The 114,533-nt window shown below is 70.8% G+C and carries 99 protein-coding genes and 10 pseudogenes (2 of these 109 cut by a window edge); 57 read left to right on the top strand and 52 right to left on the bottom strand.

Annotation, left to right across the window (positions count from 1 at the left end; translation table 11 throughout):
• The 3 genes in view from OHS82_RS12490 to OHS82_RS12480 are tightly spaced (at most 55 nt apart) and all read left to right on the top strand, a layout consistent with a single transcriptional unit that may run on beyond the window.
• Nucleotides 1-250, top strand: partial view of a DUF5998 family protein gene (locus OHS82_RS12490; protein ID WP_057575452.1) — the final stretch only. The gene continues 347 nt to the left of window position 1, outside the view; 250 of the gene's 597 nt are visible here — the last part of the coding sequence; its start codon lies beyond the left edge, outside the window; its stop codon occupies nt 248-250.
• Complete coding sequence (locus OHS82_RS12485) at nt 250-1,440, top strand: alkaline phosphatase family protein (protein ID WP_057575453.1); 1,191 nt, start codon at nt 250-252, stop codon at nt 1,438-1,440. Before OHS82_RS12490 ends, OHS82_RS12485 begins: the two co-directional genes overlap by 1 nt.
• A 55-nt stretch (nt 1,441-1,495) precedes the next feature.
• Entirely contained in the window at nt 1,496-2,143 is a 648-nt protein-coding gene (locus OHS82_RS12480; RefSeq protein WP_057575455.1) for a thymidine kinase, read from the top strand.
• Nucleotides 2,144-2,179: 36 nt separating this feature from the next.
• Here the strand turns inward: OHS82_RS12480 and OHS82_RS12475 are convergent, their stop codons facing one another.
• Nucleotides 2,180-2,983 (bottom strand): VOC family protein, encoded by an 804-nt coding sequence (locus OHS82_RS12475; protein ID WP_057575457.1) that lies wholly within the window; start codon nt 2,981-2,983, stop codon nt 2,180-2,182.
• A 218-nt stretch (nt 2,984-3,201) separates the two neighbouring features.
• On the opposite strand from OHS82_RS12475, the gene OHS82_RS12470 reads away from it, so the two are divergent.
• Complete coding sequence (locus tag OHS82_RS12470) at nt 3,202-4,053, top strand: sulfurtransferase (protein ID WP_057575459.1); 852 nt, start codon at nt 3,202-3,204, stop codon at nt 4,051-4,053.
• Between the two features lie 128 nt (nt 4,054-4,181).
• On the opposite strand, the gene sepH is transcribed toward OHS82_RS12470, so the two are convergent.
• From sepH to OHS82_RS12455, 3 genes are all read right to left on the bottom strand, one after another.
• Nucleotides 4,182-5,222, bottom strand: coding sequence for a septation protein SepH (gene sepH / locus OHS82_RS12465; protein WP_328433872.1), 1,041 nt, complete (start codon nt 5,220-5,222; stop codon nt 4,182-4,184).
• Between the two features lie 549 nt (nt 5,223-5,771).
• Nucleotides 5,772-7,091 (bottom strand): D-arabinono-1,4-lactone oxidase, encoded by a 1,320-nt coding sequence (locus tag OHS82_RS12460; protein ID WP_057575462.1) that lies wholly within the window; start codon nt 7,089-7,091, stop codon nt 5,772-5,774.
• Nucleotides 7,051-8,292, bottom strand: coding sequence for an MFS transporter (locus OHS82_RS12455; protein ID WP_057575464.1), 1,242 nt, complete (start codon nt 8,290-8,292; stop codon nt 7,051-7,053). The genes OHS82_RS12460 and OHS82_RS12455 overlap by 41 nt, the downstream gene beginning before the upstream one ends.
• A gap of 232 nt (nt 8,293-8,524) precedes the next feature.
• Here OHS82_RS12455 and OHS82_RS12450 point away from each other — a divergent pair, with 232 nt between their 5' ends.
• Nucleotides 8,525-9,652 carry a ferrochelatase gene (locus tag OHS82_RS12450; RefSeq protein WP_057575467.1) on the top strand — a complete coding sequence of 376 codons (1,128 nt, stop codon included), beginning with the start codon at nt 8,525-8,527 and terminating at the stop codon, nt 9,650-9,652.
• An 8-nt stretch (nt 9,653-9,660) separates the two neighbouring features.
• Complete coding sequence (locus tag OHS82_RS12445; protein WP_328433871.1) at nt 9,661-10,476, top strand: inositol monophosphatase family protein; 816 nt, start codon at nt 9,661-9,663, stop codon at nt 10,474-10,476.
• Nucleotides 10,477-10,549: 73 nt separating this feature from the next.
• Here OHS82_RS12445 and OHS82_RS12440 read toward each other — a convergent pair whose 3' ends face one another.
• Entirely contained in the window at nt 10,550-10,723 is a 174-nt protein-coding gene (locus OHS82_RS12440) for a hypothetical protein (RefSeq protein WP_173985551.1), read from the bottom strand.
• 413 nt (nt 10,724-11,136) lie between these two features.
• Here OHS82_RS12440 and OHS82_RS12435 point away from each other — a divergent pair, with 413 nt between their 5' ends.
• The 4 genes from OHS82_RS12435 to OHS82_RS12420 all read left to right on the top strand — a co-directional run bounded on the left by OHS82_RS12435 (nt 11,137) and on the right by OHS82_RS12420 (nt 14,712).
• Complete coding sequence (locus OHS82_RS12435; RefSeq protein ID WP_007387794.1) at nt 11,137-11,790, top strand: response regulator transcription factor; 654 nt, start codon at nt 11,137-11,139, stop codon at nt 11,788-11,790.
• A gap of 5 nt (nt 11,791-11,795) precedes the next feature.
• Nucleotides 11,796-13,040: a sensor histidine kinase gene (locus OHS82_RS12430; protein ID WP_057575471.1), complete on the top strand. Its 1,245-nt coding sequence runs from the start codon at nt 11,796-11,798 to the stop codon at nt 13,038-13,040.
• Between the two features lie 396 nt (nt 13,041-13,436).
• Complete coding sequence (locus OHS82_RS12425) at nt 13,437-13,733, top strand: DUF4193 domain-containing protein (protein WP_003993510.1); 297 nt, start codon at nt 13,437-13,439, stop codon at nt 13,731-13,733.
• A gap of 13 nt (nt 13,734-13,746) precedes the next feature.
• A complete protein-coding gene (locus OHS82_RS12420; RefSeq protein WP_328433870.1) occupies nt 13,747-14,712 on the top strand; it encodes a hypothetical protein in 966 nt (321 codons plus the stop codon).
• Between the two features lie 54 nt (nt 14,713-14,766).
• Here OHS82_RS12420 and OHS82_RS12415 read toward each other — a convergent pair whose 3' ends face one another.
• Nucleotides 14,767-15,237: a DUF3093 domain-containing protein gene (locus OHS82_RS12415; RefSeq protein ID WP_266726530.1), complete on the bottom strand. Its 471-nt coding sequence runs from the start codon at nt 15,235-15,237 to the stop codon at nt 14,767-14,769.
• A 109-nt stretch (nt 15,238-15,346) separates the two neighbouring features.
• Here OHS82_RS12415 and OHS82_RS12410 point away from each other — a divergent pair, with 109 nt between their 5' ends.
• From OHS82_RS12410 to OHS82_RS12380, 7 genes are all read left to right on the top strand, one after another.
• A complete protein-coding gene (locus OHS82_RS12410) occupies nt 15,347-15,931 on the top strand; it encodes a PaaI family thioesterase (protein WP_057575474.1) in 585 nt (194 codons plus the stop codon).
• On the top strand, nt 15,928-16,479 hold the full coding sequence (gene dut, locus OHS82_RS12405) for a dUTP diphosphatase (RefSeq protein ID WP_057575476.1): 552 nt from the start codon (nt 15,928-15,930) through the stop codon (nt 16,477-16,479). Before OHS82_RS12410 ends, dut begins: the two co-directional genes overlap by 4 nt.
• Before the next feature lies 1 nt (nt 16,480).
• Nucleotides 16,481-17,245: a DUF3710 domain-containing protein gene (locus OHS82_RS12400; RefSeq protein WP_057575478.1), complete on the top strand. Its 765-nt coding sequence runs from the start codon at nt 16,481-16,483 to the stop codon at nt 17,243-17,245.
• 299 nt (nt 17,246-17,544) lie between these two features.
• Nucleotides 17,545-20,094: a sensor histidine kinase gene (locus tag OHS82_RS12395; RefSeq protein WP_057575480.1), complete on the top strand. Its 2,550-nt coding sequence runs from the start codon at nt 17,545-17,547 to the stop codon at nt 20,092-20,094.
• Nucleotides 20,088-20,801 (top strand): response regulator, encoded by a 714-nt coding sequence (locus OHS82_RS12390; protein ID WP_057575482.1) that lies wholly within the window; start codon nt 20,088-20,090, stop codon nt 20,799-20,801. The genes OHS82_RS12395 and OHS82_RS12390 overlap by 7 nt, the downstream gene beginning before the upstream one ends.
• 139 nt (nt 20,802-20,940) lie before the next feature.
• Entirely contained in the window at nt 20,941-21,339 is a 399-nt protein-coding gene (locus tag OHS82_RS12385; protein WP_079041046.1) for an OB-fold nucleic acid binding domain-containing protein, read from the top strand.
• 3 nt (nt 21,340-21,342) lie between these two features.
• On the top strand, nt 21,343-22,128 hold the full coding sequence (locus OHS82_RS12380; RefSeq protein ID WP_057575487.1) for a DUF3159 domain-containing protein: 786 nt from the start codon (nt 21,343-21,345) through the stop codon (nt 22,126-22,128).
• Nucleotides 22,129-22,265: 137 nt separating this feature from the next.
• Here OHS82_RS12380 and OHS82_RS12375 read toward each other — a convergent pair whose 3' ends face one another.
• Nucleotides 22,266-22,943: a potassium channel family protein gene (locus OHS82_RS12375; protein WP_057575489.1), complete on the bottom strand. Its 678-nt coding sequence runs from the start codon at nt 22,941-22,943 to the stop codon at nt 22,266-22,268.
• A complete protein-coding gene (locus tag OHS82_RS12370; RefSeq protein WP_057575491.1) occupies nt 22,940-23,611 on the bottom strand; it encodes a potassium channel family protein in 672 nt (223 codons plus the stop codon). Before OHS82_RS12370 ends, OHS82_RS12375 begins: the two co-directional genes overlap by 4 nt.
• A 429-nt stretch (nt 23,612-24,040) precedes the next feature.
• Between OHS82_RS12370 and OHS82_RS12365 the strand changes: the two genes are divergently transcribed.
• Both OHS82_RS12365 and OHS82_RS12360 read left to right on the top strand, forming a co-directional pair.
• The gene (locus OHS82_RS12365; protein ID WP_057575493.1) at nt 24,041-26,146 is read left to right on the top strand and encodes an APC family permease; all 2,106 of its coding nucleotides are present in this window, start codon (nt 24,041-24,043) and stop codon (nt 26,144-26,146) included.
• A 125-nt stretch (nt 26,147-26,271) separates the two neighbouring features.
• Nucleotides 26,272-27,612 carry a class I SAM-dependent RNA methyltransferase gene (locus OHS82_RS12360; RefSeq protein WP_057575494.1) on the top strand — a complete coding sequence of 447 codons (1,341 nt, stop codon included), beginning with the start codon at nt 26,272-26,274 and terminating at the stop codon, nt 27,610-27,612.
• A gap of 277 nt (nt 27,613-27,889) precedes the next feature.
• Here OHS82_RS12360 and OHS82_RS12355 read toward each other — a convergent pair whose 3' ends face one another.
• Nucleotides 27,890-28,327, bottom strand: coding sequence for a hypothetical protein (locus OHS82_RS12355; protein ID WP_157876294.1), 438 nt, complete (start codon nt 28,325-28,327; stop codon nt 27,890-27,892).
• On the opposite strand from OHS82_RS12355, the gene OHS82_RS12350 reads away from it, so the two are divergent.
• The 5 genes and pseudogenes from OHS82_RS12350 to OHS82_RS12330 form a co-directional block, all read left to right on the top strand.
• Complete coding sequence (locus tag OHS82_RS12350; protein WP_046917627.1) at nt 28,296-29,045, top strand: SDR family oxidoreductase; 750 nt, start codon at nt 28,296-28,298, stop codon at nt 29,043-29,045. The genes OHS82_RS12355 and OHS82_RS12350 overlap by 32 nt on opposite strands.
• Before the next feature lie 504 nt (nt 29,046-29,549).
• Entirely contained in the window at nt 29,550-30,386 is an 837-nt protein-coding gene (locus OHS82_RS12345) for a helix-turn-helix transcriptional regulator (protein WP_046917628.1), read from the top strand.
• A 244-nt stretch (nt 30,387-30,630) separates the two neighbouring features.
• Nucleotides 30,631-31,224, top strand: coding sequence for a TetR/AcrR family transcriptional regulator (locus OHS82_RS12340; protein WP_046917629.1), 594 nt, complete (start codon nt 30,631-30,633; stop codon nt 31,222-31,224).
• 100 nt (nt 31,225-31,324) lie between these two features.
• A complete protein-coding gene (locus tag OHS82_RS12335; protein ID WP_046917630.1) occupies nt 31,325-32,062 on the top strand; it encodes an NADPH-dependent F420 reductase in 738 nt (245 codons plus the stop codon).
• Between the two features lie 206 nt (nt 32,063-32,268).
• Nucleotides 32,269-32,370, top strand: a pseudogene (locus OHS82_RS12330) (NAD(P)-binding domain-containing protein); the annotation flags it as partial.
• Nucleotides 32,371-33,067: 697 nt separating this feature from the next.
• Here the strand turns inward: OHS82_RS12330 and OHS82_RS12325 are convergent.
• From OHS82_RS12325 to OHS82_RS12305, 5 genes and pseudogenes are all read right to left on the bottom strand, one after another.
• Nucleotides 33,068-33,265 (bottom strand): annotated as a pseudogene (locus tag OHS82_RS12325) (ester cyclase); the annotation flags it as partial.
• 589 nt (nt 33,266-33,854) lie between these two features.
• On the bottom strand, nt 33,855-34,640 hold the full coding sequence (locus OHS82_RS12320) for a class I SAM-dependent methyltransferase (RefSeq protein ID WP_046917632.1): 786 nt from the start codon (nt 34,638-34,640) through the stop codon (nt 33,855-33,857).
• Nucleotides 34,641-34,735: 95 nt separating this feature from the next.
• The gene (locus tag OHS82_RS12315; protein WP_046917633.1) at nt 34,736-35,722 is read right to left on the bottom strand and encodes a transporter; all 987 of its coding nucleotides are present in this window, start codon (nt 35,720-35,722) and stop codon (nt 34,736-34,738) included.
• Entirely contained in the window at nt 35,719-36,630 is a 912-nt protein-coding gene (locus OHS82_RS12310) for an ABC transporter ATP-binding protein (protein ID WP_328433869.1), read from the bottom strand. The genes OHS82_RS12315 and OHS82_RS12310 overlap by 4 nt, the downstream gene beginning before the upstream one ends.
• Nucleotides 36,627-37,079: a GntR family transcriptional regulator gene (locus OHS82_RS12305; RefSeq protein ID WP_046917635.1), complete on the bottom strand. Its 453-nt coding sequence runs from the start codon at nt 37,077-37,079 to the stop codon at nt 36,627-36,629. The genes OHS82_RS12310 and OHS82_RS12305 overlap by 4 nt, the downstream gene beginning before the upstream one ends.
• A gap of 82 nt (nt 37,080-37,161) precedes the next feature.
• On the opposite strand from OHS82_RS12305, the gene OHS82_RS12300 reads away from it, so the two are divergent.
• Nucleotides 37,162-38,769 (top strand): glycosyltransferase family 39 protein, encoded by a 1,608-nt coding sequence (locus OHS82_RS12300; RefSeq protein ID WP_328433868.1) that lies wholly within the window; start codon nt 37,162-37,164, stop codon nt 38,767-38,769.
• A gap of 185 nt (nt 38,770-38,954) precedes the next feature.
• Here OHS82_RS12300 and OHS82_RS12295 read toward each other — a convergent pair whose 3' ends face one another.
• Nucleotides 38,955-39,707, bottom strand: a complete 753-nt coding sequence (locus tag OHS82_RS12295; RefSeq protein WP_328433867.1) for an alpha/beta fold hydrolase — start codon at nt 39,705-39,707, stop codon at nt 38,955-38,957.
• Nucleotides 39,708-39,952: 245 nt separating this feature from the next.
• Between OHS82_RS12295 and OHS82_RS12290 the strand changes: the two are divergent.
• A pseudogene (locus OHS82_RS12290) lies at nt 39,953-40,790 on the top strand (IS5 family transposase).
• Nucleotides 40,791-40,860: 70 nt separating this feature from the next.
• Here the strand turns inward: OHS82_RS12290 and OHS82_RS43520 are convergent.
• Nucleotides 40,861-40,977, bottom strand: a pseudogene (locus OHS82_RS43520) (IS5/IS1182 family transposase); the annotation flags it as partial.
• 328 nt (nt 40,978-41,305) lie between these two features.
• On the opposite strand from OHS82_RS43520, the gene OHS82_RS12285 reads away from it, so the two are divergent.
• The 5 genes and pseudogenes from OHS82_RS12285 (at nt 41,306) to OHS82_RS12260 (ending at nt 46,107) form a co-directional block, all read left to right on the top strand.
• A complete protein-coding gene (locus tag OHS82_RS12285) occupies nt 41,306-42,073 on the top strand; it encodes an SDR family oxidoreductase (RefSeq protein WP_266726578.1) in 768 nt (255 codons plus the stop codon).
• Nucleotides 42,074-42,250: 177 nt separating this feature from the next.
• Nucleotides 42,251-43,174 (top strand): RNA polymerase sigma-70 factor, encoded by a 924-nt coding sequence (locus OHS82_RS12280; RefSeq protein ID WP_328433866.1) that lies wholly within the window; start codon nt 42,251-42,253, stop codon nt 43,172-43,174.
• A 266-nt stretch (nt 43,175-43,440) separates the two neighbouring features.
• Nucleotides 43,441-44,313 (top strand): annotated as a pseudogene (locus OHS82_RS12275) (IS701 family transposase); the annotation flags it as partial.
• A 38-nt stretch (nt 44,314-44,351) separates the two neighbouring features.
• A pseudogene (locus OHS82_RS12265) lies at nt 44,352-45,471 on the top strand (ISL3 family transposase); the annotation flags it as partial.
• A 153-nt stretch (nt 45,472-45,624) separates the two neighbouring features.
• Nucleotides 45,625-46,107 carry an SRPBCC family protein gene (locus tag OHS82_RS12260; protein ID WP_328433863.1) on the top strand — a complete coding sequence of 161 codons (483 nt, stop codon included), beginning with the start codon at nt 45,625-45,627 and terminating at the stop codon, nt 46,105-46,107.
• A gap of 22 nt (nt 46,108-46,129) precedes the next feature.
• Here OHS82_RS12260 and OHS82_RS12255 read toward each other — a convergent pair.
• Nucleotides 46,130-47,011 (bottom strand): annotated as a pseudogene (locus tag OHS82_RS12255) (IS5 family transposase).
• A 282-nt stretch (nt 47,012-47,293) separates the two neighbouring features.
• On the opposite strand from OHS82_RS12255, the gene OHS82_RS12250 reads away from it, so the two are divergent.
• Nucleotides 47,294-48,232, top strand: a complete 939-nt coding sequence (locus tag OHS82_RS12250; protein WP_266726588.1) for a helix-turn-helix domain-containing protein — start codon at nt 47,294-47,296, stop codon at nt 48,230-48,232.
• 270 nt (nt 48,233-48,502) lie between these two features.
• Here the strand turns inward: OHS82_RS12250 and OHS82_RS12245 are convergent.
• The 3 genes and pseudogenes from OHS82_RS12245 to OHS82_RS12235 form a co-directional block, all read right to left on the bottom strand.
• Nucleotides 48,503-48,619: pseudogene (locus OHS82_RS12245) on the bottom strand (transposase); the annotation flags it as partial.
• Between the two features lie 233 nt (nt 48,620-48,852).
• Nucleotides 48,853-49,464 (bottom strand): hypothetical protein, encoded by a 612-nt coding sequence (locus OHS82_RS43515; protein WP_443061777.1) that lies wholly within the window; start codon nt 49,462-49,464, stop codon nt 48,853-48,855.
• A 321-nt stretch (nt 49,465-49,785) separates the two neighbouring features.
• A complete protein-coding gene (locus OHS82_RS12235; protein ID WP_078907469.1) occupies nt 49,786-50,667 on the bottom strand; it encodes a helix-turn-helix domain-containing protein in 882 nt (293 codons plus the stop codon).
• 172 nt (nt 50,668-50,839) lie between these two features.
• Between OHS82_RS12235 and OHS82_RS12230 the strand changes: the two genes are divergently transcribed.
• The 13 genes from OHS82_RS12230 to OHS82_RS12170 all read left to right on the top strand — a co-directional run bounded on the left by OHS82_RS12230 (nt 50,840) and on the right by OHS82_RS12170 (nt 64,422).
• On the top strand, nt 50,840-51,856 hold the full coding sequence (locus OHS82_RS12230) for a zinc-dependent alcohol dehydrogenase family protein (RefSeq protein ID WP_057575505.1): 1,017 nt from the start codon (nt 50,840-50,842) through the stop codon (nt 51,854-51,856).
• Between the two features lie 55 nt (nt 51,857-51,911).
• Nucleotides 51,912-52,865: an alpha/beta hydrolase gene (locus tag OHS82_RS12225; protein ID WP_319646039.1), complete on the top strand. Its 954-nt coding sequence runs from the start codon at nt 51,912-51,914 to the stop codon at nt 52,863-52,865.
• Nucleotides 52,866-53,024: 159 nt separating this feature from the next.
• Complete coding sequence (locus tag OHS82_RS12220; RefSeq protein ID WP_319646038.1) at nt 53,025-53,690, top strand: SDR family NAD(P)-dependent oxidoreductase; 666 nt, start codon at nt 53,025-53,027, stop codon at nt 53,688-53,690.
• Nucleotides 53,691-53,881: 191 nt separating this feature from the next.
• Nucleotides 53,882-54,229, top strand: coding sequence for a cyclophilin-like fold protein (locus OHS82_RS12215; protein ID WP_046917640.1), 348 nt, complete (start codon nt 53,882-53,884; stop codon nt 54,227-54,229).
• Between the two features lie 180 nt (nt 54,230-54,409).
• Entirely contained in the window at nt 54,410-55,666 is a 1,257-nt protein-coding gene (locus tag OHS82_RS12210; protein WP_046917641.1) for an MFS transporter, read from the top strand.
• A gap of 69 nt (nt 55,667-55,735) precedes the next feature.
• Entirely contained in the window at nt 55,736-56,503 is a 768-nt protein-coding gene (locus OHS82_RS12205; RefSeq protein WP_057575510.1) for an SDR family oxidoreductase, read from the top strand.
• A gap of 98 nt (nt 56,504-56,601) precedes the next feature.
• Entirely contained in the window at nt 56,602-57,369 is a 768-nt protein-coding gene (locus tag OHS82_RS12200) for an SDR family NAD(P)-dependent oxidoreductase (protein ID WP_057575512.1), read from the top strand.
• Nucleotides 57,370-57,405: 36 nt separating this feature from the next.
• A complete protein-coding gene (locus tag OHS82_RS12195) occupies nt 57,406-57,819 on the top strand; it encodes a (R)-mandelonitrile lyase (protein ID WP_046917644.1) in 414 nt (137 codons plus the stop codon).
• Nucleotides 57,820-58,215: 396 nt separating this feature from the next.
• Entirely contained in the window at nt 58,216-58,866 is a 651-nt protein-coding gene (locus OHS82_RS12190) for a (2Fe-2S)-binding protein (protein ID WP_057575514.1), read from the top strand.
• 7 nt (nt 58,867-58,873) lie between these two features.
• Nucleotides 58,874-59,854 carry an FAD binding domain-containing protein gene (locus OHS82_RS12185; RefSeq protein WP_328433862.1) on the top strand — a complete coding sequence of 327 codons (981 nt, stop codon included), beginning with the start codon at nt 58,874-58,876 and terminating at the stop codon, nt 59,852-59,854.
• Complete coding sequence (locus OHS82_RS12180; protein WP_328433861.1) at nt 59,851-62,046, top strand: xanthine dehydrogenase family protein molybdopterin-binding subunit; 2,196 nt, start codon at nt 59,851-59,853, stop codon at nt 62,044-62,046. The genes OHS82_RS12185 and OHS82_RS12180 overlap by 4 nt, the downstream gene beginning before the upstream one ends.
• A gap of 165 nt (nt 62,047-62,211) precedes the next feature.
• Nucleotides 62,212-63,342: an XdhC family protein gene (locus tag OHS82_RS12175; RefSeq protein ID WP_057575521.1), complete on the top strand. Its 1,131-nt coding sequence runs from the start codon at nt 62,212-62,214 to the stop codon at nt 63,340-63,342.
• An 822-nt stretch (nt 63,343-64,164) separates the two neighbouring features.
• Nucleotides 64,165-64,422 carry a SpoIIE family protein phosphatase gene (locus OHS82_RS12170; protein WP_443061776.1) on the top strand — a complete coding sequence of 86 codons (258 nt, stop codon included), beginning with the start codon at nt 64,165-64,167 and terminating at the stop codon, nt 64,420-64,422.
• 72 nt (nt 64,423-64,494) lie between these two features.
• On the opposite strand, the gene OHS82_RS12165 is transcribed toward OHS82_RS12170, so the two are convergent.
• Nucleotides 64,495-68,073, bottom strand: coding sequence for a HEAT repeat domain-containing protein (locus OHS82_RS12165; RefSeq protein WP_328433860.1), 3,579 nt, complete (start codon nt 68,071-68,073; stop codon nt 64,495-64,497).
• Between the two features lie 440 nt (nt 68,074-68,513).
• On the opposite strand from OHS82_RS12165, the gene OHS82_RS12160 reads away from it, so the two are divergent.
• Nucleotides 68,514-68,720, top strand: coding sequence for a hypothetical protein (locus tag OHS82_RS12160; protein WP_328436184.1), 207 nt, complete (start codon nt 68,514-68,516; stop codon nt 68,718-68,720).
• Nucleotides 68,721-68,899: 179 nt separating this feature from the next.
• Here OHS82_RS12160 and OHS82_RS12155 read toward each other — a convergent pair.
• Nucleotides 68,900-69,118 (bottom strand): annotated as a pseudogene (locus tag OHS82_RS12155) (cytochrome P450); the annotation flags it as partial.
• A 607-nt stretch (nt 69,119-69,725) separates the two neighbouring features.
• Here OHS82_RS12155 and OHS82_RS12150 point away from each other — a divergent pair.
• Nucleotides 69,726-69,920 (top strand): ribbon-helix-helix protein, CopG family, encoded by a 195-nt coding sequence (locus OHS82_RS12150; RefSeq protein WP_037672007.1) that lies wholly within the window; start codon nt 69,726-69,728, stop codon nt 69,918-69,920.
• A complete protein-coding gene (locus tag OHS82_RS12145; protein ID WP_057575523.1) occupies nt 69,917-70,309 on the top strand; it encodes a type II toxin-antitoxin system death-on-curing family toxin in 393 nt (130 codons plus the stop codon). The genes OHS82_RS12150 and OHS82_RS12145 overlap by 4 nt, the downstream gene beginning before the upstream one ends.
• Before the next feature lie 817 nt (nt 70,310-71,126).
• Here OHS82_RS12145 and OHS82_RS12140 read toward each other — a convergent pair.
• Nucleotides 71,127-73,952 (bottom strand): FtsX-like permease family protein, encoded by a 2,826-nt coding sequence (locus OHS82_RS12140; RefSeq protein ID WP_057576204.1) that lies wholly within the window; start codon nt 73,950-73,952, stop codon nt 71,127-71,129.
• Between the two features lie 5 nt (nt 73,953-73,957).
• Complete coding sequence (locus OHS82_RS12135) at nt 73,958-74,662, bottom strand: ABC transporter ATP-binding protein (protein ID WP_057575525.1); 705 nt, start codon at nt 74,660-74,662, stop codon at nt 73,958-73,960.
• Between the two features lie 96 nt (nt 74,663-74,758).
• Here OHS82_RS12135 and OHS82_RS12130 point away from each other — a divergent pair, with 96 nt between their 5' ends.
• A complete protein-coding gene (locus OHS82_RS12130; protein ID WP_057575527.1) occupies nt 74,759-75,364 on the top strand; it encodes a helix-turn-helix transcriptional regulator in 606 nt (201 codons plus the stop codon).
• A gap of 677 nt (nt 75,365-76,041) precedes the next feature.
• Here the strand turns inward: OHS82_RS12130 and OHS82_RS12125 are convergent.
• Nucleotides 76,042-76,644, bottom strand: a complete 603-nt coding sequence (locus OHS82_RS12125) for a TetR/AcrR family transcriptional regulator (RefSeq protein ID WP_057575528.1) — start codon at nt 76,642-76,644, stop codon at nt 76,042-76,044.
• Between the two features lie 166 nt (nt 76,645-76,810).
• Here OHS82_RS12125 and OHS82_RS12120 point away from each other — a divergent pair, with 166 nt between their 5' ends.
• Complete coding sequence (locus OHS82_RS12120; RefSeq protein WP_057575530.1) at nt 76,811-77,524, top strand: SDR family oxidoreductase; 714 nt, start codon at nt 76,811-76,813, stop codon at nt 77,522-77,524.
• 250 nt (nt 77,525-77,774) lie between these two features.
• Here OHS82_RS12120 and OHS82_RS12115 read toward each other — a convergent pair whose 3' ends face one another.
• The 4 genes from OHS82_RS12115 to OHS82_RS12100 all read right to left on the bottom strand — a co-directional run bounded on the left by OHS82_RS12115 (nt 77,775) and on the right by OHS82_RS12100 (nt 81,500).
• Complete coding sequence (locus OHS82_RS12115) at nt 77,775-78,608, bottom strand: enoyl-CoA hydratase/isomerase family protein (RefSeq protein WP_328433859.1); 834 nt, start codon at nt 78,606-78,608, stop codon at nt 77,775-77,777.
• Between the two features lie 122 nt (nt 78,609-78,730).
• Nucleotides 78,731-79,537: a strictosidine synthase gene (locus OHS82_RS12110; protein WP_328433858.1), complete on the bottom strand. Its 807-nt coding sequence runs from the start codon at nt 79,535-79,537 to the stop codon at nt 78,731-78,733.
• A 34-nt stretch (nt 79,538-79,571) separates the two neighbouring features.
• Nucleotides 79,572-80,438 (bottom strand): alpha/beta fold hydrolase, encoded by an 867-nt coding sequence (locus OHS82_RS12105; RefSeq protein ID WP_328433857.1) that lies wholly within the window; start codon nt 80,436-80,438, stop codon nt 79,572-79,574.
• 66 nt (nt 80,439-80,504) lie between these two features.
• Nucleotides 80,505-81,500 carry an NADP-dependent oxidoreductase gene (locus tag OHS82_RS12100; protein ID WP_057575538.1) on the bottom strand — a complete coding sequence of 332 codons (996 nt, stop codon included), beginning with the start codon at nt 81,498-81,500 and terminating at the stop codon, nt 80,505-80,507.
• A 148-nt stretch (nt 81,501-81,648) separates the two neighbouring features.
• On the opposite strand from OHS82_RS12100, the gene OHS82_RS12095 reads away from it, so the two are divergent.
• Entirely contained in the window at nt 81,649-82,272 is a 624-nt protein-coding gene (locus OHS82_RS12095; RefSeq protein ID WP_057575540.1) for a TetR/AcrR family transcriptional regulator, read from the top strand.
• Between the two features lie 435 nt (nt 82,273-82,707).
• Here the strand turns inward: OHS82_RS12095 and OHS82_RS12090 are convergent, their stop codons facing one another.
• Nucleotides 82,708-83,304 carry a TetR/AcrR family transcriptional regulator gene (locus tag OHS82_RS12090; protein ID WP_328433856.1) on the bottom strand — a complete coding sequence of 199 codons (597 nt, stop codon included), beginning with the start codon at nt 83,302-83,304 and terminating at the stop codon, nt 82,708-82,710.
• Nucleotides 83,305-83,547: 243 nt separating this feature from the next.
• Between OHS82_RS12090 and OHS82_RS12085 the strand changes: the two genes are divergently transcribed.
• Together OHS82_RS12085 and OHS82_RS12080 are read left to right on the top strand one after the other, a co-directional pair.
• Nucleotides 83,548-84,384: an SDR family NAD(P)-dependent oxidoreductase gene (locus OHS82_RS12085; protein ID WP_328436056.1), complete on the top strand. Its 837-nt coding sequence runs from the start codon at nt 83,548-83,550 to the stop codon at nt 84,382-84,384.
• Between the two features lie 105 nt (nt 84,385-84,489).
• Nucleotides 84,490-84,918 carry an ester cyclase gene (locus OHS82_RS12080; RefSeq protein WP_328433855.1) on the top strand — a complete coding sequence of 143 codons (429 nt, stop codon included), beginning with the start codon at nt 84,490-84,492 and terminating at the stop codon, nt 84,916-84,918.
• A 77-nt stretch (nt 84,919-84,995) separates the two neighbouring features.
• Here OHS82_RS12080 and OHS82_RS12075 read toward each other — a convergent pair whose 3' ends face one another.
• Complete coding sequence (locus OHS82_RS12075; protein WP_328433854.1) at nt 84,996-85,172, bottom strand: hypothetical protein; 177 nt, start codon at nt 85,170-85,172, stop codon at nt 84,996-84,998.
• A gap of 56 nt (nt 85,173-85,228) precedes the next feature.
• Here OHS82_RS12075 and OHS82_RS12070 point away from each other — a divergent pair.
• Nucleotides 85,229-85,753 (top strand): annotated as a pseudogene (locus tag OHS82_RS12070) (hypothetical protein); the annotation flags it as partial.
• Between the two features lie 230 nt (nt 85,754-85,983).
• On the opposite strand, the gene OHS82_RS12065 reads toward OHS82_RS12070, so the two are convergent.
• From OHS82_RS12065 to modA, 3 genes are read right to left on the bottom strand one after another with little or no spacing between them, the layout of a single operon-like run.
• Complete coding sequence (locus tag OHS82_RS12065) at nt 85,984-87,108, bottom strand: ABC transporter ATP-binding protein (RefSeq protein WP_328433852.1); 1,125 nt, start codon at nt 87,106-87,108, stop codon at nt 85,984-85,986.
• Nucleotides 87,105-87,992, bottom strand: a complete 888-nt coding sequence (gene modB, locus OHS82_RS12060; protein WP_057575551.1) for a molybdate ABC transporter permease subunit — start codon at nt 87,990-87,992, stop codon at nt 87,105-87,107. Before modB ends, OHS82_RS12065 begins: the two co-directional genes overlap by 4 nt.
• Nucleotides 87,989-88,816 carry a molybdate ABC transporter substrate-binding protein gene (gene modA / locus OHS82_RS12055; RefSeq protein WP_057575553.1) on the bottom strand — a complete coding sequence of 276 codons (828 nt, stop codon included), beginning with the start codon at nt 88,814-88,816 and terminating at the stop codon, nt 87,989-87,991. The genes modB and modA overlap by 4 nt, the downstream gene beginning before the upstream one ends.
• Before the next feature lie 528 nt (nt 88,817-89,344).
• Between modA and OHS82_RS12050 the strand changes: the two genes are divergently transcribed.
• Entirely contained in the window at nt 89,345-89,533 is a 189-nt protein-coding gene (locus tag OHS82_RS12050) for a ribbon-helix-helix protein, CopG family (protein WP_057575555.1), read from the top strand.
• Between the two features lie 199 nt (nt 89,534-89,732).
• Nucleotides 89,733-90,686 carry a Ppx/GppA phosphatase family protein gene (locus OHS82_RS12045; RefSeq protein WP_057575557.1) on the top strand — a complete coding sequence of 318 codons (954 nt, stop codon included), beginning with the start codon at nt 89,733-89,735 and terminating at the stop codon, nt 90,684-90,686.
• A gap of 314 nt (nt 90,687-91,000) precedes the next feature.
• Here OHS82_RS12045 and OHS82_RS12040 read toward each other — a convergent pair whose 3' ends face one another.
• The 3 genes from OHS82_RS12040 to OHS82_RS12030 all read right to left on the bottom strand — a co-directional run bounded on the left by OHS82_RS12040 (nt 91,001) and on the right by OHS82_RS12030 (nt 95,767).
• Nucleotides 91,001-91,771, bottom strand: a complete 771-nt coding sequence (locus OHS82_RS12040; RefSeq protein WP_079041018.1) for an AraC family transcriptional regulator — start codon at nt 91,769-91,771, stop codon at nt 91,001-91,003.
• A gap of 87 nt (nt 91,772-91,858) precedes the next feature.
• Nucleotides 91,859-92,887: an alpha/beta hydrolase gene (locus tag OHS82_RS12035; protein WP_057575561.1), complete on the bottom strand. Its 1,029-nt coding sequence runs from the start codon at nt 92,885-92,887 to the stop codon at nt 91,859-91,861.
• Between the two features lie 135 nt (nt 92,888-93,022).
• A complete protein-coding gene (locus tag OHS82_RS12030; protein ID WP_328433851.1) occupies nt 93,023-95,767 on the bottom strand; it encodes an ATP-binding protein in 2,745 nt (914 codons plus the stop codon).
• Nucleotides 95,768-96,173: 406 nt separating this feature from the next.
• Between OHS82_RS12030 and OHS82_RS12025 the strand changes: the two genes are divergently transcribed.
• On the top strand, nt 96,174-96,920 hold the full coding sequence (locus tag OHS82_RS12025; RefSeq protein WP_328433850.1) for a phosphatase PAP2 family protein: 747 nt from the start codon (nt 96,174-96,176) through the stop codon (nt 96,918-96,920).
• Between the two features lie 63 nt (nt 96,921-96,983).
• On the opposite strand, the gene OHS82_RS12020 is transcribed toward OHS82_RS12025, so the two are convergent.
• The 15 genes in view from OHS82_RS12020 to OHS82_RS11950 are tightly spaced (at most 11 nt apart) and all read right to left on the bottom strand, a layout consistent with a single transcriptional unit that may run on beyond the window.
• On the bottom strand, nt 96,984-98,327 hold the full coding sequence (locus OHS82_RS12020) for a glutamate-1-semialdehyde 2,1-aminomutase (protein WP_328433849.1): 1,344 nt from the start codon (nt 98,325-98,327) through the stop codon (nt 96,984-96,986).
• A 7-nt stretch (nt 98,328-98,334) separates the two neighbouring features.
• Nucleotides 98,335-98,886 carry a dTDP-4-dehydrorhamnose 3,5-epimerase gene (gene rfbC, locus OHS82_RS12015; protein WP_057575566.1) on the bottom strand — a complete coding sequence of 184 codons (552 nt, stop codon included), beginning with the start codon at nt 98,884-98,886 and terminating at the stop codon, nt 98,335-98,337.
• A complete protein-coding gene (locus OHS82_RS12010; RefSeq protein ID WP_057575568.1) occupies nt 98,883-100,121 on the bottom strand; it encodes a polysaccharide pyruvyl transferase family protein in 1,239 nt (412 codons plus the stop codon). Before OHS82_RS12010 ends, rfbC begins: the two co-directional genes overlap by 4 nt.
• Nucleotides 100,118-101,074 carry a glycosyltransferase family 2 protein gene (locus tag OHS82_RS12005; protein ID WP_328433848.1) on the bottom strand — a complete coding sequence of 319 codons (957 nt, stop codon included), beginning with the start codon at nt 101,072-101,074 and terminating at the stop codon, nt 100,118-100,120. The genes OHS82_RS12010 and OHS82_RS12005 overlap by 4 nt, the downstream gene beginning before the upstream one ends.
• A complete protein-coding gene (locus OHS82_RS12000; RefSeq protein WP_443041097.1) occupies nt 101,071-102,381 on the bottom strand; it encodes a hypothetical protein in 1,311 nt (436 codons plus the stop codon). Before OHS82_RS12000 ends, OHS82_RS12005 begins: the two co-directional genes overlap by 4 nt.
• Nucleotides 102,378-103,661: a DUF4910 domain-containing protein gene (locus OHS82_RS11995; RefSeq protein WP_328433846.1), complete on the bottom strand. Its 1,284-nt coding sequence runs from the start codon at nt 103,659-103,661 to the stop codon at nt 102,378-102,380. The genes OHS82_RS12000 and OHS82_RS11995 overlap by 4 nt, the downstream gene beginning before the upstream one ends.
• On the bottom strand, nt 103,649-104,674 hold the full coding sequence (locus OHS82_RS11990; protein ID WP_057575578.1) for an NAD-dependent epimerase/dehydratase family protein: 1,026 nt from the start codon (nt 104,672-104,674) through the stop codon (nt 103,649-103,651). Before OHS82_RS11990 ends, OHS82_RS11995 begins: the two co-directional genes overlap by 13 nt.
• Before the next feature lie 3 nt (nt 104,675-104,677).
• Complete coding sequence (locus OHS82_RS11985; RefSeq protein WP_057575582.1) at nt 104,678-105,325, bottom strand: PIG-L deacetylase family protein; 648 nt, start codon at nt 105,323-105,325, stop codon at nt 104,678-104,680.
• Entirely contained in the window at nt 105,322-106,131 is an 810-nt protein-coding gene (locus OHS82_RS11980; RefSeq protein ID WP_057575585.1) for a hypothetical protein, read from the bottom strand. Before OHS82_RS11980 ends, OHS82_RS11985 begins: the two co-directional genes overlap by 4 nt.
• Nucleotides 106,128-107,363, bottom strand: coding sequence for a class I SAM-dependent methyltransferase (locus tag OHS82_RS11975; RefSeq protein WP_057575588.1), 1,236 nt, complete (start codon nt 107,361-107,363; stop codon nt 106,128-106,130). Before OHS82_RS11975 ends, OHS82_RS11980 begins: the two co-directional genes overlap by 4 nt.
• Nucleotides 107,360-108,634 carry a glycosyltransferase gene (locus tag OHS82_RS11970; RefSeq protein WP_057575591.1) on the bottom strand — a complete coding sequence of 425 codons (1,275 nt, stop codon included), beginning with the start codon at nt 108,632-108,634 and terminating at the stop codon, nt 107,360-107,362. Before OHS82_RS11970 ends, OHS82_RS11975 begins: the two co-directional genes overlap by 4 nt.
• 2 nt (nt 108,635-108,636) lie before the next feature.
• Entirely contained in the window at nt 108,637-109,899 is a 1,263-nt protein-coding gene (locus OHS82_RS11965; protein WP_057575596.1) for a hypothetical protein, read from the bottom strand.
• A 1-nt stretch (nt 109,900) separates the two neighbouring features.
• Complete coding sequence (locus tag OHS82_RS11960; RefSeq protein WP_057575599.1) at nt 109,901-111,430, bottom strand: right-handed parallel beta-helix repeat-containing protein; 1,530 nt, start codon at nt 111,428-111,430, stop codon at nt 109,901-109,903.
• A gap of 11 nt (nt 111,431-111,441) precedes the next feature.
• Nucleotides 111,442-113,418: a heparinase II/III family protein gene (locus tag OHS82_RS11955; protein WP_328433845.1), complete on the bottom strand. Its 1,977-nt coding sequence runs from the start codon at nt 113,416-113,418 to the stop codon at nt 111,442-111,444.
• Nucleotides 113,415-114,533 carry the 3' portion of a bi-domain-containing oxidoreductase gene (locus OHS82_RS11950; protein WP_057575602.1) on the bottom strand. Its footprint extends 1,086 nt past the window's final position, so 1,119 of the gene's 2,205 nt are visible here — the last part of the coding sequence; its start codon lies beyond the right edge, outside the window; its stop codon occupies nt 113,415-113,417. Before OHS82_RS11950 ends, OHS82_RS11955 begins: the two co-directional genes overlap by 4 nt.

The following is a 114,533-nucleotide window of genomic DNA, read 5'->3' as shown; positions in this document are numbered from 1 at the left end:
GTACACGCCGGGCACCCTGCCGCGCGAGGTGGTGCTGACCATCGGCTGGGGCGCCGTCTCCCGCATCGACCTGGAGCCGGCCGCCTGCGGCGACCCCAACTGCGACGCCGACCACGGCTACACCGGCAACTCGACGGCGGACGACCTCAGTCTGCGCGTCAGCGAGGCCGGGGACGGCCCGGAGACGGTGCGCCAGGCGCTCGCCTTCGCGCAGGCGCTCTCCGAGGCGACAGCGGACGTCACCCGCTGATGACGCAGCAGGCCTCCTGGGACTTCCCCGAACCGCTCGCCGTCGCCTCCGCGCCCGTCCCCGCATACGGCTCCGGCTCCCTCGCCGACCTGCTGCCCACGCTGGCGGCGGGCCTGGGCGTGCCCGGCATGACCGCGGCGATCCCCGAGCTGACCGCGGCCGACCGCAACTGCGTCTTCCTGATCGACGGCCTCGGCTGGGAGCAGATCAAGGCCCACCCCGACGAGGCGCCCTACCTGCACGCGCTCCTCGGCAGCTCGCGCGGCGGCACCGGACGCCCGCTCACCGCCGGCTACCCGGCGACCACCGCGACCTCCCTCGCCTCCGTCGGCACCGGCCTCCCGCCGGGCGCCCACGGCCTGCCCGGCTACACCGTGCGCAACCCCGCCACCGGCGAGCTGATGAACCAGCTGCGCTGGCAGCCGTGGAGCACGCCGGGCGTCTGGCAGCCCTATCCCACGGTCTTCCAGCTCGCCCACAAGGCGGGCGTGCACGCCGCCCAGGTGTCGTCCCCCGCGTTCCAGAACACCCCGCTGACCAAGGTCGCGCTCAGCGGCGGAACGTTTCACGGGCGGCTCACCGGCGAGGAGCGCATGGACTGCGCCGCCGAGCAGCTGGCCGCCGGCGACCGCTCCCTCGTCTACACCTACTACGCCGAACTGGACGGCGCCGGGCACCGCTACGGCGTCGCCTCCGACACCTGGCGCGGTCAGCTCATGTACGTCGACCGGCTGGTCCAGCGTCTGGCCGAGCAGCTCCCGCCGCGCAGCGCGCTCTACGTCACCGCCGACCACGGCATGATCGACGTGCCCTTCGACGAGGAGCACCGGATCGACTTCGACGCGGACTGGGAGCTGAGCGCCGGTGTCGCCCTGCTCGGCGGCGAGGGCCGAGCCCGCCATGTCTACGCCGTGCCGGGCGCCGCGGACGACGTCCTGACCTGCTGGCGCGAGGTGCTCGGCGAGCAGTTCTGGGTGGCCTCCCGGGAGGAGGCGATCGACGCGGGCTGGTTCGGTCCGCGCATCGACGAGCGGGTGCACGCCCGTCTCGGCGACGTGATCGCGGCCGCCCGGGACGACGTCCTGCTCATCGCCTCCGAGCGGGAGCCCAAGGAGTCCTCGATGGTCGGCAACCACGGTTCCATGACCCCTGCCGAGCAGCTGGTCCCCCTGCTCGAAGTACGCTCCTGAAGCCCCGGAACCGTCCCTGCTCTCGCTCACCTCACCGAAAGGCGTTCAACTTCCCATGCCCGAGCTGGTGTTCTTCTCCGGAACCATGGACTGCGGGAAGTCGACGCTGGCTCTCCAGATAGAGCACAACCGATCCGCGCGCGGCCTGCAGGGCATCATCTTCACCCGCGACGACCGTGCGGGCGAGGGCAAGCTGTCCTCCCGTCTCGGCCTGGTCACCGACGCGGTCGAGGTCGAGGACGGCCAGGACCTGTACGCCTATCTCGTCGACCACCTCTCGCAGGGCGGCCGTGCGGACTATGTGATCGCGGACGAGGCGCAGTTCCTCGCCGAGGAGCAGATCGACCAGCTCGCGCGCGTCGTCGACGACCTGGACGTCGACGTCTACGCCTTCGGTATCACCACCGACTTCCGCTCCAAGCTGTTCCCCGGCTCCCAGCGGCTCGTCGAACTCGCCGACCGCGTGGAGGTGCTGCAGGTCGAGGCCCTGTGCTGGTGCGGCGCCCGGGCCACGCACAACGCCCGCACGGTGGGCGGCTTCATGGTCGTCGAGGGCGCGCAGGTCGTCGTCGGCGACGTGAACCAGGCGGACACGGTCGGCTACGAGGTCCTGTGCAGGCGCCACCACCGACGCCGGATGACCGCGGCGTCCGCACGCGCGGCCGCCCTGTCCCCGGACGTGCTGCCGGTACAGCAGATCTGAGCGACGCGCGCGTGCGGGAAGGCGTGCCGCCGCTGCCTACCGCGGTTCCTGGATCAGGGCGAAGCGGGCGCCCTCCGGGTCGGCCACCACCGCCACGCGCCCGTGCGTGCTGTCCTGGGCCGGTGTGAGCACCCGGCCGCCGAGCTCGGTCACCCGGACCATCGCCGCGTCCGTGTCGGCCACCTCGAAGTACGTCGTCCAGTGCGGCCCCAGGTCCCGGGGCAGTGCGGCGCCCACGCCGTGCAGACCGGCGACCGGGTGACCGCCGACATGCAGGGTCACGTAGTCGTGGTCGGGGGACTCCACGGCTTCCTCGGCGTAGCCGAAGACCGTCTCGTAGAACTTGCGGACGCCCGCCGTCTCATAGGTCGTCAGATCGTTCCAGACGGGGGTTCCCGGCACGCCGGAGACGGTGGCGCCCACGTGGCCCGCTGCCTGCCAGACGCCGAACACCGCGCCGGAGGGGTCGGAGCCGATCGCCAGCCGTCCGGCGTCGGAGGCGTCCAGGGGGCCCACCCCGATCGTGCCGCCGCACAGCCTCACCGTTTCCGCTGTGCTGTCCACGTCGTCGGAGGCGAAGTAGGGCGTCCAGGCGACGGGCAGGTGGCGGTCCGGGGGGAGTTGGCCGATGCCGGCGACCTCCTGGCCGTCGAGCAGCGCGCGCACGTAGGGTCCGAGCTGCTCCGGGCCGGGCCGGAAGTCCCAGCCGAAGAGCTGCCCGTAGAACTCCTGCGTCGCCGTCAACCCGTGCGCCATCAGACTCACCCAGCAGGGTGTCCCGGGTGCATACCGCGCGTGTGTCGCGCCGATCGTGCCGGCCGGCCCGCCTGCCTCGGTCATCGTCTCCCTTTCCTCGGCCACTCGGGGTGTCGTGTCGCTGCCGCCTCGGAGGCTCCCTGGTGGGGGGTTTCCCCGGGGTTCACGCGCGGGTGTCGCCGCATGTCGATCGCCTGTACGGCACGTGCTCGATCCCGCACGCCTCGTGATCGAGGCTGTCCGGCCGAGCAGAGTAGCCGGACACGGGCGACGGGGCCACCCCGTACGCGAGGATGGTGACCATGAACGCCATCATCACCGCATCGGAACTGGCCGGCGACCTGGCGGGGGAGAACCCGCCCGTCGTCCTCGACGTCCGCTGGCAGCTCAGTACGGCGAAGGCGGCCGGTGAGCCGCCCTTCGACGGCCGCGCCGCCTATGAGTCCGGGCATGTGCCGGGCGCGGTCTACGTCGACCTGGACCGCGATCTCGCGGGCTCCGCGGGGGCGGCCGGCCGTCATCCGCTGCCCGACCTCGGGGAGTTCGGCGCGGCGATGCGCCGGGCGGGCGTCTTCGCCGGCCGGCCGGTCGTGGTCTACGACGGCGGGCAGGGCTGGGCGGCGGCACGCGCGTGGTGGCTGCTGCGCTGGACGGGTCACCCGGACGTGCGGGTCCTGGACGGCGGGTTGCCGTCGTGGCAGGGGGACCTCTCGGTGGACGTCCCCGCGCGCGTGGAGGGCGACTTCGCGCCGGTCCCGGGCGCCACGGGCCTGCTCGACGCCGACGAGGCCGCGGCCCTCGCCCGCTCCGGAGTGCTGTTCGACGCCCGCGCGGGGGAGCGGTACCGGGGCGAGGTCGAGCCGATCGACCGCGTCGGCGGGCACATCCCGGGCGCCGTCTCCGCGCCGACGAACGACAACGTGGGCCGGGACGGACGGTTCCTGGCCCCGGAGGACCTGAGGGACCGTTTCAAGGCCCTGGGGGCGTCCGACGGGGCCGAGGTCGGCGTCTACTGCGGCTCGGGCGTCTCCGGCGCGCACGAGGTGCTCGCCCTGGCCGTCGCCGGCATCCCCGCCGCCCTGTACGTCGGGTCCTGGTCGCAGTGGTCCTCGGACCCGTCCCGGCCGGTCGCCGTGGGCCCGGACCCGCAGTGATCCCACCGGGTGGGCAGCACAGGAGGGCCGCACCGAACGGGTGCGGCCCTCCTGCTGCGTAGAAAGCGCCGTGCGCGCCGGGGTCGGCGAACCGGCGGACGCCCCGCGGGGCTGGTCCGAGGCCCCGGTCACTCCTGCTTCTTGCGCCGGGTGCCGAACACGATCTCGTCCCAGCTCGGCACCGCGGCCCGGCGGCCCGGACGGACGCCGTCCGCCTCGGCCTGGCGGTCGGTGGCGCCGACGAGACGCTCGCGGTGGCTGCCGACGGACCGCGGCATGAGGACGTCCGCGTAGGCGGAACCGGCCGAAGCGGCGGGCGCCGGCGGCTCCTCGACCTCGGGCTCCTGTTCGTCCGGCTCCTCTGTGACGGCGTCCGCCGGGCGCTCCGGGACGACCATGTCGCCGCGGAAGCTCGGCACCGCCTCCAACAGGCTGGTCAGCGAGTCGCGTTCGCGCTCGGCGCTCTCCTCGGCCGACTCGGACGGCGGGGCCGGCAGGCTGGGCCGCTCCCGGTCGAGGGCGCGGTCCAGCGGCCGGTCGCGCGGCAGCCGTGCGATGCGCGGGACGAACGGAAAGCTGGGCTCCGGCGCGGCCAGGTCGTCGGACTCGCCGATCAGCGAACGCGCCTCGTCGTCGACCGCCTGGACGAGCCGCCGGGGCGGGTCGTACGTCCAGCTCGCCGAATGCGGTTCGCCTGCGACCAGATAGACGAGCAGGACCTCCCAGGTGCCGTCGTCGCGACGCCACGAGTCCCACTGGACGGTGTCCTTGTCGGCGCCGCGCAGCAGCAGCCGTTCCTGGACGGCCTCGCCGAGTTGGGGTCCGGCGTTCTCGCCGGGCCGACGGACCGGAGTCTTCCGGGCCCGTTCGGCCATGAAGGCGCGCTCGGCCAGCACGGGGCCCTCGAAGCGGCGCACACGGTCGACGGGGATGCCGGCCATCTGGGCGACTTCTTCCGCGGTGGCACCGGCACGTATACGCGCCTGGATGTCGCGGGGGCGGAGATGGCTCTCCACCTCGATCTCGATCTGGCCGAGGCGGGGACGGTCGCCGCGTACGGCGGCGCGCAGACGCTCGTCGATCGGAAGCGTGTACTCCGTGCTGTCCGCAGCCTTCAGCACCAGCCGTGTGCCGTCATTCGAGACGGCCACGACACGCAGTTCGGGCATGGGGACCTCCCGGGTGGTGCCTGCCGACGTCACGTGCGTCGCTGCTTCCGCTAGTCGAGTGTGGCCTGCCCGGGTGCAGCCTGCCACAACCTTGCCGAGTTGCCCGGCGTGTCGGGCACGGATCCCGCGCCGCCGTTATGGCACGGTTACCTATTCTCCACGCTGAGTCACCGAAGCCGTCACCCTGTGCGACCGGTCCCCTTCAGGTGGTCCGGCGAGGCCCCGGACATCCTGGCGGGAGACCGGGTCCAGGGCTCGCAACAGTACTCCATTTGGGCCACGTGCGTGGATTGGCGCGCCACCCAACTTCTGGCGCGAGGTGGGAATTGGCCCTTCGTGGCGCGCATTTGACGATCTTGAAAGTGGCGTACCTCACGCAATCGCCCGAATCGGAACTCCCGGTTTCACCCGTACGCCCCTTTGTGGAGCGGTTGGCCTACCCGGTGCGGAAAAGTCGGGCTAGTCCCCGGTATGCGCCAAAGGCCGGAAAGCATCGAGGAGCCCGGACGGGAGGACGTGGAACGAGGCCGGGCCCGTCGGCGACGCCCGTCACGTCCCCAGGACCCGGCGCACGTAGTCGTTCTGGAAACGACGGTCGGGGTCGAGCCGGTCCCGCAGTGCCGTGAACTCGCCGAAGCGCGGGTAGACGGAGGCGAAGTACTCGGCGTCCCGCGTGTGGATCTTGCCCCAGTGCGGTCGGCCCTCGTACGCGGTGAAGATGTGCTCGGCGGCGGTGAAGTACTGCGAGTACGACGCGCCCTTGACCATGTGCACCGCGATGTACGCGCTGTCGCGTCCCGAGGCGGTGGACAGGGTGATGTCGTCCGCCGGCGCGGTGCGCACCTCCACGGGGAAGCTGACGCGCAGACCGGAGCGGTCGACCATCGCCTTCAGTTCGCGCAGTGCCTCGGTCACGGCCTCCCGGGGAAGCGCGTACTCCATCTCGAGGAACCGCACCCGGCGCGGGGACGTGTAGACCTTGTAGGGGATGTCGGTGTAGGTGCGCGCGGACAGGGCCTTGCTGGAGATCCTGGCGATGGCCGGGATCGTGGCGGGGGCCGCGCGGCCGACCCACTGGGCGACCTGGAAGACGCCGTTGGAGAGGAGTTCGTCCTCGACGAAGCCGGCGACCTGGCTCACCGGCTTGCGGGGCCCGGCGCTGCGGTTGTTGCGCTTGGTGTTGGTGCTGCCCGTGTGGGGGAACCAGTAGAACTCGAAGTGCTCGTTCTCCGCCCACAGCGCGTCGAAGTCGGCCAGGACCCTGTCGAAGGGCATCGGCTCCTCGCGCGCGGTGAGCAGGAAGATCGGCTCCACGGCGAAGGTGATCGCGGTGACGATGCCGAGGGCGCCCAGGCCGATCCGCGCCGCCGCGAAGACGTCCGGGTTCTCCTTCTCGGAGCAGGTGAGCACCGAGCCGTCGGCCGTCACCAGCTCGAGGCCCTTGATCTGGGCGGCGATGGAGGCCGACTCGCGGCCCGTGCCGTGGGTGCCGGTGCTGGTGGCGCCCGACACCGTCTGCTCCATGATGTCGCCCATGTTGGTGAGCGACAGGCCCTCGCGTGCGAGAGCCAGGTTGAGTCTCTTGAGCGGCGTGCCGGCCTCGACCGTGACGGTCATGTTCTCCCGGTCGACGTCGCGGATGCCGGTCAACAGTTGAGGGCGGATCAACACGCCGTCGGTCGCGGCGATCGACGTGAAGGAGTGGCCGGAGCCGACCGCCTTCACCTTCAGCCCGTCCTCGGCGGCCCGGCGCACCGCGGCGGCCAGTTCGTCGACGGAGGCGGGCGTGACCTCCCGCGCGGGACGTGCGACGACGTTGCCGCCCCAGTTACGCCAGACGGCGTTCTTCCCGCTCGCTGTGCTGCTCAACGGTGCCTCCACGACCCGGCGCCGGCCTTCTCAGCCGGCGGTACCCCAGGAAACCGACCGCGACCGCGACGGCTCCGGACACCGCCGGAACCCCGTACCCGGCCCGCGCCCCGGCCGCGTCGATGACCCAGCCGGCGATGGAGGAGCCGAGCGCGACGCCGACCGCGAGCCCGGTGCTGATCCAGGTCATGCCCTCGGTCAATCGCGCGCGTGGTACGTGCTCTTCGATGAGGGACATGGTGGTGATCATCGTGGGAGCGATGGCCAGGCCCGCTACGAACAGCGCCACGGCCAGAAACGGCAAGTTTCCGACCAGTAGGAGGGGGATCATACTCACGGCCATCATGAACACGCCCAGCAGCCAACGTCGTTCCGCCGGGCCCTTCGGGCGCAGCAGTCCGAACACGAGCCCCGCTAGGCAGGAGCCGGCCGCGTAGAGCGCCAGGACGACGCTGGCGGCCGCCTGGTGGCCCTGCTCGTCGGCGAACGCGACGGTGACCACGTCGACCGCACCGAAGATCGCGCCGGTCGCCACGAAGGTGGCCACCAGAACCTGCAGTCCCGGCGAACGCAGCGCCGAACCCGTGTCGTGCTGTTCGTCGCGCGGGTGCGGCGCGGGCTCGGTGGCCCGCTGGGCGGTCAGCCAGAAGACTCCGACGGCCAGGAAGCAGGCTGCGAGCAGCGGTCCGGCCTCCGGGAACCAGGCCGTGGACAGACCGATGGAGATGATCGGCCCGAAGATGAAGCACACCTCGTCGACCACGGACTCGAAGGAGTACGCGGTGTGCAGTCGGGGGGTGCCCCGGTACAGGGAGGCCCAGCGGGCCCGGATCATCGCGCCGAGACTGGGCACCGTGCCGACGCCGGCGGCGCACGCGAACAGCACCCAGTCGGGCCACTCGAAGTGCGCGGCCAGCAGCAGCCCGGCCGCGGCGCCGAGGGCGACCAGCGTCGCGGGGCGCAGCACCCTGCGCTGACCGTGGCGGTCCACCAGGCGCGAGATCTGCGGCCCGAAGACCGCGGCCGCCAGTGCGATGGTCGCCGACAGCGCGCCCGCGAGCCCGTAGCGCCCCGTGAGCTGCGAGACCATCGTGACCACGCCGATGCCCATCATCGACAGCGGCATCCTGCCGACGAACCCCGCGGCGGAGAAGCTCTTGGAGCCGGGAGCGGTGAACAGGGCGCGGTACGGGCTGGGCACGAAGGGTCTCCGGGGGTCCGGTCACGCGCGTGTGCGAGGCCGGCGCGGCGTGAGGGAGGCGGTTCGGCAGGGACTCGGCAGGCATCCGGATCCCGGCGGAACCGGTAAGGCGTGAAGCAGCTCATACAGCTGTCGAACTTAGGCAACCCTAACGCATACGGGCGGGCGGCCGCGCTCCCGTCCGGCGCCCCGCCCTGCCGCGACCGCCGGAGGCGGGTGGCAGGATCGACCCATGCGAGACGCGCTCGATGCCACCCCTTACGACGCCCTGCTCCTGCTCTCCTTCGGCGGCCCGGAAGGGCCGGACGACGTGGTTCCGTTCCTGGAGAACGTGACGCGCGGGCGCGGCATCCCCAAGGAACGCCTCAAGGAAGTCGGGCAGCACTACTTCCTGTTCGGCGGGGTCAGCCCCATCAACGACCAGAACCGCGCCCTCCTGGACGCCCTGCGCAAGGACTTCGCCGGCCACGGCCTGGACCTGCCGGTCTACTGGGGCAACCGCAACTGGGCCCCGTACCTCACGGACACCCTGCGCGAGATGGTCGCCGACGGCCGCCGGCGCGTCCTCGTGCTCACCACCAGCGCCTACGCCTCGTACTCGGGCTGCCGCCAGTACCGTGAGAACCTCGCCGACGCGCTGGCAACGCTGGAGGCCGAGGGCCTGGAGCCGCCCCGGGTCGACAAGCTGCGGCACTACTTCAACCACCCCGGTTTCGTGGAGCCCGTGATCGAGGGCGTGCTGCGGTCGCTGGCCGACCTCCCGGGGGACGTCCGCGACGGCGCGCACCTCGCCTTCTCGACCCACTCGATCCCGATCGCCGCCGCCGACGCCTCAGGCCCCGTCGAGGAGCACGGCGACGGCGGCGCGTACGTGAAGCAGCACCTGGACACCGCTCGGCTCGTCGCCGACGCCGTCCGCGAGCGGACCGGCGTGGACCACCCCTGGCAGCTCGTCTACCAGTCCCGCTCCGGCGCCCCGCACATCCCCTGGCTGGAGCCGGACATCTGCGACCACCTCGAGGAACGGCACGCGGCCGGCGCCCCGGCGGTCGTGATGGCCCCCATCGGCTTCGTCTCCGACCACATGGAGGTCCTCTACGACCTCGACACGGAGGCCACGGCCAAGGCGCGGGAGCTCGGCCTGCCGGTGCGCCGCTCGGCCACCGTGGGCGCCGACCCGCGCTTCGCCGCCGCGATCCGCGAGCTGGTCCTGGAACGCGCCGCGGCGGAGAGCGGCCTGGACGTCACCCCCTGCGCGCTGGGCGCCCTGGGGGCGAGCCACGACCTGTGCCCGGTCGGCTGCTGCCCCGCCCGTGCCCCCAAGCCCGCCGCCGCGGGCGCCGACAGCCCCTACGCGTGAGGAACGGCGTGACCGACCCCCTGCACACGGAACTGCTCCGACTCGCCGAGGAGGCCGCCCGCCGCGCCGGTGAGCTGCTGCGCGACGGACGTCCGGCCGACCTCGAGGTCGCCGCCACCAAGTCGAGCCCGATCGACGTCGTCACCGAGATGGACATCGCGGCCGAGAAACTGATCACCTCCCTGATCGCCGAACACCGCCCCCACGACGGCCTCCTCGGCGAGGAGGGCGCCGCCAGCGCGGGCACCAGCGGCGTCCGCTGGGTGATCGACCCCCTCGACGGCACGGTGAACTACCTGTACGGCCTCCCCACCTGGGCCGTCTCCATCGCCGCCGAACAGGACGGCGAGACCGTCGTCGGGGTCGTCGCGATCCCCATGCGCGGCGAGACGTACCGCGCGGTGCGCGGAGGCGGGGCCCGGGTCACCGACGCCCGGGACGACGAGCGGACCCTGACCTGCCGGCCGACGCCCCCCCTGGACCAGGCGCTGATCTCCACCGGCTTCAACTACGTCACCGAGGTCCGCACCCACCAGGCCGACGTCGCGCAACGGCTGATCCCCCTGCTGCGGGACATCCGCCGCGGGGGATCGGCGGCCGTGGACCTGTGCGACGTGGCCGCCGGCCGCCTCGACGGCTACTACGAACGCGGCCTGCACCCCTGGGACCTGGCGGCGGGCGACCTGATCGCCCGGGAGGCGGGTGCGCTGACCGGCGGACGGCCCGGAGAGCGCCCCGGACGTGATCTGGCGATCGCGGCCACCCCCGGCGTCTTCGAGCCCCTGCAGCGCCTGCTGGAGGACTTCGGCGCCTGGCACGACTGAGCCGTCGCGCGAGCAGGCGGAAGGGGCCCCGGCGCTGGATTCGCCGGGGCCCCTCCGTCGTGCTGCGAACTGCTCAGACGCTCGTCGCGCCGACCTCCACACCGTGGTCGGCGGCGAGGCGGCGCAGGTCGTCGAGCTCGCCCTGCTCCACCTCGGCGAGGAACTCGTCGCCCTCGTCGCGAGCCCGCGTCAGGTCGGACTCGGTCGCCCTTATGCGCTGCAGAAGTCCTGCGGTGAATGCGTCCATGCTGCGCCCCCTCGTCCTGGGTCGTGGGTCGTTGGCACGGGGGTGTGCCGGGTTGGGAAGGGGCGATCACGTCTCACAGGTGCCCAGCGCAGTCCCGCCGGGCGGCGACGGTGCCGGACACCCGCGTCCACTCTGCGGAAGCGGAGCGCGGAGTGCCGCATGGTGCTGCGGCACATGCAGAGCGTGATCGCGGGGTGTAAAGCCGTCCTCCCCCCGCGCTCTTCCACGGAAACCTCAACCCGACGAGAAAATCTCGCATTCCCGGGCCTCACACCCGCTCTTCATCTGGCGCTCACCGCCTTACCGCCGACTTATGGCCGAAAAGGGCAGGATGGAAGCCTCACTCACCGGAAACCCCCGCCCGCGTGCGCTCGAGTGGCGCTACGCGGGTGGACAGAGGAAGGACAAGCGACGTGCGCGTACTCGTCGTCGAGGACGAGCAGCTGCTCGCCGATGCGGTGGCCACCGGACTGCGCCGGGAGGCCATGGCCGTCGACGTCGTGTACGACGGCGCGGCCGCCCTGGAGCGCATCGGCGTCAACGACTACGACGTGGTCGTCCTCGACCGGGACCTCCCCCTCGTGCACGGCGACGACGTCTGCCGCCGGATCGTCGAACTCGGCATGCCCACGCGCGTGCTCATGCTCACGGCCTCCGGTGACGTCAGCGACCGCGTCGAGGGACTGGAGATCGGCGCCGACGACTACCTTCCCAAGCCCTTCGCCTTCAGTGAGCTGATCGCGCGCGTGCGCGCCCTCGGCCGGCGCACCAGCGTGCCCCTGCCGCCCGTCCTGGAGCGGGCCGGCATCAAGCTCGACCCCAACCGCCGCGAGGTCTTCCGCGACGGGAAGGAGGTCCAGCTCGCCCCCAAGGAGTTCGCCGTCCTCGAGGTGCTGATGCGCAGCGAGGGGGCCGTGGTGTCCGCCGAGCAGCTCCTCGAGAAGGCCTGGGACGAGAACACCGACCCGTTCACCAACGTCGTACGGGTGACCGTCATGACACTGCGCCGCAAGCTGGGCGAACCTCCGGTGATCGTCACGGTCCCCGGTTCGGGTTACCGGATCTGACCGCCGTGGCATCGACACCCACGCCTCCGCAGGCGCCCCCCAAGCCCACCTGGGACCCCCGCAGCCCGCAGCTGCCCTTCCCCTGGCTCCGCCCGACCATCCGCATACGGCTGACCCTGCTGTACGGCGGCATGTTCCTGATCGCCGGCATCATGCTGCTGTCGATCATCTACCTGCTGGCGGCGCAGGCCCTGCACACCGGCAACCAGCCGTTGTTCAAGATCATCGACGTCGGGGACCTGAAGGTCTCCAGCACCGACTGTCCCGGGCTCGCGAGCGGCCAGACACTGGGCGAGTTCAACGACGCGATCAGCCAGTGCATGAACCACCAGCGCCAGGCGGCTCTGGACAACCTCCTCAGCCGCTCCCTGCTGGCCCTCCTGGGTCTCGCGGTGATCGCCTTCGCCTTCGGCTACGCCATGGCGGGCCGGGTGCTGTCCCCGCTCGGCCGGATCACCCGCACCGCACGCGCGGTGGCGGGCTCGGACCTGTCCCGCCGTATCGAGCTGGACGGTCCGGACGACGAGCTCAAGGAGCTGGCCGACACCTTCGACGACATGCTGGAGCGCCTGCAGCGGGCGTTCACCGCCCAGCAGCGCTTCGTGGGCAACGCCTCGCACGAGCTGAGAACACCGCTGGCGATCAACCGCACCCTGTTGGAGGTGCACCTCTCCGACCCGGGAGCGCCGGTGGAGCTGCAGCAGCTGGGCAAGACGCTGCTGGCCACCAACGAACGCAGCGAACAACTGGTCGAGGGGCTGCTGCTGCTCGCCCGCAGCGACAACCAGATCGTCGAGCGCAAGCCGGTCGACCTGGCCGAGGTGGCCGAGCAGGCCGTGGACCAGGTGCACGGGGAGGCGGCGGCCAAGGGCGTGCTGATCCGCGGGGAGCAGAAGCCCGCGGTCGTCCAGGGCAACGGCGTGCTGCTGGAGCGGATCGCCCTGAACCTCGTCCAGAACGCGGTGCGGTACAACGTTCCCGAGGACGGCTGGGTCGAGGTGACCACCGAGATGCAGCACGGGCAGGCGGTGCTCGTCGTGTCGAACACCGGGCCGGTCGTGCCGGCGTACGAGATCGACAATCTGTTCGAGCCGTTTCGCCGGTTGCGTACGGAACGGACGGGTAGCGACAAGGGGGTCGGGCTCGGTCTGTCCATCGTGCGGTCCGTGGCCCGGGCGCACGGCGGCCACATCGCGGCTCGGCCTCGCGAGGGGGGAGGGCTTGTGATGCGGGTCACCTTTCCTGTCTGAGATCATGTCGCGACACACGCGGGCTTGTTCGCTTTGCGCGGAATTTTCCGGGGCCCTGTCGGGCTTACCCGTGTGTGATCGATCACAAGGGCGAATTTCCGGCCATCTACTCTCCGTGATCATGAATGCTGTCATAACGCCCGGAAAAGCCGGGTTTTCGGGGGTACTGATCACGGGAAGTACACGGTGAGACGCCTTTGAAGTGCGGCATTCGGACCGTGTACGGTCCCGATCGCCACCCCAGCCGATCACTCGTGAGGAGTTCGGTTGGGTGTCGATTGAGTAACAGACCTTGATGTGAGGCAAAATCTCCGCCTCGAGGCGGGCACAAGTCCGGCCTCTCACGCGTTACGTGCGCTGGAGACACCGCAAGACACCCAGAGGGGGAGAGGCGACATGGCCACCGATTACGACACCCCACGCAAGACAGATGACGACGTCGATTCAGACAGCCTTGAAGAGCTGAAGGCACGGCGGAACGACAAGTCCGCCTCGGCGGTCGACGTCGACGAGTTCGAGGCGGCGGAAGGCCTCGAGCTGCCCGGCGCGGACCTCTCGAACGAGGAGTTGGCCGTCCGGGTGCTGCCGAAGCAGCAGGACGAGTTCACCTGCATGAGCTGCTTCCTGGTGCACCACCGCAGCCAGCTGGCCCGCGAGAAGAACGGCCAGCCGATCTGTCGCGACTGCGACTGAGGGCGGGTCGGCCGTGACTGGCTCGACCCCTCCCCGGAAGCGCCGTTTCCCCTTGCGGGGATCGGACAAGGGGCCCGCGGAGGGCCCCCACGGCGTGCGTGACGACGAGCGAGGCTCATCCGGCACGGGAGCGATCCCGGCAGGATCGGCCTCGCTCGAACGTGCGAGTGAACGGGCTGACCTCCCGGCGCCGACGCGGAACACCGCCCCCGTCGCCAAGCGACGGGCGGCGGTCATCCGGGACAAGGCCACCGGCCTGGCCCGGGAAGGCCTCCGTAAGGGCGGGAGCAGTGCCAGGGCGGGCCTGGCGCATCTCGCCGACCGGATCATCGACATCGCCCCGCGGGTCCCCGTACGGGACCTCCGGACGCTTCGCGCACAGTTCCCCGGCCTCGGGCCCGAGCAGCTCGCGGACAAGCTCGTGACGGGCGCGGCGAACGCCACGTCCACCGTCGGGGCGGGCATCGGCGCCGCGGCGATGCTGCCGGTGCCGCCGGCCATGCCGACCGAACTCGCCGCGGAGATCACCGGCGTCGCCGCGATCGAGCTCAAGCTGATCGCCGAACTCCACGAGGTCTACGGCCTGCGGCCGCCGGGCGGTCTCAAGGACCGCAGCGCCGCCTACCTGCACTCGTGGTCGGGCGAACGCGGGATCGACGTCATGAAACCGTCCTCGGTCAACGCGGCCCTCGGCGGCCAGATGAAGCGCGAGCTCCGTCAGCAGATCATGAAGCGCATGGTCCGCAACCTGCCGAACCTCATGCCCTTCATGGTGGGCGCCGCCGTCGGCGCGCTCATGAACCGGCGGGACACCAGAAGGCTGGCCGGGAAGATCCGGGCCGACCTGCGGAAGGCGCAGGTGCCGTGGGACGCGCTGCCGGAACTGCCGGCGCTGGAGGAGCCCGCGGAGCCACTGGCCGTCGGGGAGATCACCCACGACCCGCTGAACCCCGAGAACCCGGGCGCCCCCGGACGCTGAAGGCCTTCCTGAAGGCCTGCCGAGGCCCGCTGGGGCTCCCGCGGACTGCTGCCCTTACGCCTGCGCCGCGGCCGCGCGCGCCGTCCCGAGGGCCTGCGCCAGCCGCTCCGGCTCCCGCGTCGACAGGTACAGGTAGGGCGTCGGGTCCTGCGGGTCGGTGACCTCCACCTTCAGTGCGGTGGGGATGTAGGAGCGCAGCAGCAGGAAGGCCCGGGTGTCGGCCTTGTACGTGCGCCAGGCGCGCGCCTCCTCCGCGTCCAGGACCTCGGCGTCGCCCAGCGCCGTGACCGGGATCTTCGCCTCGCCCGCGATTAGCGAGTCGCCCACCACGCGGATGCGCGGGGACCCGTAGGCGCTGGCCACGACGGCCGCGGCCGCGGTGCCGCCGACCAGACCGCCGAGCAGCGGCAGGGTGCCGAAGGGCAGCAGGATCAGGGCCATGGAGACGCCCACGAGGAACGAGACGAACCACCACGAGCGGGGGGCGGTGAGGCGTTCTTCGTACGGGGCCGCGGAGAGCTGCATGGAGCCAAGCTTGGCACGGTCCCCGCTCAGGGCCGGGGCAGGGGGCGGCGCACAGCACTGCCGGGCACGGTGGCGGGGGGCTTCCGGCGGGCGGGTAAGGTCTGCGGCTGTGAGTGGTACTTCCGCAGCTCTCGAGCCTCCGGCCGGGGCCCAGAAACCCGTCCGGCACCCCGACGCCCCCGCGCCCGGCGAACTGCTCGGCGCCCACTACGAACACTGTTTCGGATGTGGCGACGGGCAGGCCCACGGTCTGCATCTGCAGGCGCGGGCCGGCGAGGGCGTGACCGTCACCGCCGAGTTCACCGTGCAGCCGGCCCACCAGGGCGCTCCGGGACTGGCGCACGGAGGGGTTCTCGCGTCCGCCCTGGACGAGACGCTCGGCTCGCTGAACTGGCTGCTGCGGACGATCGCCGTGACCGGACGGCTGGAGACCGACTTCGTCCGGCCCGTGCCCGTCGGCACCACGCTGCACCTGGAGGCCGAGGTGACCGCGGTGGCCAGGCGCAAGATCTACTCGACCGCGACCGGGCGGATCGGCGGCCCCGACGGGCCCGTCGCGGTCCGCGCCGACGCCCTCTTCATCGAGGTCGCCGTCGAGCACTTCGTGGACCACGGCCGCGCGGAGGAGATCCAGGCCGCCATGAGCGACCCGGACCAGGTGCGGCGAGCCCGCGCCTTCGAGGTGAACCCGTGAGCCGCGGTCCCCTGGACGTCCTGATCCGGCGCGTCGATCCGGACGTACCGCTTCCGGCGTACGAGCACCCCGGCGACGCGGGAGCCGATCTGCGCACCACGGAGAGCCGCGAACTGGCGCCGGGGGAGCGGGCCGTGCTGCCCACGGGGGTCTCCGTCGCCCTGCCGGAGGGGTACGCGGCCTTCGTGCACCCCCGGTCGGGGCTGGCCGCCCGGTGCGGCGTCGCCCTCGTGAATGCCCCGGGGACGGTTGATGCCGGGTACCGTGGGGAGATCAAGGTGATCGTGGTGAATCTCGACCCGCGCGAGTCCGTGCGGTTCGAGCGCTTCGACCGGATTGCCCAACTGGTCGTCCAGCAGGTCGAGAGGGTCCGCTTCCAGGAGGTGGCGGAGCTTCCCGGGTCGGCGCGGGCCGCAGGGGGCTTCGGGTCCACCGGCGGCCATGCCGCCGTGGGCGGCGCAAGCGGTACAAGCGGTCAGGCCGCCGACGGCGGCGCGACGGGTGGGAATCGATACGCTTCGGTCGTATCCGACCGGGAAGGACAGTGACGTGTTCGGACGTCGCAACAAGAAGGGTGCCGCCGAGGACGCGGCCGGCGAGGCCGAGCAGGTCGTCGACAGTGTCGACGCTGAGGCGGACGACGTGGAGGGCGCGCGCGAGCGTGTGCGGCTCGAGCCGGAGCCGCGGCCCGACGGGCCCTGGGACGACTCGGAGGTGCGCGACCCCGCCGAGGGGCGCGTGGACCTCGGCGGGCTCTTCGTGCCCGGGGTCGACGGGATGGAGTTGCGGGTCGAGGTCGCCGGGGACGCGATCGTCGCCGCGACGGTCGTGCTGCGTGACAGCGCCATTCAGCTTCAGGCCTTCGCCGCTCCCAAGCGCGAGGGCATCTGGGGCGAGGTGCGCGAGGAGATCGGCTCCGGCATCACCCAGCAGGGCGGCATCGTCGACGAGGTCGAAGGGCCGCTGGGCTGGGAGCTGCGGGCCCAGGTGCCGGTGCAGCTGCCGGACGGCACGGGCGGCTTCCACGTCGTCCGCTTCGTCGGCGTGGACGGTCCCCGCTGGTTCCTGCGCGGGGTGATCTCGGGCCAGGGCGCGGTGCAGCCGCAGGCGGCGGGTCTGCTCGAGCAGATCTTCCGGGACACGGTCGTGGTGCGCGGCGAGGGCCCGATGGCGCCGCGCGACCCGATCGTCCTGAAGCTGCCGAACGACGCGCAGATGGTGCCCGAGGGCGTGCAGCAGCAGGACGAGAGCTCCCGCTTCTCGGGCGGCATGGGCCAGCTGCAGCGCGGACCGGAGATCACCGAGGTCCGGTAGCCCGGCGCCGGGACCCACGGCTGAGAAGGGCCGCACCCTCACGGGGGTGCGGCCCTTCGTCGTGCGCGCCGGCGGCCGCCGCCCCATCGCCCTCGCCGTGCGGGCCCACGGGGGGCGATTGCGCGTGAACCGATCCGGGGGGGCTCGTCCGATGAAGGGGCGAGGGGCGTCGACGGCCGTCCGGTCGCGTCAGGGTTGCGTCAACGACCCCCCTCGCCTGTCGGATCATCCCATTTGTCGGGACCGTTGGCCGTAAGGTCGACGCTGCACACGCGGTTTCAGCGGGAGACAGTGAGGCCATGGCACGCGGCAAGCTTCGGATCTACCTCGGTGCGGCACCGGGCGTGGGCAAGACGTACGCCATGCTCGGCGAAGCGCACCGGCGGCTGGAGCGCGGCACGGACTGCGTGGCGGCGTACGTCGAGCACCACGGCCGGCAGCGCACCGAGGTGCTGCTGCACGGTCTGGAGCAGATCGAGCGCCGGGAGCTGGAGTACCGCGGCGGCGCCTTCCCCGAGATGGACGTGGACGCGGTCCTCGCCCGCGCCCCGCAGGTCGCCCTGGTGGACGAACTCGCCCACACGAACATCCCGGGCTCGCGCAACGTCAAACGCTGGCAGGACGTGGAGGAACTGCTCGCCGCCGGCGTCGACGTGGTCTCCACGGTGAACATCCAGCACCTGGAGTCCCTCGGCGACGTCGTGGAGTCGATCACCGGCGTCCGGCAGCAGGAGACGGTGCCCGACGAGTTCGTGCGGCGCGCCGACGAGATCGAACTGGTGGACATGTCGCCACAGGCGTTGCGCCGGCGGATGGCCCACGGCAACGTCTACCGGCCGGACAAGGTCGACGCCGCCCTGTCCAACTACTTCCGGCCCGGCAACCTCACCGCCCTGCGCGAGCTCGCCCTGCTGTGGGTCGCCGACCGGGCCGACGCGTACCTGAAGCAGTACCGCCGCGACCACCGGGTGTCGGCGATCTGGGGCTCGCGCGAGCGGATCGTGGTCGGGCTGACCGGCGGCCCGGAGGGGCGCACCCTCATCCGGCGGGCGGCGCGGCTGGCGGAGAAGGGCGCGGGCGGCGAGGTGCTGGCCGTGTACATCGCGCGCAGCGACGGACTGACCTCGGCCTCTCCGAAGGAGCTGGCGCTCCAGCGCACCCTCGCGGAGGATCTCGGCGGCACCTTCCACCACGTGGTCGGCGACGATGTGCCGGCCGCGCTGCTGGACTTCGCCCGCGGGGTCAACGCCACGCAGATCGTGCTCGGCTCCTCGCGCCGCAAGACCTGGCAGTACGTCTTCGGGCCCGGGGTCGGCGCGACCGTCGCCCGGGAGTCGGGGACCGACCTCGACGTGCACATCGTCACCCACGAGGAGGTCGCGAGGGGGCGCGGGCTGCCGGTGGCCCGGGGCGCCCGGCTCGGGCGGACCCGGATCGCCTGGGGCTGGTTCGCCGGCGTGGCGGGACCGGCGCTGGCGGCGCTGCTGCTGAACACCGTCCACCTCGGCCTCGCCAACGACATGCTGCTGTTCCTGGCCGTGACGGTGGCGGCGGCGCTGCTCGGCGGTCTGCTGCCCGCCCTGGCCTCCGCGGCCGTGGGCTCGCTCCTGCTGAACTACTTCTACACACCGCCCCTGCACCGGTGGACGATCGCCGACCCGAAGAACATCGTGGCCATCGTGATCTTCGTCGGGGTGGCGGTGTCGGTGGCCTCGGTGGTGGATCTGGCGGCCCGGCGCACGCACCAGGCGGCCCGGCTGCGGGCCGAGTCCGAGATCCTCTCGTATCTGGCGGGCAACGTGCTGCGGGGCGAGACCAGTCTCGAGGCGCTGCTGGAGCGGGTGCGGGAGACGTTCGCCATGGAGTCCGCCGCCCTGCTGGAGCGGGCGGACGACCGGGCGCCGTGGACCCGTGCCGGGCACGTCGGCGTGGGCAGCCCGGTCGAGCGGCCCGAGGAGGCCGATGTGGACGTGCCCGTCGGCGACCACCTGGCGCTCGCGCTCACCGGGCGGGTGCTGCCCGCGGAGGACCGGCGGGTGCTGGCCGCGTTCGCGGCGCAGGCGGTCGTGGTGCTGGACCGGCGGCGCCTGCGGGAGGAGGCCGAACGAGCCCGCGCGCTGGCCGAGGGCAACCGCATCCGCACGGCCCTGCTGGCCGCCGTCAGCCATGACCTGCGCACCCCGCTGGCCGGCATCAAGGCGGCGGTCTCCAGCCTCCGCTCCCCGGACATCGCCTGGTCGCCGGAGGACCGGGCGGAGCTGTTGGCCGGCATCGAGGAGGGCGCGGACCGTCTCGATCACCTGGTGGGCAACCTGCTGGACATGTCACGCCTGCAGACCGGCACGGTCACGCCGATCATCCGGGAGACGGACCTCGACGAGGTGGTGCCGATGGCGCTCGGCGGGGTGCCGGAGCCGGAGCGGAGCGTGGAGCTGGACATCCCGGAGACGCTGCCGATGGTCGCCGTGGACCCCGGCCTGCTGGAGCGGTCGGTCGCCAACCTGGTGGAGAACGCGGTCAAGTACAGTCCCGTCGGCGCGCGCGTGCTGGTCGCCGCGAGTGCGATGTCCGACCGCGTCGAGGTGCGGGTCGTGGACCGCGGGCCGGGCGTCCCCGACGAGGCCAAGGAGCGGATCTTCGCGCCCTTCCAGCGGTACGGCGACGCCCCGCGCGGCGCGGGGGTGGGCCTCGGGCTCGCGGTCGCGCGGGGCTTCGCGGAGGCCATGGGCGGCACCCTCGAAGCCGAGGACACCCCGGGCGGCGGTCTCACCATGGTCCTCACCGTCCGCGCGGCCGGCCCGCGCCCCGAGCAGCAACCCGTGCGACCCGAAAGGCGGACCTCATGCTGAGCCAGGCCGGGGGGTCACCCCAGCCGTCCACGAGGGTGCTCGTCGTCGACGACGAGCCGCAGATCGTGCGCGCCCTCGTGATCAACCTCAAGGCCCGCGGATACGAGGTCGACGCGGCCCACGACGGCGCCACCGCCCTCCGGCTCGCCGCCGCCCGCCACCCCGACGTCGTCGTCCTCGACCTCGGGCTGCCGGACCTGGACGGCGTGGAGGTGATCAAGGGGCTGCGCGGCTGGACCCGGGCGCCGATCCTGGTGCTGTCCGCCCGGCACTCCTCGGACGAGAAGGTCGAGGCGCTCGACGCCGGCGCCGACGACTACGTCACCAAGCCCTTCGGCATGGACGAGCTGCTGGCGAGACTGCGCGCCGCCGTGCGCCGGGCCGAACCCGCCGGGGGTGAGGACGAAGCCCTGGTGGAGACCGACGAGTTCACCGTCGACTTGGTCGCCAAGAAGGTCAACCGGGCCGGGAAGGACGTCCGGCTGACGCCCACGGAGTGGCATCTGCTGGAGGTGCTGGTGCGCAACACCGGTCGCCTGGTCAGCCAGAAGCAGCTGCTGCAGGAGGTGTGGGGGCCGTCGTACGGGACGGAGACCAACTATCTGCGGGTGTACATGGCGCAGCTCAGACGCAAGCTCGAGGCGGATCCCTCGCACCCCCGGCACTTCCACACGGAACCCGGGATGGGCTACCGGTTCGAGCGCTGAAGCCGGGTCGGGCGGCCGATACGGCCCCGGGCGGGACGGCTGCCGGTGGCGGGTGGCGGGCCGCGGGCTCGGCGGTGGCCGGGGCGGGGAGTACGGCGGCGGCTACGGCTCGGAGGGGGCACCCCGGTACGCTTCAGACATGAGTGCTGTACCTCGTTCCGAAAAGCCGGCGGGCCGGTTCCGGCGCATGCTCGACCGGCTCTCCTCGTCGCAGGAGGACCTGGAGTCCGAGGAGCTGCGCGAGGACGCCGAGACGGCCGGCTGCACGCGAATAGACGACTGCCAGGACCGACAGATCGTCACGGTTACTGGTACCTTGCGCACGGTCACCCTGCGGCCGCGCGCCGGAGTCCCGGCCCTCGAGGCCGAGCTGTTCGACGGCAGCGCCGCGCTGGACGTCGTGTGGCTGGGCCGGCGCTCCATCGTGGGCATCGAGCCGGGGCGCAGGCTCATCGCATCGGGCCGGGTCTCCATGAGCCGGGGCCGCCGGGTGCTGTTCAACCCCAAGTACGAACTGAGACCCCTGGGTAGGGAGTAGCCGGTGACGTCGCTCGACAAGCCGACCGAAGACACGACCGTGGAGCATCCGACCGCGGAGGAAACCGCCGCGGCCGACGCCCGGGCGGTGACGGAGGCCGCGCTGTTCGAGGCGTTCGGCGGGATCCGCGGCATGGTCGAGACGGTGGTGCCCGGCCTGGTCTTCGTCACGATCTTCACGATCAACAAGGACCTGCACATGTCCGCGATCGCCGCGCTCGCGGTGTCGCTGGTCCTGGTCGTGGTCCGCCTGGCGATGAAGGACACGGTCAAGCACGCGTTCAGCGGGGTGTTCGGTGTCGCCTTCGGCGTCGTCTTCGCGATGATGACCGGCAACGCCAAGGCCTTCTACCTGCCGGGCATGCTCTACACGCTGGGTCTCGCGCTGGCGTACATCGTCACGACGCTGTGCGGAGTGCCGCTGATCGGTCTGATCCTCGGCCCGGTCTTCAAGGAGAACCTCTCCTGGCGGACCCGCAACCCCGGGCGCAAGAAGGCCTACGCCAAGGCCAGCTGGGCCTGGGGTCTGATCCTGCTCGCCAAGTGCGCGATCCTCTTCCCGCTGTACTGGTGGGCCGACACCGCCCAGCTCGGCTGGGTGCTGGTCGCCCTGAAGATCCCGCCGTTCCTGCTGGCCGTCTGGCTGACCTGGGTGTTCCTCGCGAAGGCGCCCGCGCCGATCGACGTGTTCGCGGAGATGGAGGCGGAGGAGAAGGCCGCGGCCGCCGCGGAGGCGGCGAAGGCGGAGTCGGCGGCGGAGGTCGGCGGGCGGCACCGCCGGGAGAGCTAGCTCCCGTGCCGGGCCGAGCGTCCCGGTGAAGGCGCCGCGCCGAGAGGCACAGACGCAGGCACGGGTACAGGTGGCGGCAAAGCCGAAGGGCGCCCTGAGATCTCAGGGCGCCCTTCGCCGTCGTGACCCTCGTCGGCTCAGTCGCCGGTGTCGTCCTTGCGGACGGACAGCAGGTCCTCGAGCTGTTCCTCTCTCGCCTGGGCGGCGACGAAGAGCAGTTCGTCGCCGGGCTCCAGGGAGTCCTCCCGGGTCGGGGTGAGAACCCGGGTGCCGCGGATGATGGTGACCAGCGAGGTGTCCTCCGGCCACTCCACGTCGCCGACCTGGGTGCCGGCCAGGGCCGACTCCTCCGGGAGCGTCAGCTCGACGAGGTTGGCGTCGCCGTGGCTGAAGCGCAGCAGGCGCACCAGGTCGCCGACGCTCACCGCCTCCTCGACCAGCGCCGACATCAGGCGCGGGGTGGACACCGCCACGTCGACGCCCCAGGACTCGTTGAAGAGCCACTCGTTCTTCGGGTTGTTGACCCGGGCCACGACGCGCGGGACGCCGTACTCCGTCTTGGCGAGCAGCGAGACGACCAGGTTGACCTTGTCGTCGCCGGTCGCGGCGATGACGACGTTGCAGCGCTGCAGGGCCGCCTCGTCCAGTGAGGTGATCTCGCAGGCGTCGGCCAGCAGCCACTCCGCCTGGGGGACGCGCTCGACCGAGATGGCGGTCGGCGCCTTGTCGACGAGGAGGACCTCGTGGCCGTTCTCCAGCAGCTCGCCGGCGATCGAGCGGCCGACGGCGCCGGCTCCGGCAATGGCGACCCTCATCGGTGACCGTCCTCCTTCGGGCCTTCGGCGAACGACGCCTCGACCTTCTCGACCTCGTCGGTGCGCAGCATCACGTGCACCAGGTCGCCCTCCTGGAGGACCGTCTGCGAGCTGGGCAGGATGGCCTCGCCGAGCCGGGTCAGGAACGCCACGCGGACGCCCGTCTCCTCCTGCATGGTACTGATCTTGTGGCCGACCCAGGACGCGGCGGCGTGCACCTCGGCCAGCTGGACGCCCCCGGTGGGGTCGCGCCACAGCGGCTCGGCGCCCGACGGCAGCAGCCGGCGCAGCATCTGGTCGGCCGTCCAGCGGACGGTGGCGACGGTGGGGATGCCCAGGCGCTGGTAGACCTCCGCGCGGCGCGGGTCGTAGATGCGGGCCGCGACGTTCTCGATGCCGAACATCTCGCGGGCCACTCGGGCGGCGATGATGTTCGAGTTGTCGCCGCTGGAGACGGCCGCGAACGCGCCGGCCTCCTCGATGCCCGCCTCGCGCAGGGTGTCCTGGTCGAATCCGACCCCGGTGACACGACGGCCGCCGAAACCGGAGCCCAGTCGTCGGAAGGCGGTGGGGTCCTGATCGATCACAGCGACCGTGTGCCCCTGTTGCTCCAGGGTCTGCGCGAGAGCGGAGCCCACTCTGCCGCAGCCCATGATGACGATGTGCACGACCGTCCTTCCGAGGGTCAAGAAGTAAAGAAGTCCATAAATTTCTGGCCTGGCTGGGAACAGGGTCTCAGACCGCCGCCCAAGCTACACAGGCGCGGTCGTCGCAGGGCACCCCCGTGCACCGTACGCGCGGCGCCGGGGAGGGGGGATCAGCGTCGACTGATGCTCCACAGACTCAGGAAGGTAAGAACTCCCAGGCCTACCAAGGCTCCTACGGCGCCGATGAGCTCCGCGGTCGTGTGCATGGACCCTCCGAGGGGCGGCAGTGGGCGGGGAATTGTCATATAGACATGGCGACCGCCGCGGCTGCGCAACCCGCCGCCGCCGACCGGCCGATTTCACCCGGGAGGCAGACGCGCCACGCCGTCACCCGGCTGAGCCCGGGGGAGGGTGGGCGGTCCCGTGTTCGAAGGCCTACGATCCTCTGTTGTGTCCAAACTGACCGACGTGCCCAAACGGATTCTGATCGGGCGCGCACTGCGCAGTGATCGGCTCGGAGAAACGCTCCTGCCGAAGCGCATCGCCCTGCCCGTCTTCGCTTCCGACCCGCTGTCCTCCGTGGCCTACGCGCCTGGGGAGGTACTGCTGGTCCTGTCCATCGCGGGCGTGTCGGCCTACCACTTCAGCCCCTGGATCGCCCTCGCGGTCGTCGTGCTGATGTTCACGGTGGTCGCCTCCTACCGGCAGAACGTCCACGCCTACCCGAGCGGCGGTGGCGACTACGAGGTGGCCACCACCAACCTCGGCCCCAAGGCGGGCCTGACCGTCGCGAGCGCGCTCCTCGTCGACTACGTCCTCACCGTGGCCGTCTCCATCGCCTCCGGCATCGAGAACCTCGGCTCCGCGATCCCGTTCGTCGTCGAGCACAAGGTGGCCTGCGCGGTCGCCGTGATCGTCCTGCTGACGCTGATGAACCTGCGCGGCGTCAAGGAGTCCGGCAAGCTGTTCGCCATCCCGACCTACGTGTTCGTCGCCGGCGTGTTCATCATGATCGCGTGGGGCGCCTTCCGCGGGGTGGTGCTCGGCGACACCATGCGGGCGCCGACCGCCGAGTACACGATCAAGGCCGAGCACCAGGGACTGGCCGGTTTCGCCCTGGTCTTCCTGCTGCTGCGCGCCTTCTCCTCCGGCTGTGCGGCGCTCACCGGCGTGGAGGCGATCTCCAACGGCGTCCCCGCCTTCCGCAAGCCCAAGTCGAAGAACGCGGCGAGCACGCTCGCGGCGATGGGTCTGCTGGCCGTCACCATGTTCTGCGGGATCATCGTGCTGGCCCTGGTCACCGACGTCCGGATGGCCGAGAACCCGGCCGCCGACCTGCTGCACAACGGCGTCGCCGTCGGCTCCGAGTACGTCCAGAACCCGGTGATCACCCAGGTCGCCGAGGCCGTCTTCGGCAAGGGCAGCTTCCTGTTCATCGTGCTCGCCGCGGCCACCGCGCTGGTGCTGTTCCTGGCGGCGAACACCGCCTACAACGGCTTCCCGGTGCTCGGCTCGATCCTCGCCCAGGACCGCTACCTGCCGCGCCAGCTGCACACCCGTGGCGACCGCCTCGCCTTCTCCAACGGCATCGTGCTGCTCGCCGGCGCGGCCACCCTGCTGGTCGTGATCTACGGCGCCGACTCCACCCGGCTGATCCAGCTGTACATCGTCGGTGTGTTCGTGTCCTTCACGCTCAGCCAGACCGGCATGGTCCGGCACTGGAACCGTCTCCTCGCGACCGAGAACGACCCGGTCAAGCGCCGCCACATGGTCCGCTCACGGGCGATCAACACCTTCGGCGCCTTCTTCACCGGCCTGGTCCTGGTCGTCGTCCTCGGCACCAAGTTCACGCACGGAGCCTGGGTCGCCCTGCTCGGCATGGTGATCTTCTACGGGACGATGACCGCGATCCGCCGCCACTACGACGGCGTCTCCGCGGAGATCGCCGCCCCCGAGGGCCCCAGCGACGACACCGTGCGGCCCTCGCGCGTCCACTCGGTGCTGCTGATCTCCAAGATCCACCGGCCGACGCTGCGCGCCCTCGCCTATGCCAAGCTGATGCGCTCCGACACCCTGGAGGCGCTGACCGTCAACGTCGACCCGGCCGAGACGAAGACGCTGCGCGACGAGTGGGAGCGGCGCGGGATCGACGTACCGCTGAAGGTCCTGGACTCGCCCTACCGCGAGGTCACCCGGCCGGTCATCGAATACGTCAAGAGCCTGCGCCAGGAATCGCCGCGCGACGCGGTGTCGGTGATCATCCCGGAGTACGTCGTCGGCCACTGGTACGAGCACCTGCTGCACAACCAGAGCGCCCTGCGGCTGAAGGGCCGGCTGCTGTTCACGCCCGGGGTCATGGTCACGTCCGTCCCCTACCAGCTGCAGTCCTCCGAGGCGGCGAAGAAGCGGGCGCGCAGGCGCTCGGAGTGGAACGCTCCCGGTTCGGTGCGGCGCGGTCCCCTCCAGGAGGGACGGCCGAAGGAGCCGTCGGCTCCGCGCGGCCGGCCGGATTCCGGCGGCGCCGGGAGCTCCCCGGGGCCGGACGCGAAGCACTGACCCGCGCTCCGCGCGAACCCTCGTCCCCGCGTCCCGGCGCGTGGTGAACGGCCGGACGACAGCCACGTAGACTGGTGGGCTGTTGTCCGGCCGTTCCTCGTTCGACGTTGTGGAGTCACCCCGCCATGCAGGCAGAACCGAACAACCCGCAGGCGGTGTCGCTCGTCGGGCAGGAGTACGAAGTCGAGATCGGCCCCGTCGCCCACGGCGGCCACTGCATCGCCCGGACGGAGGCCGGTCAGGTCCTCTTCGTCCGGCACACGCTGCCCGGCGAGCGGGTCGTGGCCCGGGTGACGGAGGGCGAAGAGGGCGCGCGGTTCCTGCGGGCGGACGCCGTGCAGGTCCTGGAGGCGTCCAAGGACCGCGTCGAGGCTCCCTGCCCGTACGCCGGCCCCGGCCGCTGCGGCGGCTGCGACTGGCAGCACGCCAAGCCCGGCGCGCAGCGCCGCCTCAAGGGCGAGGTGATCGCCGAGCAGCTGCAGCGGCTCGCGGGCCTCACGCCCGAGGAGGCCGGCTGGGACGGCACCGTGATGCCGGCCGAGGGCGACAAGCTGCCCGCGGGCCAGGTGCCCCAGTGGCGGACCCGTGTGCAGTACGCGGTGGACGCCGACGGCAACGCCGGCCTGCGACGCCACCGCTCCCACGAGGTCGAGCCGATCGAGCACTGCATGATCGCGGCGCAGGGCGTCAGCGAGCTGGGCATCGAGGAGCGCGACTGGTCCGGCATGGCCTCCGTCGACGCCATCGCCGCGACCGGCTCCCAGGACCGCATGGTGATCCTCGAACCCCGGCCGGGCGCCCGCCTTCCCCTCGTCGAGCTCGACAGGCCCGTCTCCGTGATGCGCGTCGAGGAGCACGACGGCGGCATCCACCGCGTCCACGGCCGCGCCTTCGTACGGGAGCGGGCCGACGGCCGCACCCACCGCGTCGGCAGCGGCGGCTTCTGGCAGGTCCACCCGCAGGCCGCCGACACCCTCGTCAAGGCCGTCATGCAGGGCCTGCTGCCCCGCAAGGGCGACATGGCGCTCGACCTGTACTGCGGCGTCGGCCTCTTCGCCGGAGCACTCGCCGACCGGCTCGGCGACAAGGGCGCGGTCCTCGGCATCGAGTCCGGCAAGCGCGCCGTCGAGGACGCCCGGCACAACCTCGCCGGCTTCGAGCGGGTGCGGATCGAACAGGGCAAGGTCGAGAGCGTCCTTCCGCGGACCGGGATCACCGAGGTCGACCTCATCGTCCTGGACCCGCCGCGCGCGGGAGCGGGCAAGAAGACGGTGGAGCACCTGGCGTCGCTGGGCGCGCGGAAGATCGCCTACGTCGCGTGCGACCCGGCCGCGCTGGCCCGGGACGTGGCCTACTTCCGGGACGGTGGCTACCGGGTGCGCACGCTGCGGGCCTTCGACCTGTTCCCGATGACGCACCACGTGGAGTGCGTGGCGATTCTCGAGCCGGCTTCAAAGGCGCTCTGACCTGCGATTTTCTTGGACTGCTCAGATGCGTCGAGGTGTGCCCGACCTGTTTCCCTCAGTCCATCGCGTGGAGTGCGTCGCAGGCTCGCGCCACATGCCTCACCTGCTGCTTCGAAGAGCGGGGTGCGGGCGATGAACGCTCTGCCCCAGCTTCGTGAGGGGGCGGTGGGGGAGGTGTCTTGACGCTCGTTCGACGCTGCTTCTGATGGGGCGTCACGAGGCTCGTGCGCCTGAAACAGCAGCGAGGTCAATGATCAAACTCAGACTGCACGCGGGCTCAGGAGTTGGCCGCCAGGCGCGGGTCGGTAGCGCGTGCTGAGATAGCAGCCGTAAAAGTCGCCGCGCCCGCCGTCGCCACCTTGGCGCCGTGCCGGTCGATCAACCAGGCGGTCTCGAGGACGAGCAGGCTCGGCCGCGCGAAGTCGCTGCGTGAGCGCGCGATGAGCTCCTGGACGACGCCCTCGTAGGCGAGCGTTTCGCCGACGCGATGCGCCTTCGCGACTGCTCGGCCAGCGGCCCCCGTCCAGTTTCTGCAGGACCTGGCCCGACGGCCGGCGTTCTCTTCACGAGGCAGAGACTGCCGATCCATGGACAAACCTTCCTCTCCCGCCCCTGTGCGGGCGCTCTTACGGTCGAGGCTGCGGGTGGTCACCGGCCCGCCGTACCGAAGGAGCAAGACCTCCATGAAGATGACTGGCAACACGATCCTGATCACCGGCGGCACCTCTGGCATCGGTCTCGGCCTGGCGGTGCGTCTGCACGAGGCTGGCAACAAGGTGATTGTCGCCGGCCGGCGCAAGGAACTCCTTGACGAGATCACGGCCGAGCACCCGGGTATCGACGCGGTCGTCCTCGATGTCGCGGACCCTGACTCGATTGCCCGGGCCCGTGAGGCCGTGGCCGCGAGCCACCCGGGGTTGAACGTCCTGGTCAACAACGCCGGCATTCAGCTGCTGGAGAGCGTCCTTGACCCGGCAGGACTCCAGGTCGCCGAGGATCACGTCGCGACCAATCTGCTCGGCACGATCCGGATGACGTACGCCTTCCTGCCGCTGCTGGTGGGCAAGGACGACGCGGTCGTCATGAATGTCACCTCCGCGCTGGCGTTCGTACCGTTCCCGATCACGCCGACCTACAGCGCGACCAAGGCCGCGCTGCACTCCTTCTCCGAGAGCCTGCGTATCCAGCTCGCCAGTGCTGACGCCGGTGTCCAGGTGATAGAGGTGGTCCCGGCGGGCGTGCGCACGACCCTGATGGGCCAGCAGGACAGCGAGCAGTCCATGCCGTTGGACGACTTCCTCACCGAGGTCCTCGATCTGCTGCGTGAGAAGCCCGACGCGAAGGAGCTGGTCGTCGAGCCCGCAAGGTTCATCCGCGACGCGGTGGCCACCGGCTCCTACGACGACGTCCTCGCCATGATGACCGGTAGCTGACCGACCTGTAGTGACCGACGCGGAACCAGCAGCACGCGGGCGGGTCCTGTGGGGCCACATGAGGGACGAACGCGAGCGGGACCCGCTTCGGGGTGGTCCTCACCGAGGATGCGGAACGGTAAGGAAGCGTCTTCGGCTTCGCCCCGGTCGTCGCACGAGAGGGGGCCGGCTGCGTCCTGAGGGCCGACGGGCACGCGAGCGCCCGGCACGGTGAACATCGTCGGGCCGGCCGGGCCGGGCGACGAGGCCCGGGACCGGTCCCAAGCGGGCGTCCTTGACGGGGGACCGTCGCCGCAGGCCGTCTTCCGTACCGGCGGCCTGCGGCGCACTGCCGGGGCGGCGCATTGCCCAGCGGGTCATGCACGTCCGGTGACCATCGAGACTTCTCGCTGCGAGTGCCTCGACGTCGGCCGACCGAGTGGGCTTGCGCAGGCGGGAAGGGACTGCTCAGCCATGGATCGGCGGTCTCTGGATAGCCGGGCGGGATGCCACGAGGATGAGGGCATGGACAAGAGAGAACTGGCGGCATTCCTGCGCCACCGGCGCGAGACGCTACGGCCCCGCGACGTCGGGCTGGTCGAGGGGCCGCGCAGGCGTACGCAGGGGCTGCGCCGCGAGGAGGTCGCGCAGCTCGCCGGCATGTCCACCGACTACTACGCCCGGCTGGAGCAGCAGCGTGCTCCGCAGCCCTCCGTACAGATCACCGCGGCGCTCGCCCGGGCGCTGCGGCTGACCCTGGATGAACGCGATCATCTCTTCGTCCTCATCGGCCACAACGCCCCGGCCCGTTTCCACCGCTCCGACCACGTCAGCCCGACACTGATGCGGGTCCTGGACCGCCTGGACGATACCCCGGCCCTGGTAACCACCGACCTGGTCGACACCCTCGCGATGAACCCCTTGGCCGTCGCGCTGCTCGGCGACCAGACCCGTCACACCGGTCTGGCCAGCAGTGGCTACTACCGCTGGTTCATGGACCCGGCCGAGCGCCTGGTGTATCCCGAGGAGACCCACGAAAGCCACGGCCGTGCCCAGGCGGCACGCCTACGGGCCGCGCTGACAGCCGGCAGCGACACCCCCCGAGCCGCCCGGATCCTCGCCGAACTCCAGGAACACAGCCCCGAGTTCGTCCGCATGTGGGAATTGCAGGAGGTCGCCCGCTACGGCGACTGCAAGACCCTCCTCCATCCCGAAGTCGGCCGCATCGACGTCGACGTCCAGCTCCTGTACACCGAGAACCGCGCCCAGACTCTGGTGGTGCTGACCACCCGCCCCGGCACGGAGAGCCACAGCAAACTCGAACTGCTCTCCGTCATCGGACGCCAGCAGCTCACCCCCTGACGTCCCGGACCGGGGACCGGGCCGGTTCGTGCTGCAGGGGCCGGACAAGGGCACCCTGGAATGGTGCAGCCGGCACGGCTTCTGCCCTGCGCTCTGCGGCCAGATATGTCGGCCCCTGCACTTCCGGGCTCCCGTGGTCGGGCCGCCGGTTTGACCGGATGCCGCCTCCGTTTTAGTCTCGAATGCATACGGAGGCAGCATCCGTTTTGATGCGTCCGCAGGACCACGGCAGGCAGGAGGGCGCATGAGTGCCGGTGAACAGCGGGGCCGCAAGCCGCGCGCGGACGTCCAGCGCAACCGCGCGGCCCTCCTGGAGACCGCGCAGCGGCACTTCCTGCGGCACGGGATCGGCACCTCCCTCGAAGCGGTGGCCAAGGAGGCGGGCGTCGGGCCCGCCACCCTGTACCGGCACTTTCCCACCCGGGAGGCGCTGCTCGCGGCCGTGCTACAGACCCGCTCCGAGGAACTCGTGGCCCGCCGGACAGGCATCGAGCAACTCGGCGACCCCGCCGAGGCGCTGGATCAATGGCTGCGGGCGATGGAGGAGTACTTCAGCGCCTACAGCGGCCTGCCGGAACCGCTCATGGCCGCGGCCCGCGCACAGGAGCCGGACAGCCCGCTCACGATTCCCTGCGACATCCTCATCACCGCCACCGACCAGTACGTGCGAGCAGCACAGCGCGCGGGACACGTGCGTGCCTCGGTGCGGGGGCACGACCTGTTCCTCGCGGCCTGCTCCGTGGCCTGGATCAAGGGCACCGGTACCGAGGAGGAGTCGCTCGACCGGCTCCGCACCCTCATCGCGAGCGGCTACCGCCAGCGGGACACCCAGGCGTAGACCGCCAGGCGTCCCGCCCCCGCAACGCCAGGCGGCACCACCGCACGGCCATCACCTCGCGCTGCCCTCAGGGGCGGCACAACCTCTCAAGGGACAAATAATGAAAATTACTGTCATAGGCGCCGGTGCCATCGGCGGGAACCTCGCTGTCAAGCTCAGCACGGCTGGTCATGACGTCCAGGTGGCCGATGCCCGCGGCCCCGAGGCCGTCCGGGCGGAGGTGCTGGAGTCCGGGGCTCGCGCGGTGGACCTCGCCGACGCCGTCCAGGGCCGGGATGTCATCGTCCTGTCGATCCCGTTCGGGGTGGCGGGCCAGCTGGCGGACCTGTTCGCGTCGGTGCCCGACGAGACGGTGGTCATCGACACCGCGAACTACTACCCCGGCATGCTCAGCGAGCCGATCGAGGCGGTCGACAACGGCCAGGTGGAGAGCGTGTACACCGCCGAGCAGCTGGGCCGCCCCGTGGTCAAGGCATGGAACGCCGCCCTGGCAGAGACCCAGCGGGCCAAGGGTGTTCCGGCCGGAGCACCCGGCCGCCTCGCCATCCCCGTCGCCGGTGACAACGAGCAGGCGCGGCGCGTGGCCATGAGCCTGGTGGACGACACCGGCTTCGACCCCTACGACGCCGGGACACTGGCCGACTCCTGGCGCCAGCAGCCCAACAGCCCCGCCTACTGCACCGAGTTGACCCTCGCCGAGCTGCCCGCGGCCCTGGCCGCGGCCGACCGCACCAAGGACGCCGCCATCCGCGACAGCCTCCCGGAACGCATCGCCGCCCTCGGTGCCAACCTCACCGTCGACGACGTCGTCGAGATGAACCGCGCCGCCCACCGCTGAGACACCCGGCGCCGCTCTCGTCCAGGCAACGACACGAGAGCGGCAACGCCGGCGCGCCGCGAACACACACGACGAACACGAAGAACGGCGCTCACTTCGGCAAGGCCGCCATTACTCACCCGCACCACCGCGTCCGCGGCCGGCCCGCAGCCCCGAGAACCCCGGTCACAGACACCGGGGTTCCGTTTCGGACAAGGAGTTTCACCATGAAGATCGGCATTCTCGGCACCGGGAACATCGGCAAGACGCTGACCAGGCGGTTGAGCGCGGCCGGGCACGAGGTGAAGGCGGCCAATTGGCCGGGACCGGCTCCGAGGCCGCGGTCACCATCTTCATGATCGCCTGATAGTTGGCGGGCAGCGCGCTCTCGTCCATGCCCGGCTCGCGGTGCGGGACCAGTCGCATCCCGCGCGCGCCCGGAGTCGTCACCCGCTCCAACTCCTCGGCCACGTCCGGGTCGTCGGCCTGCCCGCTCCGCTCGGCCTCAATGAACTGCCCGATCACCATCTCGGCGGCTTCCAGCCGGACCACCTCGGCATCGATCTCGGCGAGCTCCTTGCGAAGCCGTTCGGCGCGATCGGCCAGCACCACTCTCCGCTGCATCACCCAGACCAGTATGTCCGCCACCAGCAGCCCCCTTCCCACCCGGCTCTCCTCGGAGCCTGCGAGGCACTCCCAACCCCACATCGCGATTCCGGCGAACCGGCAACGCGTCGGATGATCACCTGCTACCGATCACACCCCCGACCGGCACGAGCACCTCAGTCTCCGCCCACACCAGCCCCACGACCAGCGAACTCAGTTTGAGCAACGCTCAATGGCAGTTGCCGGCTAGCCCGCAACCCCTGCCACAGCGCGCCTCGAAGACCCCCCCGCTGCTGTCCTGCCCCCGCGCCGGTAAGAGGTTGCGGAGCCAGCGGTGCATCAAGCAACGTTCGCCCTGTTCACATCTCGCGTAGCCGGACCGAGGGCGGCGCGTTGCAGGGCGCCACCAAACGTCCTGTCTCACAGGTCCGCTCGGATCGCAGCAGGTCGGGACCATCCCGATGCCCCGCCGGGCGTCGGGATGACGCCGAGCTGCTGAAGGAGGCCGAGGAGATCCTTGCTCGACCGCTTTTCGGCGAGCTTGCCGTTCTCGATGCGGTGAATCACCGTCGCGGTCATCGTGATCGGCCTGCCGGTGGCAGGGATGCCCGGGAGGTCCCTCTCATGGTTCGCACCTGGTCGCGGGACTCAAGCAGGTGTTCCGTCTGTTCTGGGAGGCCACACCCGGAACCCACGAGATCGAAGACCAGATCGCGGAGGGTGACAAAGTCGTGACCCGGCTGAGGGCCCGAGGACTGCACAGGCGCCTTCGGGGGCGAGGACCGTCACCGGCGCCAGCCGCCGCAGAAGGCGCACACGCCAGGTCAGTGCCTGCGCGCAGCCCTCGTCCGGCACGTCCAGAACGGCCAGCGGACGTGGCCGTCGGGTCAGGAGCTCGCCATAGGCCTGCAGCGCCCCCCAGGGCCAGGGGTTGACCATCGCTGGTAGCAGCTGCGTTCTGCGTGCCTCTCTCAGGAGGCGACCGCTCCGCTCCCGGGCAAGGGAGATCACCACACACGGCACAGCGAGGTGTCCGCCCTGGCGGCATCGGCCCGTCCGCACGGTTCGTCCTCGATCGCGGGATGCAAGGCGAGTGTCCGCGGGAAGCGCCGTACGTCTCCGTGTTCTTGCATCGTCTCGCGTGTTTCCTCGTTCTTCTCAGGGTGTCAGGGCGAGCCTTCTCCGCGCGCGCGCGCGAGGCCAGAGGTCAGCGGCTGACGCGTATCTTCGACTGGCCGTGCGGGCGTTCCTCCCAGTCGTCCATGAAGCAGGCATGCAGGCCGTGCTTGCGGGTCAGGGCCAGGAGGGTCTCGGTGCGGTAGTAGAAGTCCTCGCGCAGAACCTGGTGTTCGGCGCCCTCGGTGCGGTCGAAGGTGAAGTCGAAGAACCCGGTGTCGGTCAGCACCCGGCCGACGTGGGCGAGGCACTCCTCGATGACGTCCAGCGGCGAGTGGGAGAAGACGCTGTGCGCGTGGATGACGTCGAAGTGGTCGCTGGGCAGGAAGTCCAGGGTGAGGTCGCCGGTGATGGTCAGGTGCGGCAGCTTGTCCTGGAGGTGGCGCTCGGCGAGAGTCCTCTTGGCGGCGATCAGGATGTCGGGCGAGATGTCGATGCCGTAGTAGTGGCCGGCGTCGAGGTGGTCGATGAAGCGCCAGCCGCCGCGCAGGTTGCCGCAGCCGATGTCGAGCATGCGGTGCTCGGGGCGCAGCCCGTGCTCGGTGAGGTAGTCGAACTGCATCTGCCCGAGCGCCAGCCAGCGGTCATGGGTCTGACTGCCGACCGCGGCTTCGGGGTTGCGGCGGGTGTCGGAGGCCATGACGGCCCGGTAGTAGCCGACGTGGTCGGGGTGCTTCAGGCGCAGCCAGGCGTCCCGGCCGGCCCGGCTGAGGTATGGGGCGACGCGGCCGGGGTGGCGCAGGGCGTAGCCGACCTTGTGGGTGAGGGCGGCGCGGTTGTTGCGCAGTTTCTTCGGTGACTTGGCGTCTGCGGGCATGGCGAAGCGACCTCCGTGCAAAAGGGGCCCCGGGTGAGGGGATGAAGGGGTGCGGGACGAAAGGGGTATGGGGTGTTACAGGTGACGCAGCATGGTCAGACGCGGCGGCGCAGGAGCAGCATGGTGACGGCCGTGAGCAGGAGGGCGAGGCCGCCGAGAAGGGCTGTGTCGGTCCACTGGAAGGTCCAGTAGTCGCTGGCCGGGTTGGCCTCGTAGAAGCGGGCGACGTAGCCGTGCTGGGCCATGCACTCCTTGAGCTGGGCGCTTGAGGGGAAGGGGCAGTTCATTACGTCGTCGTAGCGGCCGGAGGCGGTGATCAGCCCGTAGTGGCCGGTCGACCACTTCTCGTCCATGGGTGGCTTGGGGATGCTGCCGGCGCTGGTGTAGGTGTGCGGCGGGACCAGCAGGCGGGTCCTGTGCGTCCACTGCAGCAGGAGGGTCGTCGCCCCTGTCACCAGGAGGGTCAGACCCATCGCGGCCAGCACCCGGCGGGCCAGCAAACCCAGCAGTGTGCCGGCCGCCAGGCCGAACAGGGCGGCTGCGACGACACTCGGGCCCGAGCCGCTCAGGGCGGTGTTCTCGTACCAGAACAGGCCGTAACTCCGGTCCGCGGCCGGTTGCCACCACCACGCGAACAGCCCCGCGAGCACGCCGGAGACGGCCACCGTGGTCACCGCGGCGAGCGCCATCCGGGAGGCGAACCACCGGCCGCGGCTCACGCCTTGGGCGAGGACCATGCGGTGCGTGCCCAGTTCCCGGTCGCGGCCCAGCAGGGGCGCGCCCCAGAAGACGCCGATGATGACGGGCAGCACGATGTTCAGCGTGCCGAGGTACTTCAGCGGCTCGATGTCCAGCAGCAGGGGCACGCCGGTGTCGGACTGCGTGCAGTACAGCGGTCCGGTGCCGCAGTGGTCGAACAGTCCGCTGTGCAGGGCGTCCAGCATGCCCGAGCGGTTGTACGCGGCGATCGCCGCGGCGGTGGCCAGTGCGGCCGCGCCGACGCCGGCCAGCACTCGCTGCTGACGCCAGGCGAGCCAGAGGGAGCCGTGCCAGAGAGAGCCGGTTCGGAGGGAGCCGTTCACGCCGCCGACTCCGTCCGCCCGGCGCCGGCCGGGCGCAGCGTGTCGTTGGCCTGGAGGTAGCCGATCAGGATGTCCTCCAGCGTGGGCCGCTCGGCGTGCCAGTCGCCGCGCAGTGGTCCCTGCTGTCGTATCAGGGCGGTCAGCTGTCGGCCACCGGCGCGGCGGTGGACGACGGTGTGCCGTGCGGCCAGGGCGTCGGCCTGGTCGGCGTGTCCTGTCAGTACGGTGTGGTTCTCGCGCAGCGCCTCGGCGTCTTCGCTCAATTCGATGCGCCCGTCCCGCAGGACCAGTACCCAGTCGCAGGTCTGTTCCAGTTCGGGCAGGACGTGCGAGGACAAGACGATGCTCGTGCCGCGCTCGGCGGCCTCGGTCATCAACGCCGCCATGATCTCGCCCCGTGACACGGGGTCGAGGTCGGCCATCGGCTCGTCGAGCAGCAGCAGTTCGGGCCGCTTGCCGAGCGCCAGGGCGAGCGCGACACGGGTGCGCTGCCCGGGGGACAGTTCCCCTACGCGGGCGGCGAGTGCGATGCCGCCCTCGCGGACGGTCCGCTCGGAGGCAGCCTGGTCCCATGAGGCGTTCAGCTTCTGCCCCATCAGCAGGGTGTCCGCCACGGTGAAGCGGGGGTAGAGCGGTTTGTCCTGGGTGAGCAGTGCGACCCTGGCGCGGGCCCCGGGCGTGCCGGGTGCGGTGTCCAGTACCCGTATGTCCCCGGTGCGGGGGCGTAGCAGGCCGCCGGCCAGGTGCAGCAGGGTGCTCTTGCCGGCGCCGTTGCGTCCGACGAGGGCAGTGATACGGCCCCTGGGCACGGTGAACTCGCAGTCCTGCAGGGTCCAGCCGCCGCGCACCCGATACCGGAATCCGAGTCCAGTGGCGCGCAGCGCGGCCGGCGCGTCAGGCCCGGTCATGCTTCCTCCATTTTCTGCTCCCGGTCGCCCGGGGAGTGCTCGTCTTGCTCGTCTTGCTTGCTGTCGTGGGCGTCCAGGGCGGCTGCGACCAGGGCCAGGATGTCGGCCCTTTCTAAACCCGCCGCACGTGCGCGTGCCGTCCAGTCGGTGAGTTCCGCGCGCAGGGGTGAGTCGTCCTCCGCGCCGGGCCGGGCGAGCGACCGCGTCACGAAGGTCCCCAGACCGCGGCGCAGTTCGACCAGGCCGGCCTGCTCCATGTCGCGGTAGGCCCGCAGCACGGTATTGGGGTTGATGGCTGTCGCCGCCACCACTTCCCTGGCCGTGGGCAGCTTGTCCCCGACCTTCAACGTGCCCATCCGCAGCGCCCGTTCGGTCTGCTCCACGATCTGCACATAGGCGGGAACGCCGCTGCCACGGTCGATCCGGTACTCGACCACATCACCTTCCATGACCAACAGTGTGCTTCCATTAATGAATTAATACAAGCATGATGGAGGCGTTGCTGGGATGTCAAACAGGAGCACTGCAGGTGTGGCCCTCGTAGCCGCCGCCGTACTGACCCTCGCCGCGGTGGCCCAGCAACTGCTGCTGGCCGCGGGCCTGGGCAGCCTGCTGCCCGGCTGGCAGCCCTGGCCCTTCCTGCTGGGCGCGGCCCCCGCCTGGTGGCTCGCCCGCCCCTGGTGGCGGCGGGCGGACCCACCCCGGCCGCTGGTGGTGGCGATGCGTGTGCTGCGCCGGATACCGGGCGCGGCATACCTGGTGGCCGTGCTGGCCCTGACGGCCGGAATCTGGGCAGCACTCCAGGACCACGAGCCTTATCTGGGACACGAGGAGGCCGTGTACGCCAACAAGGCCCGCTCCTGGGCCGACGGCACCCCCGACGCAGGCTGGGGCCCCTACCGCCCCCTCGGCCTCCCCGTGCTGGGGCGCCTGGCGCTCACCGTCCACGACGACGTGGGCAGCCTGCGCGCGGTGGCCCTGCTGCTCACGCTCTTCACCCTCACCGCGACCTACGTCGTCGCGGCCCGCTGGACCACGCCCCGCCGCGCCGTGGTGGTCGTCCTTCTCCTGCTCTCCGGCCTCGGATTCCTGCGCCGCGTCCCGGAGTTCCTCAACGACATCGGCACCGCCGGCCTGCTGCTGATCGTCGTCTTCCTCCTCACGCGCGCCCAGGAAGTACGGCGCTCCCACGCCCTGCCCGTCGCAGCCGCCGTGGCGGTGGCCGCCTTCTACCTGCGCTACGGCAGCGTGGGCAACCTCCTGGCGATAGCTGGGGCCGCGCTGTTCGCCTACGGCCCGCGCGCCTGGCTCGCCCAGGGCCGCCGCCTCGCCGCAGCACTGGCCATCTTTGCCCTCGGCCTGCTGCCGCACTTCGTCCACGCCGCGCAGGTCACCGGATCCCCGCTCGGCCTGATCCTGTGGGCCGGCTCCCAGGCCAACCGCACATACGTGGGCGACGGCCTCGCCTACTACCTCGCGATCTTCCCTTACCGCCTGGCCGGAGACCTGGGAGCGGTCGTGATGACCGTCGGACTGCTCTTGGCGGTACGCGCCCTGCGCGACGGAGACGGTGGGGCGCGCGCCACACGCCGTGTGTTTCTGGGCTCGACGTCCGTCCTCGTCTTCGTCGTCCTCGGTCTGGTGACGGACGGAGAACCGCGGTTCGTCTACCTCCCGGTCATCCTGCTCACCCTCCTGGGGGTCGAGGCCCTGGCGGAACTGACCGGGCGCAGGAACAGGGGCCTGCTCGCCGCCGTCGCCGGACTGGCCGGCCTGACCACCGTCGGCACCGCCCAGATTGTGGCCCACGCAGCGATGCCCGGCCCCGACCGCCTCAGCCGCTCCACCGTCCCGGTCGCCGAGCGGCTCGCGACGGGCGGCCCCTGCCTCCTGGTCACCGGCTACGAACCGGAGATGGGCTGGTACTCGGGCTGCGACGCGGTCACCTACGCCCAGTACCGCCGCACGACCCCGCCCCCGGGACACCACACGACCCTGGTCCTCTTCGAGCACGGCCGCCTGCAACCGGACGACGCCGCCCTGGCCCGCCTCATCGGCGACCGCGGCACCACCGTGCGCACGACCCCCACGGACGGCGCGCTGGGCACGGCGACAACGATCACACTGACTCCCTCGTGACGTCGGTGGGGACGGTGGGACCCCTGCCGTCGTACCCGAGCTTCCTGAGCGAGCAGGCTCTCGAGCCCTGACCGCTCTACTGGGGCCGGCCCGGGGCATCGTCCTGCCGCGAGCGGGGCTGTACGGCCTGGTCCAGCTCACACGCTCCACCGTCTCCGGCAGTGGCTGCCCCAGCGCCCAGCCGATCACCATCTCGGCGACCGCGCGGCCAGGACGCGGTCGGGTGCTTCGTGGACGAGGAAGTGTCCGGCGCCGGTGACGACGGCGGAGGTGGCGTGGGGGGCGGCGTCCTGGACGGTCGGCAGGAATATGTCGGCGACGCCGGCCTGGGTGATCATGCGGACCGGGATGGTCGGCGGGGTGTCCTGGAGTGTGGTGTTGTCGGCCTCGTCCTGGGTCAGGGTCCGGTAGAGCCCGAAGCCGGCGTGCAGGACCTGGGGGCGGGAGTACACCCGGACGAACTCGGCCAGTTCGTCGTCGGAGACGTTCTCGCCGGCGGTCTTCACACTCTGGAAGAAGTGGGTGAGGAAGGTTTCGACCCGGCCGGTGACCAGTTCCTCGGCGAGCGGATTCTGCATGAAGAAGGAGAAGTGCCAGAACATCGATTCGAGGGTGGCGAACTTCAGGTTCTTGCCGACGAGGGCGGCGTCCATGAGGAACAGGCCCGCCACCTGGTCGCGGTGCTGGGCGGCCAGTGGGTAGGCGACGTTGAGGCCGTGGTCGTGGGCGACGACGTGTACGTTCTCGTGGTGGCCGAGGTGGTTGAGCAGCTTGTGGACGTAGGTGGCCAGGACCGTCTTGGTCATGGAGGGCGGGTTTCCGGTCGAGTCGCCCATGCCCGGCAGGTCGATGGCGATGACGGTGCGGCCGGGCAGCAGCGAGGGCATGATCGGGCGGTACTCGTACCAACTCTGCGGCCAGCCGCGCAGCAGCACCATGACCTGCGGGCCGTCGTCGCCGATGAGTAGTGCATCTGTACGTCGTCGATGGTGGTGAAGCCGTGCCGGAAGTGCTTGTTGAACTCGGCGTCGTCCTTGGTCGCCGCGTCGTAGCCGGGGCTGAGCGGCTCCTCCGCCCCGACGGCTACGGCGGTGGTGAAAGCGTTCATGGCGGTGTTACGTCTTTTTTAGGGGTCCTTGCAGGAAGATCGTGTTGTGGCACGGTGGAGAATGTACGTAATCCCGTGTTTTCTGGGCGCTGTGACCAGCCGCGGCGGAAGCCGTGGGAGGTCGGTGACGGGTTGTGGGTGGTCATCGAGCCGCTGTTGCCGAAGCATGAGCGGCGGTTCCGGTACCCGGGGCGTGAGCGGATCGATGACCGCAAGGCGCTCCAGGGTGTGCTGTTCGTCCTGTACACAGGTGTCCAGTGGGAGTTCCTGCCGTAGGAGTTGGGGTTCGGTTCCGGTCCTGCCTGCTGGCGGCGGCTGGCCGAGTGGCAGGAGGCCGGGGTGTGGGAGGAGCTCCAGCGGGTGCTGCTGGACGGGTTGCGGGCGGCGGACCGTCTCGACTTCTCCCGCGCCACCATCGACGCCTCTCATGTGCAGGCCAAGCGGGGGCGCAGCAGCCCGAAAGTCGGTCCGAGCCGGTTGACCGCGGGCGGCCGGGCTCGAAGCATCACGTGCTGACCGATGCCCGCGGCACGCCGCTGTGGGTGTCGCTGACCGGCAGTCACCGCCACGATGTCACCCGGCTTCTGCCGCTGATCGACAGCCTTGGGCCGGTGCGGGGCAAGCGGGGCCGCCCCCGGCGCAAACCCAGGATGCTGTATGCCGACCGCGGCCACGACTACGACCTCTATCACCGCCGACTGCGCGAGCTCGGCATCACACCGAAGATCGTTCGACGGAGCCAGCAGCACGGCTCGGGCCTGGGCAAGGTCCGCTGGAACGCCGAGTCCGCCATCGCCTGGCTCCATGGCCCTCGCGCCTGTGGATCCGGTGGGAAGTACGCGACGACATGCACGACGCCTTCCTGCAACTCGCCCACTGCATGACACTCGCCCGCAAGCACCCGGCTTTCTGAAAGCACCCCCTAAAAGCGATGTGGCCACGTGAGATGGATGACCCGCCGGGAAATGCGCCAGCCGTCACTTGAAGCATCTCAACTTCCGCCACGGTGAGCGAAGTTCACGCCTTCGGGTGTAGATGAGCCAGGAGACATGCTCGACCAGCTCGTGCGGGACGTCGAGCGTGGAAGGATGCGGAACCAACGAAGCCCCCCGACCGTCGGCGTGTTGAGTGAGATCATCACACCAACGACGAGGGGCTTCGCCACGTCACCCACCTGACCAGCCTGTTTCACTCCTCAGACCCCAGGATGAAAGAGGTTCAGTAACGGCCATTTTGCAGCTTTTCTGTCACCGGTTGCTGCTTCGTGAACCTCGAAGGCGAGTAGACCGTCCTGCCTGACTCTGACCAGATCGCCTCGACCGAGAACAGTTGATTCTGCCCGCGTGTCAGAGACGACCGGGCTGTCTCGTCTCAGGTTGCGAAGACAGGTTCTGAGAAGAACCCCACCTCGACAACAGGGAGCTGGGCATGAGCGAGCGGACGACACATCAGAAGGTCGCGCTGGTTACCGGGGCGAACAAGGGGATCGGTCGTGGGGTTGCCGAGCAACTCGCTGCGCTGGGCATGACGGTCCTGATCGGTGCCAGAGACCTGCGGCGCGGTGAGGAAGCCGCTGTGGCGGTGCGCGCGGCCGGCGGAGACGTGCACGCCGTCGCCTTGGACGTCACCGACCAGGCCACCGTCCAGGAGGCCGCGAAGCAGGTTGAGGAGCGCTTCGGCTACCTCGACGTACTGATCAACAACGCCGGCATCACCGGCTCTGGGCAGGTCTCGCCCGAAGAGGCCCACGACCAAGTCCCCAGCTCTGTCGACTTGGACATGGTCCGGGCGGTGTTCGAGACCAACGTCTTCGGGGTGATTGCGGTGACCAACGCCATGATTCCACTGCTGCGGCGGTCGCCGGCACCACGCATCGTCAACGTCAGCAGCCACGCCGCGTCGTTGAGTCTCACCAGCGATCCGGACGGCCCCTTCGCGGCACTGCTGCCGTCGGCTGCATATTCGCCGTCCAAGAGCGCACTGACCGCGCTGACCGTGCAGTACGCCATTGAGCTGCGGAAGGACGGCATCCTTGTCAACGCAGTCGCCCCCGGCTTCGTCGACACGGACAGCAACAACCACACCGGATTCCTTACGGTCGCGCAGGGTGCCGCAGGCGTGGTGCGCCTGGCCATGCTCGGCGCGGATGGCCCGACCGCCGGATTCTTCAGTGAGGAGGGCCCGGTGCCCTGGTGATGGTGGCCCTGGACAACGGGGCGTTCGGCGGGCCGGGCGCCATAGCCGGTCCGCAGGTGCCCGGCCCTGCTGCCGGCCACACGACAGGCAGTGGTAATTGATGGCCGAGGGGCGCGGCTTCTCCAGCTGGGAGCCGACGCCACCCTCGTGGCGGCAGAGATTCAAGGAGGAGCCGGCGTGACGAAGACGGAAGAGTTCCAGGACCTGCGGCCGCTGCTGTTCTCGATCGCCTACCGGATTCTGGGCAGTGTGAGCGAGGCCGAGGACGCGGTCCAGGAGGCCTGGCTGCGCTACCAGGCCACCTCCACCCAGCCCGGGTCGGCCAAGGCGTTCCTGTCGACCGTGGTCACCCGGATCTCGATCGACGTGCTGCGCTCAGCCCGCGTCCGGCGGGAGGAGTATGTCGGACCGTGGCTCCCCGAACCGCTGCTGACCGACCCGTACGAGGATCCGGCGCGGTCGGCGGAGCTGGCGGACTCGCTGTCGATGGCGGCCCTGCTCCTGCTGGAGAGGCTCACCCCTCTCGAACGCGCGGTCTTCGTGTTGCGGGAGGTGTTCGCCTTCGGCTTCCCGGAGATCGCATCGGCCGTGGGGCGGTCGGAGGCGGCGTGCCACCAGCTCGCGGTGCGGGCGCGCCGTCACATGGACGCGGGCCGGGCCCGGTTCGAGGCGGACCGGAAGGAGCGCGAGGAACTCGCCGAACGGTTCTTTGACGCCTTTCGGGAAGGGGATGTCGACGGGCTGGCCGAGCTGCTGGCCGCCGACGTGTCGATGATCGGCGACAGTGGCGGCAAGGCCCCGCGGTTCAAGCCGGTCGTCCTTGGTGCCGGGCACGTGGTCCGGGTGCTCGCGGCGTTCGTGCCGCTGGTTATCAGGAGCGGTGGTGTTGTGGAGCCGCGGCAGGTGAACAGCCAGCCGGGCGCGATCTTCCGCGACCGGGACGGCCAGGTCCTCAGCATCTGGGCGCTCGACGTACTCGACGGCCAGATCCAGACAATCCACACGGTGAACAACCCCGATAAGCTCGGGCACGTCGGTCCAGTAGCGGACGCCTGGGTGTCTCTCCGTGAGGCGAACCAGGCAGACCGGCCCAAAGATTGACCGAAGAGCCGACTGCGCTCCAGGGCTGGGTTGCAGGGGCTCAGGCCGACACCGGCGGGCTGGCGTAACGGAGGTGCCCGGGCTGTCCTCGCCCCCCGTACGGGTTGGCCGCGATGGTCGGCACCCACCAAGAGGCCATCTTGGGTGACACCTACCCGAGAAGCTCGAACCGGTTGCCACCGACACTCAGGGCGTTCTCGCTGGTCATCCTAGTAGTGCTTCGTTACGTTGGGTGATCTCTGCTGGTGGTGGGCATCCTCTCCGGTATGAGATTGGGGGAGGTGGAACGGCTCTGGGGTGAGTTATCGGAGTTCGTTGCCGATGTGTTCGCTTCCGTGCCGCGGCGGGATCAGCGGCGGTGGGGTGAGTGTTATCTGCGGGGTCTGATGCTGGACGGTCGGCGGAAGTCGGTCCAGCCGATGGCTGAGCGGCTGCCGGACGGGAACATGCAGGCCCTGCAGCAGTTCGTGAACCAGTCGCCGTGGGATCCGCGGCCGGTGCGGCGGCGGATCGCCGAGCGGCTGGCCGAGGCGATCACGCCCGAGGTGTGGGTGATCGACGACGTGTCGTTCCCCAAGTGCGGCACCGCGTCGGTGGGGGTGGCCCGGCAGTACTGCGGGGCGGTCGGCAAGCGGGCGAATTGCCAGGTCGCGGTCAGCGTCCATGCCGCCCCCGACACCGCGTCCTGCCCGCTGGACTGGCAGTTGTATCTGCCGCGCGAGTGGGCGGATGAGCCGGACCGCCGCCGCAGGGCCGGAGTCCCCGACGGCACCGGCCACCAGGAGAGTGGCGTCTGGCGCTTGGCCTGCTCGACACACTCGCCGCCTGGCGGTTGAAGTCGCCGGTGGTGGTCGCCGATGCCGGCTACGGCGTCAGCACCCCATTCCGGCTCGGTCTCGAGCAGCGAGGGCTGGCCTATGTCCTGGGCCTGACCGGAAAGGAAGTCGCCCATCCGGAGGATGCCGAGCCGCATCGGCCCCGCTGATGGCGGGCTCGGGCCGCCGACGCTGCCCCGTTACCGCATCCCACCGCGGGCCGTCTCCGCCCTCGCAGTCGAGGCCGGTGCCGGCCGGTTCACCGAGGTGACCTGGCGCCAGGGCAGCAAAGGCGCGATGAGCTTGCGGTTAGCGGTGCTGAGGGCCTGTCAAACGAGCGGCCCTGTCTCACATTCGGTGGTCACACGGCCCTGCGCACCCTGCTGCGCATCCCCTTGCCCACCGGCCGGGTGCCCCGCGTGATCGGCGTCGACGATTTCGCCCTGCGCCGACGGCACCGCTATGCCACCGTGATCATCGACGCCGAGACCCATGAGCGGATCGACGTACTGCCCGACCGCACGGCCGACACCCTGGAAGCGTGGCTGCACGAACATCCGGGCATCGAGGCCGTGTGCCGCGACGGCTCAACCACCTACGCCGAGGCCATCCGCCGCGCTCTGCCAGACGCGGTGCAAGTCGGTGATCGCTGGCATTTATGGAAGAACCTGTGCGAAGCCGCCCTGCGCGAGGTGAAGGCACGCAGCACCTGCTGGGCCACCGTACTGGACGCACCGATCTACCACGGGCCCCGCACTCAGACCACCCTCGAACGCCGGCACCAGGTCCTGGCCTGCTCGAGAAGGGCGTGGGCCTGCTCGATGCGCCCGCCGACTGCAACTGGCCCTGAACACCGTCAAACGCTACGCCCGAGCCGACCGGCCCGAGCGTATGCTCCGCGTCCCCAAGTACCGTGCCGGCCTGCTCGATTCCTACCGCGAGCACCTACGCAAACGCCGAAGTGAAGACCCCGGCGTCCCCGTCCAGCACCTCTTCGAAGAGATCAAGACCCTCGGCTTCACGGGCTGCCCGAACCTTCCGCACAAGTACATCAACCAAGGCCGCGCGGACGCCGACCGCAGCCATATCTCGCCACGCCGACTCGCCCGGATGCTGCTGACCAGACCCGACAACCTCAAGCCCGAGCAGCACGAGCTCCTGGCCAAGCTCGCCGCCGCCTGCCCCGAGATGACGCAACTGGCCTCAGGCATCAGAGACTTCGCCCCGCTTCTTACTCCACACACCGACAATCCCGACGTGCTCACGCGCTGGATCGCCCAAGTCCGAACAGCCGATCTGCCCCACCTACACGCCTTCACCCGGGGCCTGGACCGGGACATCGACGCCGTGATCGCCGCCCTCACGCTTCCGTACAGCAACGGCCCTACCGAGGGCGTCAACACCAAGACCAAACGGATCGCACGCCAGATGCACGGACGAGCAGGCTTCACCCTGCTTCGCCACCGCATCCTCCTCGGATAACAGCACGCTCCGTCACCACCGGATGCGAGACAGGGCCGAACATTTTACAGTCCGGAACCGGCGCGTTCTGCAGTTGGTCGGGTGGAATGGATCTTCTTCCACGGCAGTTGACGCGATAGTCGCTGTTCGATCTGCCACGTCATGGGAGCCGTCGTGATTCACGTCGAGGTCACTCAGCCCGTCAACGATCAGTCTCAGGCTGGTCAGTACGTGCTTGACCGTGACGAGGTGTGGGCTGGTCTTCGCAGCAAAGCGGAGAATGCTGTCCCGTTCGTTGTCGGAATGTCAGAGTGCACCGTACTGGAGCGCAGGCAGGACGGCTTGGTGCGCGAGGTAGTGGTACGCGGTGAACGGATCCGCGAGGATGTCTCCTTCCAGGAAGGTCAGCGTGTCAGTTTCCACCGTCGGGACGGCCGCGCTACGTGGGTGATTCACAACGAGATTGGTGAGGATGAGTCCGGCGGCCTGACCCTGACCTTCGCCAACGAGGTCCTGTTCCATGGCCAGGCAGCCGGGGCAGACCACGACAGCGAGGCCGCCGAGCGCATGCGTGTCAGCACCCTGCAGGTCGTGCAGAACACTCTGGAAGTCATCCGAGGGATGTCCGCAGCGCGTGCCGCCGAGCACGCCGGATAAACCGCACCGGCGGCCCGCTCGTTCAGACGCGGAGCCAGAGTCGGATTGCGGCGACGGTTACGGTGCCGTGGAAGACGTAGGCGCCCTCGTCGTATCTTGTCGCGACGGCCCGGGAGTTCTTCAGCGCGTTGATCGTTCGCTCGACTTCGTTCCTGCGCTCATGGATCGTCTTGTCGAAGCCGGTGGGGCGGCCGCCCTTGCTGCCGCGTCGTTGGCGGTTGGCCCGCTGGCCTTTCGGCTCGGGGATGGTGTGCTTGATCTGGCGTCTGCGCAGGTAGCGGCGGTTGTGGCGGGAGGAGTACGCCTTGTCTCCGCCGAGGCGGTCGGGGCGTGTGCGGGGTCGGCCGCCATCGAGTCGGCCCACCCAGATCCGTTCCATGACGGGGACGAACTGTGGAACATCCCCCCACTGACCCGGCGTGATCAGAAAGGCGAGTGGTCGTCGCCCACCTTCCCTGGCGAGGTGGATTTTGCTGGTCAGGCCGCCCCGGGAGGGTCCGAACCCCTCGTCGGGGCGGCGCTGCCAGGGCGTGCGTCTTTTCCCGGGGACTCGCGGGGCCTTCTTACGGCTCCGGCGGCATGTTGATGCGCCCGGCAGGAGGTGAAGTCCACGCTCACCATCGACCAGTCGATGCGGCCCTCCGCGTCGGCGTCGGCCAGGACGGCCGCGAAGATCCTGTCCCAGATGCCGTCCGCCGACCAGTGTCTGTGCCGCTCGTACACGGTCTTCCACGAGCCGAAACGCGCAGGAAGATCCAGCCACGGCACCCCCCTTGCGCTGCCGGTACAGGATTCCCTTGATGATCCTGCGGTGGCTCGCCCAACGGCCGCCCTGCTCAACCGACTTCGGCAAATGCGGCTTCAGTCGGGCCCATTTCTCGTTCGTGAGATCCTCCCGCCTCATGGACATGCCAACGAGCCGAACCCGGAACGGTTGCGCGATCCGTCGGACACGCCCCTAGATGAATGAGTCCAAGGGCTGGTAGCCGTAGGCCGTCAGCGAGCGGTCTCGCATGTCGCTGCCATCGCTCGCCCAGCACGTGCAAGGCGTGCCCGTTTCATCCTGGCGGTCAGCGAAGAGCACGCGACGCATGCTTCAGCAACTCGGAGGACGTCTCGTGGTCGGGGCCCTGCTCGGGAACAATGGCCTTGAGTCTCCAGTGACTGGAGACAGCAGAGTGGGGGCATGGACGTTACGACCCTCTACTCGATCGGGGAGCTTTCCCGACGGACCGGCTTGTCTGTGAGGACTATCCGGTTCTACTCCGATTCGGGGGTGGTGGCGCCGACCACCCGTAGTCCCGCCGGCTATCGGCTCTACGACCTCGACGCACTGCTTCGTCTGAAACTCCTTCGCACACTGCGCGAGCTGGGCATGGACCTGGCCACTATTCAACGGGTACTGGACCGCGAGCTCTCGGTGACGGAAGTCGCCGCGGCGCACGCCGACGCCATAGACGTCCAGATCCGGGTGCTGCAACTGCGTCGGAGCGTTCTGCGAGTCGTAGCCAGACGCGGGTCCAGTCCTGAGGAGACCACACTCATGCACAGGCTCACACAGTTGTCCGGCGAGGAACGCCGACGTTTGATCGACGCTTTCGTGGATGGCACCTTCGGCACAGTGGATGCCGACCCGACCGCGGTGGCCATGGTTCGCGCTGCCACTCCCGACCTCCCCGATGATCCGACCAGCGAGCAGGTCGCCGCGTGGGTGGAGCTCGCCGAGCTGGTCGGCGACGAGGATTTCCGTGCCCGGATGCGCCGGACGGCCGTACGTCAGGCCGCCGGGCGCCCGCTCGACATCGAATGCGATGCCGGCGAGGAACTGATGGAATTCACCCGTCAGAAGGTGGCCGAGGCCATGGAGTCGGGCATCGATCCGCTCAGCGACAGGGGCGCACCCGTCATCGACGACCTTGTGCACCGCTTCGCCGAGGTGTTCGCGCGCACCCCTGACACAGAATTCCGGGACTGGATGGTCCAGCAGTTCGAAGAGGCGCACGATCCCAGGGTGGACCGGTACTGGCGGCTGGTGTGGATCGTCAACGGCTGGCAGGTAGTACCGAACCTGATCCCGGTGTACCCCTGGCTCATCCAGGCCCTGCGAAATGACCGTGACGCATAGTCACCGCAGTGGGCACGCCCCGGATCCCTGAATGAGTCCAGGGATCGCCTGCGGACATGAGAACGGGCAGCGCGGCCGCCGGGTCGAACTCCTGTTGGGGCCGTGGCGACCCGCCAACATCAAGGCCGAGGTGCTGCATTCCCTGGCGGGCGAAGGAACCGCCCTGGCCCGGCAGGTCCTCTCGGCTGTCGATGAGATGACCCCGCCCCAACGCGTCGCGGCCGGGGAGGTGATTGGTCAGGCCCTCGCCGAATCCGACCATCTTCCCGACTCGTCGCGCCAGGCGGCGTAGTAGGCGTAGACGCTGCCGTGGTTGGGGAAGTCGTGCGGGAGGTATTTCCAGGGGATTCCGGTGCGGTTGATGTAGAGGAGTGCGTTGAATACGTCGCTGGGCCACCGCTGTCTGGCGGCTGCGGAAGCCGTAGCGTCCACGAACACACCAAACACGGGGGCAATGGAGATGAAGTACTTCCTCATGGCATGCGGGGCACTCCTTATCGCCGGTTTCTGCTTCTTCGGCGTCCTCGCAAGCCTCGACACACCCCGGCTGCGTAACCCGAAACTCGCTATTGCCTTCGGCGTCAGTGGGGTCGCATTCGTCGGACTCAGCCTCTGGCTTCTCACCCTCTGATGCAGAACGAGCGGTTGGTCGGCCTGCCGCTCGGGGCGCTTACCGGCGCCTGGTTCCCGCCGCCGAGGCTGGCAGCATCATCGCCTGCCGTATCGCCCTGTGGTCGTACTCCCTCAGTGGGTGGGTCGTAGGGTGATGTGGCGCGGGTGCCTTCGACGTTCTTGGACAGCAGTTCGTGGCCGAGGGCTTCGCAGACGTCCTTGGCCCGTAGCGGCCCGGACGCGTGGTTGAAGGCGGCGAGGATGCGGGGGTAGTCCGGGTGCTCTGGCAGGTCCGGCGCGACGGCCGTTAGTCGGTCGGCGAGGCCGGTGACGGTCTTGCGGGTGATCGTGAGGTGCTCCAGGTGCATCTCGGCCTCCCCCAACCGGGTCCGCAGGTCGTCAATCTGTGTGCGGAGGTCGTCGGCCAGGGCCCGGGCAGCGTCTCCCTGTGACGCTCTGGGCGTCTGCATGAAGGACGATGAGCCGAGAAACCGGCTCTGACCAGGACTTTTCTGGGATCCGTTCAAGCCGACATCTGTGACTTCGTGGGCGTCTCGGGAGATGATGCAAGCGTTCCCCACACTCTGTAGGGCATAACGGGAAACCGTCTCGACGCTCATTTGACGCTGCTTCCGACGGAGCGTCAGGTGGACGGTCAGCTGGTCTGGCCGGGCGTGGCTCGCCCGACCTGCTCGCCTGCGACTGCTCTGTCCCGCGTCGGGACGGCCGACCCTGTCCTCGTCGGGGGTGGCTCCGCCTGCCACAGGACTCCACCGGCCGCCTCCGGGGGGCGGCCCGTCGCCGTCAGCTGGTGAGGGGAGGCGACCGGCAGGTATTGGTCGGCGTCGCGTCCCCGGGGGCCAGGCCAGGCACGGGCCTCCCTCTGTGCCACGCGACCGGCACGATCCGCCGGCTGCTCCTACGGCGGCGGCCGGTCGCGGTCAGCTGAGGGGGGAGGAGGCCGGCAGGTCCTGGTCGGCGGCCCAGGAAGCGAGGATGCGCAGTCGTTCGTGGGTGGGGGAGCCCGGGGCGGCGGTCCAGACGGTGAGGTGCTGGTCGGGGTCGGTGTTGGCGGTGAGGGTGTCCCAGTCCAGGACGAGTTCGCCGACGACCGGATGGTTGAGGGTCTTCGTGCCGACGGTGCGGGCGGCGACGTGGTGTTCGCCCCACCACCGGGCGAACTCCTTGTCGCGCAGGGATAGTTCACCGACCAGTTCGATCAGGCGGGGGTCCTCGGGATACTTCGCGGCTTCCATCCGCAGCTGGGCAACGGCGATCTGCGCGGAGGTCTTCCAGTCGGCGTACAGGGTGCGCATCGCGGGAGTGGTGAAGATGATCCGCGGGTAGTTGCGGTGCTTTTCCGGGACGCGGGAGAAGTCGGTGACCAGAGCGGCGGCCAGCGCGTTCCAGGCCAGGATGTCGCCGCGCCGGCCCTGCACGATGGCCGGGGTGGCGGTGAGGTCGTCCAGGACACGCTGGAGCTGCGGCTGGACCTTCTGCCGGCCTCGGCGCCGGGCGCGGGTGGTGGTCTTGCCCGCGAGCTGGAAGAGGTAGCCGCGCTCGTCGTCATCCAGATGGAGCACCCGGGCGAGGACATCCAGCACGGGCGCCGATGCCTGCATGCGGCCCTGTTCGAGTCTGGTGTAGTAGTCGGTGCTGATGCTGGCGAGCTGGGCGACCTCCTCGCGGCGCAGCCCGGCCACCCGGCGGGGCTTGCCGGTTTCGGGCAGTCCGACCGTGCGCGGGCTCAGCTCGGAGCGGCGCTTCTTGAGGAATTCTCCCAGCTCATTGAGGGGGACGTTGGCGGTCATGCTTCCCAGCATGACACCGATCCCACCCGGGAAAGGGGGGACAATTTACTCCCAGGATGTTCCCCTCCCAGGATGAATTTCTCCGCTTTTCGTGCTTGTTCTCGCGTGTGAGGCTCGATAGCCAGCAGCCGATCGAGATCACCGGCTGCGCGCTCACCGATCCCCGCACCGAAGGAAGCACCCCATGCGCGGAGCAGTCATCTACGCCCCCGGCGACGTGCGCTTCGAGAACCTCGACGACCCGAAGATCATCAACCCGACCGACGCGATCATTCGCACGGTCGCCACCTGTGTGTGCGGCTCGGACCTGTGGCCCTACCGCGGTGCGGAACCCATCGGCGACCCGCACCCGATGGGGCACGAGTACGTGGGCATCGTCGAGGAGGTCGGCAGCGAGGTCGCCAACGTCAAGCCGGGCCAGTTCGTGGTCGGCTCCTTCGCCACCTCGGACAACACCTGCGTGAACTGCCGTAACGGCTGGCAGTCGTCCTGTCTGCACCGCGAGTTCATGAGCACCTGCCAGGCCGACTACGTGCGCATCCCCAACGCTCACGGCACCCTCGTCGCCACCGACGAGCACCCGGACGCCGAGTTCGTGCCGAGCCTGCTCGCCGTGTCCGACGTGCTGGGCACCGGCTGGTACGCCGCCCTCGCCGCCGAGGTGAAGCCCGGCTCGACGGCCGTGGTCGTCGGTGACGGAGCGGTCGGCCTGTGCGGCGTCATCGCCGCCAAGGAACTCGGCGCCGAGCGGATCATCGCCATGAGCCGGCACGAGTCCCGCCAGAGGCTCGCCCTGGAGTTCGGCGCCACCGACATCGTCAGCGAACGCGGCGACGCAGGCATCGCCCGCGTCAAGGACCTCACCGGCGGCATCGGCGCGGACTCCGTGCTGGAGTGCGTGGGCACCGCCGAGTCCATGCGGCAGGCCCTGCACTCCACCCGGCCCGGCGGCAACGTCGGCTTCGTCGGTGTCCCGCACGACGTGTCGGTTGACGGCGAGGAGCTGTTCTTCTCCCACGTCGGCCTGCGCGGCGGCCCCGCCCCGGTCCGCCGTTACCTGCCCGACCTGATCGACCGCGTCCTGTCCGGCCGGATCAACCCGGGCAAGGTCTTCGACCTCACCCTGCCCCTGGACCAGGTCGCCGAGGGCTACAAGGCCATGGACGAGCGCCGCGCCATCAAGGCGCTCCTCAAGCCCTGACCCCCACCCCCCCTGACCGGCTGCCCCTGTCAAGCGCCACAGAAGTGAGACAAGAATGCCTGGAGCAGACAACTACATCTTCGACTTGGACGAGAACGTCACCCGCAAGCCGGTGTCGTACGAGAACAGGTACGGGATCACCATCTCCGCGGACCTCTACCAGCCGAAGGACTTCGACGCCTCGCAGGAACACCCCGCGATCATCGTCGGCGCGCCGTACGGCGGCGTGAAGGAGCAGGGCCCGGGCATCTACGCCCAGAACCTGGCCCGGCGCGGATTCGTGGCCCTCGCCTTCGACCCCTCCTACAACGGCTACAGCGGCGGCGACCCGCGACACGTCTCCTCCGCCGACGTCTTCACCGAGGACTTCCATGCGGCCGTCGACTACCTGGGCACCCGTGACTTCGTGAACCGGGACCGTATCGGCGTCGTCGGCATGTGCGGCAGCGGCGGCTTCGCGCTCAGCGCGGCCCAGGTCGACCGGCGCATCAAGGCGGTCGCCACGGTCGTCATGTACGACATCGCCCGCATCGCCTCAGAGGGCCGGCAGGGCTCTCTCACCGCGGAGGAGCGAGGCGCCATGCTCGACGCCATCGCCGAGCAGCGGTACGCGGACTTCGAGGCCAACGCCCCCGCCCTGACCCCGCGCGGCGCGCCCATCGGATTCGACGAGAACACCAACCCGGTCGGCCGTGAGTTCGGCGAGTTCTACTCCACTCCCCGGGGCTACCACCCGAACTCCATCACCCAGTTCACGCTGACGAGCGGCATGTCGTTGATGAACTTTCCGCTGCTGTCGAAGATCGAGTGGATCTCGCCGCGACCCATCCTGTTCGTCGTCGGCGAGAACGCCCACTCGCGGTACTTCAGCGAGGACGCCTACGAACTCGCGGCCGAGCCCAAGGAGTTCTACGCCGTCCCGAACGCCGGCCACGTCGATCTGTACGACAGGACGGACCTGATCCCGTTCGACCAGCTGGAGGAGTTCTTCAGCAAGAACCTGGCCTGATCGCACGCCGCCCTCGCGTACGGCCGCACCGGACGGCGCGGGGCGCACATCGTCCCTGCCTCGGCCCCCTCCCGCCCAGCATCCACACCGTCGGGCCCGCATCACGGTAGCGCGAATGCGGGCGGGAGCCACCGCCTCACACAAGGAAGGACGAACCTCATGACGACCTTCGCTCTCATCGGCGCCGGCCCGGGACTCGGGCTGGCCACCGCCCGCCGCTTCGGAAGCGCCGGCCACACCGTCGCCCTCATCGCCCGCAACGCCGAGCGTTTGGAGGAGATGACCGCTGAGCTGGCCCGTGAGGGTATTCAGGCGCGCGGTTTCCCCGCCGACGTCCTCGACATCGAGTCACTGGACGCGGCCCTGTACGCGGCCGCCAAGGACCTTGGCCTCATCGAGATCCTCCAGTACAGCCCGGTGCCGCGCGCCGACTTCATGAAGCCGGTCCTCGACACCGGTGCCGACGACCTGGACGCGCCGCTCGCCTTCTCCGTAAAGGGCCCCGTCGCCGCCGTGAACGCCGTCCTGCCCGGCATGCGCGAACTCGGCCGTGGCGCCCTGCTGTTCGTCAACGGCTCCAGCGCCGTACGCCCCAACCCGAAGGTCGCCGGCACCTCGATCGCCTTCGCCGCCGAAAGCGCCTACGCCCGCATGCTGCACGACACGCTCGCCCCGGAGAACATCCACGCCGCCCAGCTGATCATCCCGGGCGCCATCCGGCCCGACGCCGAGCACAGCAGCCCCGACGCCCTGGCACAGCGGCTGTACGACATCCACCAGCAGCGGGACGGCTTCCGCCACTACTCCGAGCCCCTGCCCGACTAGCCACAGGACGACCCGTGAACCCGGCACCCCGTCGCGCTCTCGCGCGTGTGGTCCCGGCCGCCGCCCTGCTGCTGGTCGCGACCGCCTGCTCCAACGATTCCTCCTCTTCCTCCTCCTCTCCTTCCGAGCCCGCGTCGCCGCAGGTTTCGACAGCTGCGGCCGCCACCACCTCACCCGGCAGGACAACCGCCATGAACATCCGGCTCACGCTCAACGGCCACCACGTCGCCGCCACCCTGAACGACAGCCCCACCGCCCGCGACTTCGCCGCCCAGCTGCCCCTCACCCTGTCCCTGCGCGACTTCAACCAGGCCGAGAAGATCGCCGACCTGCCGCGAAAGCTGTCCACCTCCGGCGCCCCGGAAGGCGCCGACCAAGAGGTCGGTGACCTGGCGTACTACGCGCCCTGGAACCAGCTCGCCACCTACTACCGCGATGCCCCCTACGCGGCCGGCCTGGTCCCCCTCGGGCATATGGCCGACGGCGGCGCCGAGCAGCTCGCCACCGCCGACGAGATCACCATCGAAGCCGCGCCCTGACCCACGCCACCTCTCGCCGGTCACGGAGAGCAGCCGAAAGAAAGGGGGAGAAGATCCTCCCCTTTTCGCCCGTTCCGTTCCATGGAACCGTCGAAGACCTGGCTGCGCCGTCCGTCCATCCGCCGTGACGACTTCAGCCCCCACGATCCGCCGAATTCCACGCAAGGAGAGACCACACGTATGCCTTCCGCATCCGGGACCACCCCCGGCAAGCTTCCCTTCGTCGTCTGGGTGCTCGCCGCCGGCACGTTCCTGATGGGGACCACCGAGTTCGTCGTCGCCGGCCTGCTGCCGGAACTGGCCGGTGACCTCGGAGTCAGCGTCTCCCACGCCGGCCTGCTGATCACCGCCTTCGCCGTCGGCATGATCATCGGCGCGCCCACCATGGCGATGGCGACCCTGCGCCTGCCCCAGCGCCAGACGCTGGTCCTGGCCCTGTCCGTGTTCTGCCTCGGACATCTGGTCGCCGCCCTCAGCTCGTCCTTCACGATCGTTCTCCTGGCCCGCGTCGTCACGGCCCTGGCCACCGGTGCGTTCTGGTCTGTCGGTTTCGTCGTCGCCACCACCGCTGCGGGGCCGCGCAACGCCACCCGGGCCACGGGCGTCATGATCGGCGGCCTGACCTTGGCCAACGTCGTCGGCGTGCCGGTCGGCTCCTTCGCCGGCCAGTTCACCGGCTGGCGCGGCCCCTTCTGGGCCCTGGCCGTCCTGTCCGGGCTCGCCGCCGTGTTCATCGGGCGCTTCATCCCGGCCCAGGAGGAGCGCGCCGAGGTGTCCCTCGGGGCCGAGGTCCGGGCTCTGCGGCAGGGCCGGCTGTGGCTGGCGCTGGGCGCCGCGATGCTGATCATGGGCGGTGTGCTGGCGACGTACACCTATGTCACGCCGCTGCTGACCGACCGCGCGGGTATCCCCGAAGGCGCCGTACCGCTCGTCCTGATCGCCTTCGGTGTCGGCGCGCTGGGCGGCACCACCACGGGAGGCCGCCTGGGCGACCGACGTCCGACGGTCACCACCATCACGGCCGCCGCGGCCACCGCCCTGGTCCTGCTCCTGATGATCCCGCTGTCCGGCAACCCGGTGACGGCCACCCTGCTCGTCTTCCTCATGGGCCTGACCGGCTTCACGGTCAACCCGGTCGTCACCGCGCTTGCCATGCGCTTCGCCGGCGACGCCCCCACCCTCACCTCGGCGCTGACCACCTCCGCCTTCAACACCGGTATCGCCGCGGGCTCGGCGATTGCCGGTACGGCCCTGGACTCCTCCCTCGGCCTGACCGGGCCGCCCCTGGTCGGCACCGTCATCGCCGCCCTCACACTGCTGCCCCTGAGCGCCCTCGCCGTCCACGGCACTTCCCGCAAGGGCCGCATCGTGGCCCGGAGCAGCGCTCCCACGCAGACGCGACACGACGAACCCGCGCAGGTGTCGTCGCAGCACTGACTCAAGCCCGGATCCGCGTCCTGCTGATCCGAACCCGACGACGTACCAGCATGCGAGAGGAATCTGCACATGACTGCGAACACCGCGGACTTCACCGGCAAGGTGGCCTTCGTGACCGGAGCCGGCTCCGGCATCGGCCGAACCACCGCCGTCGCCTTCGCCCGCGCGAGCGCCCGGGTCGCCCTCGCCGACCGGTCCGAGGACGGCCTGCGGGAGACCGCACGGCTCATCGAGGAGGCGGGCGGGCAGGCTCTGGCCCTCACCTGTGACGTCACCAGCGAAGACGACGTGCGGTCCGCGGTGGACGACACCATTCAGGCGTTCGGACGCCTGGACGTCGCCTTCAACAACGCCGGCGTCGAGCAGCCGGTCAAACCGGCCGCGGACATCGAGAAGGACGAGTGGGACCGCGTCATCGGCGTCAGCCTGACCGGGATGTTCCTGTGCATGAAGCACCAGATCCCCCTGCTGCTCCAGCAGGGAGGTGGCGCGATCGTCAACGCCTCGTCGGGCGCCGGCGTCAAGGGTTTCAAGGGACAGGCGGCCTACGCCGCGGCCAAGCACGGCGTCATCGGCCTGACCCGTTCGACCGCCCTCGACTACGCGTCGTCCAACGTCCGGGTCAACGCCGTCTGCCCCGGCATCATCGACACCGAGATGATCCAGCGCTTCGCCGAAAGCACACCCGGAGGACGGGACGCCCTGATCGCGGATGAGCCCATCGGGCGCCTCGGCACACCGGACGAGATCGCGGCCGCCGTGCTCTGGCTCTGCTCGGACGCCGCCTCCTTCACCACCGGCCACGCCCTGGTCGTCGACGGCGGCCAGACCGTCTGACGGGGGTTCATGGCCAGGCGTCGTGCCGCCGCAGCGCATCCGGGCAGCCCGACGCCACTCGCGCCACCCGTACCTCTGCACTGAACGGAGACCACGACGTGAATCCCACCTACGACTTCACCGGCCAGGTCGCCCTCGTCACCGGGGCAGGCGCCGGCATGGGCCTGGCGACCGCCCGCGCGTTCGCCGAGTCCGGGGCCGCCGTCGCCCTCACCGACGTCAACGAAGCGGCCCTGAACGCGGCCGCGAAGGAACTCGCCGACGCCGGGCACCAAGTCCTCGCCCTCACCTGCGACGTCAGCGACGAGGACCAGGTCGCCGCCGCGGTCGACCGCACCGTCGAGACCTTCGGGCGCCTCGACATGGCCTACAACAACGCCGGCATCCAGATCCCGCCGAGCGACGCGGCCGACGAACCCGCCGAACGCTTCGACCGCGTCAACGGAATCAACCTCCGTGGCATCTGGGCCTGCATGAAGCACGAACTTCGGCACATGCGCGCCCAGAGCAGCGGAGCCATCGTCAACTGCTCCTCCCTCGGCGGCTTGGTCGGCCTCCCCGGCCGAGCCTCGTACCACGCCTCCAAGCACGGCGTGATCGGTCTGACGAGCAGCGCGGCACTCGAATACGCCCCGCGCGGCATCCGCGTCAACGCCATCTGCCCGGGCACCATCGACACCCCCATGGTCAGCGACATGATCGCCAAGGGAGAACTCGACCGCGCCGAGGCCGAGGCCGACCAGCCCATCAATCGCCTCGGTACGGCCGAGGAGATCGCCCAGGCCGTCCTGTGGCTGTGCAGTCCCGGAGCGGGCTTCGTCGTAGGCGTCGCCCTCCCCGTGGACGGCGGCTACGTCGCCCGCTAGAGACAACCGACGCATCGACAAAACTGGAGCTCCGTCATGGAATTCATCAAGCAGCAGCCCAGCAGCAAGGCCCCGGCGGACTGGTTCACCGGCGACGTGTGGTGGGACGTCATCGTGGCCGGCCAGGCCCCGTCCAGGATGCGTGCCAACCTGGTGCGCTTCTCGCCGGGCGCCCGCACCAACTGGCACTCCCACGCCCTGGGCCAGACCCTGCACGTCGTTTCCGGCATCGCCCTGATCGGCACCCGGGACGGCACCGTCTTCGAGGCCCACCCCGGCGAGACCGTCACGTGTCCGCCGAACGAGGAGCACTGGCACGGCGCCACCCCCGACCGGTTCATGGAGCACATCGCCCTGTGGGAGGGCTCCGGCGACGGCACTCCAGAGACCGCCTGGGCCGATCCGGTCACCGACCAGCAGTACAACGGCCCCCGCACCCGCAACCAGTAACCCCGCCCCTCGATCACACACCCCGGGCCGACACGGGATGTCACGGTGTCCCGGGGGAGGGGCCGTGTCGGCGACCTGCTCGGAGCGAACGATCAGTCCGCCACACGCGACGACGTGGTGAGCGACGCGGACGCACCCATAAGCGGGGGGCGACGCGGTTCTGTCCCGCCTCGCCCCGTGCGCAAGTGCCCCCGATGACGTGGGCCACTCGCTCCTGACGGAGCGTAAAGGGGGAGGAAAGTCTCCCTGCCACGAGTGTTGCCGGTGGTGCAAGACTTCCCGCGAGACCAGCCCCCTGTCGAGGTGAGCGGTCACCGATGCCCGTGGTGGCGACGATCCCGCCTGCCGTCCCTCTGTCGTGCACGACGGATCCGTCCGTGATGCGAAGGCGTACGTATGTCTGCTGAACTCCCTGAATTCGACGTTCCTCCCCCCACCGGAGCCGACGAGTCCTCCTCGGCACCCAGTCGGCGCACGTTCATCGCCACCGGCACCGCGGTCGGCGGTGCCGTGGTCGCGGGCGGTGTGATCGGCGGGACGATCTTGGCCGACGCGCAGGAGGTGAGCGCTGCCGAGGCGCCGCCCTCCAGTCGCGTCTCCCTGACGGTCAACGGCACCCGCCGGACCGTGACGGTCGACAACCGCACCTCTCTGCTGGACCTGCTCCGTGAGCACCTCGGCCTCACAGGCTCGAAGAAGGGCTGCAACGCCGGTGCCTGCGGGGCGTGCACCGTCCTGGTCGACGGGCAGCGGCACAACGCCTGCCTGACGCTCGCGGTGCGTCTGGAAGGCGCTGAGGTCACGACGATCGAGGGCCTGGCCGAGGGCGATCAACTCCACCCACTGCAGCAGGCGTTCATCGACCAGGACGCCTTCCAGTGCGGCTACTGCACCCCCGGACAGATCATGTCCGGCGTCGGCTGCATCCAGGAAGGTCATACCGGTTCGCCGGAGGAGATCCGCGAGTGGATGAGCGGCAACATCTGCCGCTGCGGCTGCTACGTCAAAATCGTGCGCGCGGTCGGGCAGACCGCCGGCCGGAAGTGAGGGCCTGATGTATCCCTTTGACTTCACCAAGGCGTCCGACACCCATGAGGCGCTCAACGCCGGTCGACGCGGCGGCCGTTACATCGCCGGCGGCACCACGCTCGTCGACCTCATGCGTGAGACCGTCGAACGCCCCGAGACCCTGGTGGACATCACCGGCCTGCCGCTGCGCGAGGTCACCGTCACCGAGCGCGGGGGCCTGCGTATCGGCGCTCTGGTGACCATGTCCGAGGCCGCCGCCCACCCCAAGGTGCGCACCCTGTACCCCGTCGTCTCCCAGGCGCTGGAGCTGAGCGCGTCGGCCCAGCTGCGGAACATGGCGACCATCGGCGGCAACATCATGCAGCGCACCCGCTGCACGTACTTCCGGGACGTGACCGCCGCCTGCAACAAGCGTGAGCCCGGCTCGGGCTGCGCCGCGCTGCACGGCTTCAACCGCACCCATGCGATCCTCGGGACCTCCGACGCCTGCGTGGCCACGCACCCGTCCGACGCGGCCGTGGCCTTCGCCGCCCTGGAGGCCCGGGTGCACCTGCTGGGCCCGGACGGAGCACGCCAAGTCCCCTTCGCCGACTTCCTTCTGCGGCCCGGCAGCACTCCTCAACGCGAACAGGCCCTGCGTAAAGGTGAGTTGATCACGGCGGTCGAGATCCCCGCACTTCCGCGCCCGCTCAGGTCCGGCTACCTCAAGGTGCGGGACCGGCAGTCCTACGAGTTCGCCCTGACGTCGGCGGCCGTCGCGCTGCACATACGCGGTGGGGTGATCCGCGAGGCCAAGGTCGCCGCCGGGGGAGTGGGCACCGTGCCCTGGAAACTGCCCGCCGTCGAGCAGCACCTCCTCGGTGAACGCCCCTCGGGGGCCCTCTGGTCGGCCGCTGCCGCCAAGGCGGCGGACAGCGCCCGTCCCCTGCAACACAACCGGTTCAAGGTCGAGCTGCTCAAGCGCACTGTCGAACGCCAGCTGCGCGTCGTAGGAGGTACCAAGTGAGCCCCCAGCCGCAGGCAGCCGTGGGTGCGCCGCTGTCCCGGGTGGACGGCCGGCTCAAGGTCACGGGCAAGGCGTTGTACGCCGCCGAACACGATGTCGACGGGTCCGTTCACGCCGTCATCGTCGACGCGGCCATCGGCCTCGGCCGCATCATGTCGATCAACAGCGGCGCCGCCGAAGCCCTTCCGGGCGTACTGAAGGTGATCCACCACCGCAATGCGCCGAAGCTGCCGTACCGCGACAACTCCGGCTCCAACAACCCGCCCGGGCGCAGGCTGCGGGTCTTCCAGGACGACCGGGTGCTCTTCCACGGCCAGCCGGTCGCCGTCGTGGTCGCCACCACGCTGGAGGCCGCCCAGCACGGCGCGAGCCTCGTCAAGGTCGGCTACGACGCCGAACAACCCTCGACCGACCTGACCGAGGCCGAACCGGACGAGCCGACCAACTACGCGCGCGGCGACGCCGAAGCGGCCCTGCGCTCGGCGGCCGTACGGCTGGACCTGACATACCGCACGGCCCGCAACCACCACAACCCCATGGAGCCGCACGCCACCATCGCCCGCTGGAACGGCGACAGGCTCACCGTGTGGGACAAGACCCAGTGGGTGGTGGGCACGCAGACCGAACTCGCGGCGGTGTTCGGCCTGGAGACGGACGCAGTGCGGGTCATCTCGCCGTTCGTCGGAGGCGGTTTCGGCACGGCGCTGCGCTGCTGGCCGCACGTGGTCGTCGCCGCGCTGGCCGCCCGTGTGACGAAGCGCCCGGTCAAGCTGGTCCTCAGTCGCCAGCAGATGTACCTCGGGACCGGTTTCCGGCCCTCGTACGAGTACCGCCTGCGCCTGGGCAGCGACCGGCGTGGCCGGCTGTCCGCCGCCGCGCACGAGCTGGACGCCGAGACGTCGTCGTACGAGAAGTTCACCGAGTCCATCCTGGCAGCCGGGCAGATGCTCTACAGCATGCCCAACGTGACCCAGAGGTACCGGACGGTGCCGCTGGACCTGCCCACACCGCTGTACATGCGCGGCCCCGGCTTCCAGACGGCGTCCTTCGTCATCGAGTCGGCCATGGACGAGCTCGCCCACAAGCTCGGCGTCGATCCGATCGAGTTGCGTCGGCGCAACGAGCCGAACGAGGACGAGTCGAGTGGGTTGCCGTTCTCCACCCGCCGGCTGCGGGAGTGCTACACCGTCGGTGCCCGGGAGTTCAGCTGGCACCGCCGCAACCCCAGGCCCCGCTCGACGCGTGAGGGGGACTGGCTGATCGGCAGGGGCATGGCCGCCGGCGTCTACGACACCGCGCGCATGCCCGCCCAGGCGCGAGCCCGCTTGGACGCCGACGGCACCGCCGTGGTGGATGCCGCCGCGACTGACATGGGACCGGGCACGTACACCTCCCAGACCCAGGTCGCCGCCGACGCCCTCGGGCTGACCGTGCGCACGGTCACCTTCCGGCTTGGGGACTCCCTCTACCCGCCGACCCCACCGCACGGCGGCTCGATGACCATGGCCAGCGTCGGCTCCGCCACCCTCGACGCCTGCAACAAGGTCCGCCGCCAGGCGATCCAACTGGCCGTCGAGGACCGCGAATCACCGCTGTACGGCGTACCGGCCGCCGACATCGTCGTACGGGGCGGGCGGCTGCACGTGAAGAACAATCCGGCCCTCGGTGAGACGTACCAGCGGCTGTTGGCCCGCAACGACCGCACCCACCTGGAAGCGGACGGCTCCTTCGCGCCGCCCTCGGGCCCGGAGCGGCACTCCTTCTACGGCTACAACGCCACCTTCGCCGAAGTGGCCGTCGACGCGACGCTCGGCCTGGTGCGGGTACGGCGGGTACTCGGCGTGTACGACGCGGGCCGCATCATCAGCCCCAAGCTCGCCGACAGCCAGGCCCTCGGCGGCATGGTCGGCGGCATCGGCACAGCCCTGCTGGAGCACACGCTCACCGACCACCGCGACGGACGCATCGTCAACGCCAACCTCGCCGACTACCTGGTGCCCGTCAACGCCGACATCCCCGACCTCAAGGCGATCTACCTGGACGGCGAGGACCGCGAGGCCGACCCGCTCGGCGTCAAGGGACTCGGCGAGCTCGTCATGATCGGGGTGGCGCCCGCCATCGCCAACGCGGTCTTCAACGCCACCGGCCGCCGCATCCGCGAACTGCCCATCACCGCGGAGGCGTTGCTCTGATCCGCGGACTTCGGTCCGGCGGGATGCACACCGCTCGTCCGGCAGGCCGCCCCGTCCTGCCCGGAGGCTGCCGGACCTCCCAGGACCGCCGCCGCGTGACGTTTCCCCGCGTCGTGGCGGCGGCCCGCTCGCCTTCCCGTCCTTGCCCTGCCGTGGAGAACTGCCATGCTGAACATCGCGGACACACTGCACCGCTGGTGCCGCGAGGCACGCCCCTTCGCCCTGGCCACCATCGTCGGCGTGCGCGGCAGCGCCCCTCTGCCGGTCGGCACGTCGGTCGCGGTAGACGAAGACGGCAACGCCGTCGGCAGCATCTCCGGCGGCTGCGTCGAGGGAGCGGTCTACGAACTGTGCCGGCAGGTGCTCCGTGACCGGCGCACTCCGCAGCGGGCCTGGTTCGGCTACTCCGACGACGACGCCTTCGCCGTCGGTCTGACCTGCGGCGGCGAGCTCGACGTCTTCGTCCAGCGCATCGATCCCGCAGCCCAGCCGCACGTGTCCACGGCCCTCTCCGAGATCGCTCAAGGGCGACCGGTCGCCGTGGCACAGGTCGTGGACGGCCCGGAGCGCCTCCTCGGCTCCACGCTGAGCGTGCTCGGCGGCGGCCATGCCGCCTACGGGCGCGTCGACGGCGGTCCGGCGGACCGGGCTGTGGCCGACCGGGCCAGGGCCCTGCTGCGGGCGGGCCGCACCGTCCGCATCGACACCGGCGGGCAGGCAGACGAATGCCCCGAACGGCTGTCCGTCCTCGTCCACGTCCATGCCACCCGGCCGCGCCTGCTGGTCTTCGGCGCCGTCGACTTCGCCGCAGCCCTCAGCCAGGCCGGCCGCTTCCTCGGCTACCACGTCACCGTCTGCGACGCCCGCCCCGTCTTCGCCACTCCCGCCCGCTTTCCGCACGCGGACGAAGTGGTCGTCGACTGGCCCCACCGCTACCTGGAACGCACCGGCGTGGACGAGCGTACCGCCGTATGCGTCCTCACCCACGACGCCAAGTTCGACATCCCGCTGCTTCGCCTGGCCCTCGACCTGCCCGTCGCCTACGTCGGGGCCATGGGCTCGCGGCGCACCCACGACGAGCGCATGCGCCGCCTGCGGGAGCAGGGCGTCACGGAGAACCAGTTGGGCCGGCTGCGTTCCCCCATCGGCCTCGATCTTGGAGCCTCCACACCCGAGGAGACGGCCGTCTCCATCACCGCGGAGATCATCGCCCAGGCCAACCACGGCACAGGCAGACCCCTGACCCGGATCAGCGGCCCGATCCACCGGCCGTCGGAGTCGGCGAGTCACCGGTAGGCCGGCCTCACGAACCGACAAGGGTTCATTGTCCCCATTGTCCCTCTGCGAGCAGCCGTCGGCCTGGAAGAAACGAGGCCCTGGCGTTCTCGATGGAGTGCAGAGGTACGGCTTCATCGGGTGCACCGGTCGGTCAGCCCGAAAGCCCACAGGTTTGCCTGCCGTGCCGACGGGCCGTGCCGGGGCAGCTGATCGTGGCCGCCTGTTCCGTCCCGGAGAGAAGGGACGTGCTGCACGCCGTGACGCTCGTTTGACGCTCTGGCCTCCCGCAGGCGGCACAGCGAGCGGAGAAATGGCCTCTGACCTGGCCTTTTCCGAGACCCGTTCAAGCCGACATCTTTCCGATGACGCACCACGTGGAGTGCGTGGCGATCCTGGAGCCCAGCGCAAAGATCCTCTGACCTGCGACTTTCTTGGGTCTTTCAGGCGTGGTCGGTGGTGCTCGACCTGTTTCCCGAAGTTCACCGTGTGGAGCATGTCGTAGGTTCCCGCCACGTGGCTCACCTGCGGTTTCGCAGCAGGGGCGTGGGTCCAGAACGGTCTGCCTCAACTCCGTCAGAGACGGGTTCGGGAAATGTCTTGACGCTCGTTCGACGCTGTTTCTGACGGAGCGTGAGGTGGTTGTCCTGGATCAGATAGCGCGGGTCAATCGACTTGTCGGGCTTAACCCGTCGAGCAGCGCGTTATCAGCGCTCAGTTCGATCCGATCGCCAGCCGTCAGGCGCTCGACGACACCCCGTGGAACCGCGCACTGAATGAACTGGTGGGCGACCTGTGGACGGCCGCTGCCCTGTGGCAGTTCCGGCGGGATCCGGCACGGGCATGGCGCGCCGTGCCGCTCCCCGACGACACCTGCCTCCGGTCCTGGTCCGCGCGGACCAGGTCAGTGCCCTGCCGCTCACGGGCGGTCTGCTGCTGGGGGCCCTGCCGGAGGTCGTCTACGAGGAGGACGAGGTGCAACTGCAGCCGGGGGACACCCTGCTCATGTACACCGACGGCCTCGTCGAGCGGCGGGACACCGCGATGCACGAGTCCCTCAACCAGTTGCTGAGTCCGACACCGACGACGACACCTGCCTGATCGACATCGAGGTTTTTGAGGAGCAGCGGCCGTGACGGTCGCCCGTAGACCTGTCACGGTCCGGACGGGCCGTCACATGTCGTCGGCGAGGCGTTCGGCCAGGGCCCGCATCTCCGGGTCGTGGGGCCACCGGTCGGCGAGCGCCTGCACGGCCGCCTGTCGCAGTGCCCAGTCGGAGTCGTCGGCGGCCCGTTCCCGAAGCAGCGCCTCGGTAACGGGGTCGTGGCGCCAGCCGCCGGCCAGCGCCTCGACCGCCGCGCGCCGGCTCGTCGCCCCGGTGCCGTCGGTGACGATGCGCTGAAGCAGCTCGCCGGTCGCCCGCTCCTCGCGCCAGCCCGCGGCCAGGAGGTGGATCACTGTAGCGCGCAGGAAATCGTCGGGGTCGTCGACGGCGAGCCGACGCAGCAGATCGCGGGTCCGCGAGGTGCGGAAGCCAAGGACGAGGGCCCGGACGGCGGTCGTACGGACGTAGGAATCGGGGTCCTTCTCGGCCCGCTCACGAAGCACTTCCTCGGTCGCGGGGTCGTCGCGAAGGCTCGCGCCCAGCATCCGTATTGCCGTCGCTCGTACGTAGGTGGCGTCCGGGCCGACCGCGAGTCTGCGGAGCAGCAGCCGGATGTCCGGGTCGTCGCGCCATCCGGAGGTAAGGGCAAGAACAGCCATTTCGCGCGTCCTCGACTCACCCTGGCCGTCGGCGATTCGGCGCAGCACCGCTCCGGCCTCGGGGTCCCCCGGCCACAGAGAGCCCAGGGCCCACAGCGCGGCCTGCCGCACCGACTCGCTCGCCTGTGAGGCGGCGAGCCCGCACAGCCACGGCAGCGTACGCGGATCATCGCGCCATCCCGTGGCCAGAACCCGTACGGCGGCCACGCGGACGTCCGCGTCCGGGTGCGCTTCGGCACGCTCGCGCAGCAGCGGAGGAGTCCGCGCGTCGGCGCGACGCTCCACGACGAGTGGCCCGAGCGTGGTGATGCGCGGATCCTCCGGGGGTGCGGGAGAGGTCGCGAGGGCAGCGTCAGGGTGGACGGGTCCGGCCAGCATCCAGTCGAGCGTCCGCTTGGCGGTCTCGCGCAGCCACCTCTCGTTGGCCGGACTGGCGGCGACGTCCTCCAGCAGCTCCGCGGTCCGCGGGTCGTCGGGCCAGCCCTGGACCAGGACGGGAAACAGGTCAGCCCGCAGGTCCGGGTCCCGGTCGCGGGCGGCCCGTTCGCGGACGACGGCCCCGGCGTCGGGGTCGCCCGGCCAGCCGGAAGCGAGACACCGCACTGCGGTGAGGCGGACTTTGGAATCTGGGTCGTCGGCGGCGTACCGGCATATCGCGGCGTACGTCTCGGGTTCGTCGCGCCAGCCGCTGACGAGTGCACCCAAGGCGCCACGGCGCAGGTAGGTGTCGTCGTCGTTGAGCCAGCCTCGCAGCAAGTGTGCGGCGGACGGGGCCGTGCGACGGGCCAGGGCGAACAACCGGACCGAATGCTGCCTCGTCTCTCCATCGGGATCCGCTTCGGCGATTTCGCAGAGCAGCCGAGCCAGTCGCGGGTCCTCGGGCCGTTCCTGGATGAGCGCACGGAGGGCCTCGACTCTGGTGGCCAGTGCGGGGCCGAAGGCCGCCTGGCTGTAGAGGTCTTCGTAGAACTCGGGGTGGTCGCCCAGCAGCGCGGCGCCGACCTGTGCGGCCGGTGGTGCCTCGAACCAGGCGAAGTTCTCCCCCTCCCTCATGACACTGAGGAACTGACCGCGCGCCAGGTACCAGTCGCAATAGAGCCGGTGGACGGCGGGACAGCGTATGCCGAGCCGGGCGAGCACAGGCGGCAGGGTCTCCTCCACTGCGCGCATGACCGGCGAACCGGGGCGTTCCCGCTCCGCGACCACGTGCTCGATCAGCGCGATCACCGCGCTCACGACGGCGGAGCACTGGGCGGGCAGTGCGCCGGGGTCGCGGACCTCACCGAGGCAGCGGGCGGCGAGCACGATGTGGTGGGGGATCTCGGGCGAGGACGCCCCGGACAGGCGGACGAACCACAGCGGATCGGCCGCCAGGAGGTGGTCGACGATTCGTCCGGCGACCCGAGGTTCGACCATGCCTGCGGTGAGGACGAGGGATTCGTGCCGGGAGGGGTCGTTCCAGTGCTCGCCGTACTCCTGGTGAACGAGTGCGTCCTCGGTCAGGCTGCGCTCGACGGTGAGCCGGTGGTGGAGATCCGCCGCGTCGAGGTATTCCAGCAGCGCGCGATGGAGGAATCCGTACATCGCGCCGCCGAAGTGACTGAGGATCCCGTTGCGTACGCGGAACTCCTCCAGCATCGCGCGGGTGAGCGCCGGACAGCGATCGGGTGGGAGCTTGTCGCGCAGGTAACCGTCGAGTTCCGCGGTCAGCTCCGCGTCCGTCAGGAGGTTTCCGGCTGTCCCGCCCGCCCCGGTCTGCATCCGATGGGCCACGCGGCGCAGCAGCTCCATCCGCTCGCCGGCGCGCAGGCGCCCCGCGTCCTCGGCCACCCGCTTGTCGCGCGCGAACCGGCCCGGGTCCCACTGGGCGATGAACGCGCTTACGGTCTGTTCGAGCACCGCGCGCCGGTCCCTCGGCAGGTCCCGGTGTTCACCGCGAAGGGCCAGCATGGTGAGCATCAGCGGGTTGCCCGCGAGCTCAGCCGCTGCCGGTGTGTCGTCGATGGCGGCCAGCAGCCGCTCCCGCAGGCGGGCCGCCTCGGCGGGCTGTTCGGGGAAGGCCAAGCGGTACCAGCGGGTCACGAACGCGTCGATCCGCGCCCGGTCGAAGTCCCGCAGTACGTGGATGCGGAAGCCCTCGCGTTCGAGTACGGCGTGCTGGTAGTCGACGATCCGGGATGTCACCACGAGGCGGGCGTTCGGGTAGCGTTCCGCGAGCCCCGCGATCTCGCCGGTGACCTCCTCGCGCAGCCGTGGGTCGAAGACCTCGTCTAGCCCGTCGAAGATCAGTACTGCGCGGCCACCGGTACGCAGGTACGCGTCGAGCACGTTTTTCGGCAGGCCAGGCCCTTGGGTGTGGTGGAGGCGGTCGACGAGGTCGAGGAGTGTGCCGGTGCGCCACTGCGGGTCGGCGTACGCGCCGAGCTCCACCAGGAGCGGTAACGCCCCCGTGAGCGGCGCGAGATCCGCGTCCAACTCGTGGTCTTTGTCCATCGCGTCCGCGAGCGTCAGTGCGAGGTAGCGAGCCAGTGTCGACTTGCCGTGGCCCGGGTCGCCGAGCAGCACGATCCGGCGCGCGTCTTCTTGGGCCAGTACCTGGAAGGCGGGGCGGGTCCGGCCGTCGTCCAGCGGCCAACGGTCGGAGGCCGATGCGTCGGCGCGGCGGGCCGGCGGTGCGCCCAGCCCCCCACCCTGCGCCGGCGTCTCCGGACGAACGGCCGGGGCGACGAACACGTCCGTCAACCGGAGCAGGTCGGGGCGGACCGGCGAATGCGGGGAGGCGACTACGGCGAGCTGTGCGTGCCGTCGCCGCAGTTGGGCGATGTACGTCTTGCACGCGGCGTCGAAGCCGGCCGGGGCGGAGCGGGTGCGGCGTGCGGAAACGGCGGCCTTGTACCAGCGTCTCCACTGATCCTCATCGCCCAGCGTCGCGTTCTCCGGCCCAAATCCCTCAGCGTCGCTCGCCCGCTTGATCAAGTTTTTCAGCACGGGACTGAATGTGTCCCAACTCCCCGGGTGGTGGCCGCTGGCTCTCATCCAATCGCTGATAACTTGCCTGCTCAAAGTCTTCTCGCTGTCGGTGCCCCCCGACCTTTGTGCCCTCGCTGTCAGGTCGGCGCGTCCGGCGGCTTTCGCCACCGCGGTCAGGTCGGGGCCTCCGGCGGCTTCATGCAAATCCCGAAGCCGCTTGATGAACGCCAGCCGTGCCGCGCTTGGGACATTTCCGCCTGCCATGAGACTTCCCCTCCGGCGCGTCCTGCCGTCCGGTCCGGTCCGGTCCCGTCCGGGCCGGACAACTCGCAGAATCCGATCTGACCTGTGCCTTTGCACGGGTCGAGGTGAGCGGTCGCCAGCGGGGCGGCCTTGTTGCTGCTGAACTCAGGCGAGACCGACTGCGAGTACTTCCGATCGAGGAAAAGGAGTCTTCCATGAGCACCGCGATGATCACCCTGCTTTTCGGAATCTGCCTCGCCCTTCTGGCATCCGCCCTGTTCGCGGCCGTCGTCGGCTTGGCGGCCCGCATAGGAGGAGCGAGTCCCGCCTCGGCCTTTTCCCGGGCCGGTGACGCATTCATCAAGGCCCTGAATCTCACGCTGCTGATCATCGGCCTCGTCGTCACCGTCGCCGCCCGTTGAGGCAGCGGCGGTTCACCCCTGCTCGTCGCCCAGGAAGAGCGGCAGGCGGTGGACGCCGTAATGGACATGGTGTCGCGCATCTCGATGTCCCGCGCCGGCCGCGCGAGCCGGAGGCCGGGGAAGCGCCGGAACACTTCCTTGAGGGCGATCTGCATCTCCAGGCGCGCGAGCAGCTGGCCCGTGCACTGGTGGATGCCGAAGCCGAAGCCCAACTGCCCGCGCGCGGCCGGGTTGGCGATGTCGAGGGTGTCCGGGTCGGGGAAGCGGTGGGCGTCGCGGTTGGCGGCGACCAGGGATCCCATCACCGCCTCACCGGCCCTGATCACCTCTCCGGCCAGCTCGACGTCCTCCAGGGCGGCCCGGGTGGGACCCGCGTGGATGATGGGCTGGTACCGCATGAGCTCTTCCACGGCGTGCTCGGTGAGGCCGGAGTAGTGGCGCGGGTCATGATGAGCCAGATTGCCTCTGGGGTGAGGACGGAGCCTGCTGGGGCAACTGGTCGTGCCAACTCGGTCTGGCCCGAGTGGGCGGGACGGACCGTCGACCGTGACGCTCGTTTGACGCTCTGAGCGCACTCACGCTGCGCGCCGAGCCCAGAAAGATACTCTGACCTGGCAATTTCCGTGACTTAATCAGGCCGACATCTTTCCGATGACGCACCACGTGGAGTGCGTGGCGATCCTGGAGCCTGTCGCAAAGGGAGTCTGACTGCGGTTTTGTTGCTCTGGTGGTTTGCTCGACCTGTTTCCCACCGTGCAGCGGTTCGAGCCGACGGATCGATCTTTGAGAGCTCTCTGCCCTGTAAATTCCTGAGCGAGGCGCTTGCAACGGCGACGCCTTCAAGTGGCTCTTGCGGAGATTCTTGACGCTCGGATGACGCTCGAATGGGAAGTCTCTACTGGACCTCCGCGGTAGCGATGCGCACGGCCGCCTGGTCCCACGCTCCGCGGAGCCGAGGACGCGGCCCGACCGCGCCGCTTGATACCAGCCTGGTATCATCTCTGTATGGCGATGACACTTCGACTCCCCGACGACCTGGACGCGAAGCTCACCGAGCGGGCTCGTCGGGAGGGTCGCAGCAAGCAGGAACTTGCCATTGAGGCCATCCGTGACGCCCAGAATCGGGCCGAGCTGAAGGTCGACGACGTCCTGGCCGAACTCATGGACAGCGACGCGGAGATCCTGGACTACCTGAAGTGACGGACGTTCGCTACATCCAGATCGACGAGATCCTGGCCATCGCTCGCACGGTCAACGGTACCGAGCACAGCGTGCGTGACATGGGACTTCTGGTGTCGGCGATCGAGCGACCCCGGACGAACGTGTTCGGAGCCGAGTTGTATCCCACGCTGCACGAGAAGGCGGCGGCACTGCTGCACTCCGTTGCCCGCAATCACGCGCTGATCGACGGCAACATGCGCACCGCCTGGCTCGCCATGCGTGTCTTCCTGCGGTTCAACGGCGTCAGCGCCAGTACCGCCCCGCCGGCCGTCTCCGTTGCCGGCCCGTTCGTGGAGGAAGTCGCGCAGGACAACATGGAGGTACCGGCCATCGCCAAGCGCCTCTCGACCTGGTTCCCCATCTCCTGACGTTCGACGTCGTGCGGTGGGGGACGAAAGGGTGATCTGGGCTCCATCCATTCCGTCGGCAGACTGATCCCGTTCTCTTGGGATCTGGCGTGCGGGGGCAGCCAGCGCTCGACGTCGGGTCGGCGCAGGTCCTTCAGCCGCCCCTCGACGACCCGAGGGGCGAGCGGCATGAAGACGTAAGCGGAGTGTTCGTCGTCGAGTACAGCCGCTTCTTCTGACAGTTCGAGGGGCGCTTGGTGCTGCGTTCGTCGTCTCGGAACCGTGGTTCGCGCGAAACGTGCCATGCGAGGGCCTCTCGACGAAAGCGCGCGGCGGCACGACGATGGCCTTCGACCAGAGCTCACACCATGGCCCCCGAACACGGCCTGGTTGGGTCCCGCCGTCTTGCATTTCTCCTTGTGACGAGACCAATTGGCCCTGCAATGCCACCTGTACGCGTGGTAGAGGACCGAGCCATTGGCGAGCAGCTCTGTCGGCTTGGGAGTCATGACGCTCGTTCGACGCTCCAGGATCCGACAGCCGACTCGAAGGAGCGATGAACGCCCTCTGAACCGGTACTTTCCCCTCCCTCGGTAAGCGTCGGCGTGGATCTCGAACGGCCGAGTGAGTTCAAGCGGCTGCATGGCCGGCCGCCCCCTCGGCAACGGATTCACCGATGCGCTCAGTCACGGCCACCGCCTACCGAGTCCGCCGCCGGGTCGTGGACCGCCCGTGTCCCGTTGCCAGGACGGCCGGGACGACAGCGGAAGACCCCGGCCCGTGAACACGACCGCGGTCTTCCGCTGTGCGAAGCCGCCGGCGGTGGCGGCGGCTCGGCTCAGTCGGCGGCGAGCATGTGGGCGGGGGCGATCCGGGACAGCCGCCGGATCGGCACCGTCAGAGCCGCCACCACCAGGGCGGTCGCCGCGAGCGTGGCCAGCAGTGCGGCGCCGGCGACCGGGAACAGGTGACCGTGCAGCACGCCCCGGCCGAGGGTCAGCACCCCGGCCAGACCGGCCGCCGCACCGGACAGGCCGCCCAGCAGAGCCAGTCCGATTCCCTCGTAGAGGGTCAGCTTCGCCAGCTCGCGGTTGGTCCAGCCGGTCGCCTGCAGCACCGCGAGATCGGCGGCGCGTTCGCGCTGCGAGATGACCAGGACGTCGATGGCGCCGGCGGCGCCCAGCAGCAGGGAGAGGGCGACGCTGAGGTAGTCGGCCTCGCGCGCCTGCGCCACCACTGCACTGCCGAGCAGCGACCCGGCCACCTCGCCCCGGAAGGCCAGCGTCAGGGCGAGCAGCACAGTGAAGGCGGCCACTCCCAGCGCCAGGCCTGCCGCACCCAGCAGCGTGCGGCCCCGCACCCGCAGCAGGTTGAGCATGGCCAGTCCGGCCACCGAACGCACCGGGTGCGCGCGGCGGACCGCCGTCACCGGGGGGCGGACGGCTTCCATCGGTCCCAGCCGGGTGGCGAGCAAGGCGGGGATCAGGCCCGCCGCCGTGGCCAAGAGGAGCGCCACCGGGAGCACGAGGAGTGACTTGGCGCCGGCTTCGGGCTGGCCCAGCACCCGGCCCAGCACGTACGCGAGCACCGTGCCCACGGCTCCGGCGGCGAGGCCGATCAGCGCCAGTTCGGCGAGGACCAGGCGGAGCACTTCGCCACTGCTCCAGCCGAGGCAGCGCAGCGTGCCGATCTCGATGCGACGCGAGCGCACCGAGGCCAGCGCCGCCTGGCCGAGGAAGAGCGCGCACACGACGAGGACCAGCACGAAGAGCACCGCGCTCTTGGTGTCCACCGCCCGGAGAATGCGCAGTGCCACGCCCTTGGCGACCCAACGCTCCGTCACCTGCGCCGAGGCGCTCAGTGCCACCGTCTGCGGTGCGGGCGAGCTGCCGACGGTGACGTCGACCTGGAGCCGGGGGTAGGCGGCCCGGATCGCCCCGGCCACGGCGTTCACCCGCGCCCGGGAGGCGGTGTCGACGCCGGTCACTCCGGCCACCCGGACCCTGATCGCGCTGACTGGCGCCTTGTCCTGGAGGCTCGGGACCCGACGGCTCTTGGTGAGCGCGGTGATGGAGTCCATCGTCGTCAGCATGGTGGGCGGCGGGCTGACGTAGCCGCCCAGGTTGCGGTCGGGCTGCAGCGGCTTGCCGTTGAGCCTCGCTCGGGTCGCGCTGTCCGCACCGGTGACCTGTGGCGTCTGGTAGGTCTCCAACGGGGCGTCGGACAGGGGTGAGAAGCCGGGCAGTCTGCCGGTGTCGTATCGGCCGACCAGGTGGACGAAGGGATTGGGCAGGCGTCCGGAGTCCACGCCGTCGCAGGTTCCCAGCCCGATGCAGTTCGTGGAGGCGTGACTGGTCACCTTCCGGTACTGGGTGCCCCGGTGGTTCTCTTCGGGGACGCCTGGGAACGGCTGCTGGTTCGTGTTGGTGATCCACAGGCTGGGCTTCTGCGGCGGATGCGGCTGCGCGGCGAGGTCGCCGTCGGAGGTCCGGTGGTAGGCGACCGGGCCGACCGTCCAGTAGCTGCCGGTGTCGAACGAGTCCTCGGTCAGTGCCTTCCGGTAGCCCTTGCTCAGGTCGACCCGGGTTCTGCCCACCGTCGTGCCGTGCAGGTTTCGGACGAAGCTGTTGGCTGTCGGGTTGCCCAGTTTCGAGGGCAGCTCGGCCGGGTCGCCGACGTCGAGCCGCTCGACGGTGGCGTCGAGCGTGCCGGTGGTCAGCGGGTTGTCGCTGAGCAGCGCCGGTATGTAGCGGTCGTGCTGTCCGTGGACGCTCTTGGCGCCCGACACCCTCCACGGCTTGTCCTGCTCGGTGAGCATCCGGCCTGAGACGATGGTGTCGCCCAGGCCCACCAGCCGGTCCTCGGCCACCGGGTCGATGGCGGACAGCAGCACGGGGTAACTGACCGGAACGTCGATGGTGGCCTTGTCCTGGCTGGACTGGCAGTTCATCCGCGAACTCAGGTCGGGGTCGAACGGCGACCTGTCCCTGAGGTCCTCGGCGATGATGTTCGGCTTCAAGGGCAGTTCCAGGTTGAACTCGGTCTGCTCGGTCTTGTCCCGGTTGAAGTAGAAGCAGACGTCGTACTTCCCCTTGATCCGGTACCGCTGGGTGCTCTTGTCGGCCGCACCTGTTTCCAGGGTGTCGGACTCGAAGAGGCCGTCCGACTCCGATGCCGACGTCAGGGGGGAGCGGGTGAGGTAGACGTACTCGTCCGAGGTGCGGTAGTTGCCCAGTCCGGAGGTGAGGGTAGGTCGGATGCGCAGGATCTGCCGGGACGCCTTGCCGTCCAGGAAGCGGGACACGTCCACCGTGACGGTGCTCGCCACCATGAGGTAGCCGATGTTGGCGACCGGCGCGGCCACGTCGACCCCGGCCATGCCGCGGATGCGCCGGTACTGGTCGACGGTGATGCCGCCGAACGTGCCGGACAGGAAGTTCGGCGTGACCAGACCGCTGCGCCGCTCCACGTCCGTCTGCGAGTCGGGCGGGCGTACCAGGACGTCGTACGCGGAGCGTGCGTTCTTCCGTACCGTGCCCACGGTGGTCGCCTGGCTCGTGCTCACCGTCGCGGTCAGCAGGGTGAAACTGGTCGCCGCCACCAGGATCCCGGCAGCCAGGGCCAGCGCGCGCCCGCGTCGCCGCCGTAGCTGATCGAGAATCATCGCCATCACGGCCGCAGGCCCCCCAGCCGGTGCAACACGTCGCCGGACGGGGTGATCCGCTGGTCCGAGGTGATCCTGCCGTCCTGCAGCCGCACCACCCGGTCACCGCCCGCGGCGACCTCCGCGTCGTGCGTGGCGATCAGCATCGTCATCCCGTAGCGCTCGCGCAGCGACATCAGCAGGTCGATGATCTCCCGCCCGATGACGCTGTCCAGGTTGCCCGTGGGCTCGTCGGCCAGTAACAGTCCCGGCCGGTTGACCAACGCCCGTGCGACGGCGACGCGTTGCTGCTGGCCGCCCGACAACTGCGAGGGCAGGGCGTCGGCCCGCTGCTCCAGTCCGACAGCTTCGAGCAGCTCCATGCCGCGCGCACGCCGGTCGAAGTCCACCCTGCGCGGCAGGACGGGGGCGAGCACGTTGTCCAGCGCGGTCAGCGCGGGCAGCAGGTGGAAGCGCTGGAAGACGAAGCCGACACGCCGCCGGTGACGGTCCAGATCCCGGGGTATCAGTTGTGTGCCGTCGATCTCGATGTGCCCCTCGTCGGGCTGGTCCATGCCGCCCGTCACATGCAGGACGGTGGATTTGCCAGCGCCGGACGGCCCGGTCAGCATCACCACCTCGCCGGCTGCGACCTCCAGATCGATCTCGTCCAGAGCGGTCAGCCCGGGATACCGGCGACTCACCCCGCGCAACGTCACGCTCACAGCCATTGATGCAGCCTCGCCCTCGTACATCGCGCACGCACATCGCCGCCCCTGCATTGCGACAATTCAGGGGTATGTTGTCACAATGTAGAAGGGACGTGTATGCCGCTCCACCACGCCGTGCTCGCGCTGCTGACCCGGCGACCGAATCACGGATACGAACTCAAGGCCCGGTTCGAGGAGGCCGTCGGCCCGCAGTGGGGTGGCCTGAACATCGGTCACCTCTACCAGATCCTCGAACGGCTGGTCCGTGACGGCTATGTCTCGCGCTCGCAGGTCACGCAGACCGACCGGCCCGACAAGAACCTCTACACGCTCACCGAAGCGGGCGATGCCGAGCTGCGCTCGTGGGCGACCACCGCCTGGGTGCGCGTCGGCGGCTTTCGCGACGAGCTGTTCCTGAAACTCCTCGGCGCTGTCGCGCTGGGCCCGCAGGCCCTGGCCACACTGATCGAGGCGCAGCGGCAGACGTACCTGTCGGAGCTCGCGGGCCTGACGCAGCAGCGCCGCGCCCACGCCGACGAGCCGCTGGTCGCCGTCCTGATCGACGCCGCCATCGCGCACACCAAGGCCGACCTCGGACTGCTGGACAGCGCCGCACAGCATCTGGGCCCGCTCGCCACGGCACAGAGCGCTCAGGCGCCGGAGCGCTCAACCTCACGGGTACGGGGCGACGCCGACGAGGCTCCGAGGGGCAGGGCGGGATGAGAGGGGGCCGTACGCGCGGGGATGGATTGTCGACCGTGACGCTCGTTTGGCGCTCTGGTCTCCCGCAGGCGGGACAGCGAGTCGATAAATGGCCTCTGATCTGGCCTTTTCCGAGACCCGCTCAAGCCCATATCTTTCCCATGACGCACCACGTGGAGTGCGTCGCGATCCTTGAACCGGTCACGAAGGGCTCCTGAACTGCGGTTTTGTGCATGCGCATTATGTGCGGTTCCATGACTACCTCGCCTCCGACAAGACGCTCAAGAGCATGCCGATCACGGGTTCCGATTCGACGAGGGAGCCCGACCTGCTCGCGACTCGGCTCGTCGGCTCGTCGGCTCGCCGGTGCGGCCGTGTCCGTGCCGCCGCCATAGGTGCTCGACTTCAACTCCTGCGCGGAACCTGCGAGTCGGGGTAGGCCGGGTTCTGCACCCAAGTGTCCGTGGTCGCCGCGAGCGTCGAGGTCGGGTCGGCCGTCACCGGGCAAGTCGCGGTCGCCAGGGAGTCCTTGTCCAGGGGGTGAGCCCCAGGGTCTGCGAACCGTCCGCCGCAGTCTCGACCCTCGTGTCCAACTGCTCCTGGTGCGCCGGTGACGTGACTCGCCGCAGTCAGGATCAGGGCCATGACGCAGCCGAGGACCACCCGGATGGTCGCCTGGGCCTGAGGCTGGCCGCGCTTCAGCGAGGCAGCAGGACGTCGACCTGCCTGCGGATGTCCTGCACGATCTCCTCGATGCTCAAGGCGATGTTCACGCTCGCCGCCATGCTGAGGAACATCACGGCGGACACGATGTGTGCCAGCGTCGCGGCGTCGCCCTCTGCGACCCGCTCGTCTCGGCGCAGCACGGCGGCGACGGCCTCCTCGGTCTGCGCGACGATGGCCAGTGCCGCGCCGTGCCGGGGCTCCTCGGGGTCGCCGAAGACCATCTCTCGCAGGTAGGTGCGTCCGTTGTCGATCTGGATGCGGTTGCACTCGACGATCGGCCGGACGATCGCCAGCACCGCGTCCAGCACGCCGGGGACGGTCTCGGCGTCCGCCCGGCCCTGCTCAAGTGCTTCGACGTACTTGGCGTTCTGGACAAGGAGGAGGAGTTCGCCCTTGGTCTTGGCGTAGAGGAACAGGGTCCCGGTGCCGATGTCGGCCTTGTCGGCGATCTGCTGGGTCGTGACGTCATCGACGCCGTGTTCGGCGAACAGCTCAGTGGCGGCAGCGACGATGCGGTCGAGTTTTTCCTGCTTGTTCCGCTCGCGCCGTCCGACCGACCGGGGGGCGACAGGCATGGCGGTGTCCTCCAGAAGTAGATTCTGACTGTAATCAGTTATGATTGCAGTCATTACTGCGTGGGCTCGAATGTGGCTCCGCTCATTCTCCCACGACAGGGAGAGGAGTCATTGGTCCGTCCGTGTACAGCCACGCACTCCACACCCCCTTGGAGAGAAGGAACCAATGCCCTCTTTTGATGGAGCAGTCGTCCTCGTCACCGGCGCCAACGGCGGTATCGGCACGCACTTCGTCCACGACGCCCTGGCTCGCGGTGCCGCCAAGGTCTACGCGACCGCCCGTTCACCCCGCGCCTGGGACGATGAACGCATCGTCCCCCTGACCCTCGACGTCACCGACCCCGCGTCGATCGACGCGGCCGTCGCCGCCGCGGCGGACGTCACCGTGCTCGTCAACAACGCGGGCGCCATCCCGCCGAGCGCGAGCCTGCTGGACGTCACCGAGGCGGACATCCGGGCGAACATGGAGACGAACTTCTTCGGACCGGTCTTCCTCGCCCGCGCCTTCGCACCGGTCCTAGCCGCCAAGAAGGGGGCAGTCCTCATCGACGTGCACTCCGTTGCCAGCTGGTACGCCTTCGGCGGCGCCTACAGCGCGTCCAAGGCAGCACTGTGGTCGGCCACCAACTCGCTGCGCATCGAGTTCGCACCCATGGGCGTCCACGTGACAGGTGTGCACATGGGCTACGTCGACACCGATATGGCCGCGCACGCCGACGGCCCCAAGATGCTGCCGACGCAGCTGGTGACGACGGTCTACGACGCCGTCGAAGCCGGAGAATACGAGGTTCTGGCCGACGATTTGACCAAGGGGGTCAAGGCGGCTCTGAGCGGCCCGGTCGAGGCGCTTTACCCGGACCTGCACAGCACGGACGCCTGAGCTTGTTCTTCGGTCCCGACGTGATCTCTTCGCGTCGGGACCCCGTGATCCATGGCGTTCGAACAGTTGGCCGGCCGCTGTCGAGAAGGGGTGCACCGTCGCGGCCGTCGGGCCGTGGATGACATCGGCGGTCGATCCGCAGCAGCCCGATCCGACCACGATGCCGAAGACGTCGGAAATCAGGTGGGCCCCGCGACAACAGAGGACGGACGCGGCATCGGCTGCGTCCGTGCTCGCTTTCCGATGGGTGTCAGCGTTGCTGGTTGGCGATGCCGATGTAGTGCCCGAGCCGGTACTCGAAGTCGAGGCCGGCCTGTTCGACGACAGCCTGCGTGCCGGCGGCGCGGGTGAGGAACCCGGGGAGGGTGAGGGAGTGGGCGAACTCGCCGTACGCGGCGACCAGGTCCGCGTCCGGGGGCAGGGTCGCCCGGTTGATCTGGGCTTTGGCCGAGGCGAGTGAGGTGCGGTCGAAGGAGGCGAGCCGGGCGGCCACGGTGGCGACGAAGGCGTCGAGTTCGCTGTCGGGGAGGGCGCGGGTGACCCAGCCCCAACGCTCGGCGGTGTCGGCGTCGTAGTCGTCGCTGGTGAGGATGGCTTCCAGGGCGCGGTCGCGTCCGATGGCCCGGGGCAGGCGTTCGCTGCCGCCACCGCCGGGCAGCAGTCCGCTGCCGACCTCGGGCTGCCCGAAGAGCGCTCTCTCGCGACTGGCGTAGCGCAGATCGAGGGCGAGGGCGAGCTCGTTCCCGCCGCCGCGGGTGCGTCCACGGATGGCCGCGATCGTGATGTACGGCGCTCTGGAGAGTTCCAGGACCAGATTCGTCCATGCCGGCACCGCGTCCGGATCTTCGGAGGCGGGGAAGTCGGCGGCGGCGGCCAGGTCGAAGTGGTTGTAGAAGAAGTCGGGGGTGGCGCTGTCGAACAGCACGACCTGGATGTCCGGGTCCGTCGCCAGTTCGGTGACGATCTCGATGAGGCGCAGGACGGTCTCGCCGACGATGAGGTTGACGGGCGGGTTGGCGAAGGTGATCTTCGCGATCTGCGGTGAGGTGCGCTCGTATTGGATGGTGCTCTGCTGCTCGCTCATGGCTGGCTCCAGACGCGTGAGGGATTATCAGACGGCGACGGGGGCGCGAGGAGGGCCAGGAAGCCGGGGCGGATGGATTCGCCGAGCAGATCCGGCGGTCCCGCTCCCCCTCTGCGCGCCGCTCACTCCTCGTAGCGCGGGAGGATCTCGCCGTTCTTGACGTAGGTGAGGGCGGCGGTGACGTCGTAGGCGTGGATCGCGGAGACCTGCGGTGCCAGCCGGTCGGACAGGTCCTCGATCGCGTTGCCGGCGAAGAAGGCGTCCCGTGCCGCGGTGTCGGTGAACCCGAGGCTGACCGAGGCGTGGAAGTGCTGGTCGTGGGGGTTGTCGTGGGCGACGTCCGGGGTGTCCCAGAGCTTCTTCGTCCAGGGCAGGAACGTCTGCGTGCGCAGTTCCGTCAGCACTCCGGTGCCGGCGAGCGCGGGGGCGAGCTGCTCGTTGACGAACTTCCGGAAGGCGCCGGCGCCGACCCCGTCTCTGCGGCGGAGGTAGATCAGCGCGCGGGCGCCGACTGCCTGTCCGGGGCCTGCGACGTCGTACCAGCGGGATGAGTTCGGCGGGCCGGCGTAGAGCAGGGTGCGGCGGAACACGTTGATCTCGTCGGCGTAGGCCAGCTTCGTCTGCTTGCGCCCTTTCAGGGGTGCGAGCGCGGATTGGAAGGTGACTTCCGCGACGCCGTCGATTTTCCGGTCGGCGGGGATCGCGGTCTGGACTCCGTCGGTGGCCGGCCACAGGCCCGTGTTGTGCTCGGCGAGGTGGATCTGCCGGTACTCCTCCAGGCCCGGGGTGGCGGAGATGATCCCTGAGTGCGGGCCCTTCCAGTGGTCCATGCCGGTCTGGCGGGGCTGGTCGGTGCGCACCCACAGCAGGATCGAGGAGGTGAGAGGCTTCTTCACTGCCAGGGGCGCGGCGACCGGTGACGTGCTCATGATGTTGCCCTTCTCTTCCTGGCCCGACGCGTTGTCATGGGGCGAGGAACTTGACCGCCACGGGGGCGAACCGGTCGTGGTACTGGAAGATGCCGCCGTGCCCGGAGTCGGGGTAGATGATCAGCTCGCTGCCCTTGATGCGGTGGTGCAGGTCCTCCGACAGGACCGACGGCACCATGCGGTCGTTGTCGCCGTTGGCGATCAGGGTGGGCTGCGTGATCGACGACAGGTCGTCGGGAGCGGAGCGCCCCCACTTCTTGATGGCCTTCAGCTGCGTCTGGAACGCCTTGGTCTTGATGTCCGCGTCGCGGTCGACGGTGCGCTCCTTGAGCCGGTTGACGAAGGCGCGTGCGGCGGGCTTGCCGGTGGCATTGCGGTTGAAGAACAGGAACTCCTTGGGGTCCGAACGGGTCAACGTGGCGCGCAGGATGTCCCAGTAGGTGACTCTGGCGACCTTGTCCATGTCCTTGCCGCCCTTGGGCCCGGTGCCGGTGAGGACCAGCTTGCGGACGAGCTCGGGGTGCTTCACCACCAGGGCCTGAGCGACCATGCCGCCGAGGGAGAAGGAGAAGACGTCGATCTTGTCGTACCCGAGCGCCTTGATGAAGGTGTAGGCGTCGTCGGCCATCGCCTCGACACTGTCCGGCACCTGACCGGTGGACGCCCCGACACCGCGGTTGTCGAAGGCGATGACGTGACGGCCCTTCGCGATGGGGTCGACGATGCGCGGGTCCCAGTTGTCCAGGGTCGCGGCGAGGTGGACGAAGAAGACGACGGGGATACCGCCCTTCGGACCCAGCTCGCGGTAGGCGTAGGTGACGCCACCGGCGTTGACGGTGCGGGCCGGGGCCTTCGCGTAGGAGGTGATGACGGCTTCGTTCGGCGTGTCGGTGCTGCTCATGACGGAGTCTCCTTGCGTGTGCTGTGTCGCTGTGTGTTTCGTGTCGCCCGTCGCGGTTGCGGCGGGTCAGCTGTTGCCGATGACGGCCTTGCCGCGGATGCCGCCCTGGGACAGGGACTGCAGCGCCTGCGGGGTCTGGTCGAAGGGGAACACCTTTCCCACGACCGGGCGCACCGCGCCCTGGTCGATGAGGGTGGTGATCTGGCGGAGCTGGTCGCCGCTGGAGCGCATGAACAGGAACTCGTACGTCACGCCGAGCTTCTTCGCCTGCCTGCGGATCTTGCCGCTCAGGCCTGCGACCGCCAGGCGCAGCAGCGGATTCAGACCGGCCTCGCGCGCGAACCCGGGGTCCGGGGGACCGGCGATCCCGATGGCCTTGCCGCCGGGCTTGAGCACCCGCAGGGACTTCTCGAGGGTCTCCCCACCGAGGCTGTCCAGCACCAGGTCGTAGCCGGTCAGGAGCTGCTCGAAGTCCTGGGTGCGGTAATCGATCACCGTGTCCGCGCCGAGCGCGCGCACGTAGGCCGCGTTGGAACCGCCGGCGGTGGTGGCGACGCTCGCGCCGAGGTGCGCGGCGAGCTGGATCGCGATCGAACCGACCCCGCCGGCGCCGGCGTGGATGAGAACCTTCTGCCCGGGCCGCACCCGCCCGCGCTCCACCAGCGCCTGCCACGCCGTGAGCGCCGCCAGCGGCAGCGAGCCGGCCTCTTCCATGCTGATCGAGGCGGGCTTGAGCGCCAGGTCGCCCTCCGCTACGGCGATGCGCTCGGCGAACGTGCCGATGCGGTCCTGGTGGGGCCGGGCGTAGACCTCGTCTCCGGGCTTGAACCCGCGAACCGCCGTCCCGACGCGGACGACGGTGCCCGCGACGTCGTTGCCCAGGATCAGCGGCAGCTTGTAGGGCAGGATCTGCTTGAACTCACCGGCGCGGATCTTCTCGTCCAGCGGGTTCAGCCCGGCAGCCTCCACCCGGACCAGCACGTCGTGCTCCCCCACGGTGGGCTCGGGGACGTCCGCCTCCCGCAGCGGCTCCTTGTACTTGGTGACGACGAACGCTCGCATGGGGCGTCTCTCCTTGCCTTCATCCTATTTATCCAGGTCTGAGACCAAGTCGGCCAATTCGGCGCGACACCTGGGGTCTCGCCTCACTCAATTAATCCGAGTAGGCTCAACTATGAGTGTGCTCAGAATTATTGTCAAGGGAGGCCCCATGGGACGCGGCCACATGCCGATCGGGCGCCGCGAGCGGGCCAAACAGGCCAAGCGCGAGCGCATCATGACCGCGGCCCGCGAGCTGTTCGTCGAACACGGCGTCAGCGGGGTCACGACGCAGCAGATCGCCCACCGGGCCGACGTCGCGATCGGCACCCTCTACCTGTACGCGTCCACGAAGGCCGAGTTGCTGATCATGGTGCAGAACGAGAAGTTCGCCGCCGCCGTCGATTCCGGCCTCGCCGCCGCGAACGCCGCCGTCGGACAGGGCCCGCTGGAGCGGGTCATCGCCCTCATCCGCCCCGTGGTGGAGTGTGTGAGGGAGCACATCGAGAACGGCCGCGCATACCTGCGCGAACTCGTCTTCGGCGACCCGGCCGAGCCATACCGGCAAGCGGGCCTGACCCTTGCCGGCCGCCTCGAGGACGGCATCACCGGCCTGCTCACCAGCGACGGGTACTTCGATGCCGCCGACGCGGCGACGCTGGCGCGAGTGATCACCGCGATCATCCACATCGGCACCACCGCCACCGTGTACCTGCACCGCAGCGACGAAGCCGTCCTCGCCGACATCCGCGACCAGATCCACGCCACCTTGGCACCCCGCCACCGCGCCGCATGACCACTCGCTCCACGAGCCGGCCATCGAACACCCTGGAAAGGGGTACCTCATGAGCACGCCCTACGGCGTCGTCGCCCTCGGCGCCGGCCCGAGCGGGTACGTCGCCGCGATCCGTGCCGCGCAACTCGGCGAGACTATCCAGCCCTGGTCCAGGGCCGCGTGCAAAGCGCCGCGTCCACGCCGGTACTCGGCTGCCATCGACCGTCCCTGTCGTGTGACTGCCTCACGCACCGGTTCGGCGACGTGGCGGACGGGCCGGAGGGCGTGCGGTGTTGCGCCTGCGACATGACGGAGGCCAAACGGCAGGTCATCCGGCCGTTGCTGACCACTCCGGCATGGCTGGAGGGGTGGGGCGGGAGGCCGGAGTGCTACCGCCACCGCGTGCTGCTGGGATTGCGGAGATTGCCTACCTACGTGGCGTCGGGTCCCAGTCGCTCACTCAGTTCCTGTCCCCAGGGTTCCGGGTCGAGGCCCGTGTGGTGCGGTCAGGGCTTTGTGGGTCGACTCCAGGATCTTCTCCGACAGTTCTGTGCCCGCCGTGGCCCGGGCGAGCAGGATCGCGCCGACCAGCGTGGCCACCATGGGAAGGCCGTCGTCGGCGTCGGTGGACATCCACGCGGCGAATTCCTGGACTCCGGCCGCGTACGTTTCGCGCAACTCTCCGGCTGTGGGCTCGCGAGCCATGTCCCCTGCGAATCCCGCGGTGGGGCAACCGGTGCCGGGCTGGTCACGGTGCTCGGCCGACAGATAGAAGTCGACGAGGGCGCCGCGCGCGGTGTCGTGATCGCCGTGGGTCGTGTCGAACCCTGCCAGGAGTACGTCGAGGTCCCCGAAAGCGGCTTGAGCAGCCTCGGTCACCAGGGCGTCCTTGGAGGGGAACTGCTTGTAGAAGCCGCCCGTGGTCAGCCCGATGGACTTCATGAGGTCGGCGACGCTGATGCCGTTGACGCCGCGCTCCCGGAAGAGCTGGGAGGCCGCGGCGACCGCGCGCCTGCGGTTCTCGAGCGCTTGTGCCTGCGAAACGCGACTCATCAGTCACCTGCTCACGTTAGATAATTGAATGTATCTATCGTATGCGAAGCGTTGGGCTGTCGGCAGTGGCGCCCTTTTCCGTACGCCTCTCCTCGCTGCCGCGCGGCGAGGAGCTCGTGCGCCCGCTCCGGCCTCCGGTCGTGGGCGGTGGGCGGTGGGCGGTGGGCGGTGGTCGGCGGTGTCGCGGGCTGTTGACCGGGCGACGTTAGATAGCTACCGTAATCTAAATCGGGGACCGATGCTCTGGCCCCAAACACGCATCCGCCAGCCCAGAAAAGAGACCCACCCAGGACCACGCAGAACAAGACCGCCGTCGTCACCGGCGCATCCGCCGGCCTGGGTGCCACCTACGCGCAGCGGCTTGCCGACCGGGGTTACGACCTGATCCTGGTGGCCCGGAACGCCGCGCGGCTGGAAACGCTGGCGTCGGACATCCGCAGCCGCACGGGCCGTGCGGTGGACGTCATCTCCGCCGACCTCACCGATGCGGCGCAGATCTCGGTGGTCGAGGAGCGTCTGCGGACCGACGAGAGCATCGAGGTACTGATCAACAACGCCGGCGGGGGGCTGTTCACCCCGCTGACAACCTCCGACGCGGCGGCCTCCGAGGCGCTGATCAACCTCAACGTGACCTCGCTGACCAGGTTGACCACCGCGGTCCTGCCGGGGCTGACGGCCCGCGGACGCGGCACCGTGGTGAACGTCTCCTCTGCTCTGGCTCTCAACATCCTGCCCGTCAGCGCCGTCTACAGCGGCACCAAGAGCTACGTGTTGACGTTCACCCAGGCCCTGCAGCAGGAGCTCGCCGAGAGCCCCGTCGTGGTGCAGGCCGTGCTGCCGGGCGCCGTCCGCACGGAATTCTGGGACGGCTCCGGCGCCGACCTCGGGGCGTTCCCCGACGAGTGGATCATGAGCGCGGGCGACGTCGTCGACGCGGCGCTCGCCGGGCTCGACGCCGGGGAGCCCGTCACCATCCCGTCACTGCCCCAGATCAGCGACTGGGAGTCGTTTGAGAAGGCGCGTCAGGCGCTCGTCCCGAACCTGTCGCTGAAGATCCCGGCCGATCGCTACCGCGGCTGACCGCCGCTTCGACTCCCGTACGGGAGTCCCTCCCGCCGGTTCGACCTGAATCCACTGTCCATCGCCGGGGCGGAGCCGCTCCGTCCATCCACATCGGAGAAGCACATGTCTTCCTCGAACGCCGAAGCCCAAGCGTCCACCGCCGACTTGCACCGGCTTGCCGATGAGTACGTCAAGCTCGTCAACCTGCGTGACCTCGACGCCCTGTTCGCCCTGTACGCGCCGGACTTCCGCAACCACGCCGCCGACGGCACCGCCACCGGCCTCGAGGAGACCCGCGCGGTGCTGGCGTCGTTCCTCGACGCGGTCCCCGACTTCGCCGCCACGCCGGTCCGTGTCGTCGCCGAGGACGATTGGTTCGCGATCAGCTTCATCCTCACCGGCACGAACACCGGGCCCTTCAACGGCACTCCCGCCACCGGCCGATCGATCAACGTGCTGGAGCTCCGCATGTTCAAGGTGGCCGACGGGAAGCTCACCGAGCACTGGGGCCTCATCGACCTGGCGACGCTCCTCGCCCAGTTGCAGTCCTGAGAGGGTCGTACGTGAGTTGATGTCTGTTCCACCCTTTTGGGAGGAGCAGGCGGGCCGGCCGCAGCACTGCCGGGCGGCTACGGCCGCGGCTGGGCGAACAAGCCCTGCTCGGTCTCGACCGAGGTTCCGCGCTCGATCAGCCGCTTGAGCTTCAGGCGGGTGTTGTTGACGCTGTTGGGCGCGATCTCCAGGTCCGTCGCCTCGCACACCCGCCGCGCCCGCAGCGGCGCGTCGGCCGAGGCGAACAGCGCCATGATCTGCCGGTGGGCCCGTTGGTGCGGTCCGCCGCGACCCAGACGCCGACCTCGTCCCCGACCTGGTGCAACGCGACTTCACCGCACCCGCGCCGAACCGGCTGTGGGTCACCGACCTGACCATGATCCCCACCCTGGAGGGGCCACCGGTGGCTGTCGGCGATCCGCGACGCCTGGTCTACGGGATCATCAAGGCCGGCGCCGACTCCTTCACCGACACCAAGGTGATGGTCGCCCTGTTCACTGGCGTTGTCGCATCGGTCGCTTTCGTACTGGTGGAGCGGAGCAGCTCCAGCCCGATGCTGGACCTGACACTGTTCCGCAGCCCCTCCTTCACCGCCACCGCACTGATCGCCATGATCAGTTTCCTCGGGCTCATCGGGTTCTTCTTCGCCCTCAGCCTCTACTTCGGCATGGTCCAGCAGCCCAGCACCCTCGAATCGGCCTGGCGGCTGCTGATGGTGTGCATAGTGCCGATGGTCCTCGGCGTCCCCATGGGGCGCCTGGTGCACCGGGTGTCTCCTCGGGTACTACCCGCTCCCTGGGCCGACCCCGGCTGTTCAGCGGGTTGGGTGAGCTGACGTCCTGACGACAGAAAGATGCCGCTGACCTGCAAGGACGCGAGTGACGAGTTCGTATCAGGTGCTGCCGCACAGCCTCGCGGACGCTGGAGCCGGCCGGGTCCCGCGCGGGTGCTGCGGTCCAACGACGGATCCGCCGTTACCGCGCAGACTGTGATGCGGGCGTCGCCGGTGGCGTCGACTCCGTCGAGGCCCCGCGCCCCGCACGTCTCCTTGAGGGCCTCGCGCCCTCAAGCGGGGTACGCGTGGGTCTGGGTCGCCTTGACCGTCGCCCACACCGGGGCGCCCGGATGCAGGCCGAGCTCCGCCGCCGCCACCGTCGTGAGGTCGGCGGCGAGCGGGAGTTCGCCGGTGAGGTCGGCGCGGATCTGGTCGCCGTGGGTCTCCAGGCCGGCGACCTCGCACCGCCAGAGGTTGCGTGCGCTGGAGCCGGTGGGGCGGTCCCGGTGCAGGGTGACCGCGCTGGGCGGGAAGGCGACGAAGACCGGGCCGGTGAGGTCCTCGGTGGTCGTGATCCCGGTCGTCATCCCGGGGCCGCCGTCCACGCGGACCATGTGGCCTCGGGCCTCGCCCTGGTAGAGGTTGAGGCCGACGAGGTGGGCGATGTAGTCGGTGCGCGGGTGGCGGGCGATGTCGGCCGGGCTGCCCTGCTGGACGATGTGGCCGTCCTCGACGACGACGAGATGGTCGGCCAGGACCATCGCGTCCAGCGGGTCGTGCGTGACGAGCACGGCCACCGCTTCGAACTCGGCGAGGTGGTGCCGGAGTTGGGCGCGGACGTCGAGGCGGGTGCGGGCGTCGAGGGCGGCGAGCGGCTCGTCGAGGAGCAGCAGACGCGGGTGGGTGGCCAGGGCTCGGGCGAGGGCGACGCGTTGCGCCTGGCCGCCGGAGAGCCTGCGGGGCTTGCTCCCGGCGTGGTCGGCGAGGCCCATGCGCTCCAGCCACTTCGCGGCCCGGGCGCGTGCCTGCGCCTTCGTCGCGCCGTGGCAGCGCGGCCCGAAGGCCACGTTGTCGAGGGCGGTGAGGTGGGGGAAGAGCAGGTAGTCCTGGAAGACGACGCCGACCGGGCGGGACTCCGGCGCTGTGCCGTGCAACTCGACGCCGTCCAGGCGGAGGTGGCCGTCGGTCAGCGGGACGAGGCCGGCGAGGGCGCGCAGCGCGGTCGTCTTGCCGGCGCCGTTGGGGCCGAGGAGCGCGACGACGTCACCCGGCGCCGCGGTCAGGGCCACGTCGAGGCGGAAGGAGCCGCGCTCGACCAGCAGCCGGGAGTCGAGTCCTTCTCCGGCCGGGGCGGGTGCACCGACCGGGTCCGGTGCGGGGTGCGCGTCGCGTGCGGTCTTGCCGGTGTCGCTCATGGAGCGGTCATCCAGCGGTCACGCAGCCCGGCCAGCACCGCGATCGAGACGGCCAGCAGGACGAGGCTCAGGGCGATCGCGGCCTCCGGGTCGCTCTGCAACGCCAGGTACACGGCGAGCGGCATGGTCTGGGTGCGGCCGGGGAAGTTGCCGGCGAAGGTGATCGTCGCGCCGAACTCGCCGAGCGCCCGGGCCCACGCCAGCACGGCGCCGGCCGCGATGCCGGGGGCGATGAGCGGCAGCGTGACCCGGCGGAACGCGGTGAACCGCGACGCGCCGAGCGTCGTGGCCGCCTCCTCGTAGCGCGGGTCGGCGGCCCGCAGGGTGCCCTCGACGCTGATGACGAGGAACGGCATCGCCACGAAGGCTTCGGCGACGACGACCCCGGCGGTGGTGAACGGCAGGGTGATCCCGAACCACGAGTCCAGCCACCGGCCCATGACCCCGTTGCGGCCGAGCGCCATCAGCAGCGCCACGCCGCCCACCACCGGCGGCAGCACCAGCGGAAGGGTGACCAGTGCCCTGAGCAGGCCGCGCCCCGGGAACTCGACCCGTGCCAGCAGCCAGGCCAGCGGCACCCCGAGCACCAGGCTCACCGCGGTCGCCGCCGTCGCACAGACCAGGGACAGTTGGAGCGCCTGCCACACCTCGGTGCTGGTCAGCAGCTCGGGCATGCTCCGCCAGGGGGCCCGGATCAGCAGGGCGACGAGGGGGAGGACCAGGAACGCCAGCCCGATCAGCGCGGGCAGGAGAAGGGGCAGCGGGGCGCTGCCGCCGACGCCGCGTCCCCCCGGGGCTCCGCGGACGCGGCGGCGCCGCGGGCCGCGCGGGCCACCGGTCAGGGTGTCCGCGGCGCCGGCCTTGTCCGGGGGCGGGGAGGTCACGGCTGGAGGAACCCGGCCGCGGTCAGGACCTTCTGGCCCTCGGCGGACCGTACCAGCGCGATGAACGCCTTGGCGGTTTCGGCGTTCTCCGAGCCCCTGAGCAGGGTGATCGGGTACTCGTTGACGGCCTGCGCCGACTCGGGGAAGTCCACGCCCTCCACCTTGTCACCCGCGGCCTTCACATCGGTCCTGTAGACCACCGCGGCGTCGGCCTCCTTCAGGACCACCTTGTTCAGGGCCGACCTGACGTCCTCCTCGTAGGAGACCGGAGTGAGCTTCAGCTTGCTCGCGTCCAGGGCCTTCCGGGCGGCGGCGCCGCACGGGACCGCCTTGTCGCACAGCACGACCTTCAGCGAGGACTTCGTGAGGTCCTTCAGGGACGTGATCTTGTCCGGGTTGCCGGGCAGGGTGGCGATCTCCAACTGGTTTCGGACGAAGGTGGCGGGCGTGCCCTCCGCGCCGCCCTTGTCCGTCACGATCGCCATCGTCTTGGGGCTGGCCGAGGCGAAGACGTCGGCGGGGGCGCCGGCGGTGATGCTCGCGGCGAGGGTGTCGCTGCCGCCGAAGCTGAAGGTGACCTTCGTGCCCGGGTGGGCCTTCTCGAATTCCTTGCCCAGCGTCGTGAAGCTCTCCTTCAGCGAGGCGGCGGCGAAGACCGTGACCGTGCCGGACAGCTTGTCCGAGGCGGAGGCCGACGCGTCGGAGCCCGCCTTCGCGGACGAGCCGGAGTCGGACGACGAGCAGGCGCTCACGGCCAGCAGGGCTGCGGCGCATGCGCCGGACGCCTGCAGCATCCGGCGGGTCCGGCGCGCGGAACGGGTCATCGCGGGTGAACTCCCTCTGGTCCTGGCGGACACGTCTGCGGACTCTCGACCACCACGCCGGTCGACCTGATCACGGCAACCGCCGCACGGCGGCGGCACCGGCACCGGGCAGGGCGGCCGAGTCCCCGATCCGGTAGGTGTGCCTACGCCGATCATACTTCCGCAGATGCGAGGCAAAAGTCTCCTGTCGCTTCGCATGAGCCGGACCATGGATCTTCTGGCATGGCATGTGCGTTTGTACGGCGGCGTGGGACCGGCTGCGCTTCCATCGCGCCGTGCCGGCCTGGGCGGACATCGCCCCCGACTCGGGGCCCGGCACGTCGGCGGCATCCGGGCGATCCGCGTGGACGGCGGCCGCACCCCGTGGACCTGACGGCGAACGCCGCCCGCCCCTGGTCCGGCACGGAGGTGCTTGGGCCGGCGACGCCTCCAGGGCTCGTGCGGAGATTCCCGGCACCGCGCTCGGTCCCGGGTGGCCGGTATCACCTCGCCGCCCGGATACCGGCCGGGCATCATGCCTGTGCGGCGATGACACTCCGACTCCCCGATGACCTTGACGCGAAGCTCACCGAGCGGGCTCGTCGGGAGGGCCGCAGCAAGCGGGAACTCGCCGTCGAGGCCATCCGTGACGCCCAGGATCGGGCTGAGCCGAAGGTCGATGACGTCCTGGCCGAGCTCATGGACAGCGATGCGGAGATCCTGCACCACCTGGAGTGACCGGTTCCCCGTTTCCTGACGTCTGTCCACGGCGGAGGGAGGTGAGGGGGGTCCGGCGAACGGGACGCTCAGGCGACGCTTCGCTTGGTGACGATATGCTTACCCGCCGGCCCGGCATACCCGTCCTGCTGTCGTCGAAGGGTGTCGGAGGACGGGAACGGCCGTCGGGCCGAGCGCGGGGCGAGGGGGAGGCGATGGGATGCGGCAGGCAGGTGTGCTCGACGTCGGGTGTCACAGCGCTCTGCTGACGGTGGTGCGGCGGCGTCCGGGCACGGTTCTGGAGCCGGTGTTCTCCCGCAAGGTTCGGCTGAGACTGCACGAGACCCTCGACGGCAAGGGGCGTCTGGACAAGGCCGGCATGAAGAGCGTCGAGCGGGCTGTCGCCGAGGCCGTCGCCGCCGATCCGCGTCTGCCCGGGCCGGACGTGTTCGCGTTCGCGACCTCCGTGATCCGGGACGCGCCCAACCGTGACGAGATCATCGCGCGGGTGGCCCGCGCCACCGGCACCCGCCTGCGCGTGCTGCCCGGCGAGGAGGAGGCGCGGCTCGCCTATGTGGCCGCCCGCCGGTGGGCCGGCCCGACGGCCGGGCAGTTGCTGGTCCTGGACATCGGCGGCGGCACCGTGGAGATCGCCGCCGGCACCGGGGACCAACCTCGCGTCGTCCACTCGCTGCCGCTGGGCGCCCGCAGGATCACCCGGGACCGGCTCCCCGGCGGCTCGGCGGCGTCCCGCCGAGGCCTGGCGGAGGTCCTGCAGCACCTCCGCCGGTCGCTGGAAGCCGTCCCCGACCTGCCGCAGGCCGAGCGGGGAGGGCGGGTGCTGGCCTGCTCCAAGACCTTCGAGCAGCTCGCCCGGCTCGCCGCCGCCCAGAGCAGGACACCGCGCACAAGACGGCGGCTGACGCTGCCCCAACTGCGCACGGCCGTCTCCCTGCTGGCCGACGCGGCACCGTCCCGCCGGGCCGAGCTGCCGGGCATCTCCCGGCACCGCGCCGAGCAGTCCCTGGCCGGGGCCCTGATCGCGCAGGCGCTCATGGAGGCCTGCGGGGCCAAGAGCGTCGAGGTCTGCCCCTGGTCCACCCGGGAAGGGCTCCTGCTCGAACACCTCGGCATGGCTCCCGCCCCGGCCGGCCGGCCCCGCGCCGCCGGCTGAGCGGGGCGGGGACCCGGTCTCCCGAAAGGCTCTCAGAAGACCCGCTCGGTCTTGTGCTCCCCTTCCGGCGCCTTCTGCAGGCCTGTGCCCTCGACGCCGAGGTCGGACAGGACGCGGTCGAGCCAGGCGGGGAGCCACCAGGCGTGCCGCCCGGCGAGGGCGAGGACGCCCTGGCCTGAGGCCGCTCCCGGTCGCCCGGGTGATCGGTCCGCAGGTCCTCCCGGCGGGACGGGCCGGGGCCGTGGGCGTCATGGGCCAGGTGCTCGTTCACGGTCGTCGCCCCGCGTCGGACACGGGGAGCGAGTCGCGTGAGGTCAGAGCACCGAGTTCTGCCACTGCTTCGGCGACAGGCCGTAGGTCTGCCGGAAGACGCGGCTGAAATGGGAGGGGCTGGTGAAGCCCCAGGACTGGGCGACCACGGCCACGCTGCGGCGGTGTCGGCGCAGTTCGAGACGGCAGGCGGCGAGGCGGTGCTGTCTGATCCAGGCGCCGACGGTGGTGCCGCTGCTCCGGAAGAGCTTGTGCAGGTACCGCACGGAGATGTGGTGCGCCCGGGCTATCGAATCCGGTGACATGCTGCTGTCCGCGAGGTTCTCCTGGATGTGCGTCTGGACGCGCCGCAACAGATCGTGAGCGGGGTCGGCCGGGTCGCCCGCGCCGACGGCCTCCTGGACGTCGTTGAGCAGCAGGGCGACCAGGTCGGCGGTGTTCAGGCCGAGTCGTCTGCCGACCGCCGAGTCCCGGGACAGCGATGTCCTCGCGAGGGCCGACAGCAACAGGGAGACGCATTCCGCCAAGCCGTTACTGCCGCTCACCCGGATCACGCGAGCACACCCCAGCGTTTCCTCCGGTACGTCGAGGAGGAAGCGCGGCACCCGGAAGAAGGCCACCTCTTCGGCGAGGTCGCCGACGGGCGCGACCGTGCCGAGGACGACGAGGTCGCCCGGGCTCAGCACATGCGGGGAGCCCGGCCGCAGGGGCACGGTCCGGTCGGACAGGTTGACGCCCAGGTGCAGATGTCTGTCGTCGCCTCCGGCGGGCCAGGGCATGTACACGAAGGGGCCGGCGTCGTCTCCTGGGGGCATCGCTGTGGTGTCGGCCTTCCTGTGCGGGACTGCCGCCGAACGCGGCCTCACGTCTCCCACCCTCGCAAACGGCCCGCTCCCCACGCATCAGTAAGGTGACGGTCCGTCTTCGGCAGGGACCGAAGTCCGGTCGGCGAGAAGCCGTTCGAGGAAGTGGCCGCCCTGCTCGATCGCCGCCACCGTCGGCGGACTGTCCCGCAGCACGCTCAGGGACACGAAGTCGTGCACGGTCCCCAGGTAGCGGGTGGCGGTCACCGGGACCCCGGCCTGCCGCAGCAGCCGGGCGTACTGCTCGCCTTCGTCCCGGACGACGTCGGCCTCCGCCGTCACGATCAGGGCCGGCGGCAGACCCGCGAGGTCCGCTGCCGTCGCTCGCATCGGCGAGGCCGTCGGCTCGGCGAGCGCGCGCGAGTCGTCGGTGTACTGACCCCAGTACCAGTCCAGAGCCTCACTCGGCAGCAGGTAGCCGGAACCGAACTCGTCCCGCGACGGGGTGGCGGAGTGCGGATCGGTCATCGGGTAGTACAGCAACTGCGCCCGGATGCGGGGGCCGTTCCGCCGCTTGGCCAGCATGGTGAGCGCCGTGGCCATCGTCGCGCCCGTGCAGTCGCCGGCCAGCGCCAGCCTGCGGCCGTCCAGACCCAGTTCGTCGGCCTGCCGCGTCACCGCGGTCAGGAGCGCGTACGACTCCTCCAGCGCGACGGGGTACCGGGCCTCCGGGGTACGGGTGAACTCGGGCACCACGAAGGCGGCGCCGCTCCGGTCCGACAGTTGTTCCGCCAGGCGCGCGTGGGTCCGGGCGTCACCCAGCATCCACCGTCCGCCGTGCAGATACACGACGACGGGAAGCGGGCCCGCCGGCCTCTTCGGCCGGAACAGCCAGAACCCGACGAGCCCGCGGGGACCCACCGGCGCCACCCGGAACTCGGCGTCCGGGCCGAAGCCTTCGAACGGGTGACCCTGCATCTCCAGCAGGGCCTGCCGGCCGTCGGCCGGTCCCAGCCGGTGCAGATAGGGCGGGCCGGCGCTGGCGTCGACGAGTCGCTGCACGAGGGGGTCGAGGACGACGGCAGGGCGGTCCCGCCCGCCGCGACGTCCTGCGGGTTCGGCATTCAACGGCGCACGTCCTTCCTCGTCACGATCGGCGGCCCGGCGCCCGCGCACCGTCCTCGGCTGCCCGTGGTGACCGCCATGACACCGGGGGACCGGCCCCGCGGGGTGCGGGCCGCCGGGGCATCACGGGGCGTTCGATCACAGGTCGTCGAACAGGTCGCGCAACTGGTTGCGGCTGCTGACCCCCAGTTTCGGATACACGTTGTAGAGATGGGAGCTGACCGTGCGCGGGGAGAGCAACAACTGCTCCGCTATCTCCCGGTTGCGCAGCCCCCGGGCCGCCAGCCTCACGATGTGACGCTGCTGGGCGGTCAGTTCGGACAGCGGATCGGCCGCGGCGGGAGCGGTGGCCACACCGCTCGCCCGCAACTCGGCGCGGGCCTCCTCGGCCAGACCGGACGCGCCGAGCCGGGTGAACGTCTCCAGCGCCGTGGCCAGGAGCGGGCGGGCGTCCAGGGGCCGCCGCCGTCTGCGCAGCCACTGCGCGTAGTGCAGCCGGGCCTGGGCCCGGGCGAGCGGCCACTGATCGCCCACCGGGTTCACCGTGGCGAGCCGGAAGTGGTGTTCGGCGTCCTTCGCCTCGCCGGTCAGCGCGGCGGCGTGATGCATCAGCAGCGTCATCCGGATCGTCGGACGGTCCCCCGTCGCGGCGCGCACCACGTCGAGGACGTGCCGCGCCTGAGCCTGGCGATTCGTCCGCTGGGCGGCCGCGGCGAGATCGGCGATCGACCGGGGGGACAGGAAGTAGTGCAGCGCCGTGCCGTCCTCGTCGAACAGAGCGCGGAAGTGCCGGAACGCGGCCTCGAAGTCCCCGGCCGCCAGGGCGGACGTGCCCGCGGCCCGCAGGAGACGTGCGTGGGTGGCGCGGTTCTCCGGCAGGGCGACCGTCGTCCACGCCCGGTCCGCCGGCGTGGACCCGGGCTCTCCCCGCAGAGCCCGCAGGATCGCCTGGAACGCCTCGATGTCGATCTGCATGTGCCGCCACTTGTGCACGGCCGCCAGCGCTTCCGTCGTCTCCAGATGCCGGTCGGCCTCCGCCCACCGTCCGGTGTCGATCAGCGTCGCGGCCATCGGCATGAGCGAGGGCGCGGCGGAGCCCATGCCGCCGTAGGCGCCGAGCGCGTGGTGGGCCCGTCGCAGGGACTCCACACACAGGTCGGACTCGTCGGCGTACCAGGCCAGCGCGCCGACGCCGAGGCCCCGGGTCGTCTCGGCGATGCCGGGCGACGGCTGTCGCGAGCCCGGCCGCCGGCGGACGCCCTGCAACAACGCGGCCGCCTCGGTCGGGTCGGCCCCGGCCAGGGTCGCGGCCAGCACCGCGTCGGCGGCATCGGTCGTCTTCAGCTCGGCGTAGACGGTGTCCCGGCTCCCGCCCCGCACCCCGCGCAGCAGCGCGGCGATCGGCTGCCTGACCTCGGGCAGCCCCGACTGGGACGCGACCGCGTTCAGCACGCTGGTCAGGGCGAGCACGGTCATGGCGTCCCCGGGCGGGTTCGGCTCCAGCGCGCTCATCAGCACCTGGAAGGCCTCGCGCTGGTGACCGAACAGCGACAGCGCCATGCCCGCGGCGCAGGCCGCCATGCCCAGCAGGTCCCGGTCCTCGGTCAACGCGGTGATCTTGTCGTAGAGTTCGCCGACCCAGGAGGGGTCGCCGGCGTTCTGGGCGGCTCGCAGTGCCTTGGCATAACGTCGGGCGCGGTCGGCCGTCGCGGGACTGCACTCGGCGGACCGTTGCAGCGCCTCGCCCGCCGCGAAGAACCCGCCGAGCCCTTCGGCGAGTTCGGCGGTGTCCTCCAGAGCCGCCGCCACGGACTCGTCGTGACCGACGCAGGCGGCGGCCAGGTGCCACGCGCGCCGCGCCGGGTCGGCCGTGAGGGCGGCCGCCAGGTCCCGGTGCGCCTGCTGCCGGAGATAGGCAGGCGCCGCGTGGTAGGAGGCCGCGCGGGCCAGCGGGTGACGGAACACCACCCGCCCGTCCAGGACGGTCACCAGGCCCGCCTCCTCGGCCGAGGCCCACGCCCAGAGGTCCGGCCCGGCGCCCGCGGCCGCCATGATCGTGTCGAGGTCCTCGTACTGCGACGCCGCCGCGTAGAGGATCAGCCGCTGGGTCATCCCCGGCAGGCCGCGCAGACGGGCGGCGTACAGCTCCTGGATGCGCTCGGTCTGCGGCAGTCCGCCGCCGGGCAGCACGCCCGCGCCGCCGTCCGACCCCGCGGCGCGGCACAGTTCGATGATGGCCAGCGGGTTCCCGCCGGCCTGCCGCAGCAGTTCGATCCGCGTCCGACCGGTGGGAACGTGCGGCTGGGCGTCCACGAGTTCGGCCGCGGCCCGTTCGGTCAGCGGCCCCAGCAGCATGGTGGGCAGGGTCTCCGGGACCCCCTCGGGAGGTGTCTGTCCGCGGGCCGCCAGCAGCACGTGCACGTCGGCGGCGGTGAGGCGGCGCATCACGAAGCCGAGTACGTCGAGGGAGTCCCGGTCGAAGTGCTGGACGTCGTCGACCGTCAACAGGACACGTTGCCGACGCGCGACGCCGGTCAGCAGCGTCAGCACCGCGACGCGCAGCAGCATGGGGTCGGACGGACCCTCCGCAGGGGTCACGCCGAACGCCGTCTCGAGCGCCTTGCGCAGATGGTCGGCCAGCGTGGCCGCCTCCGGCAGGACGGGCAGGAGCAACTGGTGCAGGGAGGCGAAGGACTGCCGGGACTCCGCCTCCGTGCCCTGGCACGCCAGCACGAGCGCTCCGCCCTCCCGCGCGTGGTCGACGGCGACCGCGAGCAGCCGCGACTTGCCCGCGCCGGCCTCGCCGAGCAGCATCAGCATCCGCTGTTCGTCCCGACCCTGGACGCTGAGCAGAAGCCGAGCGATCTCGGCCTGCCGGCCCACGGGGGGCGCCTTCGGTCCGGAAGGGGTCACGCCGCTGCCGCTACTCTCCATGCCGGGCCACGCCGGTCACGCACGCGCGGCGTAAACGGGACACACCCCTGAACGGTTCGGCCACGATGATTCCCTCGCCCTCATGTGCAGCGCCCCGGACGTCCACGACGCACGAGGCGGAGCGCTCATTTTGTCATCCTTCCGGCGCCGGACGGTCCGGTCCGCCGCCGGAGCACGGACGCGCCGACCGCGCTGTGCGGCACGGCCCACGGATGTTCCGACCGCCGTGGGACGTGACCGCGTCGTTGGTTAGGGTGGCGGGCAAGGACGGGCTCCCGGGCGGGCCACGTCGGACACGGCGGGGGGTTCGTCGGTGGGGAGTCGGCAGGGGGGCCGCGCGGGACGCGTCGGACCGGTGAACGGCCGGTCGGCGCACGCGGCGCTGCCCGGGTCGCTGCGTTCGTCGCTCGGAACGGTCGCGGGGCTCGCCGCGCTGGTGGTCGCCGTCCTCGGGGTGCTGTACGCCGGCGACGGCGAGCCCGGCAGGGTGGACCGGTGGGTCGTCCGGCCCACGGCGGACAGTGTGCGGCCGCCGTGGCGGACCGCCGCTCTGGCCCTGGACTTCCTGGGGGAGCCCGTGGGGGCGGCGATGCTGCTCTCGGCCGTCGTGACGGGCTGCCTGCTGCTTCGGCGTCCTCGCTCGGCAGTGCTCGCCGTCGTCGGCGCCGGCCTGACCGTGGGGACGGCGACGCTGCTCAAATCCCTGGTGGGACGCACCATCCACGGGGACGACAACCTGTCCTACCCGAGCGGGCACACCGCTTTCGCCACCGCGCTCGCCCTGGTGGTGGCGCTGCTCGCGGCCGGCCGGCTCGGCCTCGCCAGGACGGCCGCCGCCTCACTCGTGCTCACCGCGGCGCTGGTCGCCGGCGCGTCCATGGGCTGGGCGCAGGTCGCCCTGGGCGCGCACTACCCGACCGACGTCCTCGGCGGCTGGTGCACCGCGCTGGCGGTGGTGCCGGCGACGGCGTGGCTGATCGACCGGACGGCCGACCGGACGGCCGACCGGTCGGCGGCCCGGCCGTCCGAGGGGTCGGCCGGCCCGCCGAACGACCCGATCGCCGCTCCGCCGGCCGACGCCGGTCGGTCGGATCGTCACTGACGTCACGTCACAGCCACGCCACGCCTCTCCGTTTCCCGCCAGGCGGTCTCACGCCGGCCCGTGTCACGCCTGGCGGCGGAACACGGGCTTCACCGGCCGTCCCGCCATCCAGGGGGTGGGGTCACCGGCGTCCAGGGCCTTGCGGTACACCGCGCACGCCTGGGCCACGACGTCGACGGTGTGATCGATGTCGGCGTCGTCGAGCGCGCTGCTCACCACGAACGACGGGGCCAGCACCCCGCCCGCGAGAAGCCTGCGCAGGAACAGCGTGCGGTACTCCTGCGACGGCCGCCCGTGCTCGTCGAGGGTGGCGAAGACCAGGTTGCTGGCCCGGCCCCGGACGACGAGGTGCTCGCCGACGCCCATGCCGGCCGCGGCGTCGCGGACACCGGCGGCCAGCCGTTCGCCGAGGGCGTGCAGCCGTGCGGTGACCCCCTCCTCCACGTAGGTGGTGAGCACGGCCATAGCGGCGGCCAGGGAGTGCGTCTCGGCGCCGTGCGTGGTGGACAGCAGGAACACCCGGTCGCCCGAGTGGCGCAGCCCGCCCCGCTCCATCAGGTCGCGGCGGCCGGCCAGCGCGGAGACGGCGAACCCGTTGCCCAGCGCCTTGCCGAACGTGGAGAGGTCGGGGACGACGCCGTACAGGCCCTGGGCACCCGCCTCGGACCAGCGAAATCCGGTGATCATCTCGTCGAAGACCAGGACGCAGCCGTGCCGGTCGGCCAGGTCGCGAAGACCCTCGAGGTACCCGGGCGGCGGCTCGGAGTGGGTGGCGGGTTCGAGGATCAGACAGGCGACCTCGCCCCGGTGCCGGGTGAGCAGCTCCTCGGTGGCGGCCAGGTCGCCGTAGGGGAACGCCACGGTGAGTTCGTTGGTGGCGTCCGGAATGCCGGCGGACATCGGTGTGGTGCCGATGAACCAGTCGTCGGTGGAGAAGAACGGGTGGTCGGCGCAGAGGGCCACCCGCGGGCGGCCGGTGGCGGCGCGGGCGAGGCGTACCGCGGCGGTGGTGGCGTCGGAGCCGTTCTTCGCGAACTTCACCATCTCGGCGGTCGGCACGGTCGCCAGGAAGCGTTCCGCGGCCTCGACCTCCACGACGGAGGGCCGGACGAAGTTGCTGCCGCGGTCGATCTGCCGTCGCACCGCCTCGACCACCCGGGGGTGGGCATGGCCGAGGCTGACCGAGCGCAGGCCGGAGCCGTACTCGATGTACCGGTTGCCGTCGACGTCCCACACATGGGCGCCCTGACCGTGGCTGATGACCGGGGCCAGGTTCTCGGGGTACTGGTCGTCGCCCTTGGCGTAGGTGTGCGCGCCCCCGGGGATCAGGGCGTGCAGCCGCTCGTTCGCCGCCCGCGACCGGGGAAGGAGGAACTCGGTGGTCTGCTCGGTGATCTCGGTGTCCAAGCCGGCCTCAACTCTCGTTGTGCTTCAGGACCTCGGCGAGGCTTGGCGCCTCCCGGTCCCGTTGGGACATCGACGCGACCGGCAGTGGCCAGGGAATGGCGAGCTCCGGGTCGTCGAAGGCGATCGTCACGTCCTCGGACGGATCGTGCTGACGGTCAATACGGTAAGAGGTGTCCGCGATTTCGGTAAGAGCCTGGAAGCCGTGCGCGCATCCCGCAGGGATGTAGACGGTCCTCTGCGTCTCGCCGGACAACTCGAAAAAGGCCCGGCCCAGATACGTCGGCGAGTCCGGTCGCAGGTCCACGACGACGTCGAAGATCTCCCCGTACGAGCAGCGCACCAGCTTGGCCTCGCCCGCGCCGGAGCGCAGGTGCAGGCCGCGCAGCACGCCCCGCACCGAGCGGGACACGCTGTCCTGGACGAAGGCGTGCGGGTCGAGGCCCACCGAGCGGACCACGTCCGCGTCGAAGGTGCGGCAGAAGAAGCCGCGCTCGTCGGCGTAGGGCGTCGGCTCGAACAGGTACGCGCCGGCGATCTCGGGAACTTCTGTCGCTTTCATGGAGCCTTCCGCGGGGCGTGGTCGTGGGCGTGGTCGTTCGCCGGGAACAGGGCTGTGGTCAAGACGCTGAACTGCTGGGCGAGTTGCCGGGCGACGAGCCGGTTGCGCTCGGCGAGGGTCTGCCGTACCTGCGCCGCGTGCTTCTCCAGATCCCGGAACTGTTCGAGCAGCCGGTCGGCGTCGACCTCGCGGGCCGGGTGGCGGTACGCGCCGAGGCCCATCCGTTCCATGAGCGCGTCGCTCTTCGCCGCGTAGCACAGCGCGAGCACGGGCGTTGCGGTCCTCAGCGCGCAGATCAGGTTGTGGTAGCGGACGGCCACCACGGTGTCGGCGGCCGCCATCTCGTTCATCAGGTCGGCCAGCGAGGCCGGTTCGGCCGCGGTGACCAGCGGTGAGTCGACGGCGTCGAGGATCGCGGCGACCACGGACAGATCGCACTGGTCGCCGGTGAGGAGCCGGACCGGTCTGCCCTCCTCGACGAGCGCGCGGACGAACGAGATCGTCCCGTCGAGGTAGCGCCGGTATATCTCCTCCGCCCGCGCGCGGTCGTCGTTGCCGCCGTGGAAGTCCATGACACCGAGGCAGACGGGGCCCGTCGTGCCGGTGGGCGCGCTCGACCGTGGCGCCGGCAGGGAGAACGCGAGGTCGGGGTGGACCTCGTCGCGCGAGGTGTTCACGCCCATCGCGCGCATCGCGTCGCGGGACTGCTCGTCCCGGTAGGACCGGTACGAGGCGAGCCGTGCCGACCAGCGCACAAGGGCCCGGATCGGACGGCTCTCGATCTCGGCTGCGCCGACGCCGACCAGTGCGACCCGGGCGCCGGACAGCCGGCCGCTCGCGCAGAGCAGGAACAGGGCGTAGGGGAAGCCCCACGGCCGCAGCGGCAGCGTGGCCTCCAGGACGCCCATGCCCGGCACGATCACCACGTCGTGCCGGCGCACCCAGGCGGCGGTGCGGAAGGCGTCGACGAGTTTGCCGAGCCCCTTCCCGGCGATCGCGCCCGCCCGCGACGCCGTCCGGTACTCCCCGCGGTACCAGTGCAGCCGCGTCGCGGGGATGCCGTACCGGGCCGTGACGACCTCGGGCCCGCCGCACAGCGCGTCCACGACCGCGTCCGGGTGTTCCGCGCGCAGGTACCCGAGCACCGCCTCGAGCGACCCGTCGTTGCCGAGGTTGCCGGAGCCGAGCAGCCCGAACACCCCGACGCGCACCGGGTTGCGGGGAGCGGACGTCATGCCTGCCCCCCGGTACGGCCCTCACGGCCGGCGACCAGGGCGTCGACGGAGACGGTGAGCCGGGCCGGATCGACCGGGGCCCGGTCCTCGACCCGCTCGCCGGCGCCCGGCCGGACCCGGCTGGTCATCCACGCGGCCAGGTGGCCGAAACACGCGCGCCGGTCGGCCGGGGACAGCGGCGCCCGCCGGATCGCCGAGGCGAAACCCCACACGTACTCGGCGAGCAGCCGGGGCGTCGGGTGCAGCGGACCCGCCCGGCGTGGGTCCAGATTGACGCACCGCGAGCGCTTGCTCGGGTTCGCCCGCTCGGCGCGGTGAGGGTGGTCGCGGCGGAAGTACAGCAGTTCGGGCACCTGGTGGAAGGGCCCGTGCAGGGTGATCTCGGCGACGTACGTGCGGTCCGCGTGGTGGTAGCTGTCCATCGGCTTCACCCGGCGCAGCACGTCGGTCCGCATCACCCCGTAGAAGTCGTCGCCGCCGGGCTCGAACAGCAGGCTGCGGAAGCGGTCCGGCGCGTGCGGCGAGTCCGTGGCGAGGGTGTACTCGTAGGGCACTTTCACCCGGCCGTCGCCGTCGATGATCGCCTGGCCGGTGTGCGCGAGGATCATCTTTGGCCGCTCGTCCAGCGCCTCGACGCAGCGCCGCAGCAGGTCCCGGCCGTACAGGTCGTCGTGCGAGGCCCACTTGAACAGTTCGCCCCGGGACTCGGCGAGGACGTGGTTGTGGTTCGGCGTGGCGCCGATGTTGCGGGGCAGCCGCAGGTACCGGATGCGCGAGTCCTTCGCGGCGTACCGGCGGCAGACGTCCTCGGTCCCGTCGGTCGAGGCGTTGTCGGAGACGATCAGCTCGAAGTCCTCGTAAGTCTGTCCGAGCAGGGCGTCGAACGACTCGGCCAGGTACTCCTCGCCGTTGTACACGGGCAGGCCGATGCTCAGCCTGGGTCGGTCGGTCATGAGGTCCTCACTTCGGGAACGGAGTCGTGGTGCCCCTCGCGCAGGGCCGCCCGCAGGTGCAGCCACCACACGGCCGAGGCGCTGACGGTCGCGGCGGCGGCGCCCCAGGCCGAGCCGACCGTGCCGCCCAGGACCGCCCCGCCGAGCCCGCCGCCGACATAGCAGGCGGAGGCGAACAACTGGCAGCGCAGACTGCGCCGGGCCGCGCCGAGCGCGCGCAGCCCGGCCGCCGCGCCCGTGCCGAGGCCCGCCCCCGCGACGCCGAGGGTGATCGGCACGATGAGCTGCGCGGCGGAGTGCCAGACCCCGCCGAGCGCGAGCTCGCCGAGCCGGCCGGGGACCAGCAGCAGGGCCCCGCCCCAGAGCAGCGCGCCGGCGGCCTGCCCGCCGCCGAGCAGGAGACAGAAGGCGCCGAGGCGGTGCGGGGCCTGCCGCAGCACCCGTGCCGCCTCCGGGACGGTGACCAGGGACAGCCCCATCAGGACGGCGAGGAACGGGCCCATCAGGAGCTCGGCGCCCCGCACCGCACCCACCGCGGCGACCCCGGCGAGCGCGCCGAGCCCGTACGCCCGAAGCTGGCTCGCACCGCTGAGGCTGACGTTCTCGACCAGGTACCGGTAGCCGAGGTCGCGCTGCTCTCGCAGCCAACCGCGGGCTCCGGCCGGCCGAGGCCGGATGCCGGACTGGAGGCAGCCGTACCCGGCGGCCACCGCGGCGGACGCGCCCCAGGCGAGCACGAACGCGGCCACGCTGCCCACATGGGCCGCCACGACCATGGCGGGAATCAGCGCGACGCCCCACACCAGGTCGTTGACGAACGCCTTGCGCCCGGCGCCGGCGGCGAAGAACGAGAACCGCCAGGCGTCCTGGAGCAGCAGCCCCGGCAGCACGACCGCGAGGCAGGCGAACGCGGCTCCCACCCGGCCGCCGAGGGCCAGGCCGGCCAGCAGACACGGCACGCCGAGGGCGACGCCGACACCGAGCGCGGTACCCGACGCCCGGCTCACCGCCCCGCGCCAGGACGCGTCGGACACGCCGCTGAAGCGCACCACCAGCGGGTCGGTGGCCAGCCCGCGGGAGACGTTGAGCACCACGCCGTACGTCACCCAGGCGAGGCTGAACACGCCGAACGCGGTCACTCCCAGCGAGCGCGCCACATAGATGCCCACCGCGAAGTTGCTGATGCTGGAGGCCGCCTGGTCGGCCAGTCCCCAGGACAGCCGGCCGACCATGGCCCGCTTGGCGGTCCGCCGGGCGGGTCCGGCCGGCGCCGTCGCGTGCTCCCCGTCGGTGGTCATCGGCGTCATGCCTTGATCAGCTCGGCGTCGTGCAGGGCGCCGGCCGCCGCGGCGACGGTGTCGAACGGCAGCCCGGACCGCTCGGCGACGTCCAGCAGACTGTGCTCGCCGTCGGACAGGCTGAGCACCCAGAGCATGGCCATCTGGGCCTCTTTCGCGTCGCTGCGGCCGCCCAGCGAGTCGTACAGCCCACGCCGGCCCAGCTGCGGCTCGCCGTAGGGGCTGAGGTTGACGTACCGCCGGTTGCGGTCGAGGACCGCGAACGCCTCGCGGCAGACGTCGAGCGTGTCCTGCATCGCCTCCGGGGAGACGAAGCCGGGGTTGTCCGCCGAGGTGTGGTACTCGGGGTAGCCCGCGTACGGGGTCCGGCTGAGCGAGCCCACGCCGAGGTCGAACCCCGGCGAGCAGAACTGCCGCTCGTCGTAGCCGTAGGGAGTGAACTCCTTGATGTCGTGCGGGCGTCCGGAGGCCGTCAGGACATGGCGCAGCACCCGGTCGATCTCCGCGTCGCCGCGCCTGCTCTGCTTGTACGTCAGATGCCCCCGGTCGCCGGCGCAGGCCAGCACCAGCCCGTGCTTGACCCGCTCCACCCGATCCGCGTTGCGGGCCAGCCAGGTGATCGCCCCGATGGTGCCGGGCGCGAAGACGAACCGGTAGGTGTAGTACGGCGTCCGCTCGGCGAGCGACCGGGCCAGGTACGTCGCCACCGCGATGCCGGCCAGGTTGTCGTTGGCCAGCGACGGGTGGCAGACGTGGCAGGAGACGATCACCTCGTCGGCGACCTGCCCGGGGACCACGTGCTCGGCGTAGGTGAGGTGGCCGTCGGCGAGCGTGGAGTCGACGCGGACCTCGTACTCGCCGTCCGGCATCGCGTCCAGGGTCTCCTGGGCCAGGCAGAACCCCCACTCCGGCTTGTAGTAGCTGGTGCGGTAGGGCACCCAGGACGGGTGGTCCGGCAGGGTGTGCAGGTGTTCGCGCAGCTCGGCCAGCGGCATGGTCGCCGACACCGGCACGCTGTAGCCGAGCACGTGCAGGCTGGACGCGGCGAAGTCGACGACCCGCTTCCCGGCGGCGTCGGCGATGTACGCCTCCCGGATGTTCCACTCCTGCGGCACCGTCCAGTCGAGCACCTGGGTCCCCGTCGGCACCTCGTGCACCTGCAACGGGACGTACTCGCCGACGATGTCCAGGGTGGCGCGCACACCGTCGCCGGTGATGCTCCGGCACAGCGGGTACAGCCGCTCCACCAGCGCGTGCATCTCCTCGCCGACCACGGTCACCGGCGCCACCGCAGGGTGTCGTCGACGGCGCCGGCGTCGGACGCGGCGCGCAGCACGGCGAGCCGGGTGAAGCGCTGCTCGAAGGCCTCCCGGGTCAGCCCGTGCTCGCGGTATGCGTCGGCGAGTTCGAGGGCGCCCCGCTTCACCGTCCACTCGCAGTCGAAGCCGGGCACCGCGGCGCGGAACCGGGAGAAGTCCACCCGGTAGGAGCGCGGATCGGCGCCGTTCTCCCCGGTGATCACCACCTTGGAGCCGGCCACCGCCTCGGCGACCTGGTCGGCGATCTCGGCGACCGTGACGTTGTTGGTCTCGCTGCCGATGTTGAACGCCCGGTCGTGCACCGCCTCGCGCGGCGCGACCAGCGCGGCCGTGAAGGCCCGGGCGATGTCGGCGGCGTGCACCAGCGGGCGCCAGGGCGTGCCGTCGGAGAGCACGAGCACCTCGCCCGACAGCAGGGCGTGCCCCACCAGGTTGTTCAGCACGATGTCGGCGCGCAGCCGGGGCGAGAACCCGAAGGCGGTGGCGTTGCGCATGTACACCGGGCTGAAGTCGCCGTCGGCGAGCGCGTGCAGGTCGTCCTCCACCCGCACCTTGGACTCCGCGTACGGCGTGACCGGGCGCAGCGGGGCGTCCTCGGCGACCAGGTCGTCACCGCCGGCGGCGCCGTACACCGAGCAGGTCGACGCGTACAGGAAGCGCCGCACCCCGGCCTCGCGGGCCAGCCGGGCCAGCCGCACGGACGCGTGGTGGTTGATGTCGTAGGTGAGGTCCGGCGCCAGCGCCCCCAGCGGGTCGTTGGACAGGGCGGCCAGGTGGATCACGGCGTCCACGCCGGCCACGTGCTCGGCCGTGACGTCGCGCAGGTCCACCCGGCGCCCCGGCGGGTCCGCGGGAGCCGGGCCGAGCACGCAGTCGGCGAACAGGCCGGCGTCGAGACCGACGACCTCGTGCCCGGCGGCCGCGAGCACGGGGGCCATCACGGTTCCCAGATAGCCCTGGTGTCCGGTCAGCAGTACGCGCATGGTTCATTCCCCCAGGTCGAGAGTGAGTTTGGTGACGGCGAACGCCTCTGCGTAGCGCGCGTGGCATTCGATGCCGCGGATCCGGGCCAGCCCGAGGAAGGCCTCGCGGTCGTACCAGGGGCGGTGCCGTTGCGAGGGATAGTGCTCCTGCAGCAGCCGCACCTTCTGTTCGGCGATCTCCGCGGACAGCGGCTGGTACCCGGACGGACGGCCGAGGTCGCCGTCCCACTTGACGATCTCGTAGCCGAGCACGAGGTGGTCGCGGAACGCGGTGCGCATCAGTTTCGCCAGGCCGCGGTGATCCTGGTGCGCGTCGTCGGTGCGCGGGGCGAGGACGAGATCCGGTTCCGTCTGCCCACGCAGCTCCTCGACCGCGTCCTTCGCCTCGCCCCAGTACGACGGCAGCCGGCCGTCCGGCAGCTTGAGCACGGTCAGCCGCAGGTCGGCGCCGGGGCAGAAGGCGGCCAGCGCGGCCCGCTCCTCCTGCTCCCGCTCGCCGCCGCCGCCGGAGAGCACCAGTGCGTCGACGCGGATGCCCGGCCGCGCGAGGCACAGCGTCAGCAGGGTGCCGCCGGCGCCGATGGCGATGTCGTCGCAGTGCGCGCCCACCGCGACGATTTCGTCCAGGCGCCCCGCGCCGAGCCGGATCATACGGCTCCCGTCCCGGCGCTCGCCCCGGCGCCGTCCCGTTCCCACACGGCCCACGGGCGCTCGCCCCGGGTGTAGGCGACGTCGAGCGCGGCCCGCTCCTTCACCGTGTCGGTCGGCTTCCAGAAGCCGCGGTGCTGGTGCGCCACCAGCCGCCCGCGCTTGGCCAGTTGGGCGCATCCGTCGGCCACCAGGTCACCGCCCTCCGGGATGTGGTCGAAGACCTCCTGGCGGAGCACGAAGTAGCCGCCGTTCTCCCACAGCGGCATGTCGCTCACCGCGGTGATGCCTCCCACCAGGCCGTCCTCGCCCAGGTCCACGCAGTGGAACGAGGACTGCGGCGGCACCACCATCATCGACGCACCGGCGTCGCGCCGGGCGAAGTTGTCGATCATCTCCGGCAGCGGGGCGTCGGTCAGCACGTCGGCGTAGTTGGCGAGGAACATCTCGTCGCCGTCCAGGTGGTGCCGCACCCGGCGCAGCCGCTCCCCGATCGGCGACTCGATGCCGGTCTGCACGAACGTGATCGTCCAGGAGGCGATGTCGGTGGACAGCAGCTCGGTTCGGCCCTTGCGCAGCACGAAGTCGTTGGACGTCGTCTCCTCGTAGTTGAGGAAGAAGTCCTTGATGTGGTGGGCCCCGTACCCGAGGCACAGGATGAACTCGGTGTGCCCGAAGTGCGCGTAGTAGCGCATGACGTGCCAGATCAGCGGCCGCGGACCGACCATCGCCATCGGCTTGGGCACGTCGTCCGCGGCGCCGCTGCGCATCCGCATCCCGTAGCCGCCGCAGAACAGTACGACCTTCATGACGTGACCTCGACGATGCTCAGTTCCGGTATGGGAAAGACGAGTCGGCCGCCCCAGGCGTGCACGAACGACAGCTGCTCGACCAGCTCGGCCCGCAGGTTCCACGGCAGGACGAGGACGTAGTCCGGCCGGTCGGCGGCGATCTGCTCGGGCGCCAGGATCGGGATGCGGGTGCCCGGGGTGAACCTGCCGTGTTTGTAGGGGTTGCGGTCGACCGTGTAGGGGAGCAGGTCCGGCCGGATGCCGCAGTGGTTGAGCAGGGTGTTGCCCTTGCCCGGGGCGCCGTAGCCGACGACCGTCTCACCGCGCTCGGCCGCCTCGATGAGGAACTTGAGGAGGTCCCGGCGCACCTTGGCCACCCGGGCGGAGAAGTCGGTGTACCCGGACAGCTCCTGCAGCCCTGCTGCCTTCTCCCGGTCCAGCGCCTCGGCCACCCGCCGGGTGGGCTCGCCGGCCACCTCGGACGGCCGCGCCCACAACCGGATCGAGCCGCCGTGCGTGGGCAGCAGCTCGACGTCCACGAGCGTCAGTCCGCCGCTGGCCAGCGCCCGGGCCGCGGACGCGACCGTGTAGTACTGGAAGTGCTCGTGGTAGATCGTGTCGTACTGGTTCTCCTCGATCAGGGTCAGCAGGTGCTGCACCTCGATCGAGACCCAGCCGTCGTCGGCGACCAGGGCGCGCAGCCCCTGGGTGAACCCGACCACGTCGGGGATGTGCGCGTACACGTTGTTGGCGACGACCAGGTCCGCCGGGCCGTGTTCGGCGCGCACCTGCGCGCCGGTGGCCGGGTCCAGGAACGCGGTGAGCGTGGGCACGCCCGCGTCCCGCGCCGCGGCGCCGACGTTCACCGAGGGCTCGACGCCGAGGCAGCGGATCCCCCGGTCCACCACGTGCCTCAGCAGGTACCCGTCGTTGCTCGCGACCTCGACCACGAAGGCGTCGGGGCCGAGGCCCACCCGCTCCACGGCGTCGGCGACGAACGTGCGGGCGTGCTCCACCCACGAGGTCGAGAACGAGGAGAAGTACGCGTACTCCTTGAACGTCTCCTCCGGCGTGATCAGCGGCGGGATCTGCGCGAGCCAGCAGTCGGTGCAGACCCGCAGATGCAGCGGGTACGCCGGTTCCGGATCGTCCAGTCGGTCCGCGGCGAGAAAACTCTCGCACGGCGGGGTCGCCCCCAGATCGACGACGCTCGCCAGCGCCGCCGAGCCGCAGAGTCGGCATCGTGTCATCTACTGCCCCCATCCCGCTCGCGCGGGCGTCCCCGCCGCGAGTCAGTGCTGTTGTCCCCTACCGGCGGCGGGCTGTCCCCGCCGCCGGACCGACCCGCGATCGCGGTGCGGTACCCCTCCACCAGGCGTTCCAGGCCGACGGCCGGGCTGAAGCCCTGCTCGTACCGGCGCCGGGCCGCCCGGCCCATCTCCTGGTTGCGGACCGTGCCGTCCGTGATCCGGCGCAGGCACGACGCGAGCGAGGCGGCCTCGCCCGGCCGGTGCAGCAGCCCGGTCACCCCCTCCTCGACGAGTTCGACGAAGGCGCCGTGTCCGGCGGCGACGACCGGGACCCCGGCCGCCATCGCCTCCACCACCACCAGGCCGAACGCCTCCAGCCAGGTGGAGGGAGCCACCACGGCCACCGACCGGGCGATGGCCTTGCGGCACTCCGCCGTGTCGTACAGGCCGACGTACCGCACGTCGTCGCGGCCCGCCGCCCAGGCGGCCACCTCCCGCTCCAGCGGCCCCGTGCCGGCGATCACGAGCGGCACGCCGACACCGCCGCCGGCGGCGATCTCGTCCCAGGCGGCCATGAGCAGTCGCACGCCCTTGGCCTCCGCGAGCCGGCCGAGGTAGAGCAGATGCTCGCCGGCGCCCACGCGGCGGTCTTCCGGATCGGGCACGAAGTTGTGCTTCACCGCCAGCCGTTCGGCCGGCATGCCGGCGTGCGCCAGGACGTCGCGCTGCGCCGCGGAGATGCAGAAGAACCGCTCCACGCCGGACCACCACCGCCGCCGGTTGACCGACAGGCTGACCGCGAGCGGCACCGTCGCCAGCCGGGAGTTCCGGTAGCAGCCGTGCCGGACGGCGGGCAGCGGCGTGGACCCGACGCACTCGGTGCACGGCCGGCCGTCCCGCTGCAGCGTGCCGGGCGGGCAGACCTGGGTGTAGTTGTGCAGTGTGGCGACGGCGGGCACGCCGGCGTCGGCGCAGGCCGCCAGCACCGCCGGCGACAGGAGCGGGAAGACGTTGTGGACGTGCACCACGTCCGGCCGTTCGGCGCGGAGCCTGCCGGCGAGTTCCCTGCGCACCGCGGGGTTCCACGGCACCAGCAGCGGTATCGCGACCTTGCCCGGCAACGACCGGACGGCGATGTCGTCGCTGCGCCGCTCGAACACCTCGACCCGGTGCCCGGCCCCGCGCAGCAGCGCCACCTCCTGGTCGACGACCTTGTTCTCCCCGCTCGGCTGCGCCGAGGCGTAGCGGTTGTGCACCACGAGGACGTGCATGGTCAGGTCACCTCCGATGTACGGGCCCAGCGCGGGACGGGACGCCGAGGGACTTCGGGCCCCGACGGGGGAGTGGGTTCGGCGGGCGCCGCCAGCAGTGAGGCGGCCACGGCCAGGTGCAGGAGATACGGCGAGGCGTCGCCGAGACCGGCCTCGGTGTACGAGGCGATCGCGCAGTAACTGATCAGGAAGATCGCGCAGGCCCTCGACAGCGACGGCGGCCGCAGCAACGCGACGCCGCCCAGCACGATGATGATCGTCGCCACCAGCACGATGCCCGTCACGCCCTGCTCGTTGTAGACGGCCAGCCAGCTGTTGTCGATCGGCAGCCCGCCGAACGACTTGTCGCCCAGACCGGTGCCGAACAGATGCTCCGTGGTCGTCCGGGGCGCCGCCAGCAGCGCGTGCCACACCTTGGCCCGGCCGGTGAGGCTGGCGAAGTTCTCCTGGCTCTGCCCGCGCAGGAACCACGCCTGGAGCGCGGAGCTGAACCCCACCGCGGCCACCGCCGCGCACAGCACCCCCCAGGAGAAGACCCGGCGGGCGGCGGCGCTGGTCAGGACGAGGGACGTGATCGCCAGCACCAGCGCGATGATCAGGCCGAGCGTGGCCGTGCGGGTGTGGGTCAGCGCGAGCAGGCCGAGGGACGGCACGATCACCACGGCGGCGCTCCTGCGGTCGGTGCGGCGGCCGAGGAGAAGCAGCACGGTGAGGCCGATGATCACCGCGGCGTACTGTCCGATCTGCGGCGGGGTGAGCGGCCACAACGCGCCGACCAGCCGCCCGCCGTAGAGGTCGGGCAGTGCGGCGCCCGGTGAGACGACCAGGCCGGCGGCCACCGAGGCGAGCACCGCGAAGTACATCCGGATGTGGTGCCGGACGAACGTCGGGCCGCCGTCCCACCAGCGGCTGAGCAGCCACAGCGTGCCGACGAAGAGAGCCAGCCGGAAGCAGCGGAACAGCGCGCCGAGCCCGGCCCCCTGGTCCACGCTGGAGATCAGGCTCGGCACCAGCAGCAGGGTGAGCAGGAGCACGTAGGCGCTGGCCCGGATACGCACCCGGGGGTTGACCACGAGCGCCAGCGCGAACGCGGCGACCAGCGAGCCCATGGTGACCATCTGGATGAGGGAGCGGGGCAGCGGGATGATGGTCACCGCCCCGGCGGAGCCGAGGGTGTTGAGGACGAGCAGTCCCCAGACCGTCCCGACGATCTTCGCCGTGCGGCGGTCGGTGCCGGTGTCGGTTTCGGCGCCCACGGATCTCATCTCAACCACCGTCCCCGGCGCGGAAGGTGCTGCCCGCGTCCTGTCGGTAGGGCGCGGCCTGCCACTGCTTGACGTCGACCGTCCGGCTCGCGTCGTGGACGACGAAGGTCCAGGGTCCGACGTAGACGTTGTCGTGCCAGCGGTTGTGCTGCCGGCCGGTGATCGCCTCGGCGACCCGCTCGCCCTGGTACGGCGACCAGTCCGGATAGGTGCCGTAGTTGGACAGCACTCCCATCAGGCCGCACTGCGCCGTGCAGCCGACGACGGACTTGTCCAGCACGAAGCGGTTGTCGTGGATGTCCACCCGCTGGGTCTTCCACCGGCAGTCGGAGTACAGCGGCGCCTCGGCGATCGCGGGCTGCACACAGCGGCCGGTGTCCTTCACCAGCAATGTGCAGTCACCGGACGAGGTGTTGGCCGGGCTGTTGCAGAACCGGTCGGCGTTCTCCCACAGGGTGATCCCGGACCAGTTGTTCTCCAGCACGTTCCGGTAGATCTCGAGCTTGTCCGTCCGGGCCCGGATCCGCGGTTCGCCCCCGGACTCGGAGAGGTAGAGCGTCGCGAACGGGAACGTGTCGCCGGCGGCCGCGTAGGCACGGCCCTCGACCCAGTTGTTCCGCCGGATCGTGTTGTTCCGGATGATCGCGTTGTAGCTGATCTCGTAGATCAGCGCCGCACCGTCGTTGCCCTCGATCAGGTTGCCCTCGATGAGGAAGTCGTTGTTGTTGGTGTCCGCCCACAGCCCGGTCCCACGGTTGCCGTGCACCCAGTTGCCGCGTACGACCGCGCCGTTCACGGCCCAGAACTTGACGCCCCCGCTGCAGCCGCAGTCCGGCCGCTGCCGCTCCCAGTCGTCCGTGTTGTTGCCCACGATCTCGTTGCCCTCGACGACCAGACCGCCGATGTCGCCGGCCTTGTACGCGTTCATCCCGTACTGGCCGTTGTCGCGCAGGCAGCTGGCGCGGACCTGCTGGCGGGCCCCGGCCATCAGCCCGGCGCCGGAGTTGTTCCGGATGGTCGCGTGCTCGATCACCCACCCGTCGGCCGAGTCGTGGTTGATCACGCCCTCGTCCCGGGGCGCGACGAAGTTCTGCACGGTCAGGTAGCGGACGGTCACGTCCGCGGCCGCGCCGCCGAACGCGTAGTGGTTGCTCCGGCGGCCGTCGAGCACCGCGCCCGGCGCCCCGAGGTAGACGTCGCCCTCCTTGGGGATCACCTGGTCGTAGCGGTTCGACAGGAGCGTGTGCCTGCCCGGCCGAAGCCAGAAGGTGGTGTGCGGGGGACTGCTCTCGCTCTTCGCGGCCAGGTCGCCGGGCACCGCGGGGTCGATGGTCACCGCGCCCGCCGGCGCCTTCGTCGGCCCGGCGGCCGGCTTGGCGCACACCCGGGCCACGGACGTCGGGGGCGTGGAGGGCGCGGCGGTCGGTCTCGGCGTCGCGTCCGTCGTGCCGCCGTCACAGCCGGTCGCCGCCGCCAACGCCAGCGCCAGCGCTGCCGCCGGCAGCGCCCGGTGCCGCCACGTGATCCCCACGCGCCCTCCCCTCACTGACCCTGGAACCTGAGCACGGTGGTGAAGCCCTCCGTGCCGTCGGTGAAACCGGCGCCGACCAGGGTGGTGGCGGGCTCCTTGCGTCCGAAGCCGGCGGAGTACCAGCCCAGCGGCGGGTCGCTCTCCCCGCGGTGCGCCCCCCAGGACAGCTGTCCGGGCAGGTCGAGCACCGCGGAGCGGTCCTCGCCGTCCCGGGTCCAGGCGAGCCGCGCCCGGTTCCCCGTCAGCTCGGCGGTGACCGCCGGGCCGAGGTGGAACGCCAGGCGCACAGCCCGCCGCGGGCCGCGCACCTCGTCGACCACCCGCAGCTCGCCTGCGGACGTCAGCTCCACCCGGCGCCGGTGCACGGAGGGCCGGTAGCCGTCGTGCTCGGCGCACCAGCGGACCGTCGCCCCGTCACCGGCGCCGGACGTGTCCGCGACCAGGACCCGGCTGCGGGCGTGCCGCGTCCACAGGAACGGGCCGCCGGAGACGGACTGGTCCTCGCCGTCCAGCTCCAGGGTGTTGTGGCCGAGGGTCGAGCGGAAGTACCGCCGCCACTCGGGCTGCCCGTGGTAACAGAACGTCCCCGGGTCGGCGAGCACGTCGACCCCGTCGTGCCGGACCTCCACGGACAACGCGTCCGCGTGGGCGTGCGCGGCGATGGACAGAAAGCCGTGCGGGCCGCCGTCGCAGCGGCACCAGATCTTCTCCGGCCCGCGCAGGACGGTCATGCCGGCGTCGGCGAAACGGTCCGGCCGGTCCGCCGGGCGGGACACGGCAGGCGCGGTTCCCTCCTTCGCATACGGCCGGACGAGCGCGGCCAGCAGCGGGGTGCGGACATCGGTGCCGGTCACCGTCGGCCACCAGGCGAGCCGGCCGAACACCGCCTCCCCGGTCGCCAGCAGCGAACCCCAGCGGTCGGTGCCCGCACCGTCGACGATCAGACCGTGCCCGTCGTCCGCGTCCCCCTGGCGCGGCGGTCGCAGCCGGTCGTCCACGACGGCCGCGAGCGCGTCGGTCATCCGCAGCAGCACCAGCCGCACCGTCGCGGGGACCGGCACGTCCGCCGCGTCCGCCTCGGCCACCGCCGCCAGACCGAGCTCCAGCACCAGCCCGTGGTACTCGCTCGCCAGCTCGCGGTTGAGCCCGGAGGGGAAGGTGTTGGCGCGCAACTGCCGCTCCAGCGACCGCAGTGCGTCGGCCCGCCAGCGCGCCGAGGAGGGGAACCAGTCGAACGCGCAGGCCGCGGCGAACTGCCCGGCGGTCTCGGCGATGACGTGGTTGTTCGCCGAGGACCCCCGGCTCGGGAAGGCCGCCAGCCAGCGCTGGTGGTGCCAGATCTGCCGGTGCGCCACCGGGTTGCCCTCGAACAGTTCGGCCGCGCCCGGCCAGCCGTCGAGCAGCCGGCGGACCCACACCCAGGACAGCAGCCGGATGCCCAGCTCGATGCCGCTGGTCCAGTGGACCCCGCGCAGCGGCGCGTTGGCGGCCCACCACGACCGCAGGTGCCCTGCCACCCGCTCGGCGTACCGCTCGTCACCGGTGACCGCGTAGGCGGCGGCGAGCACGGTGAGGTGGTGATGCCGGGACAGCTCCCAGATCTGCTTGATGTCCCCGACGGCGTCCTCGTCGCGGTACGGCACGTCGAAGGCATAGCCCTGCGGCGCCCGGCGCCCGGTCTTCGGGTCGTGGAACCAGTCCGGGTCGACCAGGTCGTCGCGGTGCACCCCGAAGTACTCGGCGTGCCCCGCCATCAGCCGGTCGGCCTCGGCGACGAGACGCTTCGCGGCGTCCGGCGGCACCGCGGCGACCGTCCCCGCCGGCAGGACCGACGTGAACCCGGCGCCGGTCACGCTCGGGGCGGCCGGCCGCGCCGACCGCCAGCGCCGCCTGCGCACCGTGTCGCCCACCCGGCCGGCGACCTCCCGCGGCCCCATCCGGGACAGCCGCCGCAGGTACCAGCCCGGACTCCCCGCACTCACCGTCATCGCGCCCCCGTGAGCGTCACCGGCGCGTCGCCGGCGAGGCCGGTCTGCACGGCGAGGGTGGCCGCCGTGGTGGCGACCAGCGACTCCAGCGGCACCGGCATCGGCCCGCCGGTCCGCACGGCCCGCACGAACGCGGCCAGTTCGGCGGACTGGCCCTTGTCCCGGGCCTTGGGCAGCCGCGAACTGACCCACCGCTTGCGGCGGCCGTCGTAGACAGCGGCGCGGACGAAGTCGTCGAGCCGCAGCACCTTGCCGTCCGCGACCAGGTCCAGCGTCTCCTTGGGGAAGCCGGGCGCGCCGGTGGTGACGTAGCTGATGGTGGCGGTGGACCCGTCCGGGTAGCGCAGCACGACCGAGAGGTCCTCGTTGCCGGGCGCGGCCGTCGCGTACACCGAGACCGGATCGGCTTCGAGCAGCCAGCTCGCCGTGTCGATGAAGTGGCCGCCCTCGCCGGCGAACCGCGAGCCCTCGGTGCCCTGCCGGAGATACCAGCTGCCGTGATCGAGGCGGCCCGCGTTGACCAGGTAGCGCAGGCTCGCCGGTCCGGTCCGGGCCCCGAACCGCTTCCTGGCCTCCGTGAGCAGCGGCGCGAAGCGGCGGTTGAAGCCGACCTGCAGCCGGTCGTTGCCGGACTCCTCCACCGCGGCGAGCACACCGGCCAGTTCGTCCTCGGAGAGCGCCAGCGGCTTCTCCACGAACACCGTCTTGCCGGCCAGCAGCGCCTTCCGGGTGAGCTCGGCGTGCGAGCTGTGCCGGGTGACCACGAACACCGCGTCGACGGACGGGTCGCCGAGCACGGCGTCGAGATCCGTGGTCGCCGCCGCGAAGCCGAACTTCCGCTTCGCGTTGGCCGCGGACAGCGCCGTCGTGGTGACCACCGTGGACAACTCGACGCCGTCACGCTGCGCAAGGTGCGGCAGCAGCATCGACGTCGCGTAGTTCCCGGCGCCGACGAACGCCAGCCGCACCGACGTCTTGGCGGCCCGGGCCGGGGAGGGCGCCGCCGTGCCGCGCCGCACCGCGGGCACGGTCACCGCGGGGGCCTCCTTCTCGGGCGCCTGTGCCGCCTCCTCCTTCTGCCCGGGGTACCGGAACAGCACGGCCACGGCCTTCAA

Origin of the sequence: Streptomyces sp. NBC_00425 (genome assembly GCF_036030735.1) — a bacterium.
GTDB lineage: Bacteria > Actinomycetota > Actinomycetes > Streptomycetales > Streptomycetaceae > Streptomyces.
This window is presented reverse-complemented; position numbering and strand designations above follow the sequence as displayed.

Coding starts and splice junctions, on each gene's coding strand:
- OHS82_RS12485 (WP_057575453.1), top strand. CDS start 250: ATGACGCAGCAGGCCTCCTGGGACTTCCCCGAACCGCTCGCCGTCGCC.
- OHS82_RS12480 (WP_057575455.1), top strand. CDS start 1,496: ATGCCCGAGCTGGTGTTCTTCTCCGGAACCATGGACTGCGGGAAGTCG.
- OHS82_RS12475 (WP_057575457.1), bottom strand. CDS start 2,983: ATGACCGAGGCAGGCGGGCCGGCCGGCACGATCGGCGCGACACACGCG.
- OHS82_RS12470 (WP_057575459.1), top strand. CDS start 3,202: ATGAACGCCATCATCACCGCATCGGAACTGGCCGGCGACCTGGCGGGG.
- sepH (WP_328433872.1), bottom strand. CDS start 5,222: ATGCCCGAACTGCGTGTCGTGGCCGTCTCGAATGACGGCACACGGCTG.
- OHS82_RS12450 (WP_057575467.1), top strand. CDS start 8,525: ATGCGAGACGCGCTCGATGCCACCCCTTACGACGCCCTGCTCCTGCTC.
- OHS82_RS12440 (WP_173985551.1), bottom strand. CDS start 10,723: ATGGACGCATTCACCGCAGGACTTCTGCAGCGCATAAGGGCGACCGAG.
- OHS82_RS12425 (WP_003993510.1), top strand. CDS start 13,437: ATGGCCACCGATTACGACACCCCACGCAAGACAGATGACGACGTCGAT.
- OHS82_RS12415 (WP_266726530.1), bottom strand. CDS start 15,237: ATGCAGCTCTCCGCGGCCCCGTACGAAGAACGCCTCACCGCCCCCCGC.
- OHS82_RS12395 (WP_057575480.1), top strand. CDS start 17,545: ATGGCACGCGGCAAGCTTCGGATCTACCTCGGTGCGGCACCGGGCGTG.
- OHS82_RS12390 (WP_057575482.1), top strand. CDS start 20,088: ATGCTGAGCCAGGCCGGGGGGTCACCCCAGCCGTCCACGAGGGTGCTC.
- OHS82_RS12385 (WP_079041046.1), top strand. CDS start 20,941: ATGAGTGCTGTACCTCGTTCCGAAAAGCCGGCGGGCCGGTTCCGGCGC.
- OHS82_RS12375 (WP_057575489.1), bottom strand. CDS start 22,943: ATGAGGGTCGCCATTGCCGGAGCCGGCGCCGTCGGCCGCTCGATCGCC.
- OHS82_RS12360 (WP_057575494.1), top strand. CDS start 26,272: ATGCAGGCAGAACCGAACAACCCGCAGGCGGTGTCGCTCGTCGGGCAG.
- OHS82_RS12350 (WP_046917627.1), top strand. CDS start 28,296: ATGAAGATGACTGGCAACACGATCCTGATCACCGGCGGCACCTCTGGC.
- OHS82_RS12345 (WP_046917628.1), top strand. CDS start 29,550: ATGGACAAGAGAGAACTGGCGGCATTCCTGCGCCACCGGCGCGAGACG.
- OHS82_RS12340 (WP_046917629.1), top strand. CDS start 30,631: ATGAGTGCCGGTGAACAGCGGGGCCGCAAGCCGCGCGCGGACGTCCAG.
- OHS82_RS12335 (WP_046917630.1), top strand. CDS start 31,325: ATGAAAATTACTGTCATAGGCGCCGGTGCCATCGGCGGGAACCTCGCT.
- OHS82_RS12320 (WP_046917632.1), bottom strand. CDS start 34,640: ATGCCCGCAGACGCCAAGTCACCGAAGAAACTGCGCAACAACCGCGCC.
- OHS82_RS12310 (WP_328433869.1), bottom strand. CDS start 36,630: ATGACCGGGCCTGACGCGCCGGCCGCGCTGCGCGCCACTGGACTCGGA.
- OHS82_RS12305 (WP_046917635.1), bottom strand. CDS start 37,079: ATGGAAGGTGATGTGGTCGAGTACCGGATCGACCGTGGCAGCGGCGTT.
- OHS82_RS12295 (WP_328433867.1), bottom strand. CDS start 39,707: ATGGTGCTGCTGCGCGGCTGGCCGCAGAGTTGGTACGAGTACCGCCCG.
- OHS82_RS12285 (WP_266726578.1), top strand. CDS start 41,306: ATGAGCGAGCGGACGACACATCAGAAGGTCGCGCTGGTTACCGGGGCG.
- OHS82_RS12250 (WP_266726588.1), top strand. CDS start 47,294: ATGGACGTTACGACCCTCTACTCGATCGGGGAGCTTTCCCGACGGACC.
- OHS82_RS43515 (WP_443061777.1), bottom strand. CDS start 49,464: ATGAGCGTCGAGACGGTTTCCCGTTATGCCCTACAGAGTGTGGGGAAC.
- OHS82_RS12235 (WP_078907469.1), bottom strand. CDS start 50,667: ATGCTGGGAAGCATGACCGCCAACGTCCCCCTCAATGAGCTGGGAGAA.
- OHS82_RS12230 (WP_057575505.1), top strand. CDS start 50,840: ATGCGCGGAGCAGTCATCTACGCCCCCGGCGACGTGCGCTTCGAGAAC.
- OHS82_RS12225 (WP_319646039.1), top strand. CDS start 51,912: ATGCCTGGAGCAGACAACTACATCTTCGACTTGGACGAGAACGTCACC.
- OHS82_RS12220 (WP_319646038.1), top strand. CDS start 53,025: ATGACGACCTTCGCTCTCATCGGCGCCGGCCCGGGACTCGGGCTGGCC.
- OHS82_RS12215 (WP_046917640.1), top strand. CDS start 53,882: ATGAACATCCGGCTCACGCTCAACGGCCACCACGTCGCCGCCACCCTG.
- OHS82_RS12210 (WP_046917641.1), top strand. CDS start 54,410: ATGCCTTCCGCATCCGGGACCACCCCCGGCAAGCTTCCCTTCGTCGTC.
- OHS82_RS12205 (WP_057575510.1), top strand. CDS start 55,736: ATGACTGCGAACACCGCGGACTTCACCGGCAAGGTGGCCTTCGTGACC.
- OHS82_RS12195 (WP_046917644.1), top strand. CDS start 57,406: ATGGAATTCATCAAGCAGCAGCCCAGCAGCAAGGCCCCGGCGGACTGG.
- OHS82_RS12190 (WP_057575514.1), top strand. CDS start 58,216: ATGTCTGCTGAACTCCCTGAATTCGACGTTCCTCCCCCCACCGGAGCC.
- OHS82_RS12185 (WP_328433862.1), top strand. CDS start 58,874: ATGTATCCCTTTGACTTCACCAAGGCGTCCGACACCCATGAGGCGCTC.
- OHS82_RS12175 (WP_057575521.1), top strand. CDS start 62,212: ATGCTGAACATCGCGGACACACTGCACCGCTGGTGCCGCGAGGCACGC.
- OHS82_RS12170 (WP_443061776.1), top strand. CDS start 64,165: ATGGCGCGCCGTGCCGCTCCCCGACGACACCTGCCTCCGGTCCTGGTC.
- OHS82_RS12160 (WP_328436184.1), top strand. CDS start 68,514: ATGAGCACCGCGATGATCACCCTGCTTTTCGGAATCTGCCTCGCCCTT.
- OHS82_RS12150 (WP_037672007.1), top strand. CDS start 69,726: ATGGCGATGACACTTCGACTCCCCGACGACCTGGACGCGAAGCTCACC.
- OHS82_RS12140 (WP_057576204.1), bottom strand. CDS start 73,952: ATGATTCTCGATCAGCTACGGCGGCGACGCGGGCGCGCGCTGGCCCTG.
- OHS82_RS12135 (WP_057575525.1), bottom strand. CDS start 74,662: ATGGCTGTGAGCGTGACGTTGCGCGGGGTGAGTCGCCGGTATCCCGGG.
- OHS82_RS12130 (WP_057575527.1), top strand. CDS start 74,759: ATGCCGCTCCACCACGCCGTGCTCGCGCTGCTGACCCGGCGACCGAAT.
- OHS82_RS12125 (WP_057575528.1), bottom strand. CDS start 76,644: ATGCCTGTCGCCCCCCGGTCGGTCGGACGGCGCGAGCGGAACAAGCAG.
- OHS82_RS12120 (WP_057575530.1), top strand. CDS start 76,811: ATGCCCTCTTTTGATGGAGCAGTCGTCCTCGTCACCGGCGCCAACGGC.
- OHS82_RS12115 (WP_328433859.1), bottom strand. CDS start 78,608: ATGAGCGAGCAGCAGAGCACCATCCAATACGAGCGCACCTCACCGCAG.
- OHS82_RS12110 (WP_328433858.1), bottom strand. CDS start 79,537: ATGAGCACGTCACCGGTCGCCGCGCCCCTGGCAGTGAAGAAGCCTCTC.
- OHS82_RS12105 (WP_328433857.1), bottom strand. CDS start 80,438: ATGAGCAGCACCGACACGCCGAACGAAGCCGTCATCACCTCCTACGCG.
- OHS82_RS12100 (WP_057575538.1), bottom strand. CDS start 81,500: ATGCGAGCGTTCGTCGTCACCAAGTACAAGGAGCCGCTGCGGGAGGCG.
- OHS82_RS12095 (WP_057575540.1), top strand. CDS start 81,649: ATGGGACGCGGCCACATGCCGATCGGGCGCCGCGAGCGGGCCAAACAG.
- OHS82_RS12090 (WP_328433856.1), bottom strand. CDS start 83,304: ATGAGTCGCGTTTCGCAGGCACAAGCGCTCGAGAACCGCAGGCGCGCG.
- OHS82_RS12080 (WP_328433855.1), top strand. CDS start 84,490: ATGTCTTCCTCGAACGCCGAAGCCCAAGCGTCCACCGCCGACTTGCAC.
- OHS82_RS12075 (WP_328433854.1), bottom strand. CDS start 85,172: ATGGCGCTGTTCGCCTCGGCCGACGCGCCGCTGCGGGCGCGGCGGGTG.
- OHS82_RS12065 (WP_328433852.1), bottom strand. CDS start 87,108: ATGAGCGACACCGGCAAGACCGCACGCGACGCGCACCCCGCACCGGAC.
- modA (WP_057575553.1), bottom strand. CDS start 88,816: ATGACCCGTTCCGCGCGCCGGACCCGCCGGATGCTGCAGGCGTCCGGC.
- OHS82_RS12050 (WP_057575555.1), top strand. CDS start 89,345: ATGACACTCCGACTCCCCGATGACCTTGACGCGAAGCTCACCGAGCGG.
- OHS82_RS12045 (WP_057575557.1), top strand. CDS start 89,733: ATGCGGCAGGCAGGTGTGCTCGACGTCGGGTGTCACAGCGCTCTGCTG.
- OHS82_RS12040 (WP_079041018.1), bottom strand. CDS start 91,771: ATGCCCCCAGGAGACGACGCCGGCCCCTTCGTGTACATGCCCTGGCCC.
- rfbC (WP_057575566.1), bottom strand. CDS start 98,886: ATGAAAGCGACAGAAGTTCCCGAGATCGCCGGCGCGTACCTGTTCGAG.
- OHS82_RS12010 (WP_057575568.1), bottom strand. CDS start 100,121: ATGACGTCCGCTCCCCGCAACCCGGTGCGCGTCGGGGTGTTCGGGCTG.
- OHS82_RS12005 (WP_328433848.1), bottom strand. CDS start 101,074: ATGACCGACCGACCCAGGCTGAGCATCGGCCTGCCCGTGTACAACGGC.
- OHS82_RS12000 (WP_443041097.1), bottom strand. CDS start 102,381: ATGACGCCGATGACCACCGACGGGGAGCACGCGACGGCGCCGGCCGGA.
- OHS82_RS11990 (WP_057575578.1), bottom strand. CDS start 104,674: ATGCGCGTACTGCTGACCGGACACCAGGGCTATCTGGGAACCGTGATG.
- OHS82_RS11985 (WP_057575582.1), bottom strand. CDS start 105,325: ATGATCCGGCTCGGCGCGGGGCGCCTGGACGAAATCGTCGCGGTGGGC.
- OHS82_RS11980 (WP_057575585.1), bottom strand. CDS start 106,131: ATGAAGGTCGTACTGTTCTGCGGCGGCTACGGGATGCGGATGCGCAGC.
- OHS82_RS11975 (WP_057575588.1), bottom strand. CDS start 107,363: ATGACACGATGCCGACTCTGCGGCTCGGCGGCGCTGGCGAGCGTCGTC.
- OHS82_RS11970 (WP_057575591.1), bottom strand. CDS start 108,634: ATGCACGTCCTCGTGGTGCACAACCGCTACGCCTCGGCGCAGCCGAGC.
- OHS82_RS11965 (WP_057575596.1), bottom strand. CDS start 109,899: ATGAGATCCGTGGGCGCCGAAACCGACACCGGCACCGACCGCCGCACG.
- OHS82_RS11955 (WP_328433845.1), bottom strand. CDS start 113,418: ATGACGGTGAGTGCGGGGAGTCCGGGCTGGTACCTGCGGCGGCTGTCC.